The sequence below is a fragment of the Paraburkholderia sp. J63 genome, assembly GCF_905220245.1.
Taxonomy (GTDB): domain Bacteria; phylum Pseudomonadota; class Gammaproteobacteria; order Burkholderiales; family Burkholderiaceae; genus Paraburkholderia.
Genome location: NZ_CAJMZF010000030.1, coordinates 1 through 94,773 on the forward strand (window position 1 = coordinate 1; position 94,773 = coordinate 94,773).

General features: G+C 63.8%; 93 protein-coding genes and 7 pseudogenes. 40 read left to right on the forward strand and 60 right to left on the reverse strand.

Going from position 1 to position 94,773, the window contains the following annotated elements:
• The first annotated feature begins 702 nt into the window (after positions 1–702).
• The 3 genes from U5775_RS26465 (at position 703) to U5775_RS26475 (ending at position 3,876) form a co-directional block, all read left to right on the forward strand.
• Entirely contained in the window at positions 703–1,872 is a 1,170-nt protein-coding gene (locus tag U5775_RS26465; protein ID WP_322061071.1) for a glycine betaine/L-proline ABC transporter ATP-binding protein, read from the forward strand.
• Complete coding sequence (gene choW / locus U5775_RS26470) at positions 1,865–2,761, forward strand: choline ABC transporter permease subunit (protein ID WP_322061072.1); 897 nt, start codon at positions 1,865–1,867, stop codon at positions 2,759–2,761. The genes U5775_RS26465 and choW overlap by 8 nt, the downstream gene beginning before the upstream one ends.
• A 122-nt stretch (positions 2,762–2,883) precedes the next feature.
• Positions 2,884–3,876 (forward strand): GlxA family transcriptional regulator, encoded by a 993-nt coding sequence (locus tag U5775_RS26475; protein ID WP_322061073.1) that lies wholly within the window; start codon positions 2,884–2,886, stop codon positions 3,874–3,876.
• A gap of 38 nt (positions 3,877–3,914) precedes the next feature.
• Here the strand turns inward: U5775_RS26475 and U5775_RS26480 are convergent, their stop codons facing one another.
• Positions 3,915–5,051 (reverse strand): GlxA family transcriptional regulator, encoded by a 1,137-nt coding sequence (locus U5775_RS26480; RefSeq protein WP_322061074.1) that lies wholly within the window; start codon positions 5,049–5,051, stop codon positions 3,915–3,917.
• A 361-nt stretch (positions 5,052–5,412) separates the two neighbouring features.
• On the opposite strand from U5775_RS26480, the gene U5775_RS26485 reads away from it, so the two are divergent.
• A complete protein-coding gene (locus U5775_RS26485; protein WP_322061075.1) occupies positions 5,413–5,667 on the forward strand; it encodes a hypothetical protein in 255 nt (84 codons plus the stop codon).
• A gap of 3 nt (positions 5,668–5,670) precedes the next feature.
• On the opposite strand, the gene purU is transcribed toward U5775_RS26485, so the two are convergent.
• The 5 genes and pseudogenes from purU to U5775_RS26510 form a co-directional block, all read right to left on the reverse strand.
• Positions 5,671–6,558, reverse strand: a complete 888-nt coding sequence (purU, locus tag U5775_RS26490; RefSeq protein WP_322061076.1) for a formyltetrahydrofolate deformylase — start codon at positions 6,556–6,558, stop codon at positions 5,671–5,673.
• A 211-nt stretch (positions 6,559–6,769) separates the two neighbouring features.
• A complete protein-coding gene (locus U5775_RS26495; protein ID WP_322061077.1) occupies positions 6,770–7,285 on the reverse strand; it encodes a molybdopterin-dependent oxidoreductase in 516 nt (171 codons plus the stop codon).
• Between the two features lie 333 nt (positions 7,286–7,618).
• The gene (fusA, locus tag U5775_RS26500; RefSeq protein WP_322061078.1) at positions 7,619–9,691 is read right to left on the reverse strand and encodes an elongation factor G; all 2,073 of its coding nucleotides are present in this window, start codon (positions 9,689–9,691) and stop codon (positions 7,619–7,621) included.
• Between the two features lie 198 nt (positions 9,692–9,889).
• Positions 9,890–10,084: pseudogene (locus tag U5775_RS39530) on the reverse strand (LysR family transcriptional regulator); the annotation flags it as partial.
• A 307-nt stretch (positions 10,085–10,391) separates the two neighbouring features.
• On the reverse strand, positions 10,392–10,559 hold the full coding sequence (locus tag U5775_RS26510) for a hypothetical protein (RefSeq protein ID WP_322061079.1): 168 nt from the start codon (positions 10,557–10,559) through the stop codon (positions 10,392–10,394).
• Positions 10,560–11,063: 504 nt separating this feature from the next.
• Here U5775_RS26510 and U5775_RS26515 point away from each other — a divergent pair.
• Together U5775_RS26515 and U5775_RS39535 are read left to right on the forward strand one after the other, a co-directional pair.
• Positions 11,064–11,485: pseudogene (locus U5775_RS26515) on the forward strand (Hsp20/alpha crystallin family protein).
• Between the two features lie 436 nt (positions 11,486–11,921).
• A pseudogene (locus U5775_RS39535) lies at positions 11,922–12,404 on the forward strand (sulfatase/phosphatase domain-containing protein); the annotation flags it as partial.
• Positions 12,405–12,465: 61 nt separating this feature from the next.
• Here U5775_RS39535 and U5775_RS26525 read toward each other — a convergent pair.
• The 4 genes from U5775_RS26525 to U5775_RS26540 all read right to left on the reverse strand — a co-directional run bounded on the left by U5775_RS26525 (position 12,466) and on the right by U5775_RS26540 (position 20,688).
• Complete coding sequence (locus U5775_RS26525) at positions 12,466–16,146, reverse strand: CheR family methyltransferase (RefSeq protein ID WP_322061080.1); 3,681 nt, start codon at positions 16,144–16,146, stop codon at positions 12,466–12,468.
• A gap of 318 nt (positions 16,147–16,464) precedes the next feature.
• Positions 16,465–17,859 carry a nucleobase:cation symporter-2 family protein gene (locus U5775_RS26530; RefSeq protein WP_322061081.1) on the reverse strand — a complete coding sequence of 465 codons (1,395 nt, stop codon included), beginning with the start codon at positions 17,857–17,859 and terminating at the stop codon, positions 16,465–16,467.
• A 91-nt stretch (positions 17,860–17,950) separates the two neighbouring features.
• A complete protein-coding gene (locus U5775_RS26535) occupies positions 17,951–20,218 on the reverse strand; it encodes a xanthine dehydrogenase family protein molybdopterin-binding subunit (RefSeq protein ID WP_322061082.1) in 2,268 nt (755 codons plus the stop codon).
• Positions 20,215–20,688: a (2Fe-2S)-binding protein gene (locus tag U5775_RS26540; RefSeq protein WP_322061083.1), complete on the reverse strand. Its 474-nt coding sequence runs from the start codon at positions 20,686–20,688 to the stop codon at positions 20,215–20,217. The genes U5775_RS26535 and U5775_RS26540 overlap by 4 nt, the downstream gene beginning before the upstream one ends.
• A gap of 165 nt (positions 20,689–20,853) precedes the next feature.
• Between U5775_RS26540 and U5775_RS26545 the strand changes: the two genes are divergently transcribed.
• The 7 genes from U5775_RS26545 to U5775_RS26575 all read left to right on the forward strand — a co-directional run bounded on the left by U5775_RS26545 (position 20,854) and on the right by U5775_RS26575 (position 28,730).
• The gene (locus U5775_RS26545) at positions 20,854–21,762 is read left to right on the forward strand and encodes a LysR substrate-binding domain-containing protein (protein WP_322061084.1); all 909 of its coding nucleotides are present in this window, start codon (positions 20,854–20,856) and stop codon (positions 21,760–21,762) included.
• A 314-nt stretch (positions 21,763–22,076) separates the two neighbouring features.
• On the forward strand, positions 22,077–22,979 hold the full coding sequence (locus tag U5775_RS26550) for an amidohydrolase family protein (protein ID WP_322061085.1): 903 nt from the start codon (positions 22,077–22,079) through the stop codon (positions 22,977–22,979).
• A gap of 33 nt (positions 22,980–23,012) precedes the next feature.
• Positions 23,013–23,939, forward strand: a complete 927-nt coding sequence (locus U5775_RS26555; RefSeq protein WP_322061086.1) for an amidohydrolase family protein — start codon at positions 23,013–23,015, stop codon at positions 23,937–23,939.
• Positions 23,940–24,076: 137 nt separating this feature from the next.
• The gene (locus U5775_RS26560; RefSeq protein ID WP_322061087.1) at positions 24,077–25,501 is read left to right on the forward strand and encodes a UbiD family decarboxylase; all 1,425 of its coding nucleotides are present in this window, start codon (positions 24,077–24,079) and stop codon (positions 25,499–25,501) included.
• Between the two features lie 98 nt (positions 25,502–25,599).
• Positions 25,600–26,715 (forward strand): GTP-binding protein, encoded by a 1,116-nt coding sequence (locus U5775_RS26565; protein WP_322061088.1) that lies wholly within the window; start codon positions 25,600–25,602, stop codon positions 26,713–26,715.
• A 56-nt stretch (positions 26,716–26,771) separates the two neighbouring features.
• A complete protein-coding gene (locus tag U5775_RS26570) occupies positions 26,772–27,500 on the forward strand; it encodes an aspartate/glutamate racemase family protein (protein ID WP_322061089.1) in 729 nt (242 codons plus the stop codon).
• Positions 27,501–27,638: 138 nt separating this feature from the next.
• Positions 27,639–28,730, forward strand: a complete 1,092-nt coding sequence (locus U5775_RS26575) for a porin (RefSeq protein WP_322061090.1) — start codon at positions 27,639–27,641, stop codon at positions 28,728–28,730.
• A gap of 74 nt (positions 28,731–28,804) precedes the next feature.
• Here the strand turns inward: U5775_RS26575 and U5775_RS26580 are convergent, their stop codons facing one another.
• Both U5775_RS26580 and U5775_RS26585 read right to left on the reverse strand, forming a co-directional pair.
• Positions 28,805–30,001, reverse strand: a complete 1,197-nt coding sequence (locus U5775_RS26580; RefSeq protein WP_322061091.1) for an MFS transporter — start codon at positions 29,999–30,001, stop codon at positions 28,805–28,807.
• A 215-nt stretch (positions 30,002–30,216) separates the two neighbouring features.
• Complete coding sequence (locus U5775_RS26585; protein WP_322061092.1) at positions 30,217–30,945, reverse strand: HAD family phosphatase; 729 nt, start codon at positions 30,943–30,945, stop codon at positions 30,217–30,219.
• 249 nt (positions 30,946–31,194) lie between these two features.
• Here U5775_RS26585 and U5775_RS26590 point away from each other — a divergent pair, with 249 nt between their 5' ends.
• The 3 genes and pseudogenes from U5775_RS26590 (at position 31,195) to U5775_RS26600 (ending at position 31,886) form a co-directional block, all read left to right on the forward strand.
• Positions 31,195–31,386, forward strand: coding sequence for a hypothetical protein (locus U5775_RS26590; protein WP_322061093.1), 192 nt, complete (start codon positions 31,195–31,197; stop codon positions 31,384–31,386).
• Between the two features lie 65 nt (positions 31,387–31,451).
• Positions 31,452–31,610, forward strand: a pseudogene (locus tag U5775_RS26595) (NAD(P)H-dependent oxidoreductase); the annotation flags it as partial.
• 12 nt (positions 31,611–31,622) lie between these two features.
• The gene (locus tag U5775_RS26600) at positions 31,623–31,886 is read left to right on the forward strand and encodes a hypothetical protein (protein ID WP_322061094.1); all 264 of its coding nucleotides are present in this window, start codon (positions 31,623–31,625) and stop codon (positions 31,884–31,886) included.
• A 116-nt stretch (positions 31,887–32,002) separates the two neighbouring features.
• Here U5775_RS26600 and U5775_RS26605 read toward each other — a convergent pair whose 3' ends face one another.
• The 13 genes and pseudogenes from U5775_RS26605 to U5775_RS26665 all read right to left on the reverse strand — a co-directional run bounded on the left by U5775_RS26605 (position 32,003) and on the right by U5775_RS26665 (position 44,988).
• A complete protein-coding gene (locus U5775_RS26605) occupies positions 32,003–33,088 on the reverse strand; it encodes a PAS domain-containing protein (RefSeq protein WP_322061095.1) in 1,086 nt (361 codons plus the stop codon).
• A gap of 108 nt (positions 33,089–33,196) precedes the next feature.
• A complete protein-coding gene (locus U5775_RS26610) occupies positions 33,197–34,180 on the reverse strand; it encodes a GlxA family transcriptional regulator (protein WP_322061096.1) in 984 nt (327 codons plus the stop codon).
• A 107-nt stretch (positions 34,181–34,287) separates the two neighbouring features.
• Entirely contained in the window at positions 34,288–34,914 is a 627-nt protein-coding gene (locus U5775_RS26615) for a hypothetical protein (RefSeq protein ID WP_322061155.1), read from the reverse strand.
• Positions 34,865–35,536: pseudogene (locus tag U5775_RS26620) on the reverse strand (enoyl-CoA hydratase-related protein); the annotation flags it as partial. The gene U5775_RS26615 and the pseudogene U5775_RS26620, both read right to left, overlap by 50 nt.
• Complete coding sequence (locus tag U5775_RS26625) at positions 35,533–37,119, reverse strand: long-chain-fatty-acid--CoA ligase (RefSeq protein WP_322061097.1); 1,587 nt, start codon at positions 37,117–37,119, stop codon at positions 35,533–35,535. The pseudogene U5775_RS26620 and the gene U5775_RS26625, both read right to left, overlap by 4 nt.
• 18 nt (positions 37,120–37,137) lie before the next feature.
• Positions 37,138–38,328 (reverse strand): acyl-CoA dehydrogenase family protein, encoded by a 1,191-nt coding sequence (locus tag U5775_RS26630; protein ID WP_322061098.1) that lies wholly within the window; start codon positions 38,326–38,328, stop codon positions 37,138–37,140.
• Positions 38,329–38,366: 38 nt separating this feature from the next.
• The gene (locus U5775_RS26635) at positions 38,367–39,257 is read right to left on the reverse strand and encodes a nitrilase-related carbon-nitrogen hydrolase (RefSeq protein WP_322061099.1); all 891 of its coding nucleotides are present in this window, start codon (positions 39,255–39,257) and stop codon (positions 38,367–38,369) included.
• A 68-nt stretch (positions 39,258–39,325) separates the two neighbouring features.
• Positions 39,326–40,222 (reverse strand): glycine betaine ABC transporter substrate-binding protein, encoded by an 897-nt coding sequence (locus U5775_RS26640; RefSeq protein ID WP_415913656.1) that lies wholly within the window; start codon positions 40,220–40,222, stop codon positions 39,326–39,328.
• Between the two features lie 49 nt (positions 40,223–40,271).
• Positions 40,272–41,009 carry an ABC transporter permease gene (locus tag U5775_RS26645; RefSeq protein WP_322061100.1) on the reverse strand — a complete coding sequence of 246 codons (738 nt, stop codon included), beginning with the start codon at positions 41,007–41,009 and terminating at the stop codon, positions 40,272–40,274.
• Positions 41,006–42,124, reverse strand: coding sequence for an ABC transporter ATP-binding protein (locus U5775_RS26650; protein ID WP_322061101.1), 1,119 nt, complete (start codon positions 42,122–42,124; stop codon positions 41,006–41,008). Before U5775_RS26650 ends, U5775_RS26645 begins: the two co-directional genes overlap by 4 nt.
• A 5-nt stretch (positions 42,125–42,129) precedes the next feature.
• Positions 42,130–42,852 carry an ABC transporter permease gene (locus U5775_RS26655; RefSeq protein ID WP_322061102.1) on the reverse strand — a complete coding sequence of 241 codons (723 nt, stop codon included), beginning with the start codon at positions 42,850–42,852 and terminating at the stop codon, positions 42,130–42,132.
• 529 nt (positions 42,853–43,381) lie between these two features.
• The gene (locus tag U5775_RS26660) at positions 43,382–43,594 is read right to left on the reverse strand and encodes a hypothetical protein (protein ID WP_322061103.1); all 213 of its coding nucleotides are present in this window, start codon (positions 43,592–43,594) and stop codon (positions 43,382–43,384) included.
• An 83-nt stretch (positions 43,595–43,677) separates the two neighbouring features.
• Positions 43,678–44,988, reverse strand: a complete 1,311-nt coding sequence (locus U5775_RS26665) for an MFS transporter (protein WP_322061104.1) — start codon at positions 44,986–44,988, stop codon at positions 43,678–43,680.
• Between the two features lie 465 nt (positions 44,989–45,453).
• Between U5775_RS26665 and U5775_RS26670 the strand changes: the two genes are divergently transcribed.
• Positions 45,454–45,897, forward strand: coding sequence for a MarR family winged helix-turn-helix transcriptional regulator (locus tag U5775_RS26670; RefSeq protein ID WP_322061105.1), 444 nt, complete (start codon positions 45,454–45,456; stop codon positions 45,895–45,897).
• A gap of 69 nt (positions 45,898–45,966) precedes the next feature.
• Here the strand turns inward: U5775_RS26670 and U5775_RS26675 are convergent, their stop codons facing one another.
• From U5775_RS26675 to U5775_RS26695, 5 genes are all read right to left on the reverse strand, one after another.
• Complete coding sequence (locus tag U5775_RS26675; protein ID WP_322061106.1) at positions 45,967–48,255, reverse strand: xanthine dehydrogenase family protein molybdopterin-binding subunit; 2,289 nt, start codon at positions 48,253–48,255, stop codon at positions 45,967–45,969.
• Positions 48,256–48,413: 158 nt separating this feature from the next.
• Entirely contained in the window at positions 48,414–49,058 is a 645-nt protein-coding gene (locus U5775_RS26680; protein ID WP_322061107.1) for an isochorismatase family protein, read from the reverse strand.
• Positions 49,059–49,086: 28 nt separating this feature from the next.
• Positions 49,087–50,118 (reverse strand): 2,5-dihydroxypyridine 5,6-dioxygenase, encoded by a 1,032-nt coding sequence (locus U5775_RS26685; protein WP_322061108.1) that lies wholly within the window; start codon positions 50,116–50,118, stop codon positions 49,087–49,089.
• 29 nt (positions 50,119–50,147) lie between these two features.
• Entirely contained in the window at positions 50,148–50,999 is an 852-nt protein-coding gene (locus U5775_RS26690; protein ID WP_322061109.1) for an alpha/beta hydrolase, read from the reverse strand.
• A gap of 66 nt (positions 51,000–51,065) precedes the next feature.
• Positions 51,066–51,818: an Asp/Glu racemase gene (locus U5775_RS26695; protein WP_322061110.1), complete on the reverse strand. Its 753-nt coding sequence runs from the start codon at positions 51,816–51,818 to the stop codon at positions 51,066–51,068.
• A 293-nt stretch (positions 51,819–52,111) separates the two neighbouring features.
• Between U5775_RS26695 and U5775_RS26700 the strand changes: the two genes are divergently transcribed.
• The 3 genes from U5775_RS26700 (at position 52,112) to U5775_RS26710 (ending at position 56,411) form a co-directional block, all read left to right on the forward strand.
• Positions 52,112–53,302, forward strand: a complete 1,191-nt coding sequence (locus U5775_RS26700; RefSeq protein WP_322061111.1) for an FAD-dependent monooxygenase — start codon at positions 52,112–52,114, stop codon at positions 53,300–53,302.
• A gap of 137 nt (positions 53,303–53,439) precedes the next feature.
• Positions 53,440–53,943, forward strand: a complete 504-nt coding sequence (locus U5775_RS26705; RefSeq protein WP_322061112.1) for a (2Fe-2S)-binding protein — start codon at positions 53,440–53,442, stop codon at positions 53,941–53,943.
• 86 nt (positions 53,944–54,029) lie between these two features.
• Complete coding sequence (locus U5775_RS26710) at positions 54,030–56,411, forward strand: c-type cytochrome (RefSeq protein ID WP_415913659.1); 2,382 nt, start codon at positions 54,030–54,032, stop codon at positions 56,409–56,411.
• 81 nt (positions 56,412–56,492) lie between these two features.
• Here the strand turns inward: U5775_RS26710 and U5775_RS26715 are convergent.
• From U5775_RS26715 to U5775_RS26765, 11 genes and pseudogenes are all read right to left on the reverse strand, one after another.
• Positions 56,493–56,790 (reverse strand): annotated as a pseudogene (locus U5775_RS26715) (ISNCY family transposase); the annotation flags it as partial.
• Positions 56,732–57,499, reverse strand: a complete 768-nt coding sequence (locus U5775_RS26720) for an ABC transporter ATP-binding protein (protein WP_322061114.1) — start codon at positions 57,497–57,499, stop codon at positions 56,732–56,734. The pseudogene U5775_RS26715 and the gene U5775_RS26720, both read right to left, overlap by 59 nt.
• On the reverse strand, positions 57,496–58,377 hold the full coding sequence (locus tag U5775_RS26725) for an ABC transporter ATP-binding protein (RefSeq protein WP_322061115.1): 882 nt from the start codon (positions 58,375–58,377) through the stop codon (positions 57,496–57,498). Before U5775_RS26725 ends, U5775_RS26720 begins: the two co-directional genes overlap by 4 nt.
• A gap of 1 nt (position 58,378) precedes the next feature.
• Positions 58,379–59,293, reverse strand: a complete 915-nt coding sequence (gene nikC, locus U5775_RS26730) for a nickel transporter permease (protein WP_322061116.1) — start codon at positions 59,291–59,293, stop codon at positions 58,379–58,381.
• A 58-nt stretch (positions 59,294–59,351) separates the two neighbouring features.
• On the reverse strand, positions 59,352–60,422 hold the full coding sequence (locus U5775_RS26735; protein ID WP_322061117.1) for an ABC transporter permease: 1,071 nt from the start codon (positions 60,420–60,422) through the stop codon (positions 59,352–59,354).
• Positions 60,423–60,433: 11 nt separating this feature from the next.
• Positions 60,434–62,041: an ABC transporter substrate-binding protein gene (locus U5775_RS26740; protein WP_322061118.1), complete on the reverse strand. Its 1,608-nt coding sequence runs from the start codon at positions 62,039–62,041 to the stop codon at positions 60,434–60,436.
• A gap of 68 nt (positions 62,042–62,109) precedes the next feature.
• The gene (gene ddpX, locus U5775_RS26745) at positions 62,110–62,676 is read right to left on the reverse strand and encodes a D-alanyl-D-alanine dipeptidase (protein WP_322061119.1); all 567 of its coding nucleotides are present in this window, start codon (positions 62,674–62,676) and stop codon (positions 62,110–62,112) included.
• A gap of 5 nt (positions 62,677–62,681) precedes the next feature.
• Complete coding sequence (sapR, locus tag U5775_RS26750) at positions 62,682–63,563, reverse strand: sap1 transcriptional regulator SapR (protein WP_322061120.1); 882 nt, start codon at positions 63,561–63,563, stop codon at positions 62,682–62,684.
• 151 nt (positions 63,564–63,714) lie between these two features.
• Positions 63,715–65,067 carry a TAXI family TRAP transporter solute-binding subunit gene (locus U5775_RS26755; protein ID WP_322061121.1) on the reverse strand — a complete coding sequence of 451 codons (1,353 nt, stop codon included), beginning with the start codon at positions 65,065–65,067 and terminating at the stop codon, positions 63,715–63,717.
• A 70-nt stretch (positions 65,068–65,137) separates the two neighbouring features.
• Positions 65,138–65,305 (reverse strand): hypothetical protein, encoded by a 168-nt coding sequence (locus U5775_RS26760; protein WP_322061122.1) that lies wholly within the window; start codon positions 65,303–65,305, stop codon positions 65,138–65,140.
• A 116-nt stretch (positions 65,306–65,421) separates the two neighbouring features.
• Positions 65,422–66,285, reverse strand: a complete 864-nt coding sequence (locus U5775_RS26765; RefSeq protein ID WP_322061123.1) for an IclR family transcriptional regulator — start codon at positions 66,283–66,285, stop codon at positions 65,422–65,424.
• A gap of 329 nt (positions 66,286–66,614) precedes the next feature.
• On the opposite strand from U5775_RS26765, the gene U5775_RS26770 reads away from it, so the two are divergent.
• From U5775_RS26770 to U5775_RS26800, 7 genes are all read left to right on the forward strand, one after another.
• Positions 66,615–67,706 carry an ABC transporter ATP-binding protein gene (locus tag U5775_RS26770; RefSeq protein ID WP_322061124.1) on the forward strand — a complete coding sequence of 364 codons (1,092 nt, stop codon included), beginning with the start codon at positions 66,615–66,617 and terminating at the stop codon, positions 67,704–67,706.
• Positions 67,707–67,794: 88 nt separating this feature from the next.
• Positions 67,795–68,616 carry an ABC transporter permease gene (locus U5775_RS26775; RefSeq protein WP_322061157.1) on the forward strand — a complete coding sequence of 274 codons (822 nt, stop codon included), beginning with the start codon at positions 67,795–67,797 and terminating at the stop codon, positions 68,614–68,616.
• A 55-nt stretch (positions 68,617–68,671) separates the two neighbouring features.
• Positions 68,672–69,466 carry an ABC transporter permease gene (locus U5775_RS26780; RefSeq protein WP_322061125.1) on the forward strand — a complete coding sequence of 265 codons (795 nt, stop codon included), beginning with the start codon at positions 68,672–68,674 and terminating at the stop codon, positions 69,464–69,466.
• A gap of 61 nt (positions 69,467–69,527) precedes the next feature.
• Positions 69,528–69,866 carry a (2Fe-2S)-binding protein gene (locus U5775_RS26785; RefSeq protein WP_322061126.1) on the forward strand — a complete coding sequence of 113 codons (339 nt, stop codon included), beginning with the start codon at positions 69,528–69,530 and terminating at the stop codon, positions 69,864–69,866.
• Positions 69,863–71,332: an FAD/NAD(P)-binding oxidoreductase gene (locus U5775_RS26790; RefSeq protein WP_322061127.1), complete on the forward strand. Its 1,470-nt coding sequence runs from the start codon at positions 69,863–69,865 to the stop codon at positions 71,330–71,332. The genes U5775_RS26785 and U5775_RS26790 overlap by 4 nt, the downstream gene beginning before the upstream one ends.
• A complete protein-coding gene (locus tag U5775_RS26795) occupies positions 71,325–72,461 on the forward strand; it encodes an FAD-binding oxidoreductase (protein WP_322061128.1) in 1,137 nt (378 codons plus the stop codon). Before U5775_RS26790 ends, U5775_RS26795 begins: the two co-directional genes overlap by 8 nt.
• 13 nt (positions 72,462–72,474) lie before the next feature.
• Positions 72,475–73,521, forward strand: coding sequence for an ABC transporter substrate-binding protein (locus U5775_RS26800; RefSeq protein WP_322061129.1), 1,047 nt, complete (start codon positions 72,475–72,477; stop codon positions 73,519–73,521).
• A gap of 45 nt (positions 73,522–73,566) precedes the next feature.
• Here U5775_RS26800 and U5775_RS26805 read toward each other — a convergent pair whose 3' ends face one another.
• The 4 genes from U5775_RS26805 to U5775_RS26820 all read right to left on the reverse strand — a co-directional run bounded on the left by U5775_RS26805 (position 73,567) and on the right by U5775_RS26820 (position 77,308).
• Entirely contained in the window at positions 73,567–74,667 is a 1,101-nt protein-coding gene (locus U5775_RS26805) for a TAXI family TRAP transporter solute-binding subunit (RefSeq protein ID WP_322061130.1), read from the reverse strand.
• A gap of 60 nt (positions 74,668–74,727) precedes the next feature.
• Positions 74,728–75,672 (reverse strand): hypothetical protein, encoded by a 945-nt coding sequence (locus tag U5775_RS26810; RefSeq protein WP_322061131.1) that lies wholly within the window; start codon positions 75,670–75,672, stop codon positions 74,728–74,730.
• Positions 75,673–75,996: 324 nt separating this feature from the next.
• Positions 75,997–76,938 (reverse strand): PDR/VanB family oxidoreductase, encoded by a 942-nt coding sequence (locus tag U5775_RS26815; RefSeq protein ID WP_415913660.1) that lies wholly within the window; start codon positions 76,936–76,938, stop codon positions 75,997–75,999.
• 82 nt (positions 76,939–77,020) lie between these two features.
• Complete coding sequence (locus U5775_RS26820) at positions 77,021–77,308, reverse strand: hypothetical protein (RefSeq protein ID WP_322061133.1); 288 nt, start codon at positions 77,306–77,308, stop codon at positions 77,021–77,023.
• 72 nt (positions 77,309–77,380) lie between these two features.
• On the opposite strand from U5775_RS26820, the gene U5775_RS26825 reads away from it, so the two are divergent.
• The 3 genes from U5775_RS26825 to U5775_RS26835 are packed head-to-tail and all read left to right on the forward strand — an operon-like array spanning position 77,381 to position 78,527.
• Positions 77,381–77,593, forward strand: a complete 213-nt coding sequence (locus U5775_RS26825) for a hypothetical protein (RefSeq protein WP_322061134.1) — start codon at positions 77,381–77,383, stop codon at positions 77,591–77,593.
• The gene (locus tag U5775_RS26830; RefSeq protein WP_322061135.1) at positions 77,590–77,949 is read left to right on the forward strand and encodes a hypothetical protein; all 360 of its coding nucleotides are present in this window, start codon (positions 77,590–77,592) and stop codon (positions 77,947–77,949) included. Before U5775_RS26825 ends, U5775_RS26830 begins: the two co-directional genes overlap by 4 nt.
• On the forward strand, positions 77,946–78,527 hold the full coding sequence (locus tag U5775_RS26835) for a Rha family transcriptional regulator (protein ID WP_322061136.1): 582 nt from the start codon (positions 77,946–77,948) through the stop codon (positions 78,525–78,527). Before U5775_RS26830 ends, U5775_RS26835 begins: the two co-directional genes overlap by 4 nt.
• Before the next feature lie 440 nt (positions 78,528–78,967).
• Here U5775_RS26835 and U5775_RS26840 read toward each other — a convergent pair whose 3' ends face one another.
• From U5775_RS26840 to U5775_RS26890, 12 genes and pseudogenes are all read right to left on the reverse strand, one after another.
• Positions 78,968–79,414: a hypothetical protein gene (locus tag U5775_RS26840; RefSeq protein ID WP_322061137.1), complete on the reverse strand. Its 447-nt coding sequence runs from the start codon at positions 79,412–79,414 to the stop codon at positions 78,968–78,970.
• Entirely contained in the window at positions 79,398–79,541 is a 144-nt protein-coding gene (locus tag U5775_RS39540) for a hypothetical protein (RefSeq protein WP_415913661.1), read from the reverse strand. Before U5775_RS39540 ends, U5775_RS26840 begins: the two co-directional genes overlap by 17 nt.
• Positions 79,542–79,546: 5 nt before the next feature.
• Positions 79,547–79,867 (reverse strand): hypothetical protein, encoded by a 321-nt coding sequence (locus U5775_RS26845; RefSeq protein ID WP_322061138.1) that lies wholly within the window; start codon positions 79,865–79,867, stop codon positions 79,547–79,549.
• A 652-nt stretch (positions 79,868–80,519) separates the two neighbouring features.
• Positions 80,520–81,089 carry a hypothetical protein gene (locus U5775_RS26850; protein WP_322061139.1) on the reverse strand — a complete coding sequence of 190 codons (570 nt, stop codon included), beginning with the start codon at positions 81,087–81,089 and terminating at the stop codon, positions 80,520–80,522.
• Positions 81,090–81,599, reverse strand: a complete 510-nt coding sequence (locus U5775_RS26855) for a PAAR domain-containing protein (protein ID WP_322061140.1) — start codon at positions 81,597–81,599, stop codon at positions 81,090–81,092. It abuts the gene before it with no gap.
• 98 nt (positions 81,600–81,697) lie between these two features.
• On the reverse strand, positions 81,698–81,970 hold the full coding sequence (locus U5775_RS26860; RefSeq protein ID WP_322061141.1) for a hypothetical protein: 273 nt from the start codon (positions 81,968–81,970) through the stop codon (positions 81,698–81,700).
• A 118-nt stretch (positions 81,971–82,088) separates the two neighbouring features.
• Complete coding sequence (locus U5775_RS26865) at positions 82,089–82,370, reverse strand: PAAR domain-containing protein (RefSeq protein WP_322061142.1); 282 nt, start codon at positions 82,368–82,370, stop codon at positions 82,089–82,091.
• Between the two features lie 265 nt (positions 82,371–82,635).
• On the reverse strand, positions 82,636–83,256 hold the full coding sequence (locus U5775_RS26870; RefSeq protein ID WP_322061158.1) for a porin: 621 nt from the start codon (positions 83,254–83,256) through the stop codon (positions 82,636–82,638).
• Positions 83,257–83,322: 66 nt separating this feature from the next.
• Positions 83,323–83,968, reverse strand: a pseudogene (locus U5775_RS26875) (isochorismatase family protein).
• Entirely contained in the window at positions 83,965–85,080 is a 1,116-nt protein-coding gene (locus U5775_RS26880) for a hypothetical protein (protein WP_322061143.1), read from the reverse strand. The pseudogene U5775_RS26875 and the gene U5775_RS26880 overlap by 4 nt, the downstream one beginning before the upstream one ends.
• Positions 85,077–85,901 (reverse strand): alpha/beta fold hydrolase, encoded by an 825-nt coding sequence (locus tag U5775_RS26885; protein ID WP_322061144.1) that lies wholly within the window; start codon positions 85,899–85,901, stop codon positions 85,077–85,079. Before U5775_RS26885 ends, U5775_RS26880 begins: the two co-directional genes overlap by 4 nt.
• Before the next feature lie 26 nt (positions 85,902–85,927).
• Positions 85,928–87,016, reverse strand: coding sequence for an aromatic ring-hydroxylating dioxygenase subunit alpha (locus U5775_RS26890; protein WP_322061145.1), 1,089 nt, complete (start codon positions 87,014–87,016; stop codon positions 85,928–85,930).
• A 113-nt stretch (positions 87,017–87,129) separates the two neighbouring features.
• On the opposite strand from U5775_RS26890, the gene U5775_RS26895 reads away from it, so the two are divergent.
• Positions 87,130–87,537, forward strand: coding sequence for a hypothetical protein (locus U5775_RS26895; RefSeq protein ID WP_322061159.1), 408 nt, complete (start codon positions 87,130–87,132; stop codon positions 87,535–87,537).
• A 125-nt stretch (positions 87,538–87,662) separates the two neighbouring features.
• Here U5775_RS26895 and U5775_RS26900 read toward each other — a convergent pair whose 3' ends face one another.
• Entirely contained in the window at positions 87,663–88,103 is a 441-nt protein-coding gene (locus tag U5775_RS26900) for a hypothetical protein (RefSeq protein ID WP_415913657.1), read from the reverse strand.
• A 221-nt stretch (positions 88,104–88,324) separates the two neighbouring features.
• Between U5775_RS26900 and U5775_RS39545 the strand changes: the two genes are divergently transcribed.
• Positions 88,325–88,540 (forward strand): glycine zipper 2TM domain-containing protein, encoded by a 216-nt coding sequence (locus tag U5775_RS39545; protein WP_415913658.1) that lies wholly within the window; start codon positions 88,325–88,327, stop codon positions 88,538–88,540.
• A gap of 105 nt (positions 88,541–88,645) precedes the next feature.
• On the opposite strand, the gene U5775_RS26905 is transcribed toward U5775_RS39545, so the two are convergent.
• Entirely contained in the window at positions 88,646–88,792 is a 147-nt protein-coding gene (locus tag U5775_RS26905) for a hypothetical protein (protein ID WP_322061146.1), read from the reverse strand.
• A 68-nt stretch (positions 88,793–88,860) separates the two neighbouring features.
• Between U5775_RS26905 and U5775_RS26910 the strand changes: the two genes are divergently transcribed.
• From U5775_RS26910 to U5775_RS26930, 5 genes are all read left to right on the forward strand, one after another.
• On the forward strand, positions 88,861–89,832 hold the full coding sequence (locus U5775_RS26910) for a Dyp-type peroxidase (protein WP_322061147.1): 972 nt from the start codon (positions 88,861–88,863) through the stop codon (positions 89,830–89,832).
• 290 nt (positions 89,833–90,122) lie between these two features.
• A complete protein-coding gene (gene era / locus U5775_RS26915) occupies positions 90,123–90,986 on the forward strand; it encodes a GTPase Era (protein ID WP_322061161.1) in 864 nt (287 codons plus the stop codon).
• A 5-nt stretch (positions 90,987–90,991) separates the two neighbouring features.
• Complete coding sequence (locus U5775_RS26920) at positions 90,992–91,240, forward strand: hypothetical protein (RefSeq protein ID WP_322061148.1); 249 nt, start codon at positions 90,992–90,994, stop codon at positions 91,238–91,240.
• Between the two features lie 85 nt (positions 91,241–91,325).
• Positions 91,326–91,562, forward strand: coding sequence for a hypothetical protein (locus U5775_RS26925; protein WP_322061149.1), 237 nt, complete (start codon positions 91,326–91,328; stop codon positions 91,560–91,562).
• Between the two features lie 118 nt (positions 91,563–91,680).
• Complete coding sequence (locus tag U5775_RS26930) at positions 91,681–92,016, forward strand: DUF6566 family protein (protein WP_322061150.1); 336 nt, start codon at positions 91,681–91,683, stop codon at positions 92,014–92,016.
• 25 nt (positions 92,017–92,041) lie between these two features.
• Here U5775_RS26930 and U5775_RS26935 read toward each other — a convergent pair whose 3' ends face one another.
• Positions 92,042–92,290, reverse strand: a complete 249-nt coding sequence (locus tag U5775_RS26935) for a hypothetical protein (protein ID WP_322061151.1) — start codon at positions 92,288–92,290, stop codon at positions 92,042–92,044.
• 274 nt (positions 92,291–92,564) lie between these two features.
• On the opposite strand from U5775_RS26935, the gene U5775_RS26940 reads away from it, so the two are divergent.
• The 3 genes from U5775_RS26940 (at position 92,565) to U5775_RS26950 (ending at position 94,719) form a co-directional block, all read left to right on the forward strand.
• Complete coding sequence (locus tag U5775_RS26940; RefSeq protein WP_322061152.1) at positions 92,565–92,945, forward strand: TraR/DksA family transcriptional regulator; 381 nt, start codon at positions 92,565–92,567, stop codon at positions 92,943–92,945.
• A 28-nt stretch (positions 92,946–92,973) separates the two neighbouring features.
• Positions 92,974–93,528, forward strand: coding sequence for a phosphoglycerate mutase family protein (locus tag U5775_RS26945; protein WP_322061153.1), 555 nt, complete (start codon positions 92,974–92,976; stop codon positions 93,526–93,528).
• Positions 93,529–93,792: 264 nt separating this feature from the next.
• A complete protein-coding gene (locus U5775_RS26950; RefSeq protein WP_322061154.1) occupies positions 93,793–94,719 on the forward strand; it encodes a LysR substrate-binding domain-containing protein in 927 nt (308 codons plus the stop codon).
• The last annotated feature ends 54 nt before the right edge of the window (positions 94,720–94,773 follow it).

Sequence of the window (94,773 nt, forward strand, 5' to 3'; positions counted from 1 at the left end):
GCTCAAACCGCCAGTGTGACGCCGTCCACCACTAGCCCATTGTCGGAGCGGTTCCGGAGCGTCCGTCACCACTCGCCCCATCCCGGAGTGACAAAGGGCTCATCCTTCCGGCGGCGCTGCGCGCGCCGTGGGGCATAACCGAAACCCAGCGGGACGCATGCGTATCGATGAACGCATGCGTATTCGCCTGCCAGGCCCCCCTGGTTTCCCATGCAGACCCGACCGCTGCGCGCGTAGCGGGCAGCGGGATGAATGACTCCTTTGTCACTGAGTGGAATGGTGCGAGATGGCAGACGCGCCTATACCATTCCCCCTGAACGGCAGTTTGCGGACTTCGTCACACTGGCGGTGTGAGCGGCTTTCTTTGCCTACTTTCTTTGCCGCCGCAAAGAAAGTAGGTGCCGCCCCGCACAGGGGCAACCCTGGCAGACCGCCGCGAAAACAAGGAAACGCGAAGAAGAAAGCGCGAAGAGGAAAACGCGCAATACCCGCACCAATAAACCCCACCCGCACCGCCGCGGTGCACAACCCCAACCCCAAACACCAATGAGCACCCATCAAACCGGAACCCCAAACCACCGTGTCGTTTTTGCATAAGCACTTGTCGTAAATAGCCATCCCGGCAGGGTTTTTTCTGGCAACTATGTAGCTACACAGAGACACAGCGCGGGCTGGCGCCTGCATGACGAGGAGATGGAGTCGATGAAATCCCCAAAGATCGTAGTCGATGGACTATGCAAGGTTTTCGGGCCCAATCCGAAAGTGGCGCGCGAGCTGCTTTCGAGCGGCGCCACCAAGGACGAAATGTTCGCGAAGACCGGTTATGTGCTTGGCGTGAATAACGCCTCGTTCTCGGTGAACGAAGGCGAGATTTTCGTGCTGATGGGGCTCTCGGGCTCCGGCAAGTCCACGCTCATTCGCCTCATCAATCGTCTCGTCGAGCCCACCGCGGGCAAGGTCGTGATCGACGGCCGCGATATCGCGGCCGTGAAAAAGCGCGAGCTGGTTTCGCTGCGCCGCACCGACATGAGCATGGTGTTCCAGTCGTTCGCGCTCATGCCCCAGCGCACGGTGCTCGCGAACGCGGCCTTCGGCCTCGAAGTGGCCGGCGTCGGGCGCAAGGAGCGCGAGCAGCGCGCGCTCACCGTGCTCGAGCAGGTCGGTCTCGCGCAGTTCGCGCACAAGCTGCCCGCCGAGCTCTCGGGCGGCATGCAGCAGCGCGTGGGCCTCGCGCGCGCGCTTTCGGTGAACCCGTCGCTGATGATCATGGACGAGGCGTTCTCGGCGCTCGATCCGCTCAAGCGCAAGGAAATGCAGAACGTGTTGCTGCAACTGCAAAAGGAGCAGCGCCGCACGATCATGTTCGTTTCGCACGACCTGGAAGAGGCGCTGCGCATCGGCACCCGCATCGCCATCATGGAAGGCGGCCGCATCGTGCAGATCGGCACTCCCCAGGAAATCATCAGTAATCCTGCCGATGACTACGTGCGCGCGTTCTTCGACAGCGTGGACACGAGCCGCTATCTCACCGCCGGCGATCTGATGCAGCGCGAAGCGGTGCCGCTCATCCGCACGCTGGACAAGACGAGCGTGGCCGCGTCGCTCAACGGCAGCAACGAATATGCGTTCGTGCTCGACGCGCAGCGCCGCATCAGCGGTTTCGTCACGCGCGATGCGATCGGCGTGGAGAAGCCCTCGCTGCGCCAGGTCGAATGCATTTCGCGCGCGGCGCCGCTCGATCAGGTCGTCTCGCGCGTGTGCGCGACCAACACAGCATTGCCCGTGGTCGACGATGAAGGCCGCTACTGCGGCTCCATCGATCAGGCCGCTGTCCTCAAGGTCATTACGCGCAACAGGGGTGCCCATGTCTGAGATCATTCCACTCGGCCAATGGGTCGATCAGTCGGTTCATTATCTGCTCGACCATGACGCCAATACGTTCGACGCCATCGGCAGGGGCATCGAAAGCTTTGCGAGGCTCATCGAGCACGGTCTGCAGATCGTTCCCATGTGGGCGATGATGGCGTTCTTCATCGCGCTCGGGCTCTGGCGCGTGGGCTGGCGCTTCGCGATCTTCGCCACGGCTTCGCTGCTGCTCATCTACGCAACCGGCTTCTGGGATCAGATGATCGTCACGCTGGGGCTCACGCTTTCGTCGACGCTCATCAGCCTGGTGCTCGGCATTCCGCTCGGCATCTGGACCGCGAAGAACAAGCTCGTGCAGACCATCGTGCGGCCGATTCTCGACCTGATGCAGACGATGCCGGCCTTCGTCTACCTGATTCCGGCCGCGATGCTGTTCGGTCTCGGCCGCGTGCCCGGCATTCTCTCGACGGTGATCTTCGCGATGCCGCCCGCCGTGCGTCTCACGAGCCTCGGCATCAAGCACGTGAACCGCGAGATCGTCGAAGCGGGGCAGGCCTTCGGCTGCACGCCGTGGCAACTGCTCTACAAGGTGCAGTTCCCCAACGCGCTGCCGTCGATCATGCAGGGCGTGAACCAGACGATCATGATGGCGCTGTCGATGGTGATCATTGCCTCGATGGTGGGCGCGGGCGGCCTCGGCAACGACGTGCTCGCGAGCATCCAGCGTCTCGACATCGGCCTCGGTTTCGAGAGCGGGCTTTCGGTGGTGCTGCTCGCGATCATTCTCGACCGCATTACCGAGAGCTTCGGCCGCGCGCCCGGTGCCGCCAGGGCGCCACTGTTCTCGGGCGTGAAGCAATTGTTTCGTCCGCGCGCGGTAGTCGCGCAGGCCTGAGTGGGCCTGAGCGCCAGGGCGCTTGCGGTAATCGCCGTTGTCTTACCGGGTGGACCGGCCCGCGCGAGCGGGCCGGTTCTTCATGATCAGTCTGTGCAGGTTTGTCTCCATCGAGGCGCAATGTGACGTCCGGCATCGCCGTGGCCGCCGAACAACCCAGGACGGCTTCTTCGTTACAGCATTTCGGGTTCCTGACTTTGCCGAACTTTTCGATGATCGCGTTTTCGAGCGCCGTCGAAGTTCTGCGTATGGCCAACTATGTCGGGCGCGGCGAGCTTTATCGCTGGTCCGTCTATACGCTCGACGGCGCGCCCGCACGCGCGAGCAACGGGATATCGGTGCGGCCGGCCCAGGCGCCGGACCCCGCCGATCTGCCCGACGTGATGATCGTCTGCGGCGGCATCCGCATTCAGGAAGCCGTGGACGAGAACGTGCGCGCCGCGCTGCACGGCTTCGCGGAGCAGGGCATTCCGCTCGGCGGCATCTGCACGGGCGCCTACGCGCTGATGGCGAGCGGGCTGCTCGACGGCTACCGGTGCGTGGTGCATTGGGAGAATCTTTCAGCGTTGCACGAGGCCTTTCCACACGTGCAATTCGCCGACGAGCTGTTCGTGGTCGATCGCGACCGGCTCACCTGCACGGGCGGCACGGCGCCGCTCGATCTGATGCTCGATCTCGTGGGCGCGCGCTTCGGCCATCAGCTTGCGGCCAAGGTCTCGGAGCAGTTCATTCTCGAACGTATTCGCGGCGCGACCGATCTGCAGCCGATTCCCGTCGATGCGCGCGTGGGCTTCTCGCGCGCGGAGCTGGTCGAGGTCGTGCGGCTGATGGAGGCCAATATTCGCGAGCCGCTTTCGCTCGAAGAACTCGCGCGGCTCGTGCGGCTTTCGCAGCGGCATCTGCAGCGCATGTTCAAGGCTTATCTGAACGTCTCGCCCACGCACTATTACCTCACGCTGCGTTTGAAGCGGGCGCGCGAGCTATTGCGCACGACCGATGCGTCGATCGCGCGTGTGACGGCCGTCTGCGGGTTCAATTCGCCGTGCCATTTCAGCAAGGCGTATCGCGTGCAGTTCGGTCATGCGCCGAGCCACGAGCGGCGCGGGGTCGAGTGAGGTGAGGGGCGCGCCGCGTTGCCCGGCGCGGCGGCGAATCAATGGAGCGAAGACGAGCCGGGCGCGTTCGCGTCGGCCACCACGATCGGGTCGGTGCGAAAGAACGCGTCGAGGTCGGCCATCTGCGCGCTGTCCTGTCCAACTCGCTGGCCACCGCGTTGCCCGCTGCGCTGCTCGCGGAACATGATCGGCGGCACGCCGAACTGCTTGCGGAATTCGCGTCCGAGATGCGAGGCGTCCGCGAAGCCGCAGCTCGACGCAATATCGGCCACGGTGCGATCCGAGCTCGTGAGCAGCCATGCGGCCGTGCGCAGGCGCAGCACGTTGGCAAACGCGCGCGGGCTCTTGCCCGTCTCGGCCTTGAAAAGCCGTTCGAGCTGGCGCGGCGAGAGATTGAGCTTGCAGGCGAGCTCTTCGAGCGGGATGTTGCGCCCGACCTGCTGCTCCATCAGCAGGATCGCGCGCTTGACCTTCGGATGCGTCGCGGGCTCCAGACCCGGCGGATGCGGCTGGGGCGCGTTGCCCTTCTGCATCTCGCCAACCAGCAGGATGCGCAGCGCCTTTTGCACGGTCGCGTGATCGAAGTGGCGCAGCAGGATCGCGGCGGCCACGTCGATCGACGCGCGCCCGCCCGAGCAGGTGATGCGGCGGCGGTCGATCACGAAGAGCCGGTCGGCGATGAGCGCATCGGCATTCACGGTGGGAAAGCGCTCGATGAAGTCCCAGTAGTGGAACCAGCTCACGCAGATGCGGTGCTCGTCGAGCACGCCCGCGCGCATCATCGCGAACACGCCGGTGCAGATGCCCACGACCGTGGTGCTGCCGGCCGCCGCGCGGCGGATATGGCGCAGCGTTTCCTCGCTCGCCTGCGGACCGGAATGCAGCAGGCCGCCCACGACCACGAGGTAGTCGACGGGCTCGGCATTCTCGAAGGTCTCCCACGGCGTGACCTGGATCCCGCAACTCGCGCGCACCGGCGCGAGCGTCTCGCCGATCACGCGCCACGAGCAGCGCACGGGCTTGCTGTAGTCGCCGTCGTCGGCCGAGAGGCGCAGCATGTCCACGAAGCCCGAGAAAGCGGTGAGCGTGAAATTGGGCAGCAGCACGATGCCGAAGCGGATGCGCTCCGCGGGCTGGGCGTCGGGCGAGGGGACGATCGGTAGCGGGTCGGACATGGGGCGGGTGGCTCAGGAAAACCCATGCGCGAGGCGTAGCGCAAGCGCATGCGGACACCATCCGCGGCGCGCGCAAAACCATGCGCAAACCGCGGCGATGCAGTCCGCTCAAGCGTCGCCGATCCGGCATGCCGGTACTTGTGCTTATGCGTCAGCTATCTGCGTCAAAGCGAAATTTGGGGGCCATGCGCGGCGCGTGGCGACGGCATTCCGCGGCCACGGCGCATTTGTTCTATCGGCCCGGCGCCGCGTTGGCGACACTCGGCGGGGCGTAGCGTCGAGTGGCGCGCGCCGGCCGAAGCAGGCCGATTCAAGTTGATTCAAGCCGATCCACGCGAAAAGGTCCCTAACCGTGCCGCACGTGCCGCGCACCAAAACCGTCGAGCTCAACCAGCGCGCCAGTCATGGCGACGCCGCCGCCGCGCTCGCGCTGCTCGAACAGAGCATGGCGCGCGGGCACGAGCGCATCGGCTTGCTGCGCTATCTGCGCGCGCGGTGCCTTGGCGCCGCGCTCGAACGGCGTCATCACGACTATGCGCAGCGCGTGACGGGCAAGCTGAGCGAGACGGCGCTGGCGGGCCTCGCGCAGGAGGCGCAGCGCCGTCATCGCGGTTGAGCCTTAGAGCACCACCGTGCGGCCGTCGTTGATGAATACGCGGCGTTCCAGGAACGCTTTCACGGCGCGCCCGAGCGTCACGCATTCGACGTCGCGGCCCACGGCGAGCAGCCGCTCGGGATCGCACGTGTGATCGACGCGCTGCACTTCCTGCTCGATGATCGGGCCTTCGTCGAGATCGTCGGTGACGAAGTGCGCCGTCGCGCCAATGAGCTTCACGCCGCGCACGTGCGCCTGATGGTAGGGGCGCGCGCCCTTGAAGCCGGGCAGGAACGAATGATGGATGTTGATCGCGCGGCCGGCGAGGCGCTTGCTCGTCTCGTCGGAAAGAATCTGCATGTAGCGCGCGAGCACGAGCAGTTCGGAGCCGGTCGACTCGAACAGGTCGAGGATCGCGGCTTCCTGCTGCGGGCGCGTTTCCGGCGTGACCGGCAGATGGCGGAACGGCAGGCCGTGCTGGCGCGCGAGCGGCTCGAAATCGGCATGGTTCGAGGCGATGGCCGCAATGTCCATCTGCAGCTCGCCCATGCGCCAGCGGAACAGCAGGTCGGCAAGGCAGTGCTCGAGCTTCGAAACGAGGATCAGCACCTTGGGCCGTACTTGCAGGTCGTGGATCGCCCACGTCATCTCGTGCGTGCGCGCCGTGGGCTCGAATTCCTTGCGCAGGCTCGCGAGGTCGAGCTCGCCGAGCGCATCGTTGGCACCCCTGATTACTTCGTGAAAGACGCAGCGCAGGAAAAAGCGCGAGCTGATGTCGTCGTCGAAAACGGTCAGCTCGTCGATATAGCAATGATGGCCGTCCAGAAAGCTGGCGACGGCGGCCACCTGTCCGGCGGCGCTCGGGCAGGACAGGGTCAGGACGTACTGGTGTGAGCGAACGTCGATGGACATACGAGAGTCTCCAGGTGTCGTAAAGCGCCCCGGGCGGCGTGTTTTTCGCGCTTCGGGGCGATGCCTGGAGTAAGCCATTTCTTGGCGCGCGGCACATAGAACGCACGCGCTATGTTGCGGGTATGGAAACGCCAACCGCTTGGGCGGGCGGGGCGCCGCTGGTGCTAGCGCGGCAAGTGCTGCAAGCGCTGCAAGTGCGCTATGCGAACGCTTATGGCGCGAGCACGCGCACGTCGATGCGCGCGAGGCGCTTGACGTGGCGCGGCGCGGGCACGAGGTCCCCGCCCGAGAACAGCACGGGCGCGCCGTCTTCCTCGGTGAGCGGCGCGCCGCCGCATGCGTAGGCCACCATCACCTGCTGGCCCACCGGCGTGTTGAACAGCTCGTGCCACGTGAAGGGAACGGCATAGCCGTCGTGGCCGATCGCCATGAAGATCATGCGCTTGAAGTCACCGTGCGCTTCGCAGCGCAGGCCCGCATCGCCGATCAGGTCGGTGAGCAGGACGCCGCGGTAGGGCTCGACGGTGCGAATGAAGCGCTGCGTGGTGTAGCAGCGCAGATCGAACGGCGCGGTGGTCGTGGCCGGATATGCGCGCAACGCGTCGAGCGAGAGCGCCATCGGACGCAGCACGCTGCCCGTGAGCAGCAGGACGCCGGGACGATGCGGGGTGTCGGCGGCGGGGGCCGTGGGGCGTGCGGCGAGTTCGGTGAGCGGTGCGAGGTCCATCGTCGGGTCTCCGGGCCGGGAGCCGGCCTGCTGGCGGATCGGCCGGTTCGGGCAGATCAATAAGCCGTGGATCGATATGATCGCACGTATATTACGGTAAGAGACCCGGGTTTTCCCATGCGCGGTAAATCATGGCGATCATCCCGTTGCGGTTATTGGACCATGTCCGGCGCGATATATCGAATATATGTTAAACCATTGTTCTATTTGAAAAATTAATCTGTTCGTTGTCTAATTATTGGCGCCGGATCTGCCGGGTCCGAAGAACGCCCGCGCGCCGGTCAGGGCGGCGTGCTTCACGACGTACCCACGCTGCGCGCCTCGCCCCGTGCTTCACTCCGCGCTATCGCCGCGCGCCCTGTGCTGGGCCGCGAGTTTGTCCTGCTGCGAGGGCGGCACGGGATCGTAGTGGCTCAACTGGATGCTGTAATTGCCGTGCCCGCCCGCGAGCGAATTCAGGCGCGACTGGTAGTCGTTGAGCTCGGCGAGCGGCACCTTGCCCGCAATCACCATGGCGTTGCCGCTCACCGTGCGCGTGCCTTGCACCTGGCCGCGCCGCGAGGAAAGATCGCCGATGATGTCGCCCATCGCCGCCTCGGGCGTCATCACCTCGATGTCGACGATCGGTTCGAGCACGATGGGCTGCGCCTTGAGCACCGCATCGATGAAGGCCTTGCGCCCCGCCGTGACGAACGCCACCTCCTTCGAATCGACCGGATGACTCTTGCCGTCGAACACGGTCACGCGCACGTCCTGCATCGGGAAGCCCGCGAGCGGCCCGCTTTCGATCACCTGCTGAATGCCTTTTTCCACGGCCGGAATGAATTGCGAGGGAATGGCGCCGCCCTTGACCGCATCGACGAATTCGAACCCCGCGCCGCGCGGCAGCGGCTCCACGCGCAGCATGACCTCGCCGAACTGGCCGGCGCCGCCCGTCTGCTTCTTGTGGCGGCAATGCCCCTCGGCCTTGCCGCCGATGGTCTCGCGCCACGCGATGGTGGGCGGCCGCGTGATGACTTCGAGCTTGTGCTGCTCGGTGAGCCGCTCGAGCATGTAGCGCAGATGCAATTCGCCGAGACCATGTACGACGGTCTCGTTGGTGCCCACGGGATGCTCGATCAGCAGACAGGGATCTTCGGCGGCGAGCTTTTGCAGCACCTCCCAGAGGCGCTGCTCGTGGCCGCGCCGCGCCGGTTCGATGGCAAGGCCATAGATCGGATTGGGGAACTCGCAGGGCGTGAGATGGATGTCGCCGTCCTCGGGGGCGTCGTGCAGCACGTCGTCGAAGCTGATGTCGTCGGCTTTGGCGACCGCGCAGATATGGCCGGGGCCGGCGCGCTGGATCTCCGTGTGATCCTTGCCTTGCAGCATCAAGAGATGCGCGACCTTGAACGGCTGGCGGCCGTTGCCGATATAGAGCTGGCTGTCGCGCGAGACCGTGCCCTGATGGATGCGGAACACGGCCACCTTGCCGATGTACGGGTCCACCACGATCTTGAACACATGCGCGAGCACATGCTTGGCGGGGTCGGGCTCCGCGCGCGCAGGCGTGGTCTTGCCGCCGGTCTCGCCGCTGGTTTCTGCGCTGGTCTCGCGATAGAACAGCGGCGGGTTGCCCTCGGTGACGTTGGGCAGGAGCCGCACGAACACGTCGAGCAACTGCGCAATGCCGGCGCCCGTGGCCGCCGAGGTGAAGCACACGGGCACCAGATGCCCTTCGCGCAGCGCGCGCTCGAAGGGCTCGTGAAGCTGCTCCGGGCGGATGGCCTCGCCTTGCTCCAGATACAGCTCCATTAATTCGGGGTCCAATTCAATGACCTGGTCGACGAGCGCATTGTGCGCCGCCTCCACCGAATAAAAATCCGCCTCGCCGGCGGGATTGAAGAAGCAGTCCACCACGTCGCTGCCGCCTTTGGCGGGCAGATTGATGGGCAGGCACTGCTTGCCGAAGCGCTCCTGGATTTGCGCGAGCAGGCCCGGAAGATCGACCTTTTCGCCGTCGATGCCGTTCACGACGATCATGCGGCACAGCTTGCGCTGCTGCGCCCAGCTCATCATGCGGCTCGTGGTCATTTCGATGCCGGTGCGCGCGTCGATCACGATGGCCGCCGTCTCCACGGCTTCGAGCGCGCTGATCGCCATGCCCGCGAAGTCGGGATAGCCCGGCGTATCGAGCAGATAAATGCGCGTGTCCTGGTAGTCGAGATGGGCGACCGCGGAACTGAGCGAGTGATGGTACTTGCGCTCGAGCGGGTCGAAATCGCACAGCGCGGTGCCGCGGCTCACGCTGCCCGGCGCGTGCAGCGCGCCGCCCTGATGCAGCAGCGCTTCAGCGAGCGAGGTCTTGCCGCAGCCGGCGTGGCCGACGAGCGCGACTGTGCGGATGGCTTCGGGGCTGTAATCCATTTGTCGATCCATTGTTGTACAGATTCATCCGGTGAGACCCACAAGCATTTATAGATTCCACTGTGTAATCAACAGGTTGTCAACACGATTAGCCTGATTTGATCCATTTTAATCCGACTGCTGCCAGGTATCGGATGGCGGGCTGGATGGGTCAAAACCTCGAGGAAATATTCTATGCCCATGCTTGGCGACCGTGCGCTGCGTAATGAGGCTGAAATCGTCCATCCTGCATTCCATTGCCAGAGGAAGGGTCTCGACCAGCCCATGCTCGGCGTAGTAATGCGCGACGTCTTCTGCGAGGACGGCAATCATGTCGCTTTTCTCGACTGCGCGCGTGATGAAGAGAAGGGCTGCGGTTTCCACCACGTTAGCTGGCGGCGCAAGGCTGTCACGGCCGCCGAATTCGAGGCGACCTGCAAACGCCTCGAATTGATGCGGGGCGTTCGGGAATTCCTGTGATTGCCGCGACGGCCCGAGCCATGTGGTGAAGCGCTCCAGGTGTTCGGTGCTCAGGCGCTGCACCGAATGCTCGATAAGCAGACCGTATGCACTGTCCGATGGACGGTTCAAATGTCGTGCGGGCAGGAATCGCGAGGTCGTTTTGGGCGGTCCATCGAATGACAGGTGAAGGCGGGAGGCTTGCAAGTCGATGCAGGTGCGCGCATCTTGCCAAGCGTTGTTCGACCCATTCTGGCGGCGTTCAGTGGCGCGACGCACGCTCGCCAAATCGCGGCACATCCGATCGCGGCTCCGGCGCCGCCGGCTCATCCGGTTGACGTTGTTCGGAAGCTTCGCGATCGAGGCGCCGGCTGTCCATCGTCGTTTGCCGTTCCCTCGTGATCATTCGGCGTAGCTTGGACTTGATCATGGTCCTTCTCCTTGTCGTTGGTCTGGACAATGTCAGGGTACAGGGGCAAACCCCGGGCGCGCAATCCCGTTGCAAAGGTTCATTGCGAGCACTGCTGGAATCCGGGCCCGGAACCTCGGCCTATACGCTGGCGTAGTCGAAGCCGCGCGTCGGCATCGCCGGCACGTTTACCGATTTCGTGCTCGCGACCGGCGTCGTGAAGGCCAGGATCACGGCTGGATATTGCGTGACGATCTACGCGAACGGGCGGCAGCCGCATGGCGCGCTCGCAGGCCAATGGCGGCGATGACGTGCCGTCCACTGGGGACCCGCGCTCGACAGGCTCGACCACGCTTGCGCAATCGGATCAGCCCGGGAACCCGGCCACCGGTGCGCCGGCCCGGACAGTTCACTCTTCAGCCATGACAGGCTTTCCCGCAAGCCTGCGCGCGATGCGCGGCGAAACCTTTCCTCCCGTCAACACAGTAAGTCCCCAGACCCGGCATGAACGTAACGGAGGCAATCATGAACGACAGCACTGAACCGGCTAACCTTCCATCGCGTCCATCGCGCGCCGATGTCGCCGCCCGCGAGGGTGCGGAAACGGCGAAGCACGTCACCCGCATCGCGCCCGCGGTCGACGTGTTCGAGGACAGCCGCGGCATCACGCTGTACGCAGACCTGCCAGGCGTGCCGCGCGAAAATCTCGACGTGCGTGGGCAGGACGGCAGCCTCAACATCGAGGCGGAGGCGCTCATTCCTGCGCCATCCGGGCTGCGTCTGCAGCACAGTGAAGTGCGCCATCCGCGCTTCTGGCGCGCCTTCACGCTCAGCCCGGACTTCGATGTCTCGCGCATCGACGCACAACTGCCGACGGGGTGCTCAAGCTGACGATCCCGCGCCGCGAGGAGGCGAAGCCGAGACGTATCCAGGTGAACGTTGAATAGACAGGCAGGGGGTAGGGACGGACTTGCGGCGCGGCGTGCGGGATCCGCGCCGCTTCACCCGCCACGTGGAGGCAATCATGGACGACCCATGAAGCGAAAGCTGGAAGGGCTTCACGATCGAGACGCTCGTGTTTCCGGTACGACACTGCGCGTTGCCCGGGCTGGGCGTGCAGACGTACGTGGCCGCATGACGGTGTCCTCGGCGCGCTCCATCCGGACGGCGCGTCGCGCCGGACCGGAAGGCGCGCTGCCTCGTTCCAAAAATGGAACGACAGCGACTATTTCTTCCCTTATCGCCAGAATCCACAAAACTTAAAGTGCTCCCCAGACCGGTGCTTGCGCGTCTCACCGCAGACGATGCAGCAGGCGCGTGGGTGACGCGGCAGGCCGTTCGGGCCTCGCCGGACGATCGTGAACTACGGGAGGACTGGATCGGTTGGGGTTGGCCGAAACGACCGTCGTGCTCTATTCGTCGGACCATGGCGACAACCTGGGCGCACGCGGGCTCTGGAACAAATCGACGCTATATCGCGAGTCGACCGGCATCCCCATGATCGTCGCCGGGCCTGGCGTGCCAGCAGGCACGAGGCGGCTGACCAACGTGGGGCTCGTGGACATTTATCCTGCTGCGCTGGATGCGGTGGGGCTTGCGCCAGTGGAGGAAGAGAGGGCACTGCCGGGCAAATCGCTGATCGAGATGGCCAACGAAGCGGATGATTTCGAGCGCCTCGGATTCAGCGAATATCACGCGGTGGGGGCGGACGGCGCCGCTTATAGGCTGACCTGTGGACGCTACAAGTATCACCATTACGTGAATTATCAAGCCGAGTTGTTCGATATCGTTGACGCCCCGGAAGAGACGACAAACCTCGCACAATGCGGCGAATATCGAGCCGTGATCGACCGATTCGAAGCGCGATTGAAATCGCTTGTCGATCCTGAATGGGTCGATGCGCGTGCAAGGTGTGACCAGCGGGACCTTATCGGCCCCGTGCAAGCGACAGTTTCTCCAGCAGCACTTCAGCGTTTACCGGCTTGGGCAGGTGGTCGTCAAAGCCCGCGGCGATCGCGGCGTCCCGATCCTGCAGCGAGGCCAGACCGGTGAGGGCAAGCGCGTAGATGCGCCGCCGGGCGCCTTCGCGATCGCGAATACCGCGCAGCAGGTCATGGCCGTCGGCGCCGGGCATCGCAAGATCGCTCACCAGAATGTCGAACGAGCCAGCGGTGAGGCAGGCCAGCGCCTCTTTGGCGCCGGAGGCCGTTTGCACCTGCGCCCCGAGGCTGCGCAGCAGGTACGCCAGGGCTTCCTGCGCCTGCGTGTCGTCGTCGACCAGCAGTACAGACAAGCCATCCAGATGCACCGACTCGTTTGACGCGCGTGCAACCGGCTCATGCTCGGCCACCGCAGCCTGCACCAGGGGCAGGCGCACCGTGAGCCTCGTGCCGCGGCCTTCGCCTTCACTGCTTGCCACCGCCGTGCCGCCGTGCGCCACGACGAGGTGCTTGACGATTGACAGACCCAAGCCGAGCCCGCCGTACTCGCGCGTGCGGCCCGTGTCGGCCTGCATGAAACGGTCGAACAGATGCGGCAGCAGCTCGGGCTTGACGCCAATGCCGTTGTCTGTGACCGAGAGTTCAATCAGCGTTCCCAGACGCGTCAACGCGACCTCGACGCGGCCGCCTTGCGGCGTGAACTTCAAGGCATTGCCGATCAGGTTGGATGCGACCTGCTGCAGCCGGCGCACGTCGCCGCTGACGACGGCCTGGCCCTGCAGGCCGGAGGTGGCCAGAGTGATATCTTTCCTGGCCGCTACTGGCCGGTTGCTTTCCACCACGGTACGCACGGCCGCCGCGAAGTCGAGCGGCTTCGCGTCGAGCGAGAAGCGGCCCGAGGAAATCCGGGAGACGTCCAGCAGGTCATCGATCAGTTCAGCCTGCAACTGGCAGTGGCGCAGGATGGTTTTCACCGCGTGCCGACCCGTTTTCTCGTCGGCGTGCAGGCCGCGCTCGCTTGCGGTCATGAGCACGGCCGCCCAGCTGGAGATCACGTTCAGCGGCGCGCGCAGCTCGTGCGAAACGAGCCCGAGGAAGTTGTCCTTGGCCGTGTTGGCGCGCTCGGCGTCGCGCCGGGCCACTTGCGCCGTGCTGACGGCACGCTTGAGCTCGTCGATGTCCTGGAAGGCGAGCACTGCACCGTCGATGCGGTCGTCGGCGGTCCGGTAGGCACGCACGTTGACCAGCCACCAGCGGTCCTTGCTGTCCTTGTACTCGTGCTCCACATCTGCCAGTCCCTGGACGGCGGACTGCACAACGCGCTCGAGGTCGGCGGCCGAGAAGAGGTGGTTCATTGGCGCCATCGGCTGCCCGACGCTGTCGTCGGGCAAGCCGAACAGCGCCTGGGCCTGCGGCGAAAAATGACGCAGGCGCAGCTGCCTGTCCAGCAGCACGACCGGCAACGGGATGCCTTCGACCAGGTTGCTCAAGTCATCGTTGGCCCGATCGAGCTGCTGATTGCGCGCCTTGAGCTCGTCGTTCAATGAGCCCAGCTCCTGGTTGGCCGACTCCAGCTCCTGCTTGGCGAGCAGCAATTCCTCATTGGCGCTCTGCAGCTCTTCGTTGGTGCTGAGCATTTCCTCATTGGCGGTGCGTAGCTCCTCGTTGGCCGATTCGAATTCGGCAACCACCGTCTTGAGCTGTGCCTGTGCCGCCTCCAGTTCGTCGGACAGCGTAGTGACGGTGCGCTCGAGTTCCTGGACCCGACTGTGGGGCGAGCCCGCGTTCGAGCTCTGCTCCGCGTGCGCTTCGTCGTGCGTTTGGTCGTGCGCTTCGTCGGACGCGCGCCGCAGGGTGACGAGGAAATGGGGTACCAGATCGTCGGCGGTTAGCGGCAGCACTTCCAGCGCGAAGCGCTTGTCGCCGAGCGCTACGCGCTCGCGCCGCACAGGCTGGTTTGTCCGCTTCGCTTCGATCAGCGCGGTACGCACCGTCACGTTCAGTTCGGGCTGCAACAGGCGCGGCAGCGCTAGCGAGGCTTCACCACTGGCCGGCGCGACAAAGCCCGACACGTCGCCGCGAAAGTGCACGACGTCGCCTTTTTCGTCGACCACGAAGCCGGGCGGCACATAGCGCTCCAGCGCGGCGCGATTGGCAGCCTCGATGACCGGGTCGACCGGCTGCGTGCGGCGCGCCGGCGGTGTGCCGCCCTGGCTGGCCCATGGCCGTAATGCATCGATGGGGAAGGTCGCCTGCTGCCGCTTGGTGGCCGGCACCTTGCGATACAGGTGCGGGGCGCCGGCGTGCTCGAAGCCGTCGGTTCCCGAGGTTGCCTCGGCGCGACCCAGCAGCACAAAGCCGTCGGAGCGGCAGGCGTAGTGCAGCACCTCGAGCACATGCTGCTGCGCTTCCTTGCGCAGATAGATCAGGAGGTTGCGGCAGCTGATCAGTCCCATGCCGGAGAACGGCGCGTGGGTCAGCACGTTGTGCCGCGCGAACACGCACATATCGCGAATTGACTTGCGCACGACATAGCCGCCGGAGGTGGCGGCGAAGGTGCTGTCGCGAAACGCCTCCGGCACGTCGTCGACCGCGGCGAAGCCATAGCGGCCAGCGCGCGCAATCTCGATCGACGCCTCGTTGATGTCGGTACCGAAGATCTGCACACGGCGACGCGGTGCCTCGCGGTCGAGCGCCTCCCTTAGCAGCGTGGCGATGGTGTAGACCTCCTCGCCTGTCGAGCAGGCCGGCACCCATACGCGGATCGGGTCGTGTTTCAGTTCCAGAAGGGCGGGAATCACCGACTGGCGCAACACGTTGACAAACTCGGCATCGCGGAAGAAGGCGGTGACGCCAATCAGGATGTCGTCGCGCAGCGCCTCGGCTTCGCGCGCATCGCCGCGCAGCAATTGCAGGTAGCCGCTCACGTCGCGGTCTTTCTGCAGCAGCACGCGGCGCAAGAACCGCCGGCGCAGGTTCACATCCTTGACGTAGCCGAGATTGATGCCGGTCTTTTGCTGCACCAGGGTGAGCGCAGTACCGAGCGCGTCGGCGTCGCCCGTCTGCGCATCGGGCGCCTCGTCGCGCCGCGCCGGGTCGCCGAAGCGCTGGACCAGACACTGGGCGATGTCTTCCGGCGGTAACACCTCGTCGACCAGGCCGGTGTCGATCGCCGCAGTGGGCATGCCTGGTTGGCTGGCCGTCTGCGGCTGCTGGGCAACGACGAGTCCACCCGAGGCCTTGAGATCGACCAGGCCGCCGGCGCCATCCTGACCGGTGCCGGAAAGGATGACCGCCGCGCCGCTCACGTCCGGATCCTGCGCGAGGGAGGCCAGGCAGGCGTCGATCGGCAGATTCAGCCCGGCCTGCCGGCGCGTGAGCCGGAAATGGCCGTCCAGCGCGATCACGCCGGCGTTCTCGGGCAGCACATAAATCCGGTCGTGCTCGATCTTGCGCAGGTGGACGAGTTTTTCGACGGGCATGCGCGAATCCGACTGCAGGATGTCGGCTAGCCGGCTTTCCTCGCTCGGGTCGAGGTGTGTAATGACGAGCACGGCGAAGGCGGGATCGCCTGGCAGCGCGGCGACGATCGTGCGAAGCGCATTCAGGCTGCCCGCCGATCCTCCCAGCACGACCACCCGCAACAACTCTGAAGGCATCGACCCCAAGGCCGCACTCCTGCTTGTTCTGGTAACGTGGATAGCAGTCTATCCCGGCGCTGTATGCACATCAACCGGCAGGCCAAGCAATCCTTATGCCGATGCGAGGGGTGGGTGGCGTGCCAATACACCGTATCTCCCGGATGGCCCGCAACTTTCTGTGTTTGCGGGAAACCCGAAGCTGGCAGCCACAGCACGAAAAAAGCCCTCACGGGGGAGGGCGGAACAGTGCTCCGAAGGAGGTGCGAGCACTGGAGACGATCACGCTTACGGTGCCACGACCCAACATCGGGCCGCCATGTCGTCTTCGACGGGCGTTCGGAAGGTTCAGCGGGTTACGCCATCCTGGTGCGTGACGAAACCGATTGGGTTGCCGGCGCCGGCCATAGCGTGCGAATCCGGGCGAGGTATGCCATTGAACAGCAGATTGAGGCCCACGGAAGTGAGGCACGCGAGCAGAATGCTGCTATGCAGGATCGGCTGGATGGCGCCGGGCAAGCGTGCGAACAGCGCGGGGGAAAAGGTCGGCAGCAGCGAAACGGCCAATGTGGCTGCGACGATGTACAGATTGCGACGGCTCGTTTCGAAATCGACCCGCGCAAGCGTCTTCACCCCGGTCGAAGTCACGACGCCGAACATGAACAGCGCGGCACCGCCAAGCGCGGGCAACGGCACCGACGCCACGATCGTCGCGAGCTTCGGCAGCAGCCCGAGCAGGCACAGGATCACCCCGGCCGCTACCGCAACCCAGCGGCTCTTCACGCCGGTCACCACGAGCAGACCGATATTCTGGCTGTAGATCGTGTAAGGGAAACCGTTGAAAATCCCGCCGATCAGGCTCGCGAGACCATTCGCACGCAGTCCGTTCGTCATCTCCGCCGCCGTGAGTTGCTTGTCGACCACGTCGCCGGTCGCGATGAAGAGCCCCATCGACTCGATCATGACAATTACCATCACGACGACGATCGTGCCCACCGCGATCGGATCGAAGACCGGCATGCCGAAGTAAAACGGCTTGATCATGTCGATCAGCGGTGCCTGCGCGACGCCATGAAAATTGACCATGCCGAACGGGATCGCGGCGATCATGCCGATCGCGAGCGCGAGCAGCACCGAGACATTCGACCAGAAGCCCTTGAGCCAGCGGTTGATCGCGAGGATCGTCACGAACACGAATGCCGCGAGCGCGAGATTCTGCGGTGCGCCGAAGTCGGCCGAGCCCTTGCCTCCGCCGATCCAGTTCACGCCCACCGGAAACAGCGACAGCCCCACGACCATCACGATCGAGCCGCCGACAATGGGCGGAAAGAACCGCACGAGTCTGCCGAACACGGGCGAGAGCAGCATCGTGATCACGCCGCCTGCGATCACCGCGCCGATCACGGCGGTCAGCCCGAGCCCGGGCGCCGTTGCGATCACGAGGATCGGCGGGACGGCGCTGAACGCGACGCCTTGCATGACCGGCATGCGGACGCCGAAGCGCCAGATGCCGCCCGATTGCAGGATCGTCGCGATGCCGCAGGTGAAGAGGTCCGCATTGATAAGCACTGCGACAGACTCTTTCGGCAGCTTCAGCGCGCTTGCGATAATCATGGGCACTGCAACCGCGCCGATATACATCACGAGCACGTGCTGGAGGCCCAGCATCAGGAGCAGCGGCACTTTGGGCACGCTATCGACGGGGGCGGTCTGGCGTCGTACCGGATCGAGTTTTGCTGACATCGGAATGTCTCCTTGCTCTCTGGCTGACTGCCAGGTTTGTTGGGATGAGGCAGGCATGCGCCGGCTCGCCGCGCAGCGAGCCGGTGCGCATTCAGGCGAGCGCGAACGGGGTGGCGCGCAGGCGCTGCCCGGTCGCCGCGAAGATCGCGTTGCCGATGGCCGGCACGACGGGAGGATTCGAGAGCTCGCCGATGCCGCCTGGCTTGCGGTTGGTTGGCGGCATCAACTCGATCTGGACGACGGGCGCCTCGTGAATGCGCAGCACGGGATAGTCGTGGAAATTGCTCTCGCGTACCTGACCGTGCTCGATATGCACGACGTTCATCAGTGCGGTGCTGACGCCCCAGTGGATGCCGCCCGCGAGTTGCTGATGCACCGAGCCCGGATCGACGGCGATCCCGCAGTCGACCACGCAGGTGACCTTGCGCACCGCGATGGTGTGGTCCTTCACGGCGACTTCCGCAATGATCGCGATGAAGCTCTGGTAGCCGTTGTAGATCGCCACGCCCATGCCGCGCTGTGTGCCGTCCGCGTCGCGCGTACCGTGCGGCGTCCAGTGCGCGAGCGTTGCCGCGCGTTCGAGCACCGCGCGCAACTCGGGGCGGCTCGTCAGCATGGCACTGCGATACGCGATCGGGTCCTGGCGGGCCGCATGCGCGGCTTCGTCGGTGATGCTCTCGATCGCGAACACATTGGGCACGAAGCTCACCGCGCGCCACCACCAGATCGGAAAGCCGGGTTCATGTCGTACCCATGCGAGATCGAGCGTGCCGATGTCGTAGTGGAAGTCCGCGTGCATGCTCTCGGTGCAGCTCGGATCGACCGGGAATTTCTGCAGAAAGCCGGGGTCGTCGGGCTCCTTGATCGACGGCACGACCGCGCGCAGGCTCAAGCCGGTTACGCGGCCCGATGCGTCGAGCGCCGCACGCGCCTTGTGCACGCTCGCGCTCTGATAGTAGAGCCCGCGAATGTCGTCTTCCCGGCTATAGAGCAGCTTGACCGGCCTGCCGACGCGCTTCGAGATGAAGGTCACCTCGAGAATCTGATGGAGTCCTTCGCGAGCACCAAAGCTGCCGCCGGCCTGGGTCAGATGAATACGGACCTTCTCGCGCGGGACGCCGGCGATGGTCTCGGCCGCCTGCGCGCAGCGCGACGGCACCTGAACGCCACCCCAGTAGTCGACCGAGTCGGGCTGCACCGACGCGACGATGCTAAGCGGCTCCATCTGCGCATGCGCTTTATAGGGCATCGTGTACACCGCTTCGACGACTTGCGCGGCCTGCACGAACGCGGCATTCGCATCGCCCTTTGCGCTCGCCGCCTTGCCCGGGTCGTCGACGTGCTGCTTCATTTCGGCGACCACATCGTCGGAATTGAAGTTCGCGAAATCGCCAGGCTCCCATTGAACCTTCAGCACCTTGCGCGCGCGTTGCGCGTTCCAGAACTGGTCGGCCACGATCGCGACGCCTGGCTGGCACGCGCCGTTCGCGACGCGTGCGGGCGCATGATCGGGCCGGAAGTGCGCGATCTCCTCGGGGATCTCCAGCGCGAATACATCGTGCACGCCGGGCAGCGCCTTCACCTCGGCCGCGTTGAACGACTTCACTTTCGCGTTGACGACATCGGGGTGGACCACGATGGCGGTCAGCATGCCGGGCAGGTTCACGTCGATCGCGTACTGCGCGCGACCCGTGAGTTTCTCGACGACACGATAGCTGCGGCGCGACTTGCCGATCAGCACGAACTGGTCGGGGCGCTTGAGCGTCACTTGTTGCGGCACAGGCTGGGCGGCGGCGCCGGTGGCGAGTTCGCCATAGCTCAAGCGCCGCCCGCTCGCCGCGTGGATCACTTCGCTGTTCGAGGTCCGGCACGTGGAGGGATCGACGGACCAGCGCTGCGCGGCCTCGGCGACGAGCATCGCGCGCGCCGTCGCGCCCGCCCGCCGCAGCGGCTCCCATTGCCACGACACACTGGTGCTGCCGCCGGTCGCGACCATGCCCCACAACTTCTGCATGTATACCGTCGCGAGCGGGTCGTCGGGCTGAATGACCTGTACATGGGACCAGTCGGCATCCAGCTCGTCGGCCAGCAGCATGCCGAGCGCGTTCTTCACGCCGGTGCCGCTGTCGAATTTGTGGCACACCAGAAAGATCTGGCCGTCCGGTGCGATCCGCACCCACGCGTTCGGCGCGAAGCGGCCGGCCGTGCTGTCGCCGATCGGCGCCGCGAGTGCGGTGCGGATGCCCGCGCCGCCGATTTCTAGCAGCAGTCCGCCCGCGAGCGTGGCGCTCGTCTGCAGAAAGCGGCGGCGGCCGCTCGACGTGGGCGCGGCTTCGGTCAACGGGGCGTGGCGCTTCATGCCGCCGCCTTGTCGCGCAAGGTGCCGGCCGCGCGATGGATCGCGCGGCGGATGCGGTCGTAGGTGCCGCAGCGGCAGATATTGCCCGCCATTGCGGCGTCGATGTCGCTGTCGCTCGGCGTGCGCGTCGTCGCGAGCAGCGCGGCCGCCGACATGATCTGCCCCGACTGGCAGTAGCCGCACTGCGGCACGTCCTCGTCGCGCCATGCCGCTTGAACCGCATGCAGCGACTCAGGCGTGCCGAGCCCCTCGATCGTCGTGATCCGCTTGCCCGCGACGGCGGCGAGCGGCAACTGGCACGAGCGCACGGCGGCGCCTTCCAGATGCACGGTGCAGGCGCCGCATAATCCCATGCCGCAACCGAATTTCGTTCCGCACAGATGCAGCGAATCGCGCAGCACCCACAACAGCGGCGTGTCGGGGGGCGCGTCGACCGAACGCTCGGCACCGTTGATGTTCAGCATCGTCATGGTGTCTCCTGGCCGCCGCGTGGCGCGGCTGTGCGTCGATGAAGAGCGGGCCGCAAGCGATGCAGTCCTGCCCCGGCGTACTTTGTGCGTTGTGTGGGTAAAGCCTATATGCGCAAAATCGATATGTGAAATACGATTTAGGAATCCAATCGATACGAGGTACATATGGATCTGCGCCAGTTGCGCTATTTCATCGCGGTGGCGGAGGAGGGCAACTTCAGCCGGGCCGCCGAGCGCCTGCACATCTCGCAGCCGCCGCTGAGCCAGCAGATCATGGCGCTCGAGGAATCGCTGCACGTGACGCTGTTCGTGCGCGGGCGCCACGGCGCGCGCCTCACGCGCGCTGGCGAGGCGCTGCTCGTGCGCGCGCGCAGTATCGTGAGCGACTGCGACTCGGTTGAAAAACTCGTGCGCCGCGTGGCCGATGGGCTCGAAGGCTATCTCCGCATTGGCATCATCAACTCGGTGATGTACGGGCCGCTGCCGCGCACCATGCACCTGTTCCAGAAGCGCAACCCCGATGTGGAGTGGACGCTGCACGAACTGGTGCCGGACCAGCAGCAGGACGCATTGCTGCGGGGCAAGATCGATGTCGGCTTTGCCTGCAACGCGACCGGGCGCAGCGAATTGCACTCGATCCGCGTGTATCCGCAGCCGCTGATGGCCGCGCTCCCCGGCGGGCATCCGCTCGCGAAGCGCCGCCGCGTGCCGCTCAAGGCGCTATCGGGCGATGCCTTCGTACTCCTGAATACCCAGAGCCCGATCGTTCGCGACGTGCTCGCCGCCTGCACGCGCGATGGCTTCCAGCCGCGCGTGCTGCACGAATCGGTCGACCCGGAGACGATATTGAGCCTCGTGGGCGCCGGTGTGGGCGTGAGCGTCCTGCCGGAGTCGCTCTCGACCACGCCGCGCGAGAACGTCGTGTTCGTCGCGCTCGACGATCGCACGGTGAATGCGGATCTGTATGCCACCGTGCGCCGTGACGAAACGCTGCCCGCACTCCAGAACTTTCTGGCGTTGCTGGCGGAAGTGACCGATGCGTGGCGCCGCGAAGTGACGGCAAAATCCACGTAAAAAGCCACCGACGGCCAATGACGCACGCCTGTGCATTCGGCACGCGGCTGGTGCAACTACGGCTTGACAAACGAATTTCACCGGCGGCATCATTCGCCCGTGGGTAGAAGCGGTCGATCGAACAGCCAGCGGCGCAACGCCGCGATCGTTCAATTGGAGATTGCTCACTGACGGAGTTTCTGTCGGTGGCGCCAATCGGAATCCTCGCCGCGCTCACAGTGCTCCCGAAACCGAGGCAGTCCATACGCCGCACGCATTGCGTCGCGCGCCGTGGCCTGCTGTCTTCCAGTTCAAGCACTGCGAGGAGAGCCCGCATGATTATCGACACAAGCTGCTATCCGACCAATCTCGTCGATCTCGCCTGGCGGCACGACGGCGACCCGTTTACCGGTGAACGCCTGATCGAGATGATGGACGGTCCGTTCCTGATCAACGGCAAGCCGCGCCGCGTCGACAAAGCGTTTATCCAGCCGCCGCAAGGCAACACCATCTACACCTGGACCGACGGCGTGAAGTCGGGCAGCGAATCGATCGATGCCTATATGGCCTACACGGTCGAGATGGTGCAAAAGTATCCCGACCGCTTCATCGGCTGCTTCGTCTATAACCCGCGCTGCGGCGTGGAAAACGGAGTGAACGCCATCGAGCACTACGTGCGCAAGCTCGGGTTCAAGATGGTGCAGTTCCAGGCCAATATGCACGCGTACCGGCCGGACCGCGCGCTCGACTGGTTGCGCCCCGCGCTCGCGAAGTGCGCCGAGCTGGGCGTGATGGTCAAGCTGCACACCGGCGACGGCCCGTACAGCATCCCGACCGAATGGGTGCCGATGATCAAGGAGTTCCCCACGGTCAATTTCATCATGGCTCACTTCGGAGTCCAAACCGGCGGCGTGTACTGCTTCGAGCCGTTCCAGCTCGCGATGGACTTGCCCAACGTGTATTGCGAATCGGGTTGGTGCCTGCAGTCGCGCATCGTGGAGTTCGCGAAGGTGCTGCCCAGGCACAAGATCCTGTTCGGCTCGGATACGCCGCCCAACGAACCCGGCATGTGGCTGCGCCTGCTCGAAGTGCTGTGCTTCGAGCCGCCGCAAGGCCTCAATCTCGACGAAGACACGCTCGAAGACTATCTGGGCAACAACACCGCGCGCATGATCGGCCTCACGCCGACACCGGCGCCCAGGACCGTCGAAGAAGCGCAGTCGCTGCTCGCGGCATAAGCGCGTCACGCCACACGAAACCGGAGCATACGCATGATCATCGATACCCATCTGCATCCGACCAATCTCGTCGACGAGGCGTGGCGCCACACCGGCACGCCGTTTACCGGCGAACGCCTGCTGGAGATGATGGACGGCCCGTACATCATCAACGGCAAGCCGCGCCGCATCGACATGGGTTTCATCCAGCCGCCGCCGGGCAACACCGGCTACCGCGACGGCAACCGCCGCGGCCGTGAAGGCATTCGCGACTACATGTCGTATATCGCGGAGCTGTGCCAGAAGTACCCGGACCGTTTCATCGGCAACTTCACCTTCAACCCGCGCTGGGGCCCCGAAGAGGGCGCGCTCGAACTCGAATTCCACGTGAAGGAGTACGGCTTCAAGATGCTCAAGCTGCACGCCAACATGCACGGCTACCGCCCGGACCGCGCGCTCGACTGGCTGCGCCCCGCCATGAAGATGTGCGCGAAGTACAACATCGTCGTGCTGATCCACACGGGCGACGGCCCGTACACGATCCCGACGATGTTCTACCCGATCATCCGCGAGTTCCCGATGGTCAACTTCATCATCGGACACTTCGGCATTCAGACGGGTGGCAATTACTCGTTCGAGGCGTTCTGGATGGCGATGGATACGCCCAACGTGGTATGCGAATCGGGCTGGTGCTTCCAGTCGCGCATCGTCGAGTTCGCACGCGAGTTGCCGCGCAAGAAGATTGTGTTCGGCACCGATTCGCCGCCGAACGAGCCCGGCATGTGGCTGCGCGAACTCGAAATGCTGTGCGGACCCGCGCCGCAGGGTATGGATCTCGACGAGGACGGCCTCGAGGACTATATGGGCAACAACATTGCGCGTCTCGTTGGCATCAAGACCTCGCCGCCGCCGCGCAACCAGGAGGAAGCGAAGCTGCGCTTGACGGACAGCTACGCTTCGCTCGACGACGTCCCCGCCTGACAAGCCGGGGAAGCGGCGGCCCGGTGCGCGCATCGCGTGCGCACCGGGCCGCGATAGCAGCCGAGCGCAAGGGCGCGGCGCCGCGTGTCGTACGCGGCGCCGCGCGGTTGGAAGGCTGATGACAAGGAACCCACACCATGACATCGTCCCGTTCGTCCGCTCTCGATCGCGTAGATGCCGATCCGCAGGACTTTCGCCATTTCCTCGCCACGTATCGCGCGGCGCATCCCGAAGACGTGCTCGCGATCCGCGAGCGCGTGAGTGCCAATCAGGACCCGACCGCACTCGTCTGGCAATTGGCCGCGCAGGGCCGCCATCCGCTGCTCGCGTTCGAGCAGATCGACGGCTGGCGTACGCCGCTCGTCACCAATGTGTTCGCTTCGAGAAAGCGCATTGCGTGGATGCTCGATACGAACGTGCACAACCTCCACGCCGAATTTCAGGCGCGCAGCCGCCGCATGGTGGCGCCGCGCGTCGTCGCCGATGGGCCCGTGCTCGAATCGGTCGAGACCGAACGCGTCGACCTGACCACGATCCCGACGATCCGCCACTTCGAAACCGATCGCGGCCCGTACATCACGAACGCGATCCTGATCGCTAACGATCCCGAGACCGGCATTGGCAACGCGAGCTATCACCGCTCGATGCTGCATTCGCCCACCGGGATCGCGACGAGCCTGCATTCGCGCGGCCACCTGTGGCGCATGCTGCAGCGCGCGCAGGCGCTCGGCAAGCCGCTGCCGGTCGCGATGGTGATTGGCGCGCATCCGCTTTTCATGCTCGCGGGCGCCGCGCGCCTGCCGTATGGTGTCGACGAGCGGCACGTCGCGGGCGGCCTGCTGGGCGCGCCGCTCGACGTCGTGAAGACGCCGCGTTACGGCATCGAGGTCCCCGCGTTCGCGGAATTCGTGCTCGAAGGCGTGATCGATCCGCACGCGCGTGCCGACGAAGGGCCGTTCGGCGAGTTCACCGGTTATTCGTCCGATCGTTCTACTAATAATCTGTTCAAGGTGGAGAGCGTGCTGCGCCGTCACGAGCCGATCCTGATCGACGTGACGGGCGGCAATTCCGCCGAGCACCTGAATCTCGGCCGCATTCCGCGCGAATCCGAAATGGTCGAGAAGCTCAAGGAGCGTTTCCCGAGCGTGAGCGCGGTGCACTATCCGTCCTCGGGCACGCACTTTCATGCTTACGTCGCGCTCAAGCAGTCGCGGCCCGGCGAGGCGCGCCAGGTGATGCTGGGGCTGCTCGGCTGGGACCCGTATCTGAAAACCGTCGTCGCGGTGGACGCCGACGTCGACGTCACGCGCGACGAGGAAGTGCTGTGGGCGATCGCCACGCATCTGCAGCCGCATCTGGACGTCGTGATCGTGGACGGGCTGCCGGGCAGCGCGCTCGATCCGTCCGCGTCGGGCGTGGGCACGACTTCGCGCATGGGGCTCGACGCCACGCGCGGCCCGAACTTCGACGGCGTGCGCGCACAGATTGGCGCCGACGCGATGACGCGCGCCGCGCAGCTACTCGCGGGATTCGCGTCACGGGCATCGCGGAGCGCATCATGAAGAAGCGCCTGATTGTTGCGATCGCGGGGCTCGTTGGCCGTTGGCAAGGGCTGCGCGCCGACGCCGCCGCGACCTGATTAACCGGAGGAGACACCACCATGAGCCAGTTCAACACGCAATCCATTTCGCAGGTGCCGGTCACGATCCTGACGGGCTTTCTCGGTTCGGGCAAGACGACGCTGCTCAACTACATCCTGACCGAGCGTCATGGCTACCGCATCGCCGTGATCGAGAACGAGTTCGGCGAAGTGGACGTCGATTCGGATCTCGTGCTGACCTCCGACGAGGAAATCTTCCAGATGACGAACGGCTGCATCTGCTGCACGGTGGACGTTCGCACGGATCTCGTGAAGATCCTGCAGAAGCTGCTCGAGCGGCCCGAGAAGTTCGATCACATTCTCGTGGAGACGAGCGGCCTTGCGGACCCGACGCCCGTTGCCGCGACGTTCTTCATGGATCACGACGTCGCGCGCCAGGTGGCGCTCGACGGCGTGGTGACGCTCGTCGATGCGCTGCATATCGAGAGCCATCTCGACGATCCGCAACTGCACGGCTTCGACAATCAGGCCGTCGACCAGATCGTCGCGGCGGACCGCATCATCGTGAACAAGACCGATCTCGTGAACGGCGATGCGGTGGCCGCGCTCGAAGCGCGGCTGCACCGGCTCAACGAAGGCGCGCAGATTCTGCGCTCGAATTACGCGCAGGTCGACTTGACGAAGATTCTCGGTATCGGCGGCTTCACACCGGCGAGCACGAGCCTCGACGACCACGATCATGGGCACGATCACGAGGTGCACGACCACGGCCATGAGCACGACCACGATCACGTCTGCGACGAAACATGCGCGCACGATCACCACGAGGCAGGCCACGATCTCAGCCATCGCCACGATCCTTCGGTAAGCTCAGTATCGATCGTGTTCGACCGGCCGTTCGACCTCGCCCGGCTCGAAGCAGGCCTGCGCGCGCTGCTCGCCGCGCAGGGCGACGACGTGTTCCGCATGAAGGGCATCTTCGACATCGCGGGCGATGACCGCCGCCATATCGTGCAGGCGGTGCACCGGCAACTCGATCTGCACGCAGCCGAGCCGTGGGCGAACGAGGTGCGCGAGAGCAAGATCGTGTTCATCGGCCGCAACCTCGATCGCCGGCGCCTCCAGGTGATGCTTGACCTGTGCGCGTGGCGCGAGCCGGTTTGCACGGACGCCTGATCTGACGACCTTTTGGCGTCGGGCGTTTTCGCCCGATGCCGGGGAGCCCTGTTTCAATGGCAAAACGTATCCATCTCGGCATGCTGACACCGTCGTCGAACACGGTGCTGGAGCCGCTGACGAGCGCGATGATCGCCGGCCTGCCCGGCGTCAGCGCGCATTTCTCGCGCTTTCCCGTGACCGAGATTTCGCTGGCCGCGCGCGCGACCGATCAGTTCGACTTCGAGCGCATCCTCGACGCGGCGCGTCTGCTCGCGCACGCGCACGTCGACGTGATCGCGTGGAGCGGCACCTCGGCGGGCTGGCTCGGCTTCGACGGCGACGTCGAGCTGTGCCGGCGCATTACCGAGGCGACCGGCATACCGGCGAGCACCTCGGTGCTCGCGCTCAACGAGATCCTCGATCATACGGGCGTGCGCCGCTTCGGCCTCGCGACGCCGTATCTCGACGATGTGCAGCGCAGGATCGTCGAGAACTACGGCCGCCACGACTTCGAATGCGTGGCCGAGCGGCATCTGGGGCTGGAGGTGAACTACAGCTTCGCCGAAGTCACCGATACGCAGATCCGTGCGGCGGTGCGCGACATCGCGCGCGCGTCGCCCCAGGCAATCACGACCTTCTGCACGAACCTGCGCGCCGCGCCGCTCGTAGAAGAACTCGAGGCCGAGCTCGGCATTCCCGTATACGACACGGTGGCGACGGCGGTATGGAAGTCGTTGCGGATCGTGGGCGTGGACACGCACGACGTCCGCGGTTGGGGACGGTTGTTTCGCGAAGTGGATTGAGTGGCATAAAAAATTTTACCGATAAAAATAAATCGGACTCCTGTTCAATACGCCGTTTACTCGAAATCAGACTCTGCTGGCGAGGTGGCATGGCGAATCTGCCGGCCTGAAAAACAATTCTTGTCGAGTGGAAACCGTATGAAACTGGGAAGAAAAGGCCATCGCGTGACAAACGCGGCCCTCGTCGCCACGATTTGTTACGGGGCATTCATGGGGTCAGCGCAAGCGCAATCCAGCGTGCAGCTTTATGGTCAGATAGACGAGTGGGTCGGCGCGCAGAAGTTTCCCGGCAACCAGCGTGCGTGGGGCGTGCTGGGAGGAGGGATGTCCACTTCGTACTGGGGCATGAAAGGCCGCGAAGACCTGGGCGGGGGATACCAGGCGATTTTCGCGCTGGAATCGTTCTTTCGGGCCCAGAATGGCCAGAGCGGTCGCTTCCAGGGGGACACGTTTTTTGCACGCAACGCCTATGTGGGAATACTGTCGCCGTACGGTACGTTGACTGCGGGCCGCATGACGTCGAATTTGTTCGTTTCGACGATCTTGTTCAACCCCTTCGTTGATTCCTACCAGTTCTCGCCGATGATCCTCCACACGTATCTCGGCACCAGTACGTTTCCCGCTTACCGCACAGACCAGGGTGCAATAGGCGACTCGGGCTGGAGTAACGCGGTTGGCTGGTCCTCGCCGAACTTCTCGGGCCTGTCCGCATCGACGATGTACGCGTTTGGCAATGGGGCGGGGGAGGGCGGCCAGCACAAAGATAGCGCGCAGCTGTTATACGTAAATAATGCATTCGCGGCGACCGTAGTCTATCAGTACGTCAACTACAAGAACGTGGCAAACGATTTTCTGACGCCAGGTTCGGCAAATGTTGTCGCTGGCCTGCGCAGCCAGAGCATCGGCCAGCTTGGTGTGAGCTACAACTTCAGGATAATCAGGTTTTATGGCCAGTACATGTATACGGGCAATTCCGTCGTAACGGGAAACTACCACGTAAGCACGGGACAGTTCGGTTTCACGGTACCTGTTGGAGTCGGTACGATCATGGCTTCGTATGTCTATTCAAAGGACACCGGGGGTTTTGACCAGAACCGCAAAACATGGGCTATCGGGTATGACTATCCGCTCTCCAAACGGACGGACGTTTATGCCGCCTATCTGGGTGACAAGATTTCCGGCGAGTCGTACGGCGACACCTTTGGGGTGGGCATTCGCGCGAAGTTCTAGGGACGTGGTGGTTTTGGCTCTGCTTATAGCGCTTTGGCATTTCCTTGTGGAAACGCCAAAGCGTTCAGTGTGCCTCAGCGCTCGCTTACGCGCCGCGATCGCCACACGCTTTGCGTGCCAATCCACACAAGCAACGCAATGCCCGCAAACGCGCCACCCGCCGCGCAAACGCCAAGCCACCCAGCAACCGAACACGCGGCTCCGGCCACGCTCGAACCCAGCGCACCGCCCACGAAATAGCTCGCGAGATACACGGTCATGATCCGGCTGCGCGCGCTTTCGTCGATGGCGAGGATCACGCCCTGGTTGACGATGTGCAGTCCCTGCACGCCGACGTCGAGGAGCAGCGTGCCCGCAATCAGCAGCGGCAGCGACGTGCCGCCCCCCGCGAGCAGTGCGAACGCAATCAGAATCATCGCGGCGAACATCCCGGTCGCCTTGTTCTCGTGGCCGAGGTCCACGAACCGTCCGGCCGACTGCGCGGCAAGCGCGCCGATCACGCCGACGATCCCGAACAGCCCGATCTGCGCTTCGTCGTATCCATAGGGCGGCTTGCTCAGCACGAATACGAGCCCTGTCCACACGATGCTGAAGCACGCGAATGCGAGGGCCCCATAGACCGAGCGCAGCACGAGCAGCGGTTCACGATGCATGAGTTGCGCGAGCGACGCAAGCAGGCTCGCGTAGCGGAATTGCACGGTCGCATGCACGCGCTTGGGTAGCGCGATCGCGAGCACGGCGGCAATTGCGATGCCGGCCACCCCCGCGATCGCATAGATCGCGCGCCAGCCCGCCCAGTAAGCGACATAGCCGGCGACGATCCGTGCGAGCAGTACACCGAGCAACAGCCCGCTCATCACGACGCCCACTGTGCGGCCGCGCGATGCGGGATCGGCAAGGGATGCAGCCATCGTGATCAGGATCTGTGTCGAGCAAGAGGTGACGCCGAGCAGCAGGCAGCCGGCAGCGAACGTCACGTAGTTCGGGCTATACGCAATGATGCCGAGCGCGATGACGTTCGCGGCGAGCAGGCGTAACACGAGCGCGCGGCGGTCGACGACGTCGCCGAGCGGCACGATCAGGATAAAACCTCCTGCGTAGCCGAGCTGGGTGAGCGTGACGAGATAGCCGGGATCGGATGCCGGGCGACCGAACGCGGCCCCGATTGTCGCGAGTAGCGGCTGTGCGTAATAGACGTTGGCGACAATCACACCGCAGGCGAGCGCGAACAGCGTCGCCATCCCGCGCGTGAGGCCGAGATTCTCCTTCATCGAGATTACCTCGTGGAATACAGCTGACCGGACGCGTCGCCGGGGCGGCTCGCGCATCGTGCTATTCGATCGGATGGTAGGGAACCTGGTTCGATATGTAAAATATCGAATTAATTGCACAACGATACGGAAGGCATATGGAATTCGGTGGCAGAAACAGACGGTTTGCTGCCGACCAGGGTTGCTATCGCAACGATAGATAGCGGTACCAATCGTCACTTACATGGAAAGTTCTGGTGTGCACTGTCGTTCACGACATCGCGAGAGGTGTCCTGCGTCAGAAGTTCTACGCCGAACCACGTAGAAACGCATTCGATCGCCTGATCAAGACTCTCCAGCTTTGCAAAGCTAACCCCGATGACTTCGACCGACGGTTGCTTCAGGTCTGGCACCGTCACGACTCGTATTCCCGCGCGATGTGCGGCAAGCACACCGTTCTCACTATCCTCAAACGCCAGGCAATCGCCCGGCGATTTCTCCAGACGAGAAGCCGCAAGCTCGTACACGGCCGGATCCGGCTTACCGCGGACGACTTCATCGCCCCCGGCAATCGCATCAAAGAAGTCGAGCACGCCGACCCGTGCAAGCCGGGATCTAATCTCTTGTCCGCTCGATGACGACGCTACCGCGCAGGGGACTCCAGCTTTGACCAACGTGGTCAGCAGATCATGTACTCCCGGCTTCAGTGGAAATACCGGTGGAGTCGTCGGAGAGTGCAAGCGCTGGCGAACTCGCGCAAGCGCTTCCTGAAACACCGGCTCTGCGTCGAACATCCTGGCTAGCATCGCGTGGCACTCAGGCAGCGACCGCCCGATGATCTCGGCGTAGTCGACCGGGCGGACAGGAACGCTGAGTTCCTGTCCGACGGCGATCCACGTGTTCATGATCGTTCGCTCCGAATCGATCAGTAATCCGTCCATGTCGAAGATTGCCGCAGAGAACATATGCAAAGAATCCTGAGTGCTTGAGGTGGGGCCGGGGCATGCCGAATCCCGGCGCCCCGACCAGAGTTTATCGAAAACTCCCGCTGGTGCTAGTGCGAAAACCCGGAGGCCGTTTCGCCGAGGCTTTTGCCCCTGGTTTCAGGGGCCAGCCATTGCGACACGCTCGCGCTGACGGCGGCGATCAGTATGGATGGCATCTGGAGGACAATGGCGACCTGAGTGGAGTGCGGCTGCAAGACCTGTCAATTCATGGAGCGCAACCGACAGCTCACCGATCCGGCCGAGCTGACGCGGCGCGTCACCGAAGCCGTGCCGGTTCCCGTCATCGCGGCCGGCAGCATCGACAGCGAGGCGCGCGTCAAGGTTATGATTGACGCCAGGACGTGGGGTTTCACAGTCGGCAGCGCATTGTTTCAGGGTACGTTCGGAGCACGCGCGTAGTCAGCGTCTTGGCGAGCGGCTGATCGATGCAGTACGTGACGAAGCGCGGCAAGCGGGGTGGGCGCAGCGACGCTTTGCTGATCAGTACGCCTATGCATAACTTCACGGTGCCCGCTGCGTTGAAGCTCTGGATTGATTTCGTATTACGTGTTGGCCGGACATTCAAATCCACGGCCGAAGGCAAGTTTGGCCTGCTCGCGGATCGTCCTGCCCTGGTGCTGGTGCGCTGAAACCGCATGACTACGCCTCTGAGACTCGACTATCGAAAACTGTCCGCCGACGCCTATCAGGGTTTGCATGCGAGCACGCTATTCAGCGAGCGGGAACGTGCGGCACTGGAATGGGCCGAGGCGCTGACACGCGTGTACGAGACGCATGCGCCGGATAAAACGTTCGAGATGCTCAAGCCGCATTTCAGCGAAGCGGAGATCTCGGATCTTACGGTCGCCATCGCGCTGATGAATGCATTTAATCGTGTCGCGATCGGCATGCGGCAGTAACCAGCGCTCCGCAATGCCGGTCGCGCGCGCCGGATGACCGCGCGAGAGAAGCCCGCCGTACCGATGGCCGTTGCTGATGATCAGGATCGCCCATTCGTGATGTTTCAAACGCAGTCTCAGCGCGGCAACGGCAGTGGCACCGCCGGGCTGTCTGCGGCAGGCTTCGCCGCTGCCGCCAGGTCGGCGGGCCTGGCCGCGCGGCAGAGTGCCGTGAGCCACACATCGTCGCCATGCGGCGACGCGCGCGCGTGGCCCTCCTCGACGACGAGCCGCCATGTGCCGTCGGGCAGCGACGTGCGGTACAGGACGCGATAGTCCGTGCGTTTCGCGATCGCTTCGTCGATGGCGGTGTCCCGTGCGGCGCGGTCGTCCGGGTTGATGAACCTGGCGAGGTCCGCGTAATGGCACGGCGCCGAACCCGGATCGACGCAGAATAGCCGGCACCATTCGCTCGACACGATCAATTCGTCCTGGTTGCGCAGCCAACGACAGGCACCGAAACCTTCCATGCGTTCGGCGTCGTTCAAAAGTTGCACGCGCCTTTCCTCCGCGCATTCGGCCTCCTTGCGCGCGCTGATATCGATGGTCATGCCGAGAACCCGCATGGGGCGCCTTGCGTCGTCGAGCAGCGTGGCAAAACGCGATTCGATCCAGCGTATCCGGCCGTCCGGCAGAATAATGCGGAAATTCCATACGTGGGAAGTCCCGTCCACGATGACTTCGTGCATCGCCTCGGCATTGAGCCAGATCGAGTCTACGGGGTGCAGGATGGGCCAGAATTCGTCGTTGCTGTGAATCTCACGGCCGTAGAGCTTTGCGCAGTTGTCGGAATAGATGAGCTCGTCGGTGACGAGATTCCATTCCCACGTCACGATTCCGGATGCTTGCTGCGCCTCTCTCATACGCGCTTCGTTCGACACGATTTCGGCCGTATAGCGTCGACGCAGATCTGTCATGGGCAGATCCGGGCTAGCGCTGACGCCGAGATCCTTCACGGCTTCGTCGCCGTAGCGCAGCCATACCCAGCTTACATCGAGGAATGCCGCAAGGCGGCGCAGATTCGAATAGTCGATCTCGCCGCCGCGCGTCCACTTGTGGACCGCAGGACGCGAAATGCCGACGGCGTCGGCTACCGTTTGCAGGCTTAGCTTCTTGTGCTCGAAAAGCACCTTGAGACGGAACGCGAATGTATCCACCGACATTCAATGGCTCTTTGATCAAAAAAGGCACGCCGAGCCCCGCACCCGGCTGATAGGGGGTGAACCAGCGGGCGAACCGACGGGCGGTGTGGCGTGATCCGGCGCGATCCGCTATGGCGTGCCGCTGGCCGCGCGTTCCTGGCCCGGGGTTCGCTCAAAGAACTGCTTGTAGCAGCGCCCGAGGTGCGATGGGCTTGCGAAACCACACTGCATTGCGATGTCGAGCAGGGACCACGTCGATTCCCGCAGCAGCTTCTGCGCTGCCTTCAACCGGAGTTCGAGATAGAACTGCGCGGGACCGACATTGAAATGCTTGAGCCACATTCGCTCGAACTGGCGTGGCGAGATACCGACCAGCGAGGCGATGGTTTTCATCGGGATGGGTCGTTCGATGTTCTGTTCCATCAGCGTGATGCCATTGACGATGCGCCGGTCTTCGACGCGATAGCGCCACTGGATTGCCATTTTCTGGCTTTCCTGCGCCGTTCGCATGCGAGTGTGGATGAACTGGTCGGCCACCTCCGCGGCCAACTGGTTACCGTGCTGGCGCGCAATCAGGTCCAGCATCATGTCGATGGCCGCCGTGCCTCCGCTGCAGGTCATCCGGTCGCCGTCGATGCAGTACAGATCGCGGGTCACGTCGAGTGTGGGAAATTCGTTACCGAGCTCCTTGAGCGCTTCCCAGTGGATCGTGCAGCGGCGCCCTTCCAGCAACCCGGCGCGTGCGAGGATCGCCGTGCCCAGGCTGATCCCCCCAAGCGCGATGCCCATCGCTGCATAGCGCCGCAAAAAGTCGAACACCTGCGCATTCCGGTAGTGCTCTACGCCAATGCTCGCCACCACGAACAGGTGGCTCAACTCCGGCGAAGACGTGATGGCAAATTCGGGCAGTAGCGAGAAACCCGAACTCGACGAGACCGGCTCGCCATCCACACTGATCAAATGCCAGCTGTAAAGCGGCCTGCCGCTCATGCGGTTCGCAGCACGCAGGGGCTCGGTCACGGAACTCAGCGCCATCATCGAAAAATGCGGAACGAGAAAGAAACCCATCCGCTGCGTCGAGCGGTCAACATCGTCGATTTCTGATCGGTCCATGGAAGCCCTGAATTGATTGTGCGGAAGCGCTCCGAAATTGTTCACCGGTCGCTAACGGCTTCTGTTCGACGCAATGTCAGCGGACGTGAACTGGTCGCCCCAGCCGCTCAGATCCGGATTTCCCCGAGTATAAGATCGAGGAACGGCGCAATCCCGGCATCGTTCGCGCCCAGCTCGTTCACGCGCTGCTCGAGTTCCTGCGTCCGCCCTGGTTCGCAGACGCCCTCGGCAAAGCGGCGGAACTTCTGCCGGACCCGGTCTGCGCCCAGCGGCCGCTCCGGATCGCCGAGCGCCTGGGTGGGCCCAGAGTCAAAGCGCCGGCCATCGTGCAGTTCGATGCTCACGTCGGCGATGCGCCGGCTCGGGAAGCGCGAAGTGAATGCATCGTGTTCCTCCGTGCGTATCAAATGGCTCAGACGGAGCACTTCAGGATCCCTGAGCGCTTCATCCCGGAGTGCGCTGAAATCGACAACCCCATGCCTGAGCGCGACGGCCACCGAGAACAGCAGGCTGTACTGCGCCTGCTCGGTCGTTGCAGGCTGCGCATGGGCGAGGCGGATTCCATGATGGAAGGTTCTGATCTTCACTGCGCGAATCTGCTCGCTGGAAAATCCGTACTGCTGCCTGAGCGTCTGCGCCGCGTCGATCGACGGATGCGCCCAGCGCCGTTGCGGCCAGTGCGTTCCGCCCTTCGCGTACCAGCCGCTTGGACATCCGCAGCACGTCAGGCGGATTGCCCGCGATTTCGCGCGCCAGCGACAGGGCGGTTTCCATCAGTTCGCCATCCGGCACAACGCGTGACACCAGCCCCCACTCGCCGGCACATCGCGCGTCGATCGGCTTGCCCGTGAAGATCATTTCACAGGCGCGGGACAGACCGATCGCACGGGGCAGCAGCCAGGCGCCGCCGTCGCCCGGAATGATGCCGACCTTCGCGAAGCTTTCCGCGAACACCGCGCTCGCCCCGGCGATGCGGATGTCGCACATCAGCGCGAGGTCGCAGCCCGCGCCATACGCCGGCCCGTTGACGGCGGCAATGCACGGCACGTCGAGTTCATGGAACGCTTTCGGGATACGCTGGATGCCGCGCCGATAGTTCTCGCGGATCCGTCCCGCTCCGCCGGCGAAGGTGCCGACCTCATCGCGCATGTGCTTGATGTTGCCACCCGATGAGAACGCGGGGCCCGCGCCGGTCAGCACGATCGTCCGCACCGTGATATCGGCCTGGGCGCGCTCGAGGCTCGAAACCAGCGCGTCGACCACCTCCATTTCCGTGAGGGCGTTGCGGGTCGAAGGGCGGTTCAGTGTCAGCGTGACGACGAAGCCATCCTGCTCGTACAGTACGGGCTCGTTCATTGCGAGGCTCCAGCAAGCATGCGTTGATAGACGGGGCCGGCCAGTTCGTGCCGCAGCACCTTGCCGCTCGGGTTATGCGGCAACTGCTCGACAAAGAAGACCTTCTTCGGTCGCTTGTAGGGCGCGAGATCGTCGCCTGCCTTGCAGAACGCCATGATGTCGGCTTCGGTCAGCTTCGCGTCGCTGCGCACGACGAAGGCGGTCACTGCCTGCCCCCACTTCGGGTCCGGTACCCCGATCACCGCCGCTTCCTGCACGCCGGGGCAGTGATACAAAACTTCCTCGACCTCGCGCGGGTAGATGTTTTCGCCGCCGGAGACGATCATGTCATCCGCACGGCCGTGAAAATGAAAGTAACCGTCTTCATCGACGCTGAAGAGGTCGCCGGTGTAGAGCCAGCCGCCCCTGAACTTTTTCTCTGTTTCGACCGGATTGTTCCAGTACCCCACGACCTGTTGGGGGCCTTTCACGATCAGCTGGCCGACCTCGCCGGGCGGCACGATGTCTGCCGGTGTAACGGCGCGCTCCGGATCGTTCGTCACGACCCGGCATGTGCTGATCAGCGTTGGCTTGCCGCACGAGCCGAGATACGCGAGCGCATCGCGCGGATGCAGCAGCAACGTCAGGCTGGCTTCCGTCATCCCGTAGCCGTTGAATACGTTCGGACAGAACTCGCTGATCACGCGCTGCATCGTCGCCGCGGTGATGGCGGCACCGCCGGTCGTGATCATGCGAAGACTGCTCACGTCGATGGAGGCGAAATCCGGATGGAAGAGCATGTCCTGGATCTGTGTCGGCACCGCGAACAGCGTCGTGATGCGATGGCGGGCGATTGCCTCGAGCGTGGCGAGCGGCTCGTAGCGTGGCAGGATCACGTTCGCGGCACCGACCATCATGTGAGGTACGAAATACGCCTGCATGCCGCCAACGTGGTAAAGCGGAGCAATATGCAGCGCCGCGTCGGTGGCGTCCAGGCGGTATTCCATCACGACGTTGATCGCAATCGCGACGTCGTTGCCGTGCGTGTGGATCGCGCCTTTGGGCCGGCCGGTCGTGCCCGACGTATAGACCAGCGCCGAGATGTCGTCCGGCGTCAGGCGCGGCAGCGGCGCATCGAGCTCGCCGACACCCTCGATCAGTACTTCGAACGAGTGGTGATGCGCCGGCAAGCCTGAAGTGTCTGCCGCGTCGCCCGTCACGCAGATGAAGGTGCCCAGATCGGGCTGCGCCTGCTCGATCTTGCCCACGACCGGCAGCATCGAATCGTCGTAAATCACTGCGCGGGCGCCCGCATCACGCAGGATGAACGCCGCCTCATTGGCCGAGAGGCGGAAGTTCATCGGCACGGCAATTGCACCGAGCAGCTGGCACGCCAGGTACGCGGTGGGGGTCGCATCCGACGTTTTCTGCAGGATCGCCACCCGGTCCATCTGCCGGATGCCCAGATTGAACAGGGCCTGGGCGAACCGCCTGACACGCCGGTCCCACTGCGCGTAAGTCAGTGTCGTGGCGCCGCAGGTGAGCGCCGGACGGTCCGGATATTTCGCGATCGTGTTTTCGAAAAGGGAGGTAATCGTAAGCATGGGACTGGGTGGCGCTGTCTAGAGAGTGATCCGGATATCGGGCAGGTCGCGGCCGGCGATCAGGTATTTGGCGATCTCGGAGGTGCCCCCCACGATCGTGAGCGCGCGGGCATCGCGGTAGAGCTGTTCGGCGCGACCGTACTCCTTCGTGATGCCGTCGCCGCCCAGGATCTGCACCGTCTCGTTCGCGCAGTAGTTCGCCGTTTCGGTGGCCACCAGCTTGGCCATGGCGGCTTCCTTCATCAGCGCCTTGCCGTCGGCCCCGGCGTCATACATCTTCGTGGCCCGGTAGGTCAGCAGTTCGGCGGCGTCGATACGCCAGCTCATCTGCGCGATCTTGTCCCAGATCAGTTGCTTGCAGCCGAGCGGTTGCCCGAACGACGTGCGGTGCTGCGCGTGCGCGGTGGCGATGTCGAACGCACTGCGGGCGACACCGAGACCGGAACCCCCGAGGATGGCGCGCTCGAAATTGAACATGCCGCGCATGATGCGGAACCCGCCTCCCCGCTCGCCGAGCAGGTGATCGGCCGGCACACGGCAGTCGTTGAATTCGACCTCGCCCACGATGCAGCCGCGCCGACCCATGAAGGTGTAGTTGCGCGGAAAACGGATGCCGCGCGCGGTACGGGGCACCGCGACCGCCGTCATGCCTCCCTGGGCGCCATCGGTCCCGGACGCAAGGCCGTAGACGATGTACACGTCCGCCACCGAAGCGTTCGAGATATACCGCTTGAAACCGTTGATGACCCATTCGTTGGTCTGCGCATCCAATTCGATGCGCGTTTCCATGCCGGCCGAGTCGCTGCCGACGTTGCGTTCGGTCACACAGATGGCGCCGATGGCCGAGCCGTCGAGAATAGGCAGGAGATAGGTGTCGCGCAGCCGCTCGCTCGCATGACGGTGCAGCGGATAGGCGCAGCTCAGCGCGGTCGCGATCGTCGTTTCAAACGCGTAGTTGAGGTACGCGGCTTCCTCGGACAGGATAGTGGCATGAGTGAGCCCGGGTTTGGCGAGCGTGCCGCGATACAGGTCCGGAAACATCAGCCGAAGGTAGCCTGCCTCGCCGAGCGAGCGGACCACGTGCTTCACGGCCTCCCAGTCCTGTCGGTCCTCGATATCGGCGGCCCGCGGCGCCAGTTCGCGTTGCAGGAAGTCGCGGACTTCGGCCCGGAAATCCCGGTCGGTGTCGTCAAGAATAAAATCACGCATGGTCGGTTCAGTGTTGCGGTTGTCTGGGTGGTTCGCCGTCACGCATTCGCGTCGCTGCCTGATGCCGCATTGCGCGAGGCACGGTCGCGCAACTCGAAAGCGCGCGCGTCGCGCACCGTTGGCAACAGGAACCGTGCATGCCGGAGCGCCTCGTAATCGAGCTCGCCGGTGACGAGGCACTCCGTTTCGTCCGGGGCCTGCGCGACGGTCTTGCCGAACGGATCGAGAATGCGCGAGCCACCCCAGAAGGTCATCGTCCCTTCACTGCCCACGCGATTGGCCATCACGATGCCCACTCCGTAGGTAAGCGCATAGAAGCGCAGATTGATGTCCCAGCCGGCCGGGTTGTCGAAATCGTCGCCTACTGCCTCGCGCGCAGAACTGATGGGTGCCGCAAACAGTGTCACCCCATCACACGCGAGCCGGTGCACGACGGCCGGATTCCACAGGTCCGCGCAGATCGGGGTCGCCACCTGCCAACGGTCATCGAGCGTGAAACTCCCGGGGCTCGGCCCGGCCGCAAAATACAACCCCTCCTTGAGCTTGCCGTACGTGGCGAGCATTGCCTTGCGATGGACGTGAATGAGCCGGCCATTCGCGACGGTGGCCTGGCTGTTGTAGAACTGGCCACCGGGGGCTTCCTCGACGAAGCCGAACACCGTATGCATGTCGACACTCGCTTCGGCGAGTTGCCCGATTAACGCGTTGTCCCGCCTGATCGCCAGCGTGAGCGCGTCCTTGCCCGCGCTGTGGCCATGCAGGGATAGCTCCGGAAACACCAGCAAGCGCACGCCGCGCTTGCGCGCGTCGCTCATGTGCTCCAGATGCCGGGCCAGGTTGGCCCGTGCGTCGCCGTACGCCGTCCCGGTTTGCGCAGCGGCCACCTTGATCCGGGTGGGCTCGCTGGATGAGGTGATCGGGGTTGCCATGTGCGAGTTCTCGTGTGCGTGGTGTTGCGTGGTATCGCTGCGTGGTATCGGTGTATGCGGCTGTTACGTCAGATCAGGCCCGACTGCTTCAGGAATTCGTGAGCGACATCGCTGAACGACTTTTTCTGCACGTCGACCTCGGCATTGAGCCGCGCCATCGTGGGCGCATCGAGCTTCGCCGACAGGGAGTTGAGGATCGGCCCGAGGGTCGGGTTCGCATCGAGCGTGGCCTTGCGGATGACCGGCGTGAGCGCATAGGCCGGGAAGTAGCCCTTGTCGTCCTTGAGCAGCACGAAGTGGAAGGCCGGTACGCGGCCATCGGTGGCGAACACCAGCGCGATGTCGACCTGGCGGTCCTTGAGCGCCTGATAGGTCAGCCCCGAGTCCATCCGCTTGACTTCGTCCTGGCTGAATTCGAAGCCGTACATTTTTTCGAGCGGCCGCAGGCCATCGGGGCGCGCATAGAATTCCGAATTGCAGGCGAACGTGAGCGTCTTGCCCGCCTTCAGTGCCTTCGCGAGGTCGCTGACGGTCACAATGCCGAGTTTCTTCGCCTCGTCCTCGTTCATTGCGAACGCATAGGTATTGTTGGCCTTCGACGGATTCAGCCACACGAGTCCTTTGGCGGCGTCCAGTTCCTTGACCTTCCTGTAGGTGTCTTCCGGGCTCAGGCGCTCGTTAATCTTGTTGTAGGTAATCAGCGACGTCCCGGTGTATTCCCAGTAGATATCCACCTGGCCGTTTTCCTGGGCCTGCCGCAACACGGCGCTACCCATGCCGTCCTTCTTCGTCACGGTGAAGCCCTTCGCCTGCAGCAGCTGCGAGGTCATTTCCGCCATCAACTGCTGTTCGGTGAAATTCTTGCCGCCCACCACGACCGACGCGGCAAAAGAGGGCAGCGCCCATGAACAGGCGATCAGTACACCGAAAAAAACAAGTGCGCGCATAAAGTTTGAATGTTTCATGGTCTCCTCGATGGACAGGTAATCAATAGCCGACAGGGTCGACGAAGGTTCAGCTCTGCGGGTTGACACCGCGCGATACCAGCAGTCGTTGCATCTGCCCGACAAACGCATCGGTCAGGATCGCCAGCAGCGCGGTCGGGATGGCCCCCGCCAGTAACATGTCGAATTCATTCAGGTCGATGCCGGTAAAGATCAGTTCGCCCAGACCGCCGCCGCCGATCAGGAATGCCAGCGGCGCCGTTCCGACCGTGATTGCCAGGGCGGTGCGGATGCCCGCGAAGATCACGTACAGGGCGTTGGGCAACTCGACACGCCAGAGAATCTGCCAGCGGGTCATGCCCATCCCGGTGGCCGCCTCAATCAGGGATCGCGGCACCGCGCGCAGTCCCTCGTAGGTGTTCAGCGCAATCGGCAGCAGCGTGGCCACCCACAGGCCAAAGATTGCCGGGACCGAACCGATGCCCAGCACGCTCATTGCCAGCGCGAGCAGCGCGAGTTTCGGAATGGCCTGGCCGACATTCAGCGTCTGCATGAGGACGGCGGCGCCGTGCCGTTGCGACGGCCGGCTCAGGTAGATGCCGGCCGGCACCGCGACCGCGATCGCGAGCACAGCCGCAATGGCGACCATCACCATCATCTGGATCGACTGATAGATGATGTCGCTGCGGTACTGGGCCACGCTGGACCACCAGCTGTCCGCGCGCGCCGGCGCACATGCCACTACGAGCACCAGGCCAACGGCGGCGCTGGCGCACCGGGCCGCAGCGGAGTGTTTTCCCGGTTTCATGCGCGCTCTCCCGTGGGTACGCGCAACAGGTCGACAATCTGTGCCTGACTGACATAACCGACAAAACGGCCATCGTCGTCAACCGTCGGCAGCCACGACGCGCCGCTCGCAAACATCGCCGACACCACCGTGCGCAGATCGTCCTTTTGACTGGCCGTACCCTGCACCGGAATCGCGTGTGCCGGGGTCAGCGCCCCGTCGACCGACTGAAGCTGGGCGGCGGTCAGGTAGCCCTGCGGCTTGTCGGCGCCATCGACCAGCACGATCTGGTCGACGCCATGCTCGGCCATCAGCGCCTTCGCGCGCGCGCTGTGCTCGCCCACCCGCACGAGGCATTCACGTGCGGACAGCGCATCCCGCGCGCTGACCAGCCGCAGGCGCTTGAGTGCTCGATCCGTGCCAACGAAACCTGCGATGAACGGCGTGGCGGGTCGGGCGAGGATGTTGTCGGGCGAATCGAACTGCTCGATCTGGCCGCCGCGGAAAATCGCGATCCGGTCAGCCATCTTCACCGCCTCGTCGATATCGTGGCTGACGAAGATGATGGTCTTCCTGACCCGCTGCTGGATGCGCAGGAACTCGTCCTGGATCAGCTCCCGATTGATCGGGTCGATAGCACCAAACGGCTCGTCCATCAGCATGACGGGCGGATCGGTGGCGAGCGCCCGCGCCACGCCGACGCGCTGTGCCTGGCCGCCCGACAGGTCCTTCGGATAACGGGAGAGATAGATGGCCGGATCCAGCGCCACGATCTCCAGCAGCTCGGCCGCCCGCCGGCGCGCCTTCGCCTTGTCCCAGCCAAGCAGACGCGGCACCACGCCGATGTTTTCCTCGACGGTCATGTTCGGAAACAGGCCGATCTGCTGGATCACGTAACCGATGCGGCGGCGCAATTCCACCACATCGAATTCGTCGGTGTCGCGGCCCTCGAGATAAATCTTGCCGGAGGTGGGCTGCACCAGCCGGTTGATCATCTTGAGCGTCGTGGTCTTGCCGCATCCCGACGGGCCCAGCAGCACGCAGATCTCGCCTGCCCCGACTTCCATGTTGATACCGTCGACCACCGGGGCCGTTGCGCCGTCGTAGCGCTTCGTGACGTTGGAGAGCTTGATCATGATGATTACGCGTGTCGTGGGTATTTGCGAAAGCCGGTGAGCGCGCCAACGCGCACCGCGAACCGGGCGAGCCGGGAGGGACTGCGCAGCCCCTTCGGAGTGAGAAGCCGCTGGACCCAGGCCAGGCCGTAGTCGGCCACGATGGCCAGCACGCTGACCAGGATGGCGCCGGCGATCAGCTGGCGCGGGTCCGACTGCGAGATGCCGCGGCTGATCAGCTTGCCGAGGCCGCCGGCGCCGATGTAGGCCGCGATGGCGGCGATGCCGACGTTGATGACCACTGCCATGCGCACCCCTGCCATGATGATCGGCAGCGCGATCGGGATCTCGACCCGGCGCAGCCGCTCGCCGGTCTTCATTCCCATCCCGCGTGCGGCTTCGCGCAACGCCGGATCGATATTGTTGATTGCGGCGTAGGTGTTGCGCACGATCGGCAACTGCGAGTAGAGGAACAGCGCGATCACCGTGGGCAGGAAGCCGATGCCCTGGCCAATGATGGACAGTACCGGAATCATCAGACCGAACAACGCCACGGAGGGGATCGTCATGATGATTGACGCGACATACAGGACGATCTTTGCGGCGCGTTCGTTGACGGTTATCGCGATGCCGAGCGGCACGCCGGTGAGGATCGCGAAGCCAACGCCCACGCCGACAATCTCGATGTGTTCGAGGGTCATCCTGGCAATGCTCGCCAGGTTGTCCCAGATGAAAGCCAGAGTTTCCACAATGTCTCCTGGACCCTGAGAGGATCATGTTTTTTTGATATGCATGCCAGCGACTCCAAGATAAACGGAGACTCGCGCGTGGCCTTAACACGGGTTCGACATTGTTTGTCACAAAAGCGACGTGTCGCTGCCGTGACGTTTTTTTTTCCTTCAATATCAATGACGTATAGGGTTTCCACTAGCGTCCCGTTATGGTCGTTCCCGAAGCGCGGAGTTGTCGTGGCGCCCTGTGAGTCGCCCCGGCCATCAGCCGTCGACGCGCGGGCCCATGAAAGGCGCACGGGGGAGGAGGTGGAATTTGCGGGGGTGAGTGGCCAGCGTAGCGGAGCCACGGCCGCCGAAACTGGCAAGGCGTGGTCGGCACGTTCAGGCGGCAAAGATACGATGGCGGTGCCTGGCAGGGCTGCGGGCTCCGGCAGATAGTGCGTCGGCAGCGCGATGTGACGTCACTGGCAATGGTCGGGCGAGTCCCTGCGCTCACCAGACAACCTGATCCTGCTTTTTGCCGACGACGTATACGGATGGCCCGTCAGCCCCGGCCTGCCTGAGGGCGGGTGCTGACGCTGCTCAGGGCGAGGAGGGCAAGGCTCCCGGTGACGGTCATCGTGAAGACATAGATGCCTTGTGGGCCGAACGATGTCATCGCCAGCGATGCGGCGATCGGTCCGGTACAACCGCCGAATGCGAAGGTCAGCAGCAGGCCGGCGCTTATCGCTGTTGTGAGGAACGATGGCGCCGTCACTGCGGCGCCATCGAGCCAGGAAGCCAGCCTCACCTCGCGAGGCGGGCAGTACATCTACAGCGCGGCCTCGCGGGTCATGCCCATCAGCGGTTGACCATCTTCTTGGGATACGAAAGCGCCAGCACGCCGCCGATCACCATGCACACCGCAAAGCCGTAAAGGCCGGCGCTTTCCGAATGGAACGTATCGCGCAGCCAACCAATAAAATAAGTGCTGCCGAAGCCGCCGAGATTGGCCAGCGAGCATGCGAATGCGATGCCGCCTGCTGCAGCCGAGCCTTTGAGGAAGGTCGAGGGCAGCGACCATACCACGGGCATCGCCGCGGCCGCACCCGCGTTGACGAGCGAGAACAGGAGCACCGTGGCGAGCGTGCCGTGCGTGCCGCTCGCCGCCACGGCCAGCGCTACTGCCGAGACGAGAAATGGCACGACGATATGCCAGCGGCGTTCGCCGAAGCGGTCCGAGCTTGCCCCGCACCAGAGCGTGCCGATCACGGCAGCCGCATTCGGTATGGCCATCAGCCAACCGATTGCATAGGTATCCTTCACGCCCGTGTCACGCAGGATCGACGGCAACCAGAAGCTCACCGCGTAGAGGCCGAGCAGCACGCACAGATCGATCAGACCGAGCGCCCACACCTTCGGATCGGCGAAAGCCTTGCTGAGCGCGTGACTCTTGTTGCCGGCCGGATCGGCGTCGAGATTGGCGCGCAGTGCCTTTTTCTCGTGCGCGTCGAGCCATTTCGCCGATTCGATGCTATTGGGCAGCCAGCGCAGGATAGCGAAGCCGAGGAGTATCGAAGGCAGCGCCTCGATCAGGAACAGCCACTGCCAGCCGCCGAGGCCATGCGCGCCATCGAAAAAGCGCATGATCCAGCCCGAGATCGGGCTGCCGATCATGCTCGAGAGCGGCAGCCCCACCATGAACAGCGCGACGATGCGCGCACGACGGGCGTCCGGATACCACTGTGTGAGATAGAGCAGCACGCCCGGCAGAAAGCCCGCTTCGGCCACGCCGAGCAGAAAGCGCACGGTATAGAACTGCAGCGGCGTTTTCACGAACAGGGTGGCGCCGGAGAGAAGACCCCACGTGATCATGATGCGGGCGATCCAGAGTTTCGCGCCCACGCGCTGCAAGATGAGATTGCTTGGGACTTCGAAGAGAATGTATCCGGCAAAGAAGAGGCCCGCGCCCAGGCCGTAGATGGTGTCGCTGAACTTGAGCGCGTCGAGCATCTGCAGCTTCGCCAGACCGATATTGATACGGTCCAGATAGGCAGCGAAATAGCACAGGCAAAAGAGGGTGATCAGGCGGAACGTGACCTTGCGGTACAGCTCCACATGTTGAACGCCGGCAGGAGAGAGAGTGGCGCTGCCGGATTGCACGGTAGACATGGGTGGGCTCCCGGTTGGGATGATTCGGGTTGAGGTTCGCTGCTCGACGCGTGCACACATCGAGCGCTCACAGGTGTCTGTATAGCATGTCAAAATACAAGCGTATACACTACAAATTACCAGGGTAACCGGAATGCTTTGGATTTTTTAAAGCAGATACTTAAGAAGCGGATTGACCCCGAAATTAATAGGGATTAACGGGCTATGAGAATTATTTTCCACATCACGAACACGTGCACGAGCGTTGATAAATTACTGCGTATGCGCTCGAATATCCAGCGTCGTCGCTGAATTTCGGGAGGCGTGCCCATGGCGGGCAAGCATAGCGTTAGCGAATCGTATGGCTCGTTTGTGGTCGGTGCGGTCGATCTTGGACAAGCCGCCGCACGATGCGCATGTCGTGTGCTGATCTCGAAGGTGTACACTACATTTTTCTTCATCGGGCCCGCATAGGGCCGCACATTCATGCCGTCGCCCAAGGACTCTTACGACTTTCACGATCAGGTGGGCCATTTGTTGCGCCGCGCCTATCAGCACCACGTCGCCATTTTTCAGGAGGCGATTCCCGATTCCGATCTCACTGCCGCGCAGTTCGTGACGTTGTGCGCGGTGAAGGAAAAGCAGGGTTGCTCGCTCAATGACATCGTCAAGGCTACGGCCATCGATCAGGCCACGGTACGCGGCGTGGTCGAGCGCTTGAAGACGCGGGCACTCATCGAGGTGCTGCCCGATCCCAAGGACGGTCGCAAGCTGCTCGTGCGCGCCACGCCCGCCGGGCTCGCGTTGATCGAGCGTACTGTGCCGTTCGCGAAACAGGTTACCGAGCGCACTTATGGTCCGCTCAATGCGGGCGAGCGCGTGGCGCTGCTATTTCTGCTGCGCAAGATGATGGAAACCGACGGCGAGTGAACGCCGTCGTCGTTCGTCGCGGCGTCGTCATCGGTTGCGACGTTCGTGGAATTCGCGGCGCACGCGCGTTCAGCTGCGCGCAGCGTGTTGCGCTTCGAGCAGTGCACCCGCTTCGCGCAGCCCCGCGCGAATCATATCGGGCGTGAAGGGGGGCGCATAAAAGCGTACGCCCGTTGCGTCGTGAATCGCGTTGGCGAGCGCCGCCGGCCCAGGCACCGAGGCCGATTCGCCCGCGCCCAGCGGTGGCTCGCCCTGGCGCGGCATCAGCACGACATCCACGGCCGGCAATTCGGGGAAGGTGAGGATCGGGTAGCTGCCCCATTCGCGGCTGGCCACTTTGCCTTCGGCGAAACGCACGCGCTCTTTCAGCGAGCGGCTCAATACCTGAATCACGTTACCGTGGATTTGATGGCGTACGCCGTCGGGGTTGATCATCGTGCCCGTGTCCTGGCCCACGGTGATGCGCTCGACGCGAATTTCGCCGGTCACGCGATCGACCACGAGGTCGGCCACCCATGCGGACCACGCGGCGCCAAAGCCGGGAAAGCGGCTATGCACGTAGCGCGCATAGGCGATGCCCCGGCCGCGCGCGTAGCGTTCGCCGCCGCGCAAGGGCGTGCTGCGCGAAGCACGCGTCTGCCAGCCCGCGCGTCGCGCGACGGCTTCGAGCAGTTCGGCGGCGCGGGTGTCGTCGAGATGACGCAGGCGGAATTCGAGCGGATCGACGCTCGTGAGCGCCGCGAGCTCATCGGCAAACGCATCGTGCGCGAACGAGTTGGGTAACGCCGAGACGCCGCGCAGCCACGATGCGCGCACGAGCGGCGCGAGGTCGTCGCAGGCGAAGCGGCGGTTCGCGCTCAGATACGGCGAGACCGCCGTGCGATCGCCCATTTCGAACACGCGCGGCTCGCTGGCCACGACTCCGGTGAGCAGCGAGGCGAGCAACGGTGCGTCGTTCGACGGATAGCGCGTGACGAAGTCGTAGCCCGTCATGCGGCCCTCGGGCGTCACGGTGCCGGTCACGTCGATCACCTGGCCCGTGCCCTTGGGCTCCCACGCGTGCTCGTCGGCGCGCGTGAGCTGCACGCGTACGGGCGCGCTCACGGCGCGCGAGAGCAGGAGCGCGTCGCCGCAGACGTCGTCGGCGCAATTGCGGCCGTAGCAACCCGCGGCTTCCATGCGCACGATGTCCATGTCGGCCTCGTCGCGGCCGACGAGCGTCGCGAGGTCGTAGCGCAGCGAGACCGGATTCTGCGTGCCCGACCAGACCGTCGTGCGGCCGGCACCGGGCTCCCGGTAGTCGGCGAGCGCGCACGATGGCCCGATCGAGCCATGCATCTGGTACGGCCACTCGTAGGTGCGCGAAATCGTGAGCGTGCCGGGCACGGCACACGCAGCCTCCACGTCGCCTTCTTCGAGCAAAGGGCGGCGCTTTGCCGGCGCGGCCTTGATCGCGGCGCCAGGGTCGTCGAGCGAGCGCAGCGCGGGCAGCGGCTTCCACTTCACGCGCAACTCGCGCGCGGCGCGCACGGCTTGTTCCTCGCGCTCGCACACCACGCCGACGAAATCGCCGAGCACGACCACGGCGCGCAAGCCGCGCACCTGCGAGACGGAATCGCAATCGACCTCGTCCAGCAGACGGCCCACGAACGTTCCGCTGTCGATGCCGGTATAGGGCGGGCGCACGACGCGTCCGTGCAGCATGCCCGGCACGCGCATGTCGTGCACGAAAGTGAGCGCGCCCGTGGCCTTGGCGGGAATGTCGACGCGCGGCGACGATTTGCCGATCACGCGATACGTCGACGGATCTTTCACGGCGGCGTCGAGGTCGAGATCGAGCGCGATGCGCCGGCCCGCGACGAGTTCGGCGAAGCTCACGCGGCGCGTGTCGGTGGCAGCGGCGGGACCGGCAATAAAGACTTCGGCGTGGTCGGTCGCGAGCGCCTCGACGTTCACGCCGAAGCGCTTCGCGGCCAGTTGCAACAGCGCGTGGCGTGCCTGCGCCGCCGCGCAACGCAGCGGCCTGGCCGAGATCTGAATGGACGCGCTCGCGATGGTGGGTCCCTGATTCGGCGTGACGGCCGTATGCCCGAGCTGCATTTGAACGCGTGCGGCGGCCACGTCCAGCTCTTCGGCAACGATCTGCGCGAGCGAAGTGCGGATGCCGGTGCCCAGATCGACGTGGCCATTGAAGGCGAGGATGCGGCCGTCGTCGAGCAATGCAACGAACACCTCGGGCACGGCGGGGACGAACGAAGACAGACTGCCCGGCTGGCCGGGCGCGGGCTGGATGGGCGGTGCGGGCTGGCGCACGACAGTGAGGCAGCCTTCGCGTGCGAGCAGTTCTGAGCGGTTCACGACAGAGTGTTCCAGTGGGCACGCAGCAAGCATCGTCCCCGTTGCATTCCCGTTGGGCCGCGCGCCCTATGGCTGCGCGGCCACGCGCGATGCTTGCGTGGCGGGTACATGACATTAAGTCGACAAAAACATCGCGTCAAACCAGCCGGGCGTCGCGTTCAGCGGCGCGCCGCCTCGATTTCGGCGATGGCTTCGGCAAGCGGCATCACGGCCGCGTACTTCTGCTGCATGTCGAAGAGATTCGCGTTGTGCGGTTCGATCGCGCGGTCGCCCACGCAATCGGCCAGCACGAGCGGGCGAAAGCCATATGACATCGCATCCACCACGCTCGCACGGACACAGCCGCTCGTGACCGCGCCGGCCACCAGCAGCGTCTGTACTGCACGCTGCGTGAGCCAAGGCGCAAGCTGCGTGCCGAAGAACGCCGACGGCACGGTCTTGCGCACGACGAGCTCGCCCGCGGCCGGCGTGAGTTCGGGAACGATCGCGCTGTTCGGGTGGTCCTCGGTCAGCGTGGCCATGCCGGGTACTTTCAGCGAGAACACGTTGTCGTCGCTGCCGCCCGCCGCGTAGACGATGCGGCTGTGGGCCACCGGCCAGCCGTTCTCGCGTGCAAGCGCGAGCGCCTGCTGCGTGCGGGCAATGGCGGGCAGGATGTTGCCGCCGCCGAACGTACCGGGGTCCGCGAAGCCCACTACGAAATCAATGATCAGGAGTCCAATATTGCCTTCCACGGGGAGCGGTGTGCCGAAGCCCTGCCGCTGGTAGACCGTGGCTTCGGCGTGTTGCGTGAGATCGTTCATGTCGGGAGTCGTGCGAAAGGATGGATGCTCAGGCGCACACGCGCCCGTCTCGCACGACGACGTCGTCGTCGAGCCGGACGGTACAGCCGCGCAGCGGAATGTCGATATGGCAGGTCGTGGTGCGTTGCCCGCCGCCTTCATTGTTCGGTCCGAGCGAGAACAGGAAATTGCCCTCGAACGCGCGCGCATCCATGCCGATGGTCGCCTCGCGGTCGTAGAGGCCGAGCGTGGACCAGCGCGCGCGCGGCTGCAGGCCCCAGCCGATGTGCGAGATCGCATAGCCTTCGGGGTCTCCGAACGTTTCCATGTAGTCGCGCAGCAACGCGGCATCCACGCCGCCTTCGATCCTGGTGGCGTAGCCGCCTTCGACGGTGAGCGCGATGGGTTCGTTCACGTAGCGCTTTTGCGGCAGCAGGATGTCGCCGCGATCGATCACGATGGTGCCGTGCGCGGTGCGGTCGTTCGGGTAGGTGAGCGCGAAGCCGCTTGGCCAGTGGTCCCAGCGGCCCGGTTCGTCGACGAAGCCGTACTCGGCGGTCGGGCCGAACTCGCCGAGCGGACACACGAACGCGGTGCCCGCGGGCGAGGTGACGCGCATTTCGCGCGCCGCGCCCATCTTCTTCGTGGCCGCGAGCACGCGCGTACGGTCTTCGGTCGTGGGTACGAGGCGCGCGAGCACTTCGGGCGGCTCTACCGCGAGCAGGATCTTCGTCCCCGACTTGAGGATGTCGTGCTGCTCGTGGGAGAACAGCAGCGTCATGAGGTCGAGCACGAGGTCGCTCGCCTTGAGCGCCGCGATGGCCGCGCGATTGCCCGTGAGCGGCGTCGTGCCGAGATAGGCGAGCGAGTCGCGGCTGAAGGCTTTTTCGCCGTTCACGGGGGGCAGGTCGAGCCGGTTCACGATGGCCCCCATCTGCTGGGTGGCGATGAGCGCGCAGGCGAGCGTCTGCGGGTGCGTGGCGGCGCTCGTCAGGATCGTGACGGTCTGGCCGGCTTCGAGGCGGGAGAGCGTGAGCACTTCCTTCCACGCCTGAATGAGTTGATGGTCGCTGATGGGCATCGGGGGTCTCCAGTTCCGGTGAGCGGGCTTTACGCGGTGACGATTGCGGCGGACCGGGCGAGCGGCGCGCCGAGAAAATCGCCGAACGCCGCATAGAAGCCCGCCGCGTTGTCCCACGGAATCATGTGGCCCGCATGGGGCACGCGCACGTGCAGCATGGCGGGCGTGGCGCGCTGCAGCTCGGCCACGTCCTCGTCGCGCACCACGTCGCCGCGTTCGGCCGTCATGAGGAGCGTGGGCACTTTCAGTCGCGCCGCATCGGCATGAAAGTCATCCGTATGGAATCCTGCATATGAAGCCAGCACGGCGCGCTCGTCGCAGGTATGCAGCCACTCGGCGCGCAGGCGCAGTTCCTCGTCGGTCCATGTGGGGCAGAACGTGCGCATGCCATCGGCGTCGGCGCCCTTGCGCGCGAGCGCCATCGAGTCGACGTACCAGGGCAGCTTGCCCGGATAGGCGCGGCGCTGAGGCCCCGAGACCGGCGGATCGACCAGCACCACGGATTCCAGCGCGGGTGTCGCGCGCAACGCGGCGCGCGCGGCAATGCGCGCGCCCATGGAATGGCCGAGCAGTGCGTAGCGTTCGAGCCCGAGCGCGGCGGCGAGTGCAAGCACGTCGGCGGCCTGCGCATCGAGGCTGTAGTCGAGTGCGGCTGATGCTTCCGAGAGGCCGCGCCCGCGCACGTCGATGACATAGGTATCGAAGGTCTCGCCGAACACTTCGCCCACGAAGCCCCACGTGATGGCCGGGCTCGTGATGCCGGGTATCACGATGATGGCGGGGCGTGCGGCGCGCTCGCCCAGCGCCCCACCATAGCGCAGATAGTGCTGGCGTATGCCATTGGCGTGAACGTTCGCGCCATAGAGAAAAGTGCTGGACATGTCAGGCTCCGATGAATCGGGAAGTGAGGTGTGAGCGGCCTGCGGCGGCTGCGGGCCGCGGGCGTATCAGTACGCGCCCGAGAGCAGCGCGCCCGCGCCAGGAACGATCGGCTCGAGGTCGAGCTCGCGCAGCATCGCGTAGGTGGTGGCGATGGCCGCGGTAATGACGGGCTTGCCCGTCATGGCTTCGACCTTCGCAACGGCGGGCAGCGAGGGCATCTGCACGCAGGCGGAGAGCACGATCGCATCGGCGTCGGCGTAGTTCAGCGTCTTGACGATTTCGGGCAGACGCGCGGGATCGTGACGGCCCACTTCGAGATTGTCGGGAATTTCGAGCGCGCGCCAATCGAGCACTTCGTAGCCTTCGTGGCGAATGTAGTCGACCACGAGTTCGGTAAGCGGCTTCATGTACGGCGCGACCACGACGATGCGTTTCGCGCCGATCACCTTGAGCGCATCGACGAGCGCGCCCGCGCTCGTGAGTACCGGCGCTTTCGCGCCGTTTTCGGCGGTGTGCTTCGTGAGACGCTCCTGCGAGACGCGGTGATACCCGCGGCCCATCGCCATGATCGCCACGAGGCATGCATAGCCGAGCACGTCCACGCGTGCATCGGAAAGCTCGAGGGCGCAGCGGTCCGATTCGGCGTCCATGGCCGCGAGCTCTTCCTTCACCACCTTCTTCATGCGCATGCGGCTCGAATGAAACGTAAAGCGCTCCGGGCGGATGGCTTCACGCAGACGCAGCATCGCGGGAATCTCGGTCTCCATCGTGGTGTTCGAGCTCGGCACGATCTGGCCGATGCGGTAAATCTTGCTCATGACGCTCACTCCATTGCAGTTGGGCGGCAACGGCGCCCGCTTGCGCGGGTGCCGTCGTACGTTGGGCAAAGTCTAGCGTGTACGTTTTAAATTCACAACCGGGAAAATAATTGCCGGTTCGTCATTCCCTTTTATATAGCTGAAATGTTCGGGTTTTCCCCTGCGTCACCAGGAAAAACGTGAGGCTTGCGGTTTTATTTTCTAATGTGTACGCTCTATTTAACCCTGTATCGAATCCACTCAACCGGCCCGGCGGCGCGATGCGCGGCACGGGCGCACCCCCTGGAGAACTTATGAGCAAACCCCGTATCGCCATCATCGGCGCCGGCCTTGGCGGTGTGGCGGCCGCCGCCCTCATGCAGCGGCGCGGCCACGACGTGCGCCTCTACGAGCAGGCCCCCGCGTTTTCGCGCCTCGGCGCGGGCATCCACCTCGGGCCCAACGTCATGAAGATCATGCGGCGCATGGGCTGCGAGGACGCGCTCAACACCATGGGCTCGCATCCCGACTACTGGTACAGCCGCGACTCGAAGACGGCCGAGGCGATCGCGCAGATTCCGCTGGGCGACTACGTGCTCAAGACCTATGGCGCGAGCTACCTGACCGTGCATCGCGGCGACTTCCACAAGCTGATGACCGACGCGGTCGCGCCCGGCACCATTTCGTTCGGCAAGTGCCTGAAGACTGTGGAGGACACCGGCAGCGAAGTGCGTCTCACCTTCGCGGACGGCAGCGCGGAAACGGCCGATATCGTGATTGGCGCGGACGGCGTGAACTCGAAAATCCGCGAGCATCTGCTTGGCGCGGAACCGCCGCGCTACACCGGCTACGTCGCGCATCGCGCGGTGTTTCCGGCATCGCTGCTCGGCAACCGCCCGTACGACATGTGCGTGAAATGGTGGTCGCAGGACCGCCACATGATGGTCTACTACGTGACCGAGCGGCGCGACGAGTATTACTACGTCACGGGGGTGCCGCAGGCCGAATGGCCCGAGGGTGTCTCGGTGATGGAAAGCAGCCGCGAGGAGATGCGCGAAGCGTTCGAGGGCTATCACCCGGACGTGCTGAACCTGATCGACGTTTCGCCGTCCATCAGCAAGTGGCCGTTGCTCGAACGCGACCCGCTGCCGCTGTGGAGCCGTGGCCGCCTCGTTCTGCTCGGCGACGCCTGCCATCCGATGAAGCCCCATATGGCGCAGGGCGCGGCCATGGCGATCGAGGATGCCGCCATGCTCACGCGCTGCTTCGACGAGGTCGGCACCACCGATTACACGGGCGCGTTCGCGTTGTACGAGGCGAACCGTGCGGCGCGCGCATCGAAGGTGCAGCTCGTTTCGCACAACAACACGTGGTTGCGCACGAACGAAGACCCGGCCTGGGTGTTCGGCTACGACGTATTCAACGTGCCGCTCGTTGCGCCGCAAAGCGCACGCGCACAAGTTGAAACTGGGGCCGCAGCGGAGGCGGCGGCCGCGCAAAGCTGAGCGCGCGCCGAATTTCGGCGGGTTATAAGTTCCTGGGCGGCGTGCCGCGCGTGCGGTCTGCACGCGGTGCGCCGCCCCGCGAAGCGCTGCCCAGCCAGGGCACGCCGTTTGTGCTTACCCTAATTTCAAGTCAGTCCATGTTGCGAACCGGTTCTCCCGCAGCGCCGCTCACGCTCAGCGTGAACGGTGCCTTGCGCACCCTCGCGGGCGCCACGCCCGACACACCGCTGCTCTATATCCTGCGCAACGATTGCGAGCTCAACGGCCCCAAATATGGCTGCGGGCTCGGGCAGTGCGGCGCTTGCACGGTGCTCGTCGACGGTCAGCCGACACGCTCGTGTGTCGTGCCGGCAGCCGTGGCGTGCTCGCGTGAAGTGACCACGCTGGAGGGTCTTGGCACGCTCGAGGCACCGCATCCGGTGCAGCGCGCGTTCATCGACGAGCAGGCCGCGCAATGCGGCTATTGTCTGAACGGCATGATCATGAGCGCAGTGGCGTTGCTCGCCAGCAATCCGTTGCCGGATGAAGAGACGATCCGCGATGCGCTGCGCTTTAACCTGTGCCGCTGCGGCACACACCTGGAAATCGTGCGCGCGGTGCAACGCGCAGCGCGGTATTTGCAGCAGGAACAGGGCAATTGATGAGCGAGCACGACCCGCAGGCATTGCGTGCGCAGGCAAGCCGCGTGCCGAGCGCCGCGTGTGCGCCACGTGCAGACGATGCGCTCATGCAACGGCGCGCCCAGTACGCATGGCCGGCCATTGGCCTGAACGCCGAGGCGCAACTCGCGGTTGTTGCCAGCGTTGCGGCGGATGGGACGATGACGAAGTGGCACTACCGCGCGCGCGTGGCCGACGACGCGTCCGACGCATTCGATGCTGCGGCGCTGGACGCCTCGCAGCGCGATGCGGCGCCGCTGCTCATCTATCGTCACGCGCAGGCGAGTCTTGCCGTCGAGGATCCCGCCCGCGCGATTCCCGGTGCCGCGCACGCATTCGCGCGCGAATCCTTTGTCGACGAGATCGCGCACGAGGCGCGCCGCGACCCCGTTGCGCTGCGGCTCGATCATCTCGACGCCGCGCGCGATGCGGGTGCGCGTGAGGTGATCCGCATGGTGAGCGAGCGCGCTGCGTGGGGCGCTGCGCCGCTATCCGATTCGGAGTCCATATCGACATGGTCGCGCGGACGCGGCTTTGCATTCGATGGCGAGGCCGGCGACAGCGCGCCGTTGCTCGACTACGTACAAAAACCTGTGCAGAAACCCGTGCAGCCGGGCGCCGAAGGCCGGCCCGCGAGCTGGTCCGCCTGGGTGGTCGATCTCGAAGTCAACCGCGCGACTGGCGACATCGCCGTGCGGCGCGTGGTGGCGGGGCAGGGCGCGGGAACGCCGGGGGCCACCTCGCTGATCGGCTTGCCTGCGTGGCAGATCGAGGAGGCGGTCGCACGCGCGACCGGGGCGAAGCGCATCGCCGCGCGCGCGAGCCACGATGAGACAGGTTCGGGCGATCGTGCATCGGTCTCACATGATCTCGTCGATGCGGAATACGATCTGGAGTCCAGATCAACGGCAGATTCGGGGCGAGACGAAAAGCCTGTCGATCCCGCCGCCGCACCCGCCGCGGCCGCGATCGCCAATGCGCTCTTCGACGCCACCGGCGTACGCTTTCGGGCGCCACCCTTCGATCCCGAGACGATTCGGCGCGCGCTTGCACAAGCCGGCCCCGCAGTTGTGCTGCAGGCGCCCGCCGCAACGCGCAGGCCGTCACGCTGGAAGCGCTGGCTCGCGGGCGGCGGCATAGGCGGTATCGCGGGAGGCTTGATCGGCCTTGCCTGCTCGCTGCTGCCCGGCCCCGCGCCCATCGCGCCGCTGCCCGCGGGCGCGGGCCCCGACGCTTCGATGTGGAGCGCGGCGACGCTCGAGCGCGGCCGCCAGATCGCGGCCGCGGGCGATTGCGCCGTGTGCCACACCGCGCCGGGAGGCGTGACGAACGCGGGCGGCTTCGCACTGGAGACGCCCTTCGGCACGGTCTGGTCCACGAACATCACGCCCGATCGCGAGACCGGCATTGGCGCGTGGACCTACGAGGCCTTCGCGCGCGCGATGCGCAAGGGCATTGCGCGCGATGGCCGCCATCTCTATCCCGCCTTTCCCTACACAGCGTTCGCGCGCATGAGCGACGCCGACATGATGGCGCTTTACGCGTGGCTCATGTCGCAGCCGGCCGTGAGCCACGCCGTGCCGCAAACGCAGTTGCCGTTTCCGATGAACCAGCGCCGCCTCGTGGCAGGCTGGAACTGGCTCTTTCACGACGACGCGCAATATCGCCCCGACCCGCAAAAGTCGGCGTTATGGAATCGCGGCAAATATCTCGTCGATGGCGCCGGCCATTGCGGCGCGTGCCACACGCCGCGCAACGCGCTGGGCGCGGAGAAGGGCGGCTTTGCGTATCTCTCGGGCGGCAGCGCCGAAGGCTGGGACGCCCCTGCACTGGTCGCCGCGCATGGCGCCGCACGAAGCACCGCGGCAGGCGCGCCAGTGCCGTGGACCGAGGACGCGCTCTTCACGTATCTGCGCACGGGCTTTTCGCCCGAGCACGGCGTGGCCGCGGGTCCGATGGCGCCCGTCGTAGCCGGGCTCGCGAGCCTGCCCGAGTCGGACGTGCGAGCGATCGCGCATTACATCGCGTCGCTCTCTCCGCCCGTGGACGCCGCAACGGCCGCTCAGGCAGCGGCGCAGCGCGTGACGGGTGCGAATGCGGACGCGCTCACCGCAAGCGGTTTCCAGAACGGTCGCCGCATGTTCGAAACGGCTTGCGCGGTGTGTCATGCGGAATCGGGCGGCGTCGGCCATTTTGGCGTGCGTCCGCTCATGGGCCTGAACACGAGCGTGAACCAGGCGAGCCCGGACAATCTGCTGCGCGTGCTGATGCACGGCATCGATCAGCCGGCGACCGACGGACTCGGGTACATGCCCGGCTTCAAGGATAGCTTTGACGATCGGCAGATGGCCGAACTTGCAGGCTATATTCGGGCGCGCTATGCGCCGGGGCAGCCCGCATGGCCGGACCTCCCGGCTGCTGCTGCACGGGCACGGACGCAAGCGCATTGATGTTCGCGCAAGTCACTCCGTTGCAACCGGCGGTGTGCGAGCGCCGGCGGCCGACGAGCCCTTTTGCGGCCCGTCGCCCCCCGGCCTGCCGTGACGCTCGATGTACGCGCGCGTCGCTTCGAAATAGCTGAGGGTCGATTCCGTGGCCGTGAAATGCAGGTGCATCAGACGGCTCGTCGCATCGGCCACGTACACCAGCAGCGTGCAGGCCTGCCCGGTCCTCGAACCAGCGGTGGTCGCTGCCGTCGATCTGGATGCGCTCGTCCTGGCATGCACGCCGCGCCCGTGGCTGATAAACCTTCGGTGGCCGCTTAGCTGCCTTAACGAGCCGTGTCGATACCCAACACATCGACAGCCTTGCGCTGATAACCATTCGTCGCGAGCAACAGGCTGCGTGAATACTCGTTATCGACCTGCTGCGCCCTGATTTTCTCCACAGCGAGTTCTTCGACGATCTCGCCATTGCGCATGATCGCAACACGCGAGCACAGAAAGCTCACGACAGCGAGATTGTGGGTGACGAGAATCATCGTCAGATTACGCTCGCGATGCAGGCGCTTTAGCAGGTTCAATATCTCGGCTTGCACGGAGACATCGAGCGCCGACGTAGGCTCGTCGAGCAGCAACACACGCGGCTCGACGATCAGCGCGCGCGCAATCGCCACGCGTTGCCGCTGCCCGCCCGATAACTGATGCGGATAGCGAAATCGAAACGACGCATTGAGCCCGACTTCACGCAGCGCATTGACGATACGTTCTTCATGCTGGCCGATGCCGTTGATACGCAACGGTTCGCGCAATGTCTGATCGACAGTGAAGCGCGGATGCAGCGAACCATATGGGTCCTGAAACACCATTTGCACAGCGCGCTTTTGCGCGACACCACCTTGCTGCGCAATGCGCACCGTGCCTTGCGCGATGGGCGTCAATCCGCTCAACGCACGAAGAATGGTCGACTTGCCGGAACCCGACTCACCAACGAGCCCGAACACCTCGCCTTGCGCGACATGAAAGCTCGCATCGCGGACGGCATCGACCGCGCCCGTGGCCGTCTTGAAGCGCACGGTCAACGCATCGACGTCGATCATGCGGACGCTCCTTGCGTGCCGTCGAGCCATGCAGGATCGCGCGACAGAACGGGCAATTCGGCAGGCGGATTGGCAAGCGGCGGATTCGCGGCAAGCAACCCGCGCGTATAAGGATGTTGCGCATGCACGAGATCGCGCGCCGCGCAGGTTTCGACGACACGCCCCGCATACATCACCACCACCCGATCGCAGAACGACATCACGAGCGGCAAGTCATGGCTGATAAAAATGAGGCCGGTATCGTGCCTGGCGATCATCTCGTCGAGTACGGCGAGCACCTGCATCGATACGAGCACGTCGAGCGCACTGGTCGGCTCATCGGCGATCAGCAGGCGTGGTCCCGTCGATACCATCATCGCGATCATCACGCGCTGTCCCATGCCGCCGGAAAGCTCATGCGGGTATGAATCCGCGACGCGCTCGGGGTTGCGGATATGCACCGCTTCGAGGGCCGCGACGATCTTCTCGCGCATCGCACGCCGGTTGAGCTTCGGATCATGCAGTGCGAACGCCTCGCGCATTTGCTGCGCGACCGTCATCACCGGATTCAGCGAGTACTTCGGATCTTGCAGGATCATGCCCATTTGCTGACCGCATAGACGGCGGCGCCGGTCGGCGCGCATGTTCAGCAGATCATTTCCGTCGAAGCGCAACGTTTTCGCCGTGCAATGCGCGGCAGGCGGCAGTAGTCCGAGCAGCGCGCGGCCCGTCAGCGACTTGCCCGAACCCGATTCACCGACGATGCCGAGCCGCTCGCCTTTATTCAGCGTCAGCGAGAGACCGCGCACGGCTTCATTCAGCGCGCCGTCGTGCGTGCGAAATGCGATGCGCAGATCGTCGATCTCACAGAGCGGCGAGCGCGTTTCGTTCGAGTCCATGTCAGTCTCCATGGCGGGGATCGAACACGTCGCGCAAGCCGTCGCCGAGCAGATTGAAGGCGAGACTCACGAGCAGAATCGCGAAGCCCGGTATCGTCGCCACCCACCACGCGTCGAGCAGCACGTTGCGGCCCGACGCGACCATGAAGCCCCATTCGGGACTGGGCGGTTGCGCGCCGAGTCCCAGAAACCCAAGGCCCGCAACAGTCAGAATGATGCCTGCCATATCGAGCGTCGCGCGAACGATCACCGAAGACGAACACAGCGGCACGATATAGCGCAGCAGAATGCGCAGGTTCGACGCGCCTTGCAGCCGCGCGACGTGGATGAAATCGGCTTGCACGAGCCGCAACGTTTCGGCGCGTGCAAGACGCGCATACGCGGGCCACGCGGTAATCGAAATAGCGATCACCGCATTGAACACACCCGGCCCCAATGCCGCGGCGAATGCGAGTGCGAGCACGATCTTCGGGAACGCCAGCGCGATATCGGTCACGCGCATCAGCACGTTATCGACCCAGCCGCCGAAGAAGCCCGCCGTCGTGCCGATCATCAAGCCGATCGGCACGACGACCACGACAACGAGGATCGCAATCGACAGCGTCAGGCGCGAGCCGTAAATGATGCGCGAAAGAATATCGCGTCCGAGCTGGTCGGTGCCAAGCCAATGAGAGGCCGAACCGGGCGGCAGTAAGCGGTCGGACAGCACCTGCTGGAGCGGATCATGCGGCGCGATCCACGGACCGATGACGGCGACGATCACGAGCACGACGAGGATCGACAGACCGAACACCGATAGCGGATTACCCGAGAAACGCCGCCAGCGCCGATACGCAAGACCGAGCGCCGCCTGCCTGCGCGACGCGGGCGTATCGGTCAGCAGCCAGGCTTTCCACGTTGCGCGAGGCGCGTTCATCGGCAAGTCCTGCGTTGAAGTTTCAACAGGGGGACGCACGTTGCAAATCTCCGTTGCATCAGCGGGCGCGCGGATCGAACACGCGATAGAGCGCATCCGTCAGCAGGTTCAACGCAATGAACGTCATGCCGATCACGAGCGTACTGCCGAGCACGGCATTCATGTCGGCGTTGAGCAGCGCGCCCGTCAGGTACGAACCGATGCCCGGCCACGCGAATACGATTTCGGTGAGCACCGAGCCTTCGAGCAAAAAGCTGTACGACAGTGCGATCACCGTCAGCAGCGGCACCGCGATATTGCCGAATGCGTGCACCCATACGACCCGCCGCTCGGACAAGCCTTTTGCGCGTGCCGTCGTGATGTACTCCTGGTTCAACTGGTCGAGCATGAACGAGCGCGTCATCCGGCTCAGATAAGCAACCGAGTAGTAGCCCAATATCGCAGCGGGCAGCGCGATATGTGACAGCGCATTGAAAAATACCTCCCATTCCCCCGCGATCAGCGAATCGATCAACAGGCTACCCGTGTGCGTATCGACCATGCCATCGTACACGGGGTCGATTCTTCCCGGTCCCGACACCCAATGCAGCTTCGCATAGAACAACAGCAGCCCCATCAGGCCGAGCCAGAATACGGGCACTGAACTGCCGATCAGGCCGATGAAACGCGCGACGTGATCGATCCAGCGGTTGTGCCGTGTCGCGGCGATCACGCCGAGCGGCACGCCGACCAAAACGCCGATGATCGTCGACAATGTGGCGAGTTCCAGGGTGGCCGGGAAGACGCGCTTGATGTCGTCGAGCACGGGATTCGCCGTCAGCAGCGATACGCCCAGATCGCCGTGCAGCACCGCGCGCACGTAGATGAAAAACTGCTCGGCAAGCGGCTTGTCGAGCCCAAGCTGAATGCGCGCGGCCGCATAAGCGCTCGCCGACGCGCGATCGCCGAGTATCGCGAGCACGGGATCGATCGGCACCTTGCGGCCGATCACGAAGGTCACGGCCAGCAAGCCCGTGAACGTGACGGCGAGCGTGAGCGCCCAGCGCAGCACGCGCAACGTCCAGCGCACGGTCGCGCTGCGCGCGGACGCAGCGCGTAGCTGGTCGATGGGAGTGATCGTTGTTGACATGTCTCGCGCGCTTACTGCTTCTTCACATGCACATACGACACGAGATCGTTGATCGGACCGACTTCGAGGCCCGACACACCCGGCCGCATCGCCACTTGCGACACCTGCTGGAACATGATGACGAACGGCGACCTGGCGAGCATTTCCTTCTGCATCGTCTGATAGAGTTGCGCGCGCTTTGTTGGCGACGATTCGGCGAGCGCCGCATTGGTCTGTTTCGTCAGATCGGGAATGTCCCAGGAATTGCGCCACGCGAGCATCTTGTACGCAGACTTGTCGGAGTTGTCCGGATTCCATGCGTAGCCCTGCGCATTGCTGTGCGGGTCGATGTAATCCGCCGACCATTCGCCGATGTAGATATCGTGCTGACGTGCACGATACTTCGCGAGCGTCTGCTTGTTGTCGCCCGGAATGATCTCGACCTTGATGCCGCCTTGCGCGAGATTCGCCTGTACGGCCTGCGCAATTTCGTTGTACGGGTAAGCGCTGCGCACATCCATCGTCACGTTGAAGCCATTGGGCAAGCCCGCTTTGGCGAGCAGCGCCTTGGCTTTGGCAACGTCCTGGTGATACGGATTGTCATTCAACGCGCCCAAAAAGCCTTCGGGCAGGAACGTTTGATGAACCTTGAACGTGCTCTTCGTCACGTTCTTCTGAATGCCGTCATAGTCGATCAGCCATTTCATGGCTTCCTGCACTTCCGGCTTCGCGAGATTCGGGTTCTTCACGTTCAGGCCGAGATAGAGCAAGGTCGCTTGCGGTACCGACATCACCTGCACCTTGTTGGCCTTGGTCAATGCGGCGAGATCGTCGGGGCTCAGATTGCGCGCGACATCCGCGTCGCCGTTTTCAAGCAGCAGGCGCTGGCTCGAGGCTTCCGGCACATGGCGCATCACGATGCGTTTCATCGCGAGCGGCAACCGGTAGCCGTCGTATTTCTGCAGGATGATGCTGTCGTTCGCGGTCCATTTGACGAGCTTGTACGCGCCCGAGCCCGCTTCGTTCGTGCGCAGCCAATCGTTGCCGAAATCGTTACCCTTCTGATGCGACATCAGGAGCTGCTTGTCGACCACCGACGCGGGCCACGCACCCAGCACGTTCAGCACGAACGTGGGCGAGTATTTTTGGTCGGTCGTAATGCTGACGGTCGAGTCGTCGATCTTCTTGACGTTTTTTAGCGCGTTGTCTTTGGTCAGGCCAATGCCTTGCAATACCGCCGCCGCGCCTTTATCGAGCAGCACGCAGCGCTGGATCGACCACGCGACATCATCGGCTGTTAGCGGATTGCCCGAGTGGAACTTGAGACCGGGGCGTATCTTGAACGTGAACGTGAGTCCATCGGGGCTGACCGTCCACGATTGCGCGACATCGCCATTGAATTTTGCCGGGTCTTTCAGATCGACGCGCACCAGTCGGTCATAAGTATTCGCGATATATTCTTCCGGCACGAGCTCATAGACTTCGGCGGGATCGAGCGTCGAGAATTCGTCGAGCGTGGTGGCGATCACCAGCATGTCTTTCGGCGTCGCCGCAAATGCAGTGCTTGTTGTCGTCATCGTAAGCGTCAGTGCGGACACGACCGCGACTGCCGCCAGCGCATTGCGCAGAACCAGATTCATACTCGCTCCGTATCGAGAGGGTAAGCGGTGAGAAACCCGTAAGCGGACAGCAAAGAACCAGAACGCGATTACATCAATTTCAGGGGGCCACTTTCGCTATTGTCAATAACGGGCAGCGAGCGTGAGCCCGGAATTTCGTAATGCCACCATTCGCCTGGAATATGCGTGAATCCTGCCGCATGCATGATGCCGAGCAGCAGCAGGCGATTGCGCTGCACATGCTGCGGCAAGCCGTGATGGAAGTGCTCGGACGCCTTGATCATTTCATCGAAGCCCGTGCCCATGTCGAGCGCTTCACCGTTGCTGTCGATCAGGGTGAGATCGAGCGCCGTACCCCGGCTATGGTTCGAGCCTCGGCCAAGTTCTGCGACATACGCAGGATCGGGCAGAAAATCCCACAGCACTTTTTGTGCTTGCGGCGGACGGTACGCATCGAAAATGCGCAGCTTCATGCCGGCGCTTTCAGCCAGTTCGACGGCTTTGCGCAATCTGGCTTCAGCAGGCGCGAGCAGCAGGGCATACGCTCCCTTGTAGATCACCTTGCCAGTGAAGTTGCGATCGGTCGCATACACGAGGTCGAGTTCGACGCCGTGCGTTTCCGGTGTGATGTGAATGAGGTGCGGTGTATCGGGCATGATGGTCAAAGATCGAGTTGATCGAGTTCGCGCTGCAACTCGCGGTTGCGCGCGACACGTTTGTCGATGGTCGGGCCGAGCCGTTCGACAATCGACGTAATCAGCAGGTTGAACAGGCAAGTGAGCGGCGCAAGCGAATCCCGGAACTGACCGACATCGGTTTTCACTTGCAGCAGATCGCAGGCGAAGTCGCGCGCCCAGGGGCAATAGAGATCGGTGACGAGCGCGAACGGCAATTCGCGCCGTGCCGCCGCCTCGCAATAGCGGCGCGCGATGCGCGACCAGGCACGCGTGTCGGTAACGATCAGATACGGTGACGCGAACTCCGAATTCAGCGACTCCACATAGGAGCCAGACATGCCGTCGGAAAAGAACACGCGTGGCCGCAGATATTCGAGGTAGCTGTGGAATGCATTCGAAATGCCGCGCGTCGGCTGAATGCCGAGAATAAAGACGGCGTCCGCAGTGGCAATGCGCTGCGCGACGCGGGCAAATGTGTCGCCCAGTGCAAGCTGGTACACATGGCGGATCGCGTCGATCTCGAGATCGAGCGAGCGCACGAGAGCCGTGTCGCTCGTGTTTTCGCCGCCGTTCGCGTAGCCGTCGAGGCGCTCGCTACGCCATGCGTCGAGGCGATCTGTGATGAACCATGGCCGGGTTTGTGCACCGCGCAATTCGCGCTTCAGGTCGTCGAGATTGCGATAGCCGACGCTGCGCAGAAAGCGCCCGACCGAAATGCCGCTCGTGCCCGTCTGTTGCGCGATCTGGTCCGCCGTTTCCAGGCCGAGGCGCTCCAGATTCGCGAGCATATAACTGGCAATGCGCTTGGCCGTGGGCGTGAGCGTCGCAAAACTCGCTTCGACTGTGTGAGCGAATGCGGTGGACATCGAGTCGTGTTTTCGGTCTTGTCGTTAGTTAGCTGTCATTGCCCGGCGAACTGGTATGTATATGACAAGGACAATAAAGCGAGTGCTAACTTAATTTCTTTATCGAATCGCGGAAGGCAATAGGGAGTGGGCGCGGTTGCCCGCAGACGGATCAGGTGCCGAGGCTTTTTTTCTGCGTCGCGAGCTGGGAAATACGGTCCCTTACGAGGTGAATTGCCTGTTTGAGCGCGTAAATATTGGGGAGATAGCGCTTAGGCATCCGTATTTCACTAACGTGCGTGTCGATTCGTTCGATTTCGCTTCCCCATTGCCCGATCTGCTCGATGCCCGGATCCCGGGTCTTCGCTATTTCGTCTTCCAGCAACTTGATTTCACGGTACCAGGTGACAAGCCCGCTTTTCATTCGCGCCTCAATCACGCGGGGTAACGCCTGAAGCAGGCCTATCAGCAGCGCTGCGAAGGGGACCAGGATGAGCAGACGTCGCTCGATAAAGCTAGCGAGCCAGAATGGAAGGTAGCGTTGCAGAAATGGGCGCCCCGATTTGAAATAGCGGATGCTTTCACTGGAGAGGGGAAACTCGTCGGTATTCAGATTGGGAAACATCCCGAGCGGCGTGAAGTAATCTTCGCGGCCATGTACGGTCCTTGCTGCGTCAAGCAGCAGGTAGACGAAAGCAGGATGCAGCCTGTCCTTGGCGACGAGTAACGCTGTGGCGGCGAGCAGTGTCACGTCGGTATTCGGGCGGTCGCTGGCAATGCTGGTGGACGCACGCGGAAAGACAATCTTGGAGAGCGACGGAAACTTTTGCACCAGGGCGTCGGCCTGAACGAAGCTCATCAGCTTCAGGTCGCTGTTCAGCAGCGTTTTTTGCATCTCGGCATCGGGGCGGCCAATGAAGAATGCCGCATCAAGTTGTCCTGTTTCGAGATTCCGGTACGCCTGGGACGCGTCCATCTGCATCAGGGTCGTATTTGCAGACGAGACGCCGCTATATGCGAGCAGAACCTGGGCGACGTTAAGCAAGCCGCTGCCCGGCACGCCGATGGAGATCTTCTTGCCACGTAGTTGCGCCAGCCGGTCGATGGTGGTGTCGCCACGATAGAACACCCAGATTGGTTCGTACGAGACTGCGGCAATCGTTTTGAGTTGGTCCGTTTCCTTTGGACGGGTCGTGCCGGACTGGATGAATCCGACGTCGTATTCGCTGCGCGGATCCGTCAACCGCTGATAGTTTTCGACCGACCCCGAGGAACTGCGAATATCGAGTTTAATGCCTTCCTGTTTGAGAATCGGGGCGTAACGGTCCGCAAAGCTTCGATAGATTCCGCCGTCCGCCCCGGACGTCATCACGATCGTATGCTGGAAGGCAGGTTCGAGAATGAGCGCTAGCGCCCAGCCCGACAAGGCCAGCAGCACGATCGCCCCCATGAAGACGAGCCAACGGCGCTTCGCCGACATCGGCGCCTTGGGGATGCGACGCAGGGTGGGGCGGTGCCGTGACATTATCCTGCCTCTTTGGTTGGCTCCCTCGGGCCGCGAGGGGCGGGAATCGCGAGGTCGTTTTGGGCGGCGCTCAGTGGCGCGACGGACGCTCGCCAAATCGCGGTACATCCGATCGCGGCTCCGGCGCCGCCGGCTCGTCAGGTTGACGTTGTTCGGAAGCTTCGCGATCGAGGCGCCGGCTGTCCATCGTCGTTCGCCGTTCCCTCGTGATCATTCGGCGTAGCTTGGACTTGATCATGGTCCTTCTCCTTGTCGTTGGTCTGGACAATGTCAGGGTACAGGGGCGAACCCCGGGTGCGCAATCATGTGGCTAATGCAACGGGGCAAGATGGCGCAATGAGTACCCGGCTGCACCTACGCTAACGGCTGCGTCTCCATCGCGCGCGTGAGCCCGTGCATGGGGCGGCGCACCGCCACATCGAACGGATTGGTCTGCGGCCCGATGATCTCCGCCTGCCGCTTGAGCAATTCGACGACAGTGGGCAACCGGTCCTCGGTCAAGCGCGCGGCCAGCGTGCCGACACTCAGCGCCCCGACCGCGCGGCCGTTGCGATCGAAAATCGGCACGGCCACGCCCGCCATGCCCTCCAGCACGCCGGTGTTGCGCCCAGCGTAACCGAGCTTGCGCACACGCTCGATTTCCGTGCGCAGATACACTTCGTCGAGCACGCCATAGCTGCGCAGGCGCGGCACGTTGAAACGGATGATCTCCTCGCGTTCCGCCTCGGGCTGGAACGCGAGAATCGCAAGACTCCCCTGGCCCACGCCCAGTGCCACGCGCCCGCCGATGTCGCCCGTGAACGAGCGGATCGGAAACGGCCCTTCGCACATGTCGAGGCATACCGCGTCGAAACTGCTCTTCACGAGCAGGAAGATCGTGTCGCCGAGACTCGCGCACAAGCGCAGCAGCGCGGGGCGGCATAGCGTGCGCATGCCGCTCGGGTTGCCGGCCTGCGCCGCCATCGCGAAGAACTCCACGCTCAGACGGTAGCGCTTCGTGCCTTCGTCCTGCTCGACCACGCCCTCGGCAATCAGTCCTTGCAGCAGGCGATGCACCGTGGCCTGGGTGAGGCCCACGGCTTTCGCCAGCGCCGTCACGCGGCTGCCTTGCGCCTCGCTCTCGCCCAGCGCCCGGATCAGCGCGAATGCGCGTTGCAATACACCCGCGCCGCGTGCGTCGTCGCCCTGGGTTGCGTTTTTCTCTTCCGTTGCTGACACGTTTACCTCTATTTATTCCATTGAGTGGAATATCTGGCGAATGCTTATACGAATCGATGCACCGCCTCGATCGGTAGTCCAGCATACGGCAACTCGCTTGAACGCCAATATTCAGGGATTTCCCGAGTGTTGCCCGATGGAATAACTTGACCGTGATGTCATGATCCAATTCCATTAAGCGGAATAGTTACGATATTTCTATCGTTTAATGGAATTTGAAATTGACGGTCAAATATTTGGCTGGCTAGAGTCGGCTCCATGCAACGCAAGGCAATCGCTTCGGGGGGTGTTCGCGCCCCCGGGCACTCAATGCACTGGAAGACCAGACCATGTCGTTCCTCACCTTGACCGATGTTTCGAAATCGTTCGGCGACTTGCAGGCGGTCACCGGCATCAACCTGTCGGTGGAAAAGGGCGAGTTCGTCTCGCTGCTCGGTCCCTCGGGCTGTGGCAAAACCACGACGCTCCAGATGATCGCCGGCTTCGTGGAAACCACGCGCGGGCGCATCGCGCTCGACGGCCGCGATATCACGCACATGCCGCCGAACCAGCGCGGTCTTGGCATTGTGTTCCAGAGCTATGCGCTTTTCCCGCACATGAGCGTCGAGCAGAATGTGAGCTTCGGTCTGGAGATGCGCGGCGTCGGCAAGGCCGAGCGCAAGCAACGCATTCGCGAGGCGCTTGCGCTCGTGCGCCTCGACGCCTACGCGCACCGCTTTCCACGCGAACTTTCGGGCGGCCAGCGCCAGCGCGTGGCCATTGCGCGCGCCATTGTGATCGCCCCTCCCGTGCTGTTGCTCGACGAGCCGATGTCGAATCTCGACGCCAAGCTGCGCGAAGACATGCAGTTCGAGTTGCGCGCCATTCAGCGCAAGATCGGTACGACCACGCTCATGGTCACGCACGACCAATCCGAGGCGCTATCGATCAGCGACCGCGTGGTGGTGATGGAAAACGGCCGCATCACCCAGGTCGACACGCCTTATCGTGCTTACGAGCGTCCCGAGAACGATTTCGTCTCGCAGTTCATCGGCAAGGCCAACATGCTGGCGGGCCGCATCGTCGCGCGCGAGGGCGACACGATACGCGTCGATCTCGGCAACGACCTCGCGGAAACGGGTTCGATGGCGCAACTGCCCGAGCGCGGCCGCGCGGTGGGCGTGGGCGACGCGATCACGCTGTGCATCCGCCCCGAAAAGCTCAGGTTGTGCGCCAGCGGCTCGGGGCGTCTTGCGGGTCGCGTGACGAGCCGCTTCTTCCTCGGCAGCCAGTGGCTCTACCGTCTTGAGAGCCGCGCCGGCGAGATGCTCGTGTGCTGCCAGAACGAAGGCAAGGAGCCGCTTGCCGAAGGGGACCAGGTGGGCATCGACTGGCACAGCGAAGCGATCCGCTTCATCCAGCCGGGAGCCGCCCGTGTCTAGTACGCTCCCAACTTCACAGCCCACCCCGCAACACGCGCCGCGCACCACGGCGCGCGCCAGTTGGCGCGCTTATCTGCCGTTGTGGCTCATGAGCGCGCCCGCGCTGCTGCTGTTCGCCGCGCTCGTGCTCGCGCCGCTCGCGATGACCTTCGCGCTCACCTTCTACCGCTTCGATCCAATGAGCGGCCCGATCGCCGCATTCGATCTGCACAACTACATAGAGGTGCTCGGCTCGTCATACTTCCACACGATCTTCCTGCGCACCTTCGGCATCGCGGCGCTCACGACGCTGCTGTGCGTGGTGATCGGTACGCCCGAGGCCTATATCCTCTCGCGCATGCGCGACCCGTGGCGCTCGCTCTTCCTGCTCGCGATCCTCGCGCCGCTGCTCGTTTCGGTGGTGGTGCGCGCGTTCGGCTGGAGCATGCTGCTCAACATGAACGGCCTCGTGAACCAGTTCTTCGGCCTGTTCGGCGCGGGGCCATTCAAGCTCGAATACACGATCTTCGCGATCGTCATCGCGCTCGTGCATGTAATGCTGCCGTTCATGGTGATTCCGGTCTGGACCGCGCTGCAGCGGCTCGATCCGCAAACCGGGAACGCCGCGCTCTCGCTGATGGCGTCGCCTTTCACCACGCTGCGCCGCATCGTGCTGCCGCAACTGATGCCGGGCGTGCTCTCGGGCAGCCTCATGGTATTCGGCCTCTCGGCCAGCGCGTTTGCGATTCCGGGCCTGCTCGGCGGGCGGCGCCTGAAGGTGGCCGCCACCGCCGTCTACGACCAGTTCCTGAACTCGATGAACTGGCCGCTCGGCGCCACGATCGCGGTGCTGCTGCTCGTCGCCAATCTCGTGATCATGCTCACCTACTACCGCGTGCTCGAACGCCGCTACGCCCGCAGCATGGGCTGACGCGTCCACTGTCATCGGCATCGCACGGAACCCGGAATTCGTCAGGTCATTCATCATGCGCAAAAACGGACCGCTCGCTCTTACGTTTCATAGTCTCGTCATCCTGTTCGTGCTGGCGCCGCTCGTCATCGTCATTCTCGTGGCCTTCACGCCCGACGAGACCTTGACGCTGCCCACGCACGGCTTTTCGCTGCGCTGGTTCCGGGCGATTCTCGATTACCCGGACTTCATCAGCGCGTTCTTCAACAGCCTCAAGCTTGCCTTCGCATCGGCCACGCTCTCGCTCGTCATTGCGCTGCCCGCGGCGCTCGCGATTGGCCGCGCGCGCTTTCCGGGGCGCGGGTTCCTGAACGCGCTGCTGCTTTCCCCGCTCGTGATTCCGGGGCTCGTGCTCGGCATCGCGTTGCTGCGCTTCTTCGCGTTGATCGGCGCGACCGGTTCGTTCGCGTGGCTGATTCTTGCGCACATAATCATCATCACGCCGTTCGTGATGCGGCTCGTGCTGGCTTCGGTGAGCGGCCTCGACCGCAGCATCGAGCACGCGGCCTCGTCGCTCGGCGCGAACGCATGGACCACCTTCCGCCGCATCACGCTGCCGATGATCGTGCCCGGCATCACGGGCGGATGGTTGCTCGCGTTCATCAACAGTTTCGATGAACTAACGATGTCGATCTTCGTGACGTCGCCGCAGACCGTCACGCTGCCCGTGCGCATGTATATGTACGCGACCGAATCGATCGATCCGATGATGGCATCCGTTTCGGCGCTCGTCATTTTCATCACGGCCGGCGCGATGCTGCTGCTCGATCGCGTCTATGGGCTCAACCGCATCCTGATCGGGCAGCACTGAACGCCGCCCGCCATTCTCCCGACATTTGCCCCGACAAGCGCGGCCAGTCCGCCGATCTCTCATGAGCACCGTCACGCCGTTTTCCCATGCCCAGTTCGTCCGCGTTGCCGAAACCGCACGCGAGCGCATTGCCTTCGTTCTCGATGGCGTCGAGGTCGAGGCGCTCGCGGGCGATACGCTTCTCACCGCGATCCTCACCCAGCAGCGGCACCTGCGCTGCAGCGAATTCAGCGGCGAGCCGCGCGCCGGCTTTTGCCTGATCGGCGCGTGCCAGGACTGCTGGGTTCAAAGCGAGGACGGCACGCGGCTGCGCGCCTGCTCGACGCCGCTGCGCGAGGGCATGCGCGTGCGGACGCAGTTCAATCGCAGTGCAGAATATACCGGGGGAGGGGCGCAATGAGCACGATGCCTCCTCGCATCGTCATCGTGGGCGCGGGGCCGGCCGGCATCCGCGCCGCGCAGACGCTCGTGGCCGCGGGGCTGCGCCCCACGGTGATCGACGAAAACGCGCGCTGGGGCGGCCAGATCTATCGCCAGCCCGCCGTGGGCGCGAGCTTCGCGCGCACCAAGGCCGCGCTCTACGGCTTCGAGGCGAAGAAGGCCGACGCGGTTCACGAAGCCATGGCGCACGTTCTCCCGCAGATCGACTACCGGCCCGATACGCTCGCGTGGTCGTGCGAGCCCGGACGGCTCGACGTCTTGCACGAGGGCCGCGAGGCGAGCGTGCCGTGGTCGAATCTGATCATCGCGAGCGGCGCGACCGATCGCGTCGTGCCGCTGCCCGGATGGACGCTGCCCGGCGTCTATACACTCGGCGGCGCGCAGGTCGCGCTGAAGGCGCAGGGCTGCGCAATCGGTCAGCGCACCGTGCTCGCGGGCACCGGGCCGCTGCTCTATCTCGTCGCTTATCAGTACGCCAAAGCAGGCGCGCAGGTGGCGGCGGTGCTGGACACGAGCCCGTTCGCGCGCCAGGCCGCCGCGACGCCGAAGCTGCTCAATCAGCCGGGAACCTTCGCCAAGGGGGTTTATTACGTCGCGTGGCTCAGGACGCACGGCGTGCGCATCGAGCGCGGCGTGTCGCTGACGGGCATCGAAGGCGCGCCGGCCGTGCAGGCCATACGCTGGCAATCGGCCGATGGCGCCAAGCAGACGCTCGCGTGCGATGCCGTGGGCCTGGGCTACGGCTTGCGGCCGGAAACGCAACTCGCCGATCTCGCGGGCTGTAGCTTCGCCTTCGACGCGCTCAACCGCTGCTGGCTGCCCGAACGCGACGCGGCGGGCCGCAGTTCGGTCAAGGGCGTCTATCTGGCGGGCGACGGCGCGAGCATTGCAGGCGCCGATGCCGCCGAACTCGCGGGCCGCCGCGCGGCGCTCGCGGTGCTCGAAGACCTCGGCGTCGCGCTGCCGGGGCGTGATGCGCGTTCGACTCATTCAGCCCAAACGGCTCATTGCGCGCCTGCGCCCGATGCCGCGACGATCGACAAACGCCTCAAGCGCATCGCGCGGTTTCGCGCAGGCATCGAGCAAGCGTTCGCGCCGCCGGCCCAGTGCGCCGCCCACTGGCCAGACGACCTGACCGTGTGCCGCTGCGAGGAAGTCAGCGCGGGCACGTTGCGCAGTTGCATCCGCAGCGGCCTTGCAACCGAAGTCAATCGCCTGAAGGCGCTCACCCGCATTGGCATGGGGCGTTGCCAAGGGCGCATGTGCGGCGAATCGGCGATGGCGCTGCTGAGCGCGGAAACCGGCAAGCCCTTGCACGAGGTGGGCCGTCTGCGCAGCCAGGCGCCCGTCAAGCCGATTCCGATTTCGCCGCTGCTGTTCGAGGACGGCGTGAGGATCGTCGAAGAGGAAGCCCACGATGAGTGACACGCGCCACTTTCAGGTTGTGATCGCGGGCGGCGGCCTCGTTGGCGCATCGACGGCGCTGGCGCTTGCGCGCAAGGGCGTGAGTGTCGGCCTGTTCGAGCGGCGCTTTTGCGGCGCTCAGGCGAGCGGCGTGAACTACGGCGGCGTGCGCACCCAGGGCCGGCCCGCGGAACAGTTGCCGCTGGCCGTGCGGGCCCGGCGCGTATGGAGCCGCTTGCCCGAGCTGATTGGCATCGACGGGGAACTGGTCGTCTCGGGGCACCTGCGGCTCGCGCGCCGTGACAGCGACATCGAGGCGCTGCATGCCTGGGCCGCGATGGCGCGCGAATACGGCGTTCAATCGCAGGTCATGAGCGGCGAGGCGTTTCGCCGTCGCTATCCCTGGCTCGGCAAGGCCGCGATCGGCGGGTCGCTGTGCGCGAGCGACGGCCACGCGAATCCGCGCCTCGTCTCGCCCGGCTTCGCAGCGGCGGCGCGCCGCGCGGGCGCGCACGTGCAGGAGCAGACCGCGCTTGCGGACCTGAGCTTCGACGGTCGCCGCTTTCAGATGCGCGCGGGCGACGAACGGATCAGCGCCGACTGGCTCATCAATTCAGCAGGCGCCTGGGCCAACACGATTGCGGGCGCATTTGGCGAAACCGTGCCCATGCACCCGATCTATCCGAACATGTGGGTGACCGAGCCGCTGCCGCGTTTCATCGAGCACAGCCTGGGCGTGTATGGCGGCGGCGTCTACGCGCGCCAGGTCGAGCGCGGCAACTGCGTGATCGGCGGCGGCCGCGGACACGGCGACGGCGAATTCGCGCAGCCCTCGACCGACACCACGCGCGCGGTCATGCGCGACGCTTGCGCGCTGCTGCCCGGGCTGCGCAACGCGCTCCTCATTCGCACGTGGAGCGGCGTGGAAGGCGAAACGCCGGACAGCAATCCGATCATCGGCGCGAGCCATACCACGCCACGCCTCTTGCACGCGTTCGGTTTTTCCGGCGGCGGTTTTTTGCTTGCGCCCGGTGTCGGCGAAGTGCTCGCGGAACTCGTCACCGAAGGCGCGACGAGCACGCCCATCGAAGCGTTCGCCATCGGCCGCTTTACCCAGTCCTGCGTTCATGCCGCTCTCCCCATCAAATAAAGGAGTCCCTACGATGAAACTCACACGCACTATTGCCTCGCTGGCCGCGCTCGTCGCCTTCGGCCTGTCTGCCTCCGCCTGGTCGGAAACGAAGACGCTGTATGTCGGCATGAATGGCGGCCCGATGGAAAAGGCCTATACGAGCGCCGTCCTGCCCGACTTCGAAAAGGCCAACGACGTCAAGGTCGTGGTCGTGCCGGGGACGTCCTCCGACGTGCTCGCCAAACTGCTCGCCAACCGCAACAGCCCGCAGATTCACGTGGCCTTTCTCGACGACGGCGTGATGGCGCGCGCGGTAAGCATGGGCGTGTGCGAGAAGCTCGACGACTCGCCGGTGCTCAAGGAACTCTATCCGTTTGCGCGCATGAAGGACGACGTGGGGGCGGGCGTGCAGCTCGGCATGACCGGCATTGGCTACAACACGAAGCTGTTCGCCGAGAAAGGCTGGGCGCCGCCCACCTCGTGGCTCGATTTCGCGAATCCGAAATACAAGGGCAAGGTGGTGTTCCAGTCGGCGTCGAGCAGCACCTTCGGTCTGCACGGCTTTCTCGCCATCAACCGGTTGATGGGCGGCAGCGAGAACAACGTGGAGCCGGGCTTCACGAAATGGGCGAGCACGGTGGGCCCGAACGTCGTCGAATATATTCCGAATTCGGCCAAGCTCTCCGAGATGATCCAGACCGGCGAGGCAGGCCTCTTTCCGCTCACGCCCACGGCCGTCGGCGACCTGAAGGACAAGGGCCTGCCCGTGGCCTATGCGAACCCGAAGGAGGGTGCCGTGCTGCTGCTCGTCGACCTGTGCGTCGTGAAGAACAATCCCGACCCGCAGCTTGCGCAAAAACTCGCGCAGTTCCTGCTTTCGGCCCCCGCGCAGAGCAAGGCTGCAGCCGCCGGCAAGCAGATTCCCACCAACCGGAATGCCACCATGCCGCCCGACATGCAGAAAAGTCTCGGCAACCTCGATCAGCTTGTAAAGAAGGTGACGGTGGTGGACTGGGATGTGATCAACGCGCATCGCGCGCAGTGGGATTCGCGCTGGAACCGGCAGGTCGAGCAATGAATGCACCACGCTTGCTCACGCGTATCGCGACCCAGGCGCGTGGCATTACTTCCCACACAGCAATAGCAGACGCTCCTGATCCGAGCATGGCCGGCCGGTGACCTTCTGCTGGGCGGCGGCGGGGTTTTCCGGCATCGCCGCCTGCGTGGCGGCGCGATGCGCGATACAAGCCTTCAGGCGCTGCTCGACGGGCCGATAGTATTGCCACCCTTTGCCGAGGCCCGGTAGTTCGAGCTTCACCTGCTTCCATTTCGGGTGACCTTGCTTCTGCAGATTGCTGAAGTTCTCGCAGAGCGAATCGGCAAATCGCTTCAGGTTGCCAACGGTGTCGCGCAGATTGTAGTCATAGGTCACGAGAAAGGCCTTGACGGTCCATGTCGGCACATCCTCTTTCAGCCAGTTCGGATAGCTCGATGTGTGGATGGTCGCGGGAAAGTAGGTTTGCCTCGCACGCGCCGTTTCCGGGGCGTTCGGATCGACGTGCAGGAAGCGGATTTGCTGAAGCAAGTCGGGATTCATATCGGTAAAAAGCTTCGCGGGTTGCCCGGCGACGATGATCGCAACGTCGATCTTTTTCACGATCAGCGCGGCCAGCGCGTCTTCGTTGCTGAGGTTCTGGACGTTCTGCGCGGGAATCTGCTGGCCGAACATGAGGCGGTATAGCGTGGTTGCCGATTGCGCGGTTCCGCTGCCGATCAGCCCCACGCTGATCACCTTATCCTTGATCTCGTTGATCGCCTTCATCGGCGAGTCGTTACGGACGACGAAATAAATTTCCTCGTCATAAAGCGGCATGATGAGCCGCAAGGGACGAATCGTCTCGCCGGCCTCTTCGTTGCCCGAGTTGGCCATATCGACGTAGGCCTGATAGACGTCCGACTGGACGAGCGCGAGTTTTACGCCGCTTTCGAAGCGCATACGCTGCACGTTTTCCGCCGACCCTTTCGAGGGCAGCACTTCGAGGTCGATGCCGGCGGGTTGCGCAACCCATTTGGACAGGTCCTGGCCGATCTGGATGTACGTGCCGCGCTCCGGGCCGGTCACGATCTTGTAGTGCGCTTGCGCGTCTGCCCCAGCACCGGCGGCGAACGTAGCGAAAAACAGGGCAAACAGGCCCGCCAACGCCACCAGGGTCGTTTTCATCATGGTCTTCTCCCGCGTGAAATCCGCTAGCGAGCAGACATCCACCAGGTTATGGAGTCCTGCTCAATGTGCTGCATTTCCCGATGAGGGTTGTTTCCAGCCGTTTTGCACGATCGCCCGCTCCTCGGCTTCGACGCCGTTGTTGCTGCTGGCCGCACTGGCGGTGCGGGCGGGAGCAGGTGGAGTCGCCGCGGACGGCGCGGCGTTCGCATTCCCCGCATCGCGGTTCGACGCATTCGGCGAACTGAGCGGCGTCCATGCCGTGGCGACAATGGCGCGCTCCATCAACGTTCGCGCGTGCTGGTTGCCCGGGTCGATCGCGAGCGCTTCCGATGCCTTTTGCTGGACGCAGCCCCAGACATGGTCGACCGCACATTGATCTGCGATTCGCAATGCACTGTCGAGCTGCGGGTCGCGCGCCGCGTTTGCGTCGGGCGAGGTGTTCTCCGCGGGGCCTGGCTGAGGGCTTGCCTGAGCGGCATCGTGAGAAATCGCACCGCCCGAAGTGTGTGCGCTCTGCTCGTCGGCTGCGCTATCCGGCGGGCGGAATTCGCCGACCAGCAGATGCACCGCGAACGCGAAGGCGAGCACGAGCACCGCGAGCAACAAGCCTCTCGTGAAAATCCATCGCGGTGTGAGCCACGATGATGCACCGTAGCCGGGCGGCTCGGCCTGGTACTGGGGCTTGACCGCCGGATGACCAGGTGCAGATGCAGGCATGCTGGCGGGCGACAGTTTCGCGGCCGCAGGCGAGGGCGTGTCCGGCGCCATGGGGTCGCGGGCTCCCGGCGGGGGGGCCGTACGCGTGCCCAGCACAACCTTGTCGAGCGGATGATCCATACCGCAGTAAGGGCAGACGTTGACGTTATCGTGGAGCACACCGCCACAGCGTTTGCACACCGTGGGAGAACTTTGGTCACGCGTAATCTGAGTGGACATGTTGATGCCCCACCGGTAATGGCGATGCCATTTCGGCATGTTCAGAATCGTCGTCGAAGCGATCGGCAACGCCTCGCGGGACCCACGATCTGCATGCGCAGGAGAGCGGCGGCGCTGGACCGTGCGCGGCTACTGGTGACGAAAATATGGGTGATTTCCCACAGCGAGTCAACCACCGTTGTGGGCTAGCGCACATATGCGTTCTGGGATAGTCGTCTGGAATGGCGGATTGAGGAAGATTTTATTTTCGTATGCATGTGCTTTACACATGTTTGGGGTCGCTGATAAATGGCGGTCTTCAACCGTTCCGGACAAAATGTATACGTCAGATTATTTAGAGGTTGTGGGGATGCTGCTTTTGCTATTGCGGACTACAAATTGATCGCGATGGCGTCACCGATCCACGAGCAGGAACGGCGATAGCGCGCGCGAGCAGCAAGGCGTGAAGAGCGTGTTGCTGTCGCGCTCGGCATCGGTCAGGTAGACGTCGCGATGATCGGGCGTGCCATCCAGCACGCGCGTCGGGCACTTGCCGCAGACCCCCTGCTCGCACGAAGTCTCCAGCTCGACGCCATGCTCCTTGAGCGCCTGCGCGGCGGTCTGGTCGGCGCGGACTTCGACGACCGCGCCGCTGCGCGCGAGGCGAATGCGGAACGGCGCGTTCGCCGCAGCGCTTTCCGACTGGCCGAAGAATTCCCGGTGCAGGTTGTGCGATAGCCATGCGCGCGCAGTCGCTGCGCCGAGGACCCGTTCGATGAAACCGTGCGGCCCGCACACGTAGAGATGCGTGCTGGGCGTGGCGGGCGGCAAATCGCGCAGCGGATCGAAACGCGTGTCGGGCAGCGCGTCGGCGTGAATGTGTACGTGCGGTGCGAGATCACTGCCGGAGAGGCGCTCCGGAAAGGCGATCCGGTCGCTCGAACGCACGCAGTAGTGCAGATCGAACGGGACGCCCGTGCGCAGCAGGTGCTCGGCCATGCTGAGGAGCGGCGTGATGCCGATGCCGCCCGCCACGAGCACCGCGCGGTCCTGGCTGTCCGCGAGACCGAAGTGGTTTCGCGGACAGCCGATTTCGAGCGTCGCGCCCTGGCCGAGTGCGTGCATCGCGCGCGACCCGCCGCGCGACGTCGGTTCGAGCAGCACGCCGAGCCGGTAGACCTGTCGCTCGTCGGGGCTGTTGCAGAGCGAATACTGGCGGACGAGCCCGTCCGGCAGATGCACGTCGATGTGCGCGCCAGCGGTGAAGGGCGGGAGCGCGCTACCGTCCGGCTTGGCGAGTGTCAGCGCGGCGATGCCGGTCGCCGTGATGCGGGTGTCGAGAATGATGACTTTCATGGGCTTGATGACGTTGATGACGCGAACCGCGCGCCGCACCGATCGGAGGACCGGCATGAGGCACGCGGGACGGGGTGCAGGATCAGGCGAATTCGGCGATGACGCGGCAGGGCAGGCCCGTCAGGTCCGTCCTCGACACGGGCGCCGTGTAGACCGTGAACGGCGCGGGCATGCGCCCGAGCAACTGCTTCACGTTATTGAGGTTCTCGACGATGAACACGCCCTGGTCGGCGCAGAGCTGGTCGACGTCCGCGTGCTTGCGGGGATTCTGCACGCCGGCCGCGTCTACGCCGATCAGCTTCACCTTCCTGTCGAGCAGATAGTCGACCGTCCGGTCCGAGCGCTCCGCACTGCGCGCCGTAATCACCATCGAGCCGTTGCAGGCGCAACAGCTTGCGCTCGCACTCGATCTTTCCTTTGACCCGTTCGAACTGATCGAAGCATGAACACGAACCATCATCTGACACGTCATGCACTCGCGCTGCGCCTTCATCTCGCACACGACAATGAGCGCCTGCGTGACGCGCTGCATCTGATCGCCGACATGGCCGAGACGAGTGCAGATCCGAAATCACTGCCCACGATTGGCCGCATCGCGCGCGTCGCGCTCGTAGAGGCTCAACCCGTCAATCCGGCCGAGGAGTCAACACCATGACGCAAGCGCTCATACGCCATGAGCTCGTTCTCGAAACGCTCACATGCTGCAACTGCGGCATCGTGTTCGCGCTGCCCTCGACGCTGAAGGCACGACTCAAGCGCGATGGTGGTTCGTTCTATTGCCCGTGCGGTCACGGCCAGCACTTCACCGAGAACGAGGTTGGCCGATTGCGCGGCCTGCTCGAACAGGCCAACCGCAAGAACACGCAACTCGCAGACGAATGCGCGAAGCACATCGCCAAACAAAAACGACTCGAGGAGCGCGTGCACGCTGGCGTTTTCCCATGTTGCCATCGTACGTTCCAGAATCTTGCGCGCCACATGGCGGGAAAGCACAAGGGAGCGAAATCATGATCGACCTGCCTGCACTGCCCGATCCCCTGCTGACGGTACGCGACGCGCGGCCAATGGCCGATTCGCGCATTGTCGCGAAGATGTTTGGCAAGCGGCACGACAACGTTATCCGCGACGTTCGTGCGTTGATATCGACGGACAAGACATGTCGCCTCAATTTTGAGGAGACATACGGCGAAGTCCGCGGGCCGAACGGCGGCGCACGCAAGCGTCTGTTCTACCTCATGACCGAGGAAGGCTTCATGCTGCTCGTCATGGGCTTTACAGGCGCAGCGGCGCTTGCGATGAAACTCCGGTTCATCCACGCGTTTCAGGAAATGCGCGCCGTGCTCGACGCGCAGCGCGCGACGTTTGCGGAACAGATGCGCGATTGGGAACTGCGCGAGCGCGAGTCGAAACAGCGCGGCACGGTCGGCGCAAAGGCGTGCATACAGACGGGGCGCCGCTTCGTCGGCATCGAGTTGGACCCCGTGCACTTTGCAAATGCTTGTGAGCGCATCAGCGAAGCCGCACGGCAAGGCATGCTATTCGGACACCCCGACGAATCGGGCGAACAGGCACCGTTAGGGCTAGAATGAAAATGCCCCGCCGAAGCGGGGCGTCTACTCTCTAGTTGATTCGCTTTTGTTCTGTTGTAACGTGTAGGCCCATGTCATCGACACCCTTGCTACAGTCGCCCGCGTCTCGATGGCCCATGATGACTTTCAGCTTTTCGGGCTCCTGCGTTTTGTAGCGGGACGTGCGCCCCCTGTCGTCAGTCTCACCAATAGCGGATATTCCTGACGGGTAACAAATTGTGTAGTAGACGTGCGCGCACGGACCATTCGCACATGTCAGTGTGAATTGCATCGAATACCGGGGTGCCTGTTGCTGTTGTGTAGGCTCTGTCGCAAAGCTTCGCGTAAAAAACATCGCAAATAATACGGCTATCAAGAATGTGGAGTGCACTGATTTCATATTTTTCACAATTGTTAAAAACCCGCCGAAGCGGTGCAAACCTGCTTTATACAGCACCCATCTACTTTCCTAAGGCTTTCTTGAGTTCTGCGCATTTCGGCTTATCGGACGTTTCCATATCATCGGGGCACGCGAGCCAACTATAAAATTCAAACTCTTGCGACGCTATCTTTGACCTGCACGCGGCAATTTGAAAATCCGTATCTGGCGAGTATTCATCTCCCCAATCATTGAACGCCTTACCAAAAGCGTTGCAATCGGATTTCAACTTCATTTGCCAGATTGAAAAATTCTCGTCAAGCGCAGCGAGTTTTTCTCCCTTCGCGAGCGGTCGGATAGATTGATAAAGATTTCTCGCCTTTAGCAAATCCCGATCGGTATCGGCCCGCATGCATGCCAGAAAATCATCTCGTGTCTTCGCCCCGTTCTCACATGAGGCATCCGCGAACGCCGATGCGGTAAGGAATGCTGAAACGATCAAACAACCTACCTTAATGGCTCGCGTCATAAGTACCGTCCCTAAAAAGATTTGCCTCTGCGTGTCGCCGCTTTACCAGACCACGGGGGTGCGCCCCCGCAGCGCCAGTATATTCTAAGAATTTTTCAGAAACTCGATCATAGTGCCCGCTATTCACCAGATTCAAATGTGTTCCGCCTCCTTCAAGTCATCCCGAAGCAGGACATAAGCTTGAGGAATTGAAATCCCGCCGCGCCAAGGCGCTTCACTTGCTGAACCGTTAATAGGCCCTGGGTGTACCAGGTGGCCGAATCCAATCGTTGTATTCCCACCACCTCCACCACCGTCATTGTCGTAGAGATGTGGACGAAAGGCCTCCCACTGTGCCGTGAAGTGAACCAAATTTTCTGTAATAGTCCACGGTTTGCAAAGCCGCCCAGATTGCAGATTGACGCATGAATTCGGGTCTGTATTCGTTACTGCGCTTCCGAGTGCATCAGGCATTATGCCTCCTTCCTGTGACCGATATAAATCTTGATAGATTGCGCGCCGTCCGTTGTACGGTGCGGCCCTGGGCATCCGTTATGCTTACTCCCTGTGCCCGAGATAAATTACGATCTTTTGTGCGCCCTCCGTTACGTGCCTCGCGGTGCGGCCTGTACTGTCCGTAGTGCAGTGAATGAGTCCGTCGTTCGGCATGCGTACTGTGTAATACGTATCCGCGAGCGCGTTGCCCCTGGCGTCCCTGAGCGTAAATTGCTCGTCATAGCTTGTTGCTCCGCCTGTTGTAGCGTAGGGCGTCCATGACGTGCTAAAGGAGGCGCCGCCAATGTCGATGTATTCACAACAACGCGCGTAATGCGCGACGACGCGCGGATGCTGCGGGCATTTGCAAAGCACGATATCACCGCTCACTGCTTCAAACGCGTGCATACGTTCGTCCCATCCTCTCAAGCTTTCGCGAATGCCAGCCCCGGACAGAATCGGGCCAAACGACTGGCAGACAGAACACCCAGGCCTCGTGCCCCAGGTGCGTCTGTCTTCTCTCCCGTCCGTCCGGACCTTCGATGGTCGAATGATCCGCACCGCCGATAACGCGACTGTTCCCGCCATTATCGAGTGGATCGTCTTCAACGATTGCGTAATAGACCGTCAATTACGTCTCCTTGTGCCCAAGATAAAGATAAAGCGTTCGCGCGTCATTGGTTCTGTATCGCGCAGTTTTGCCCGCTGAATCGGTAATGCCGTGGAGTAATTCGCCGGACGGCATACGCACCGTGTACCAGGTATTCACAAGCGATTTACCGGCCGCATCGGATAGCGTGAATTGTTGGTCGTATGTGAAATTTTGCGCAGGCACTTGGGCAACCGATGCGGCATTTTCTTCGCCTTGATCGTGAATCATCCATTTGCGCCCGTACACAGCGATGATTCGGGGAGGGTCGGCGCAGTTGCATAGAACAATGTCACCGCCTACCGCCTGAAGCCGTCCACCATTAACCAAGTCCACCATGCGCTTCCGGTTACTCACGCCGGCGCCGTAGGTAATGGCCCCCATAGTCTTGCATTTCGGGCAATATCCCTCATCCCCAATAAAGATCATGGGACGGGGGCGCCCGGATTTATCGGCGATAGTTCCTACGCGTTTCTTTGTGGAGTAAACAGAGCTTCCTTCGCCGCTCGTAAGTGGATCGCCCTGTACTACAGCATAGTAAATACCGGCCATCTACGCCTCCCTGTGCCCGAGATAAACTCTCACGCGCTGCGCGCCTTCGGTGGCGTGTCGCTCGGTGCGGCCCATCTGATCGGTTACACCGCGGACAAGTGAACCGGACGGCAAACGAAGCGTATAGTACGTATCTCGCAAGATACGGCCGATAGCGTCGTGAAGGGTGAATTGCTCGTCGTACGGGACGATGCCTGAATGGAATCGCGTCGCGCTACTTTCGGTGGTGCTTGGTGCCGTTGTCTCAATGTCGAGAAAGCAACCAACATCAGGGCCAGCAATTACGCGATTATTGCCGCACGGGCATAAAACACTATCGCCTTGGATAGCGACAACCCGACCGCCTTCGCTCATGCCTACGATGTTCCACAGTCCCTTGCAGTCACCGCAGGTCGCCTGGTTGCCGTGACGCGCTATGACCTTGCTGTTGTCGTGAATTGTCCCGTCAAATGCAACGACCTTGCCGCCCGTCGTTGTCGGATCGCCGTGCCTTATTACTGGAACTCGCATTGGTTCTCCCTGTGTCCGAGATAAACGGCGTTGCGCTGACGCGCCGCCGTTCAGTGTGGCGCGAACTAGTGCGGTTCGACGCTTCACGATTGCCCCCCCTACTGGCGCGTCAGCACAACGCCGTGCTCATCAATGGGAACGAAAATGGTTGACGTGCGCACGTCGCGATGCGGGCTATCGGTTATCAGGTCGCCGTTATCCAGCATCGAGCCGACAGCCCCGAATGCCATGTCAGGAACCCCAGGCATGCCGATTCCGGTAACGATTCGCGCGCGCGTGCCGTCGGCATACTCGATGAAATCGCCAAGACGGGCCGCCGCCATGCCGTGAGCGTCCGACAGGGTGTATGTGCCGGTTGCCTGTTTCAGCACGCCGCCGCGTAGTGTAGTAGCCCCTTGCACCGCAAACCGGGCGGGAAGCTCGTGAGGCGGCGGCACCCAGTCAGCATCGAAAAGCCCCCTCAATCTCCTTGCCTTCGCCCACGAAGATTCAGCGCTTCGTCCAGATGGTGGAAACGATGCGATCGCTGTTGCTCAGACTGCTGCCGACAAGCGCAACGGGTTTGCCGCCGAAAACCATCGCGATACCCGCTCCGTCCATAATCACGGCCTGGCTGCCGTCTTCGTATGTCACAACATCGCCAACGCATGCAACTCGAAGATTGCCAATGCGGAAGTCAGAGCCGCTGGTCACGCACCCGCCGCGCTCCGTGCGCGCGCCGATCGTTGCAAGCGCGTACTTTTTGCCTTTCCGTTCCTGCTGATCCGACATTTCCATACCTCCAGTGAGTCAATGAAAACGACCGGCCCGGCACAGCGACCGGTTATACGCGGGCGTTGATTTCGCCCGTTCAGGCGATGCTGCTGCCGTTCTCGATGGCGTGATATCGGACTCGTCCGAATCGGGGGTATGAACGAATCACCGCGCATCGTGGCGCGCACACGATTTGACATTCGGCAATATCTGCCGTAGCGATAAATCGATAAGCATGACTAAATCTCCTGATGGGACTGCAGGTAAGAAAAAGGTACAACCGCTAGAACCAGTGCTGGATGCCGACGCTCACGCTGGCCTGGCAGCGGCTCGCCGACTGTCCGGCGCCGGGCATCGACGCCACCGCGCCGTTGCCTGAGGCGAACTGATAGAGGAATGTCGAGTACAGGCTCGTGCGTTTTGAGAGCGAGTAGACGTCGGTGATGATCGGCGTGATCCACCGGCCGCCTTCGAAACGCGAGAGGCTGACACCGCCGTTGATCGAGTTGAAAGGCGTTATCTGCCAGTTGGCGCCGACGTCGTAGTTGTTGACGTTCGCCGACGTCCCGCCGTAGTCGATGCGAGACTGCGTGAAGAGCGCGCGCAGCAGCACGTGGCCGAGCTGGTACGAGGCCCCCATGCCGAGGTTCTTCAGGTTGTCCGCGACGAACGGCGTACCGCTGTCGATCGGCGTGCCCATGAAGGTCGGCAGCCCGACGTAGCCGGCCAGCTCGAGCAGGCGGTTGTTCTCGCTTTCGTACGCGGCGCTGAGTGTGAACGGGCCGTTGCGGTACTGCGCGCCGAAGCCGTAATTGCGGCCGCGCGCGAAGTCGCCGGCCTGTCCGCCGAAGCCGAACATCGCGCCGAACCGCAGGCCGCCATAGTCGGCGCTTAGATACTTCAGCGCGTTGTCGTATTCGCCATTTTCATCGTCTCCTGTGGCTTTCGTTGTGCGGTTGCCGTGGGGGTGTCAGGGCGCGTCGAGGCGGCGTGCCGCTTCGAGTAGCGCGTCCCGCGTCATGATGTCCGCGCACTTCTGCCGGAGGTCGAACAGGTTGGCGCGATGCGGGGCCTCTGCCCGGTCGCCTACGCAGTCTTCGACGACCACCGGGCGAAAGCCGTGCGACATGGCGTCGACGGCGCTTGCGCGCACGCATCCGCTCGTCGTGCAGCCAGCAATCGCGAGCGTGCCTACGCCATGCGCCATGCGCCGTGAGCCACGCGGCGAGCGGCGTGCCGAAGAACGCAGACGGCGTGGTCTTGCGCACGACGAGCTCGCCTGGCACCGGCGCGAGCGCGTCGACGATCGCGCTGGCCGGCGCATGCTCGGTCAGCGCGAGAAGCCCCGGCACCTTGGCGGCGAACACGTTCGCGTCGGCGCCGTCGGGGGCGAACACGATCCGGCTGTGCGCGACGGGCCAGCGCAACGTCCGCGCCTGCGCGAGCAGATCGCGGCTGCGCTCGATGGCCGGTGCGATGTTGCCGCCGCCAAACTGCGCGGGATTTGCGAATCCGTTGACGAAGTCAATCATAAGGAGTCCAATGTTTCCGCGCAGGCCTAGCTCCGTGCCGAAACCTTTCCGCCGGTAGACGTCGTGGTCCGCGTCGTATGTCATGGCGCCGGCTCCTCGAGCGCCAGCAGGCGCATGGGCGCGAGGATCGCACCGAAGCCCGGGGAGACGGGGTCGAGACCGAGTGCGCTCAGCATCGCGAAGGCGGTGCAGCTCGCGGCCGACACCGTGGGAATGCCGGTGCGCCGTTCGATGGGGTCGAGCGCCGCGAGTGACGGCATCTGCACGCAGGCCGACGCGACGAGTACGTCGATGCCCGCCGTGCGCACGTTGCGGGACAGCTCGACGAGCGCGAGCGGATCGCGGGCGCCGACGGCGAGGTTGTCCTCGATTTCGAGCGATAGCGCGTCCACGACCTCGATGCCCTCGTCCTCGAGGTACGTCGCGATGTAATCAAGCAGCGCGTGTGCTTCGGCGCCGCCTGCGATGTCGACGATCATGCCGTCGCGAATCGTGATTTCGACGGGCTCGCTCACCGCGCGCATGAGCGGATAGAGCAGGTCGCCCGCCGCGAGCACGACGCGTCCGTTCACGCCGCGCGGCCGCGCCGTGGTCGCCAGAAAGCCGCCTGGCCAGTGGTCCCAGCGGCCCGGCTCATCCGCGTAGCCGTACTCGGTCAGGATGGGCTGGTCCGCGATGTCGTAGGTCACGTCCGTGCCTGCCGCGTTCGTGAAGCGCAGCGTGCGGGCGCGAGCGAGGCGTCGTTCGGCGGCTTCGACGCGGCGGCGCAGGTCCTGGGTGGGGAACAGGCGCGCGAGCGTCTCGAACGGCTCGACGACGAGCACGATCCGTGCGCCGGCCTGCTGGATCTCCAGTTGCTCCCGCGAGAAGAGCAGCAGCATCATGTCGATGACGAGATCGGACGCCTTGAGCGTCGCCATCGCCGCGCGGTCCGCGCCGAGCCCGCTGCGGCCGACGTTGCCGAGGCGCGCGGCCGGATCGGTCGCGCCGCCGGGCGGCCGGAAGTCGACGTGGCAAGGCTCGGCACCGAGCGCGCGCGCGGCGGCCCCATAGGCGTGCACGCGCGCGGCGAACTGGCCGCCTTCGGTCAGGATCGTCACTTTTTCGCCGGGGCGCACGCGGCAGAGTTCGAGGTGGGCGCGGAAAAGGCGCGTCATCGTGTCGATGCCGGCTGTTTCGTCGAAGGGAGGACTCATGAGCGGGTTTCCGTGGGTTGGCCGGCGTCGACGCTATCCACGCCGGCGAGAAAATCGAGGACGGCGCGGTTGAACGCTTCCGGCTGCTCGGCACAGGCGATGTGTCCCGTACCGGCGAGCTCGTGAAGGGCGCCCGCGCTCAGACGGCGCGCGAGTTCGGCGCCATGCGCGGGCGAGATCACGCGATCGTGCTCGCCGGTGAGAACGAGCGCGGGTAGCGCTATTTCGCCGAGCCGGTCCGTCACGTCGAAATCGTTCAGGATGACTGAAAGATAATGCCGATAAAAAGCCGGCGAATTCCGCGCGATCAGCTCGCGAAACCATTCGTGCAGGAACGGATCGGCCAGCGGCCCGAGCGCCTGGCGCGTGACCATTTCGCCGAGTTCGTCCATCGTCGAGGTACGCAATGCAGCAAGACGCGTGGCCACGATCTCCGGCGAAATCACGTTGCGGGCCGCCGTGTTGCAGAGCACGAGGCTGCGCAACAGGCCGGAGTGTGCAAGCGCGAGCGCAAGGCCAAAGAAGCCGCCCATCGACGTTCCGAGGTAATGCACGGGACCGCGAAGGCGCGAGCACAGCTCGGCGAGGTCGTCGACGATCGTGGACAGGCCGTCGCCGCCGTCACCGCGGCCCGGTAATCGCTGCGTGCGTCCGAAACCGGGCAGGTCAACGGCGACGACGCGATACCGGCTCGCGAACGGCCGCAACTGGTGCATCCACAAATCGGACGACGTGCCGAGGCCATGGACCAGCAGCAGGGGTGCACCTTCGCCCCATTGCCGGACGTTCAGCGAGCCGTTTCGAAAATTTTCCAGAGGCATGGCGAGTTTCCTTCCGATACGGCCAATCACTGGCCCGACACTGGGTCGCGACTTTCCGCGAGCGCCATCGCCTGGATCATGCGGCGCACGCGTAGCGCGCCGGCGTCGGCCTTCACGCTGAATTCGTACTCGAAGTCGGGGTCGCTTTCGTCGAATACCTGCTGGATCTTCTCCAGCGCGACCTTATCCTGCATGAACGTTTCGTGAATCTGGGCTTTTGCCTCATCGGTATAGACGAGGTCGTAGTTCGCCGACGACACGAAGAAGTAATTCGTCGAGCGGGTGTCGCGCGGCGTCATCGCGAACGGCGTGCTCCAGATCTTCGGTGGCGTGACCGGTTCGTCGGGCGACGTGTAGGTATTGCAGATCAGGCAGAGGCTCGGCACGAGCGTTTCAGTAACGAGCGTGCGGTTGATGCGCGTCCCGGCCGCGAATCCGGAGATCGCGGCGTAGGTCGGCTCGACCAGCAGATTGCGATAGGTATAGGTCAGGCGCACCGTGTTGTCGCCGACATCGAGGTGTGAGGTCGTGTCGACGATGTCCACGCCACCCGTCTCGAACGCGCCCTTATGCAGGTACGTGAGGTGAGTCAGATCGATCAGGTTTTCATGGCACAACTGGAAATTGCAGTCGATCTGCATCGAGAAGAGCGGCTCGGGCCGGAACGCGGGGTCGTCGAGGTGCAGGTAGCGGTGATCGGGGATCAGCGCCGGATCGGCGCGCCCGGCGTCGCCCATCCAGATCCAGATCCAGAGCGACTTTTCGACGAGGGGGTAGGACGTCGCGTGCCGCAACGCCCCGGAAATCGCGCATTGCCCGGGAATGGCGACGCACGCGCCCTGCGTGTCGAACCTCATGCCGTGATACGCGCACTGGATCTCGTCGTCGACCAGTTCGCCCATCGAGAGCGGGAGGCTGCGGTGCGGGCAGCGATCATACAGCGCGACGGGCGTGCCGTCCGTGGTGCGGTACAGCACGACGTCGGTGCCGAGGATCTTGCGGGCGAGCGGCGTGCGGCCGACTTCCGTCGACAGGGCAGCCACATACCACTGGTTGCACGGGTACGGCTGGCGCGACGGATTCAGCGGCCATGCTTTCTTGTTCGGAGTGCTCATGATTCGTTCTCGCTCAGGAGGTCGCGCGGCGGCGACGGGGCGGTGAAGTTTCTCCGCAATGCAGGGTTCGATGTCCGCGTGCGCCGACCGTACGCGAACTGGTCCGTGCGTTCATAAAGCCGCAGATCGAGATGCATCAGCACGGCGCGGAAGGGCGCAACTTCATCCGCATGCAGGCGCGCCTGCATCACGAGCCGCAGGAGATCGCATTTCAACTGCGCCGACGGATCTATGACGAGGTAACCCGGCAGTACATTGGGGCGTTCGAGAAAGCGCTGCCGGACATCGACGCTGTGGATGTCAACTGGCGCGTGACGTTCATGATCGGCACGTTCCTCTATATGCTCTCGGGCGTCGACCGTCTGGAGGACCTCTCGGGCGGCCGGTTCCACTCGGGCAACGATGAGGAGATGCTCGAGCGCATGGTGCAGTTCCTCTCGGCGGGGATGGAGGCGCCCGCGACGGTGCTGGGCGCCGAAATGCCGAAGCAAGGCGGCCGCGCGCGCTCGAGGCGAACGTGATTCCGGCGGAGCCGCTCCGGTGCACTGGGTGTCGGCGATTCACCGCACCGCGACGCCAGATGCGGCTATAGCGTCAAGATGTGCCGGTGCCGGCCGTGCAGCGTCCGCGCCGAACCTCCCCTGCGTTACAGCTTCGGGCACGACAGCACCTGCAATGGTTGCGTCATGACACCCGGCTTGCCGTCGCGCGCCGGTGTGCCCTGTGGTGGTGTCGAGATGAGGCGCACGCTACGGGGTCCCGCATTCGCGAGCGCATATTTTTCTTCGCTGCCTTGTGGCTGCCAATAGGCGCGAAACAGCGAACCATCGTGAAAGACGAGCAGCCGGCCGTGCGTCGTCTGGCCAGCGGAAATGAAATCGACGGCCTCGCCGTCACGCAGGTCAAAGCCGCCATCGGCACCGCCAGCAGCGTCGCCCTGTCCCACGAGCATGCCGCATGGCGCAGCGCCCGCAGTGGCGGAAGTGTCGGGAGCCGGATCGGCGGCACGTGCGGGCGCGACAACAAACAGGGACGCGGCCCCAAGCCAGGCACTACAACAGAGAAACGCCGTCCAAAACGCGCGCATAAGTTTTCTCGTCACGGCACAACCTCATAGGGCCCGTGTAATCGCCCGAACCCAAGCAATTCACGTTCCCCTTGCCGCGCGCGGAGTCGTTCTTTCACGCTTTGCTCTGTTCGTCACACGGGAGGCGACATCGGGTACGCCGCTTGCACTGCTAACGATACGGGCCAGCCCGACGACAATCGTCTCGTTCGGACCGTATGGTGGCTTAAGGGAGCGTCCAAATGATCAAGGTAAATTTCATTTCAAAAGGTGCTGCAATCGTTCTAATCGTGGCTGGAGTGGCCGCTTGCTCCGATGTATCTCACCGAGGCGTGGATACCGCGGTGGGAGCGGGTGTCGGCGCAGTGGGGGGCGCTGCACTCACAGGGGGGAGCGCACTGGGCACGGTTGGTGGTGCAGCCGTAGGCGGCGTAGTGGGCAATCAGATCGGCAAGTGATGGGTATGAGCGCGGTGTCCCGCGGCGACGATCTGGCCTTTACGGCGTTCGTGTCCGCGGCGCCGCCGACCCGGCATCGATGCGCCGATGGACGTGATGGGCATGCTACGCATGCGCGATGAACATCACGCCCATCGACATATCGGCATAACGAAGCGTCGAATGCGAGGCGGCGACCGAAGTTGAGCAAGCCACCGTATTCGCGATGGCATTCCCACGGCCGGCAAAAAACACGTTGTACTTGACCCGCATTTCAGGCGCATGGTTGAATTTCGCGAGCTTGCTCCTCAATAACGCTCATCTTGCGACAGGAGGCGTTCGTGAACCCGACATCTTCACCATGCCCGGCTGGCCAGCACGCCGCCGATACCGAACCGCAATACGTCGACGCGCCCTTGTCGGCGGTCGCTGCGTTCCTGGTCCTTGCGGTCAAGGACGATCACGCGTCGACCGCCACGGCCCGCTCCGTGATGGCAAGCACCGGCGATCTCATCAAGGATGTCCGGATTCGGGCCAACGGCAGCACCTTCACCTGCAACGTGGGCATTGCGCATCGTGCCTGGGGACCGCTGACCGGGCAACCTGCGCCGCGCGAACTGGCGCCATTCCAGGAGGTGCGCGGCGCCGCGCACACGGCCGTGGCCACGCCGGGGGACTTGCTGTACCACATCCGCGCCGCGTCGACGGACCTCGTCGTCGAGTTTGAAAAGATCCTGCTGGAGGCGTTCGGCGATTCCGTTACCGTGATCGACGAGGTGGCGGGGTTTCGCTATTTCAACGGCCGCGACCTGCTCGAATTTGTCGACGGCACCGCGAATCCCGATGGTCTCGACCTGCCCGCCGCAACGCTCGTCGGCGACGAGGACGTCGCTTATGCGGGCGGCAGCTATGTCGTGATCCAGAAGTACCTGCACGACTTGTCGGCGTGGCGCGCGCAGACCGTGGAGACCCAGGAGGCGATCATCGGCCGCACCAAGTTCGACAACGTCGAACTGCCCGACGCCGCCGAAGGGCAGAAGTCGCACAAGACGCTCTGCACGATCGAGGACGCCGAGGGCGAGCACGACATCCTGCGGGACAACATGCCGTTTGCGTCGCCCGGCCGTGGCGAGTACGGCACCTATTTCATCGGTTATTCGCGCCACCTCTGGGTGATCCAGAAAATGCTGGAACGGATGTTCATCGGCGATCCGCCGCCGCTTCATGACCGGATACTGGACTTCTCCAAGGCTGTCACAGGCGTCACGTTCTTCGTACCCGCCCGCAAGTTCCTCGACAAGCTTTCCGATTGACAGGTTGTCCACGGTTGCTCCGGCGCGCCCTCCGCGTTGACGGCCGGCGCGCCCGTCTTCGAGTCGCGGCCGTATTGTCACGCTAATATGCCTGTCAATATCGTTTGATTCGATATTAAATATCGCCTCGATTAAAAATATATCGGCATAGCAGGCGCCATCGGCGCAGATTGGCTTCGCTATAATCAATTGGCCCGGTATTCCCGTTTGGCTCCCTCGCTGTCGTCACTGAGGTATGGACCATGAACCAGCCTGTCGTTGACACGCCACCCCCCGGTTTCCGCTGCGGCATGATCGCCATCGTCGGCCGCCCCAATGTCGGTAAATCGACGCTCATGAACGCGCTCGTCGGCCAGAAAATCAGCATCACGTCGAAGAAGGCGCAGACCACGCGCCATCGCATTACCGGCATCAATACGACGAAAGACGCACAGTTCATCTTTGTCGACACGCCCGGTTTCCAGACCCGCCACGACGCTGCGCTGAACCGGTCGCTGAACCGCGCCGTCACCTCGACGCTGACCTCCGTCGACGTGATCCTGTTCGTGGTCGAGGCTGGCCGCTTCGGTCCCGACGACCAGAAGGTGCTGGACCTGATTCCGCCCGGCATGCCCACGCTGCTCATCGCGAACAAGATCGATCGCTTGAAGGACAAGGAGATACTGTTCCCGTTCATGGAGCAGGTGAGCAAACTGCGCGAGTTTGTGGAGTTCGTGCCACTTTCGGCCACCCATCCTAAGGACGCCGAACGGTTGCTGGAGACCATCAGGCCGTATTTGCCGGAAGGCAAGCCCATCTACGACGAAGATGACCTGACCGACCGGAGCTCGCGGTTCCTGGCCGCCGAGATTCTGCGCGAGAAAGTGTTCCGCTGGACCGGGGACGAACTGCCGTACACGAGCACGGTCCTCATCGACAAGTTCGAGGAGGAAGGGCGTCTCAAGCGCATCTTCGCGACGATTCTCGTCGAGCGCGATTCGCAAAAGGGCATTGTCATCGGCAAGGAGGGATCGAAGCTCAAACAGATCAATACCGACGCCCGCATGGATATGGAAAAGCTGTTCGACGGCCCCGTGTATCTGGAAACCTTTGTCAAGGTGAAAAGCGGCTGGGCCGACAATGAAGCAGGACTTCGCGCCTATGGATACGAATGACGCCGGTGAGCGCACGACCGCCCGGCGCGATCGCACTCGAAACCTTCAGGAGAACTCATGTCTACGTTGATCGCCATTACCTATCAGGACGTAACGGCTGCCGAAACGGCATTGCAGGAACTCCAGTCGCTTCAGGCGGAATATCCGACCTCGCGAAGCTGGGCGGCACGGTGCTCTACACGAATCTTTCCCTCGACGACGAGCTGAAGCTGGTGGAGGCGCTTTCGAAGGCCAGGGACGTCGCCAACGGATAGGGCTCGCTGGACGGACGGCGGGCGCTTTTACCGCCCGCCGCATTTCGTTTCGGCACGCATTGCACCGCCATGCAAAGGAGGCGTCATGGGCACGCAACAGCCGCAACAACCGCAGCAACCCGCGCAGCAGGAGTTCGATTTCTACATCAACCTCGCGAAGCCTACGCTGGGTCTGTACGTACGCAAGGGCATGGGCCTGCCGGATCTCGCCGACACGAAGGACTGGCAGTTCTCCGGCCACGTATGGCAAAGCGAACTCGACGCGGCCACGCTCAAGGGCCTCGAAGCAAACGGGCATGCGTTTCAGGAGCTGGGCGTCTGAACCCGCCGCCGTGCAAGGGCTGATATCGGGCCAGTATCGCCGCTTCGTCGCACGCAGCCGCACGTAGTCGCCCGCTCCGGGCTACGATCATGATTAGCAGGGAATGAGGGAGAACGTCATGGAGCCGAGCGAGCAGGCCCAGTGTTACGGGTTCGATATCACGGCGCGGTCGAGATGCAACCAGCGGGGCGGATGGATCGCGCATGTGGAGATCCATCACAAAGACCGCCTCTTTGCGACCTGCAGCCCGGACACGGTGCAGCCGGAGTGGCTGACGCCGGCCGAGGCCAATCGCGACGGCGTCGAGCGCGGCTGCCGGTTCATCAACCGCATGATGAACGATCCGCACGATCGCTCGTGGGTGGCGCTGCGCGAGCGCGCCGAGCAATGGTTCTTCCGGATCGAGGCAAGCGAGGAAGCCGAGGAGATCCTGCGCGAACTAGGCGCGCGATGACAGGCGACGGACCGCGCGCGCGGCGTCAGCTATCGTCGACGTTATCGGCGTAATGGTCGATCGCCACCTTGCATTCGTCCACGATGACCTGAAGCTGACCGGGGTCGTTCGACTCGACCCAGCACTCCATATGCATGAAGCGGTCGGTGCCCAGATCGGCGATCCGGGCGGCGTCGGTGGTGGTGACGGCGACGGTCGCCACGGCGCGACCGTTGGCAAGCGGCGCAAGCGTCGCGGCAATCTGGAAGCGGCGGTAAGTTTCGTTGGCTGGCACGGCGAGGGTCCTCGTGAGAGAAGGGCTTTACTAACGATAGACAATCGGCGCCCATAGGGTGCAAAGATTCTGCCGATATTAATCATCGGACGAGTCTGTCCGGGAACGGCTACACCCGCGATCGTGTTCTGGCCCGCCATAGCGGCGGCGATCCAGCCTCGCGTGGGAACGAGCGGTTTTCCTGGTACTATGGATGAACTGCTTTTTCGCGCATCGGGCGGTTGGCGAGCCCGGGCAATGCCGGTGTAACGGGAGAACCATCGGGAGAACCATCATGTCTGATCAGAGCGCTGGCCTGGGTGAAGCCTTCATTGCAAAGCAGCGCGTGCGTCTTGAAGCGTTGCAGCGCGAGCTGCTGGGCGGCGAGGAGGGCACGATAGCGAAAGAGCGCACGTTCGAGGAAGACCACGGCGAAGAGGCGCACGAGTTCGAGGACGAAGCGCAGCGGCTGGAGCAGGACGTCGCCAACCAGGCGCTGCGCAATACCGACGACCAGCGCATTGCCGACATTCAGCGCGCGCTGGAGAAGATTGCCGAAGGGACTTATGGCTACTCCGACGAAAGCGGCGACCCCATTCCCGTCGAGCGGCTGGAGGCGGTGCCGGAGGCGATCCTGACCGTACAGGAGCAGGCCGCACGCGAAGCGCGTCGTTGAAGCGCCGGGCCCCACCCCGGAGGAACCAGTGACACCTGAACGCATCATGATCATCCGGCACGCCGAGAAGCCGGCGGCGGGCCTCGGCGGCGGCGTCGATGAAAACGGCAAGGCCGACGAGGAAAGTCTCGCCGTGCGCGGCTGGCAGCGCGCCGGTGCGCTTGCGCGGTTTTTCTCTCCGGCCGAGGGCGCCCACGCGGCAAGGCTCAGGCCGGCCACGGTGTTTGCCCCCGGAACGGGACCGGCGAGCAAGAGCCGGCGAGCGATGCAGACGGTTACGCCGCTCGTGGCGCTGCTGCAGCAGACCTCGCATGTGGAGTTCGTGACCACGTACCTGAAGGACGACGGGGCGGCGTTGATGCGGGACGTGCTGGCCCGCTCCGGCATCGTGCTGATCGCCTGGGAGCACAAGGTGCTGCCGTCCCTCATCGGCTACATGCCGCACGCACCCAAGGTGCCCGCGAGCTGGCCCGAGGACCGCTTCGATCTGGTCTGGGTGCTGGACCGGACCGGTAGCGAGTGGAGCTTCACCCAGCTTCCGCAAATGCTGCTGGCGGGCGATAGCGCTGAACCGATCAAGTAAGCCGATAAGGAACGCGTCAAGCAGCGTTCTCCCCCGCCACGTTTTACGCAAGCCTGTCCCGAGCCGCGGCCGCATAAGAAAAAGCAATACAGCCGGAGCGTGCGGCGGCCGTGCTTCACACCCACCCGAACATCGAGCCCGGATAGCGCGATGCCGCGCTGAACGCATTCTGGAGCGCGCCGCAATTTGCTATGCTCGTGCCTTTGTGGCCGAATGAGCCGTCTGCGTGCCGGTGCGCGATTTTCTCCATGCGATGCGGGTGAAATGGAAAACCTCCGACTGAATTATTCGCTGCGTCAGCTCCGCTATTTCGTCACTACGGCCGAAGTGCTGTCGTTCACGTCGGCCGCGAAGCTGATGCATATCTCGCAGCCCTCGATTTCCACGGCGATTGCCGAACTGGAAGACTCGCTCGACGTGCAATTGTTCATCCGCCATCATGCGTCGGGGCTGTCGCTCACGCAGGCCGGACGCGAGATTCTCGGCAAGGCCCGCGACCTGCTGAAGAACGCCGAGGAATTGCAGGCCACGGCGCGCGGGATGGATAGCGGCATGACGGGCACCATCGCGCTCGGCTGCCTGGTGTCGCTGGCGCCACCGTTGCTGTCGGGGCTCATCAGCCGCTTTCTCGCGGAACATGCGGGCATTGGCTTCCGAACGACGGAAGCGCATCAGGAAGACCTGTTTACGGCGCTGCACGACGGCTCGCTCGATCTCGCGCTGACTTATGACATCGACCTCACGGCGGATATCGAATTCAGTCCGCTGCTACGTTTGCCGCCCTATGTGATCCTGCCGAAGAATCATCCGCTCGCGCAGCACCGCGCGGTGACCCTCGCGAATCTCGTGGGACAGCCCTACGTGATGCTCGATCTGCCGCATAGCCGCGAGTATTTTTCTTCGCTGTTCGATGCGATTGGCGAGCGGCCCGTGGCGGCGTTCAAGTCGGCGCAGCCCGAAGTCGTGCGCGGCATGGTCGCGAACGGCCTCGGCTACAGCATTCTGAACTTCCCCTTGAAGTCGACGCAGACCGTCGATGGCGAAGACTTCGTCGTCAAGCGCTTCAAGGACAATGTGGCGGCCACTACGCTGGGCATCGCGCAGTCGCGCAACATGAAGCCGCGCCAGGTGGTGCAGCGCTTCGCGTCATTCGCCGAAACGATGATCAAGAAGCAGCACGCCAAGGTGTAGGCGCGCCGGCGCGCTTGCCACGCTGAAGCGCTGCACGCCGCCGGCCGCTTGCTT

Coding starts and splice junctions, on each gene's coding strand:
- U5775_RS26465 (WP_322061071.1), top strand. CDS start 703: ATGAAATCCCCAAAGATCGTAGTCGATGGACTATGCAAGGTTTTCGGG.
- choW (WP_322061072.1), top strand. CDS start 1,865: ATGTCTGAGATCATTCCACTCGGCCAATGGGTCGATCAGTCGGTTCAT.
- U5775_RS26480 (WP_322061074.1), bottom strand. CDS start 5,051: ATGTCCGACCCGCTACCGATCGTCCCCTCGCCCGACGCCCAGCCCGCG.
- purU (WP_322061076.1), bottom strand. CDS start 6,558: ATGTCCATCGACGTTCGCTCACACCAGTACGTCCTGACCCTGTCCTGC.
- U5775_RS26495 (WP_322061077.1), bottom strand. CDS start 7,285: ATGGACCTCGCACCGCTCACCGAACTCGCCGCACGCCCCACGGCCCCC.
- fusA (WP_322061078.1), bottom strand. CDS start 9,691: ATGGATTACAGCCCCGAAGCCATCCGCACAGTCGCGCTCGTCGGCCAC.
- U5775_RS26510 (WP_322061079.1), bottom strand. CDS start 10,559: ATGATCAAGTCCAAGCTACGCCGAATGATCACGAGGGAACGGCAAACG.
- U5775_RS26530 (WP_322061081.1), bottom strand. CDS start 17,859: ATGTCAGCAAAACTCGATCCGGTACGACGCCAGACCGCCCCCGTCGAT.
- U5775_RS26535 (WP_322061082.1), bottom strand. CDS start 20,218: ATGAAGCGCCACGCCCCGTTGACCGAAGCCGCGCCCACGTCGAGCGGC.
- U5775_RS26540 (WP_322061083.1), bottom strand. CDS start 20,688: ATGACGATGCTGAACATCAACGGTGCCGAGCGTTCGGTCGACGCGCCC.
- U5775_RS26545 (WP_322061084.1), top strand. CDS start 20,854: ATGGATCTGCGCCAGTTGCGCTATTTCATCGCGGTGGCGGAGGAGGGC.
- U5775_RS26550 (WP_322061085.1), top strand. CDS start 22,077: ATGATTATCGACACAAGCTGCTATCCGACCAATCTCGTCGATCTCGCC.
- U5775_RS26555 (WP_322061086.1), top strand. CDS start 23,013: ATGATCATCGATACCCATCTGCATCCGACCAATCTCGTCGACGAGGCG.
- U5775_RS26560 (WP_322061087.1), top strand. CDS start 24,077: ATGACATCGTCCCGTTCGTCCGCTCTCGATCGCGTAGATGCCGATCCG.
- U5775_RS26565 (WP_322061088.1), top strand. CDS start 25,600: ATGAGCCAGTTCAACACGCAATCCATTTCGCAGGTGCCGGTCACGATC.
- U5775_RS26570 (WP_322061089.1), top strand. CDS start 26,772: ATGGCAAAACGTATCCATCTCGGCATGCTGACACCGTCGTCGAACACG.
- U5775_RS26575 (WP_322061090.1), top strand. CDS start 27,639: ATGAAACTGGGAAGAAAAGGCCATCGCGTGACAAACGCGGCCCTCGTC.
- U5775_RS26580 (WP_322061091.1), bottom strand. CDS start 30,001: ATGAAGGAGAATCTCGGCCTCACGCGCGGGATGGCGACGCTGTTCGCG.
- U5775_RS26585 (WP_322061092.1), bottom strand. CDS start 30,945: ATGTTCTCTGCGGCAATCTTCGACATGGACGGATTACTGATCGATTCG.
- U5775_RS26590 (WP_322061093.1), top strand. CDS start 31,195: ATGGAGCGCAACCGACAGCTCACCGATCCGGCCGAGCTGACGCGGCGC.
- U5775_RS26600 (WP_322061094.1), top strand. CDS start 31,623: ATGACTACGCCTCTGAGACTCGACTATCGAAAACTGTCCGCCGACGCC.
- U5775_RS26605 (WP_322061095.1), bottom strand. CDS start 33,088: ATGTCGGTGGATACATTCGCGTTCCGTCTCAAGGTGCTTTTCGAGCAC.
- U5775_RS26610 (WP_322061096.1), bottom strand. CDS start 34,180: ATGGACCGATCAGAAATCGACGATGTTGACCGCTCGACGCAGCGGATG.
- U5775_RS26625 (WP_322061097.1), bottom strand. CDS start 37,119: ATGCTTACGATTACCTCCCTTTTCGAAAACACGATCGCGAAATATCCG.
- U5775_RS26630 (WP_322061098.1), bottom strand. CDS start 38,328: ATGCGTGATTTTATTCTTGACGACACCGACCGGGATTTCCGGGCCGAA.
- U5775_RS26635 (WP_322061099.1), bottom strand. CDS start 39,257: ATGGCAACCCCGATCACCTCATCCAGCGAGCCCACCCGGATCAAGGTG.
- U5775_RS26640 (WP_415913656.1), bottom strand. CDS start 40,222: ATGAAACATTCAAACTTTATGCGCGCACTTGTTTTTTTCGGTGTACTG.
- U5775_RS26645 (WP_322061100.1), bottom strand. CDS start 41,009: ATGAAACCGGGAAAACACTCCGCTGCGGCCCGGTGCGCCAGCGCCGCC.
- U5775_RS26650 (WP_322061101.1), bottom strand. CDS start 42,124: ATGATCAAGCTCTCCAACGTCACGAAGCGCTACGACGGCGCAACGGCC.
- U5775_RS26665 (WP_322061104.1), bottom strand. CDS start 44,988: ATGTCTACCGTGCAATCCGGCAGCGCCACTCTCTCTCCTGCCGGCGTT.
- U5775_RS26670 (WP_322061105.1), top strand. CDS start 45,454: ATGCCGTCGCCCAAGGACTCTTACGACTTTCACGATCAGGTGGGCCAT.
- U5775_RS26680 (WP_322061107.1), bottom strand. CDS start 49,058: ATGAACGATCTCACGCAACACGCCGAAGCCACGGTCTACCAGCGGCAG.
- U5775_RS26685 (WP_322061108.1), bottom strand. CDS start 50,118: ATGCCCATCAGCGACCATCAACTCATTCAGGCGTGGAAGGAAGTGCTC.
- U5775_RS26690 (WP_322061109.1), bottom strand. CDS start 50,999: ATGTCCAGCACTTTTCTCTATGGCGCGAACGTTCACGCCAATGGCATA.
- U5775_RS26695 (WP_322061110.1), bottom strand. CDS start 51,818: ATGAGCAAGATTTACCGCATCGGCCAGATCGTGCCGAGCTCGAACACC.
- U5775_RS26700 (WP_322061111.1), top strand. CDS start 52,112: ATGAGCAAACCCCGTATCGCCATCATCGGCGCCGGCCTTGGCGGTGTG.
- U5775_RS26705 (WP_322061112.1), top strand. CDS start 53,440: ATGTTGCGAACCGGTTCTCCCGCAGCGCCGCTCACGCTCAGCGTGAAC.
- U5775_RS26710 (WP_415913659.1), top strand. CDS start 54,030: ATGCAACGGCGCGCCCAGTACGCATGGCCGGCCATTGGCCTGAACGCC.
- U5775_RS26720 (WP_322061114.1), bottom strand. CDS start 57,499: ATGATCGACGTCGATGCGTTGACCGTGCGCTTCAAGACGGCCACGGGC.
- U5775_RS26725 (WP_322061115.1), bottom strand. CDS start 58,377: ATGGACTCGAACGAAACGCGCTCGCCGCTCTGTGAGATCGACGATCTG.
- nikC (WP_322061116.1), bottom strand. CDS start 59,293: ATGAACGCGCCTCGCGCAACGTGGAAAGCCTGGCTGCTGACCGATACG.
- U5775_RS26735 (WP_322061117.1), bottom strand. CDS start 60,422: ATGTCAACAACGATCACTCCCATCGACCAGCTACGCGCTGCGTCCGCG.
- U5775_RS26740 (WP_322061118.1), bottom strand. CDS start 62,041: ATGAATCTGGTTCTGCGCAATGCGCTGGCGGCAGTCGCGGTCGTGTCC.
- ddpX (WP_322061119.1), bottom strand. CDS start 62,676: ATGCCCGATACACCGCACCTCATTCACATCACACCGGAAACGCACGGC.
- sapR (WP_322061120.1), bottom strand. CDS start 63,563: ATGTCCACCGCATTCGCTCACACAGTCGAAGCGAGTTTTGCGACGCTC.
- U5775_RS26755 (WP_322061121.1), bottom strand. CDS start 65,067: ATGTCACGGCACCGCCCCACCCTGCGTCGCATCCCCAAGGCGCCGATG.
- U5775_RS26760 (WP_322061122.1), bottom strand. CDS start 65,305: ATGATCAAGTCCAAGCTACGCCGAATGATCACGAGGGAACGGCGAACG.
- U5775_RS26770 (WP_322061124.1), top strand. CDS start 66,615: ATGTCGTTCCTCACCTTGACCGATGTTTCGAAATCGTTCGGCGACTTG.
- U5775_RS26775 (WP_322061157.1), top strand. CDS start 67,795: ATGAGCGCGCCCGCGCTGCTGCTGTTCGCCGCGCTCGTGCTCGCGCCG.
- U5775_RS26780 (WP_322061125.1), top strand. CDS start 68,672: ATGCGCAAAAACGGACCGCTCGCTCTTACGTTTCATAGTCTCGTCATC.
- U5775_RS26785 (WP_322061126.1), top strand. CDS start 69,528: ATGAGCACCGTCACGCCGTTTTCCCATGCCCAGTTCGTCCGCGTTGCC.
- U5775_RS26790 (WP_322061127.1), top strand. CDS start 69,863: ATGAGCACGATGCCTCCTCGCATCGTCATCGTGGGCGCGGGGCCGGCC.
- U5775_RS26795 (WP_322061128.1), top strand. CDS start 71,325: ATGAGTGACACGCGCCACTTTCAGGTTGTGATCGCGGGCGGCGGCCTC.
- U5775_RS26800 (WP_322061129.1), top strand. CDS start 72,475: ATGAAACTCACACGCACTATTGCCTCGCTGGCCGCGCTCGTCGCCTTC.
- U5775_RS26805 (WP_322061130.1), bottom strand. CDS start 74,667: ATGATGAAAACGACCCTGGTGGCGTTGGCGGGCCTGTTTGCCCTGTTT.
- U5775_RS26815 (WP_415913660.1), bottom strand. CDS start 76,938: ATGAAAGTCATCATTCTCGACACCCGCATCACGGCGACCGGCATCGCC.
- U5775_RS26820 (WP_322061133.1), bottom strand. CDS start 77,308: ATGGTGATTACGGCGCGCAGTGCGGAGCGCTCGGACCGGACGGTCGAC.
- U5775_RS26825 (WP_322061134.1), top strand. CDS start 77,381: ATGAACACGAACCATCATCTGACACGTCATGCACTCGCGCTGCGCCTT.
- U5775_RS26830 (WP_322061135.1), top strand. CDS start 77,590: ATGACGCAAGCGCTCATACGCCATGAGCTCGTTCTCGAAACGCTCACA.
- U5775_RS26835 (WP_322061136.1), top strand. CDS start 77,946: ATGATCGACCTGCCTGCACTGCCCGATCCCCTGCTGACGGTACGCGAC.
- U5775_RS26840 (WP_322061137.1), bottom strand. CDS start 79,414: ATGACGCGAGCCATTAAGGTAGGTTGTTTGATCGTTTCAGCATTCCTT.
- U5775_RS26845 (WP_322061138.1), bottom strand. CDS start 79,867: ATGCCTGATGCACTCGGAAGCGCAGTAACGAATACAGACCCGAATTCA.
- U5775_RS26850 (WP_322061139.1), bottom strand. CDS start 81,089: ATGGCCGGTATTTACTATGCTGTAGTACAGGGCGATCCACTTACGAGC.
- U5775_RS26855 (WP_322061140.1), bottom strand. CDS start 81,599: ATGCGAGTTCCAGTAATAAGGCACGGCGATCCGACAACGACGGGCGGC.
- U5775_RS26865 (WP_322061142.1), bottom strand. CDS start 82,370: ATGTCGGATCAGCAGGAACGGAAAGGCAAAAAGTACGCGCTTGCAACG.
- U5775_RS26880 (WP_322061143.1), bottom strand. CDS start 85,080: ATGAGTCCTCCCTTCGACGAAACAGCCGGCATCGACACGATGACGCGC.
- U5775_RS26885 (WP_322061144.1), bottom strand. CDS start 85,901: ATGCCTCTGGAAAATTTTCGAAACGGCTCGCTGAACGTCCGGCAATGG.
- U5775_RS26890 (WP_322061145.1), bottom strand. CDS start 87,016: ATGAGCACTCCGAACAAGAAAGCATGGCCGCTGAATCCGTCGCGCCAG.
- U5775_RS26900 (WP_415913657.1), bottom strand. CDS start 88,103: ATGCGCGCGTTTTGGACGGCGTTTCTCTGTTGTAGTGCCTGGCTTGGG.
- U5775_RS39545 (WP_415913658.1), top strand. CDS start 88,325: ATGATCAAGGTAAATTTCATTTCAAAAGGTGCTGCAATCGTTCTAATC.
- U5775_RS26905 (WP_322061146.1), bottom strand. CDS start 88,792: ATGCGGGTCAAGTACAACGTGTTTTTTGCCGGCCGTGGGAATGCCATC.
- era (WP_322061161.1), top strand. CDS start 90,123: ATGATCGCCATCGTCGGCCGCCCCAATGTCGGTAAATCGACGCTCATG.
- U5775_RS26925 (WP_322061149.1), top strand. CDS start 91,326: ATGGGCACGCAACAGCCGCAACAACCGCAGCAACCCGCGCAGCAGGAG.
- U5775_RS26930 (WP_322061150.1), top strand. CDS start 91,681: ATGGAGCCGAGCGAGCAGGCCCAGTGTTACGGGTTCGATATCACGGCG.
- U5775_RS26940 (WP_322061152.1), top strand. CDS start 92,565: ATGTCTGATCAGAGCGCTGGCCTGGGTGAAGCCTTCATTGCAAAGCAG.
- U5775_RS26950 (WP_322061154.1), top strand. CDS start 93,793: ATGGAAAACCTCCGACTGAATTATTCGCTGCGTCAGCTCCGCTATTTC.